The sequence below is a fragment of the Paraburkholderia sp. J67 genome, assembly GCF_905220265.1.
Taxonomy (GTDB): domain Bacteria; phylum Pseudomonadota; class Gammaproteobacteria; order Burkholderiales; family Burkholderiaceae; genus Paraburkholderia.
The window spans coordinates 1-113,728 of sequence record NZ_CAJMZK010000021.1 but is presented as its reverse complement, the minus strand read 5'-3'; the positions used below and the strand labels follow the sequence as shown (position 1 = coordinate 113,728).

The following is a 113,728-nucleotide window of genomic DNA, read 5'->3' as shown; positions in this document are numbered from 1 at the left end:
CAGAAACGTAACGACCCAAAACTTGATCCAGGACTTGGCGCGCGAACGGCGTGGCTCACGCGCCCTGCCGCGCGATAAGCATGACGCACGCTCGCGTCTGCGCTCTTGCGCCGGGGGGCGTGTATCGACGCGGCGCCGCTCTTGGTCTTCGCGGTCAACCAAACGTTCCTGCAGCTTGGCCTCACTCACTTTGAGAGCGAAAGATTGTCGCTCCATCCAACGTCTGTGTTCGGCTTCGCGAATTTGCTCTGTCTGTGCGTCGGCTTCGGTCTGGCGTTGACGCCGTCTGTACGCCACCTCCTCTGCCTGTTCGGCTCGAGCGGCCCGCGCCTGCTGTTGTTCCCAACGCCTTTGCGCCGCCTGAGCCTCCCGAACCTCGGCGCGGGCTGATTGGTTGCGAGCAGCCTGCCGTTCTCTTGCCTCTAGTTTTTCCTGCTGCGCTTGCCGCTCCCGCATCTCGCGAGCGGCGTCGGGCGTCGAGGCCGCTCGCATCGATTGGACAAGACGCGCGAGGTCGTCTGTGGGGCTGCCGTGGGTCTGAAACGTCTCACGGTCGTAGGAGTGGCCTAGAGCGGCCCAGATACGGTGAGCCTCCTTTTCAGCCTCCCGCATGTGGGGGGCGTCATAGCACTCCACGACTTCGACACCGGTACAGCCGGTGATGCCGTGCATGTGATAACTTTGGGCGCGGCTCTTGAGTGCGCGGCTAAGCCCAATTTTTGAGCGTCCGTTGTCGAACCGAAAGCAATAGATGACAAATAGCCCATCGTAACGCTCGGCGCGGACCCGTACTTGTTCAAGCATCTGCTGGCCTTAGTGGAGAGTCAGGGTCTGACTGTAGGCGCAACGACGCCTCGAATCAGTCCCGTGCTCATACAGTTCAAGACACTCCATCACAGTCCGTTGCTCGACAAGCTTGATGATGAACCAACCTTGTCCGCTAATCCAACCGACCGTCGAAAGCCTCTCGCCGTAGAGCCGCGTTATGAGTCCCGCATCGCACATGTTGTTTTCCGTTATCAGTGGTCGGTCGATGGCAATCTGGTCGCATCGGCAGTACTCACTCGCCATTCACTATCGCCGCATCTGAACTGCTGCATCCAAACCTGCTTAAGCTCGTCGCCATCAACCACATCGGCTGCTACGATGACCCGCTTTTCGTAATTGCCAACGCAGCTGACGGTGATCGCACGCGAGGCAATGGCATCATCGTCGGAGCGAAGCGCAGCAATCTCGACGAGCGGCTCTTCCTTCTCATTTCCCGCGTAGGCCTTCGATGCCCCGCGCACTGTCAGATCGTCAAACCATCGAACGGCCCAAGTGCCGTCAGCCGCCCTTCGTTCGAGGACGACACCACGAGACCACCAAGCTGCCTCAGGCGATCGCTTGTGCCCAGGCTCTACCGGTCGCTCAGCCAGCGCGGGACCTGCTGTCAAGACTAAGGCGAGCAAAGTCGCGCCAACAAGCGATGCCTTCATCTTCCTCCTCGGTATCCGTGTCTTATGCGTCCCGCAAGCGCCAATGTGTTGGCGTGAGCGGGGGAACGGGTCCGGTGCCAAGGACGCGATTTTGGAAGTCGAGTATCGGAACATCGAGTGCGAAGCCGGGGCCGGGATAACCCTCCAGGCCAACCTGGCGGAGATAAAACGCCTTCGACACCAAGTCATCGGGAGCATGCTTAACATAGACCTTGGCGCTGTCGTGCCCTTCCGGGATGGTCGGAAGGGCGTCATGGACGCTCGTCCAATCGTCCGCCGGTTCGTCCGTGGCCATGGTCGACTGCGCAGCTGCATCCCGGCCGAAGCCGTGCTTGGTCGAGAACTCCTCGGCTTCGCTCAGGTCGTAGCGGGTGACATGCGCCAGCATCCCGCCAAATTTCTCGCCAAGCCTGGCTTTGTCGTGGAGTGTCATGTTCCGCGCGTCTTCAAAATGACGCTGTGCCTTGTACAGACGTCGATCAATTTCCAGACGCTCATCTGTTGTTACTTCGTCGTGCATTGCTGATTCCGATTTATTAAAATTTACGACTGACAAAGAAGGCACCGAAGCCGTTCGCCGCAGCAAGTATGTAGCTGACGTTGTTCGTCTTCAAACCGTACGCGGCGATCACGGCTTGGAAAAGACAGAAGCCAACGGCAATTATCCAATTGGAGCGGAATGTTCTCTTCCGCTCCGCTTCCGCATGAGACAGCTCAAGCATCTTCTGCTGATGAAGATTTCCCTCGCGGAGAGTCTTTTCTTGCTCGCGGATGCGAGTCGAATCAACGAACCCGTGTCGAAAGCTCTCGGCTGCCCTAGCGAGGCCGAATGCGTCTTCTCTTTCCTTGCTGCCAGGTACTGCCGGCTGTTGCGGACCCACGACTTGGTTAGGCTTAACGCCTGGTGCTTGCTCCATCGCTATTCCCCGTGCGCTTTTTGACTCCGGCTAGGCCGGTATTTTCCAGCTACTGGCCGGCGCGGGACGCTCGCGCGCCAAATGCATTCCACCATGTAGGTGCCCGTCGCGTCAGGCTATCCGATTTTCAGATCGGGCCAAGAACGCCAACCTTCCCTTCTTCATATCGGCAAAATTTTACGAGCCTGTATATTTTTGGTTCTTAACCGTCTATTTTTATGCGTATAGCATCAAATACCCAGGTCGAGCTTCGCGACGGCCTCAATCGTATCGCGTTTCGATACATCCAAATAAGGCGCGACATGATCCAGATTTGAATGGCCCAGGAGAATTTGGACCGTTTCGAGAGGGTGCCCGTTAGCGACCGACCGTGCCGCGAACGTCCTGCGGCCTGAATGACTACTGTATCCAGCTCCGAGACCAGCAGCGCGGTACAACCGGGTGGCTTAGCTTTGCAGGCTGTCAGCAGCCCAATACTCGGCAGGTTCTCCGTCAAAGCTCACACGACGCTTCACGCTCAGTTCGAACGGCCCGCTGTTGACACCCGACAAGGGGGACTGCCGCGATTAGCAAATCGCTCGGGCGCTCCAGCCGCGCGTGCTCGACAGTCCTGAGTCCGGCGGCCAAGCCCTTACGAGCCGGACCGTATCTTTTCGCTCCGTTCAGCCATTGCAGTCCAGCAGTGTTAGCATCTCGTGGGCGTCGAATCGCAAACATTTTGCAACGCCGGCGCCCGATAAAAGTGATCGCGTGACCTCCGGGGAAACATCGTGTCTGACAAAATCTCAGAATGGGAAAAGTTTTTCATCAAGCTCGCGCATACCGCCGCTTTGGCGATCGCAGGCTACGTTATGAAGAAATTTCCCGAGTGGTTTTCCAGTGTCAAGAATTGGTGGACGGGAAAAACGATCGCTATCATCGGCCCGACCGCATCAGGCAAGAACAGTATGTTCAACCAACTGCGGCATCAACCGGTACCCGAAGAACATATACAGACTCGCGGTGCCGAGAAGGTCAAGGACTTTGATTTCAAGTGGACGCTCCCAGGCAGTGACGAATTCGTCGAGTTCAAATGCAGGCGAGCGTTAAATATCGGCGGCGAGGCAGACGAGCGCGATCGCTACTGGCTACAAGCTTGCGAAGAGGCCGACGTGATCTTCTATCTCTTTGACTCCGCTAGGTTCAAAACGGACGAGAAGGCGACACTCCAACGTTTCCGGGATGACATGCAATGGCTGAGGGCAAACCTGCGTCACTGCAAGCGCACAGTCTCAGTCCACTTGCTTGCAAATAAGATCGACATTGCCTTCGGGCCGGATCTACGTGCAGCATCCGCGGACAAGGCAATGAAGGATCTGGTAAGGTTAATCGAGGAGTTGACGGAAGAGACGCTAGGAAGCGAGTTCAAAGGGTCACGCGTGACGGGAGTTACGCCGATCTGCACGCGCCACGAGACACTGTTCGGTGAGTACTTCGCTGGCGCGCTTTCTCTCATCGCTCAACTGAAACAGCAATGAAAACCAGCTGGATTCTTCCCGACAGAGCCCAGACGGGCACCATGTTACTTGACCTCGGAGACACCACCGAGCCATTGCATAAGGCACTCTCGTTGGCAAAGCTCCCGAGAGCATTCACGTTGGGCATCCCGGAGGAACTCTTTCAGCCCGGCCGGGAACAGAGGGTGTTCTACATGCAGTACGCCCGGCTAGAAGCGGGCGACGAGGCTATATTTTCTGCCTCACTCGAGGCCGGAAAGGACGTTGGTGGTCGCACGGTGGTGCTGACACTCCTAGTTCAGTTGGACGCGGGCGAGCAAATTCGGCCCGAGTTTATCAAAGAATGCTATCGTCCGAATTCCGCGTCGGACTATGCGAAAGAGATATTGAATCTCGTCGGGGGTCAGCTTGACGACCCAAACTCTTCCCTGCGCGAAATGCTAGATGCTGTACGTCGATTCCGTCACTGGAAGACGTTCGCTAGTGAAATGCTCCGCCGTGCTGCCAATCGCCCAGATTGGATGAAAAAAAAAACTTCCGATCTCGACTCAGATTACTTCTAACGCTTCTGGTGCGCAGATTCAGAGCAGGCAAGCGACCGCGATAGTGGTTTCGACAGCAATGGAGAATTTCCCAAAGCGTGACGGGAGACTACTCATTTTGGGTTAGCCATCCGCTGTTAGGGCGCCGGTTGCTCGGATCGCATAGGGTGATTGAGGCAAGAGCTTCAGTCTCTGTCGCGTCTCTCTAAAAGGACAATGAGCAGCGATCCGCGTCGGCGCTATCGGCTGCTGCAATCTGTAAGCGGCCATTTACGAGCTGACACAGGGAAGTGCGCTGCGGGTCGATATGACCCATTCGACGTTCGGATCCATAGCCGTCCCCGCCGTCCGGGTGTTCACCGGCTCCCCGACGTAGCGCCATTGGCGGGCTCACGGCGTTGAACTGTTCGCCTGTCGAATCTAGACATTACAGAAAGGGCGCGGGAATTGCTGCATCTCGGTGGTAACCGAAGACTGCCGAGTTTTCCATGGAAACCGTCCTCTTGACGCCTTGCCCGCTTGACAGGGTCGCGCTACCCGACGGCCTCGATGGCAGCGACTGCATAAACCGCGCCAGCGGCCGACGCCAGATCGCCGCCGACGACGATCTCGACGCCGTGCGCGCCTGGCTCGCCCGGGTGGCGGGCACAAAGACGACATTCGAAAACTATCGTAAGGAAGTTGAGCGACTTTTGCTGTGGTCAATCGTCGAACTCGGCAAACCGCTGTCGTCGCTTACGCACGAGGATCTGCTTCGGTACCAGCGCTTTCTCGCCGATCCGCAACCGCGCGGACGTTGGGTCGCAACCGAGCACAAGTTTCCACGGTCCGATCCTCGCTGGAGGCCGTTCCACGGCCCTCTTGCCGCGCCGAGCCAGCGCCAGGCCATGGTGATCCTCAACGCCCTGCTTTCGTGGCTGGTCGGCGCAGGCTACCTTGCCGGCAACCCGCTGTCGCTCTCCCGTCAACGCGCGCGTCGTGCATTGCCGCGTTTGACACGTTTCCTTGAGCGCGAGCTATGGCAGGAAGTGAAGGTCTACATCAATTCGCTACCGCGTGAGACGAACCGCGAACGGGAACGCTACTGGCGCGCGCGCTGGCTCCTTACGCTGCTTTACCTAGGGGGCCTGCGCATCTCCGAGGTCAGCGGCAACACCATGGGCCATTTCTTCTGCCGGCGTGACGTCAATGGACACGAGCGATGGTGGCTCGCCATCAACGGCAAGGGTGATAGGGAGCGGTTGGTGCCCGCATCGACCGAGATGATGGCGGAACTAGGGCGATACCGGAGCGCACGCCGTTTGCCCCCGGTGCCAGTGCCTCACGAGGATACACCGCTCGCTTTGCCGCTAGGCCATTCGATGAAGCCGCTTACACGCTCAGCACTACACGTCATCATCAAGGGCATCTTTACCGGAACAGCAGGAATGCTGCGCCTGCGCGGCGATCAGTACGCCGCGGCTGCGGCATTGCTTGACCATGCCTCTGCCCACTGGCTGCGACATAGCGCGGGTACTCATATGGCCGACGCGAACATCGACGTGCGGCTCATCCGCGACAACCTGGGGCACGCATCGCTATCGACCACTAGTCTTTATTTGCATTCCGACGATGATCGCCGGCATCGGGAAACCGTAAAGAAGCATCGCATCGACTGGTAGCGATCTCGCGCGCCCCTGTCAATCGGCAAAACTCTAAAGGTCTTCGGCTATCGACGGTAGACAGCAGGCTTCTCGAACGGCTGGTAGCGACATGGAAATGTTGTGCTGGCAGGCCACGTCTGTGTACGACTATCCAGGTTGGCCAAGCTGCGTCGGCCGACGCAGGTGTCTCTCGCATTGGCCCGCGGTGAATCGTTGCGCATGTAACGGTGCAGTGCGGGCAGGAAAACACCTGCGTCTGAGGTCGCATTATGGGTTGCCGCGTCCTGCTGACGAGATTCGGAACGGATAGGAAGCTTGAACGGCCAGACACTACGCGCGCAGGCGATCTGGTCGCACAATCGTGGGACCGATTAGAACCAGTTTTCGAAGCGATGACTGAACGCCATAAGGCTGCATGCGGAAGTGTGGCCGACGCCAATGTCCCGTCACCTCATGACCGCTGGCGCCGATCGCGCCGTGACTCGCTGCCTCAGCGTCGAGGATCGCTGGCCCGACGACATGGCGATCATAGAGGAGCTCTATTTCAGCGAGCCGTTCTGCACGACGGCGCTGCCCAAGCCGGCTGAATGATCGCGGCGCGTCCGAGTATGGTCTTTCGATGGCTACCTGAGCATCCCGCGCTTTAAGATACAGAAGCATCTTCACCGCGTAGTCGATGGAGTCGCGCAAATACGAGCGAATTTCCCGATAGGTCTCCGACGATCCGCAGACCTTATCAAGCAATGTGCCGATCGGCCGATCGGGTTTATCCAACGGTAGCTCCACCACCTCGACGACACCGCGCTGCTGCCCTCTTTCACCATGCATGCCCCACGTGACACACGCCAACGTCTGAGCTCCCCTGAAGAAGACGGTGGCGTCGCTCTTCTCGCCATTTCCCCAGGATGACGGCTCCGGGACAATACAAAGCGTCTGTGCAGGAAACTGCACGGCACCGATCGGCACATCGTCCGCAATGTAGGTATCCTCCAGCAGGCGATGCAGAGGCGGCGTTGGCTCGTAAATCACTCCTCGCCGAACCTCAAAGGCTTGCCAGATTGCGCTATGCGCCGCTATGGTCCCTGCCTCCCCTGGTCCGAGACTTTCAGTCCCATAGGGAAGAAGCCGTTTGGCGAGTTCGTCAAACTGATTGACGAGCGCCACGATCGAGCGCGTGCGCAGCATCTCGGAGACTTTGTTAGGTCCTTTTTCAACGACCTGTCGCCATGCCTCCCACACTCTGCCCGCGCCAGTCGCCCGAAAACGGACAAATGGTGGAAGCCGTTCGTAGCGCGGAGCATCCGAAAGTGCGGTGCGGTTCAAGGCTTCACAGAGAAGGCTACGAATCTCGAAGTCCATTTTGTCCTGCATCGCGGCAGCTCAACTCTTTCAGAGGGAGGAGATCGGGTGTTTCCGGAGAATGTTCTTTGCTGTGCTAAATCACGCAAATGAAGCAATTGCCTCCGTAAAGTTAGCGGGGTCGCACTGGGAGAAGTTCATGCCCAGGGACTGGCAGCTTGTCCGTTGCCATGCTCTCTTCGAGCTGCCCTTTACCAGCGATAAATTGATAGACGATATATTTCTTGTCAGTTTCGCCACCAAGGTTCGGAACCACAACGAGCATTTCGTGATCGCTCAGATAAAGCCATCGCGGGAGCGCCTTTTCTGCGAAATCAATTCTTTCCTCGGCGTGCGATTGGAGATTTCTGCGGATCACCGCACCCTTCCGGTATGGCGGCCCGTAATCCAGCGCGAAGATCAATGCACCATGAACACATTGCGCGAGAGCCACATTTCCGAACAAATCGGTGTTGGGCATATCGGTAAACGCTGGCTGCGTCTTGCCACCTTCGTCAACGTAAAGCGCAACTCCATCCTCTCCATGCGACTCTGCTTTTAGCGCTACAGGGGTGCCGTCAGCCATGGTGCATGACTTAATCGTTCGCAGCGGCTCAACTCTAGATTCGCCGGCGGTTGCATCGCCGACTATGAGCACGAGCGAGATAAATAGAAGCGAAATATTCAGGAATCTCATTTGACCATGTCTCGCAACGGTTGCATCGAATCCGGATCATCCTTTAGTTTCGTCGCGCAGGCGTTGATTTTCTGATAGTAGATCCCGTTTGAAAGCCCCCGATAACCCTTGTATGCATCCTCCACCGTCGAATTCTTTTCTACCCAATATTGCATGTATTCCGTGCCAAGTTGGATATTGGTCGCTTCGTCAAATATTTGCGGCGTAGAATGAAACGCAGCCGCATCATGAAAAGCCTCCTGGGACTGCTTGTCACTCGGGGTATGTCCGAGGTCCTTTTTCAGGCGCTCCTTGTAGACCTGTTTTGTCGCGGTTGCCGTCATCTGCATTAGTCCTTTCGCAGTGCTGCCGCTGGTTGAAGCCTGTGCATCAAATCGCGACTCCATATAGACCTGGCAGACAATCAGGTCATCGCTGAGCGTCGAATGATTGTTTGCCTTGACGATCTCGCGAATCTCCCTCAGGCGTGCTGAGTCGTCAATGGACACCGCCACCGGTTCGGTGTCACTACGCTTGGTCAGTTGGGCAGTCTGTTTTTTTACCAGCTTTTTCTTGGTCGTCATGCTGTTCTATCCCAATCAGGATTGAGAGGGGTGTACTCTTCATAAACGTAAATCGTCGCAGAAGAAGCTGCATCATCTGAAATTTTTCTGGTTCGCCCTTGCGCATCGGTACGACCTTCCAGCTTCTCCCCTTCTGCGGTCACGATTTCATAGGGTACGTCGGCAAGTGGCTTGCCCGTGTATTGATCCGTTAGTGTGAAAAATTGATTGTGACTCCAGCATGAGCACGTGGTGTCATAGCCGAGGGTATCCAGCATTGAGCACCCGGCAGAGTCCGATTGAACTTGTGAGAACGGCACATTGTTCCCCTGCGCGTCGAGCGTCGACGCACTGGTCGGCAAATTGGCTCTGTTGGGAAAAGTGGAAAGAATCGAATGCAACATCGCGCAATGCGTGCCGGCCTTGTGGTCCGTTGGCATAGTGGAACCTCGACGAGAAAATTACCGTGATTCAATCGAAGCGGCGGATCCAAGCCAGCGTTTCTTCTTTCTTGTCAAGGTTCTCCGGCACCCTGAAAAGTCTGCTTCGGTAGGCCTCAAAACGAACAGGCTTCGTGCAGCGGGCGACCATGCGATACACTTCGGGAATATCATTGCGAAATGTGTCACCCAATTGTGGGGCTTCTCCGGCTTGGATAACTGCTCCACCGTCATATTCGTGAATTTTGCAGGCTGGTTCGAGCTCCGCACACACTGACTCAATCCCCCCAAGTTCGTCAACAATTTCCGTATTGAGAATAGTTAGCCAGTTTACGCATTTGATTCGATTTTGCGTAGTGCCAGCTTGAGCGGAAAAATCAATACCATCGACAAAATCGAAACCCGGGAACCGTTTCATTATTGGTAGTGCATACTTGCTATTTTGTGACATACCAGATGCAAAGTTAAGCGCGAAACCTGCTGTACCATGCGATGGACGAAAAATCTCGCACCACCGCAGAACGGCTTGTAGAAGCACTTTGAAATTTAGCTCTCCTTTGTCGTTGCAAACCGGCATATTCGCTGATATAAAGGACAACTCTCTATATTCGTTGTATTTCACCAGCACATTAGCCTGATACGCATCAACATCGTCTTTCGGCAACCCGATATCTACGGCACCGAACAAGGATGTGCTGTAACCCTCTTCGGCTGCGTGACGGGCGAACTCTTTCCGAATCCGGGCCTCGAGATCACCTGCAATCTTGACGGTACGTCGTGCGTCCTCCGGCAGAAACTCGTTGACGCGCTCCGGAAACATCCGTTGGTAGTCTAGTTGAAACTGGAGTGCCTGTTCCCGCAGGACACCACGATCGACGTCTGGCAGAAATAGTTCACAACGCAGCCCAAATTTGGCAGCCGGTCCCGCGCTCGCCCGATCGTAGGGTAAATGCAATTTGTCGAGTACACACGGACCAACGCGCAACAGAGCAACCTCGGCGATAACTTCTTCAGGCTTCATCGTTCAATTCTTGGTTCAAAGTTCTTGGAGCGACGTGAGCAGTCACGAAATCGGAACGAGATTTTGCAGTGGAAATTCGCCAGATCGCTGCGCCTAATGGCCCGTTGGAACAAATGATTCTCGGCAATGATAGATATATCCCTAAAGTCAGTCGAAGCGGCGTATCCACGCCAGTGTTTCTTCTTTCTTATCGAGGTTCTGCGGTACTCTGAATAGCCGGCTCCGGTATGCTTCAAAACGAACCGGCTTCGTGTACCGCGCAACCGCGCGATATGCCTCTGGAACGTCATTGCGATAGGTGTCACCCAGCTGTGGGCCTTCGTCCGCCTGGATTACGACTCCGCCTGGATACTCGTGGATTCTGCACACGGGTTCAAGAGCGTCCCGGATAGGAGCGATTCCACCCAACTCGCTTATGATTTCGTCGCCCAGTACGGTCAGCCAATTTACGCATTTAATTCGATTGTGAACGGCACCCGCCTGGAGTGAAAAGTCAACACCGTGGATAAAGTCAAATCCCGGAAAACGCTTCATCAAAGGCAACGTGTATGTCGTATTCTGAGACATGCCCGACCCGTATATGAGCGTGAACCCAGCACTCCCATGCACTGGTCGACAGATGGCGCTCCATCGCAAGACAGCTTCGAGCAGCGCACTAAACTGCGGCTCTGCATTGTCTCCACACACAGGCATATACGCATCAACAAACGAAAGGTCGTGGTCGCTGCTACTGCTCAGCAAGACCTGGGCTTGATACGGGGGCACATCATCCTTCGGCAATCCAATATCGACTGGACCGAATAGTGCTGTGCTGTATCCCCCGTCGATCTCTGGGTTCTTTTCGTAATCTGCGATGATGCGAGTGTTAAGGTCGCCACCGATCTTGACTGTACGCCGCGCATCCCGTGGTAGAAAATCCACAACCCGTGTGGGAAACATCTGATGATAGTCAAGCAGAAATTGTCGAGCCTGCTCACGCAGAGCCGCCCTATCAGAATTCGGCAAATACAACTCACAGCCCAAACCGAATTTCGCGGCAGGCCCGGCACTTGGCCGATCGTAGGGCACATGCAGTCTGTCGAACAGACACGGACCACCATGCGACTGGACAAGATCAGCGATTACTTCTTCAGGGTTCATATCTTAATTCTCGACAGTGTTAGTTCAGAAGGTGTATGGCAACTCACGGCACCGGAACGAGATTACGCGGAGGGAAAAGTCTACTGGCTTCCGAGATGACGAGGACCGTCACGAGCGCTGCACCAGTGAGCCTCACTCCCGTGGTTGACGCCAGCGCATTACCAAACTTGTCCAAGAGGCTCTTCTGCTCCGCAGCCGGTGCGCCAACCGATACCGGCGCCTTTGGCGGCCAATCGTCGTTGCAGTCGCATTTTTCGTCAATGCGAAACTCATCGAAATCGTCCTCGTCGCCAGTGTATTTCGCGGCAATGCTCTTATACGCTTTTTCGGCCTCTGGCGTTAAGGAGTCGTCCCCAAACTTCATGTCGAAGAATTTCGTCGGCTTGCCATCTTCCACTCTTACAACATCGAGCCGTCTGGTGTTCGGCCAGAGCATGTTCGAACTCGGAATATCGCTATTCGCCTTGCTGCCTTTCAGTGTCCAGCTACCTTTTTCATAGGATACCTCTCTCCACATCTCTGCATCGGACTTCGGGTAACCATCTTTGTAATACTCTTCGTCAATCTTTTTTTGTACACATTCCTGATAGGTTTTTCCCGGCGGAAGCTTCCCTTCTAACTCTTTTAAGCAATCACAGGCCCATTTACATAGCTTATCGAAGAAATCCTGATCCTTCTTCGGCAGATCCCGCTGCTTCAGCCCTGCCATGTTCACCGTGTTCCGGTGATTCATGAAGAGCTTGTCGGTCAGACGGCACGCCGGCTTCTTGTCGATGAACACATCAAATGAGTGCGTGATCCAATCCGTTTCAGCCAGATGCGTGCCCGAAACGACGCCGCCCATGGAACCTGCCTCATCGAACACGCTCTTCGAGAACTGGCTTCCGTCGATCGCGATCATGTTTCCACCATCTGCGAACACCGATGTTGAGCCTTTCACCAGATCGCTAGAGTAGGCCTCGTTCTGATACGGGATAGGTATACCGTTTCCCGGCGTCTTGCACACATCTGGCAGTGTGTTGTGCGATACGCCTCCGCTGCCGCGATGACACAGCGTCAGCCCGTTGATATTGATGCTGATCGTCACGCGCACGCCTCCTGCAGCTTGGGAATGAGATCAAAAGCCCCTACGACCGCAGCGGCCCTCAGTGGATCGTCCGAGCTGGCGAGGATGAGTTGAGGTGAAGACCCTGGTTGACTGCGGGCGGCGTAGGCCGCGAGCGCGACATGCGCGACTGAGCTTGCAGCGTTCAGATCGCCGCTCGCCAACGCTGGGACGCTTCGTCGCCACTGAGGCGCGAGGCGCCTGGACAATCGCATCGCCGTGAATCCAAACTGGTCGGCGCGATAAGGTTCCCCATTTAGGTCTGCCATGATCGAGCCGATAGGATCCGGGCCGTAGCTCGCCGCCAGATCAATCGCGTCGCGTGCCGCCCTCGACAAGCCAGCGCCAATACAGACATCGCCAGAAGCATGGATCGCGGGCTCATCGGCGATGCCTGTGCCAAGAAGCCTGGCCCAGCCTGTACCAGGCTCGATCGAAGCTGTCAGCGCGACCGCCGCCGCGCCTTCTCCCGGCACACGTCCGTATGGCTGCGTGCGCGTTTCGCCTCGGTGTACGCTACGTGTTCCGTGCAGCAGCGATTGCATGTCGAGCCAGAACATCGCCTCCCGGGCGAGGCCGGATTCCACGCCCAACACCACGACAAGCGACTGTGGGTGCGCACGCAGGTACCCCGATGCCTCGTGGAGAGCCGCGATTCCGGCAGCGTGGCCACCCGGGCACTGCACAACGCGCTCCCAACGGAAGGGGCCTTCCTGTACGTTGCTCGTTACGGTTTGGAGCAGATCAGCAGGCATACCCGGCCGATTGTCGACATCAGGAAGGACGAGCCACAGCGCGCACGGTCGCGGTCGCCCCCTTGATGGGAGAGAGTCGCCCAAGGAGTTTGCCAGTTGATCCAGCACGGCTTTGGCGAGCACTCCCCAACGCCCGGCGTCAAACGGCAAATCGAGAGGGAAAAAACTTCCACGACACCTTTCACCGGCCTGGTCGAGGTAATCAGGATGACGTTGCAGCAAAGAAAGCTGAGCTCGCACTGCGGCGTCAGCGAGCGCGATCGTCGGGCCTGAGGGAAATGTACACGCTGCGGCAAGAATAACGGGGGCGCCGCTCATACCGACCTCGCATTTGAAAGAGGTGCTTCGCGCGCGTCAAACACAGGCGCATCGGGTCGGTCCAATGGCCGCCGCTTCATTGTTATCCGGGTTCGATCCAATTGATTAACCTTGGCGTGGCAGGCGAGTGTCATATGATGTACGACACTAATGCGTGGCTCATCGGGCTCCAGAATCACCGTATGAATCACGGGTCGGGTCTGCTCACGGCTCCCGTCGAAGAAGAACGTCTCACAGACGAGCGTAACTTTCGGCAACCGGAACACCAGCCTGCCACCCGGAACGACATCCGGCGGCGTGACGTTGATTAGTGTGACGATCTCTCCACCCTTTAGGTGGCCCGTTACCTGCTGGGCTTCGGGGGCGATCTGCCAGAAACGAGGGTTAAGATCCTCCGGTGGCAATGGGTGCCGCTCCTCCAGCCAGTTGTCGTCGTAAGTTCCCGCGAACTGCCGACGCATTGGCCAGTGGCCGGCGATTGCCCCCAGGCTGATCGCAGGTGCTACATCATCACGACCGCGAACAGGCTGGCCCACCAACTCGATATTCGGCAGCCATACCCGTCCTTCAGCATCTGACGCTACACCGCGGCCAACCGGATTTCGGCTTGCCGTCGGAAATTCCGGCATGTCGACGCCGAACGCACGCTCGTAGACGATTGGCATGCTGACAAACGGTTCGGGCTCTCCGGCGTGCCAGGACCAACGTTTCCTTTGCCAGTATCGGTCTCCAGTTACCCGCACCATCCTGTCCAGATTCGCCACCGTGAAGCCCGCCAGGATTTCACCTGCCGGCTTGCCACCGGGCGTCCACGCATGGCCATTGAGGATGACATCGGTCGCCGCTTTAGATGGCCCAAAATCGGTGTCATATTTAAGACTTGACAGGCCCTCATGCTGCACGGGTCCAGCGTTCAGTGATACCTGATCCGAAGCAAGCTTGGTGGTGCCGTTCGCAAGGATGTCATAGGTCGCTTTGATGGCAACCACCCAGACCTCAGCGCCGTTCGTGTCGCGCAACCACGTGCGGTCAGCCGCAAATGGCGTGTGATTCTCGATGCTCCACATGGATCAATTGAGCTCGACCTGACCGCCAGCAATGCGGTTTATGCCCGCCGCATCGCTCACAATGTACTCGCCACGCAGAGCAATCTTGCCGTTCGGGTAAAGCGTGATGCTTGCCTTACCGCAACGCAACGTGATCTTCTGACGCGCTTCGAACACCAGTTCGTCTTCCAGCTCCAAGGGCGCCTGCAAGCCGGAATTGAAGGTGCCCTCAGGTGATTCGTCACGTACGGCTACGGGCAATGGCAGCGTCAGTTCGAGCGCTTTGGTCATGACGTCAGTTTCCTGTCTAGTTCAGAGAAAATCGCGCGCTGAGCGCGCGCAGGCAGATGCACGGGAAATAACGCCGACTTCGCGAGGCGGTGCCGATGTTCGGCAGCGAGCCCCCGCCACGGAAGTGGGCCGCGGCGGATGACCTGCGCCAACCAGCCCTCTTCTATCGGGCGCCCAAGGATGTAACGTCGCGAGCAGTCAAAACGCATTTCGTTCTTTTGCCACCAGGTACGAAACGCTTCGGGGTTGGGCCACGGAAGCGCACGATCTACGTCCGGCGCTGGCATGCTGTCATCGCCTCCTTCAGGCTCAATGCGCCGTTGGCTGCTGGCCAGCCAACCGTCACGCGCTGGGTCTGATCCGGTGAGAAGTAAGAGTGACGCGCCAGCCAGCCGCGCAAGTTGCGGGTCATCGAGATAGCCGACAAGAGCCGGAATGCCATCAGGACGCCCCGTCCAGCCAAATATCTGAATCTGGGCTCGTTTCGATGCCCGGCCATCGAGCGAACTTGCGATCTCTGAGACCTGATCCGGCGCATGAACCGCCAAGCAACGGACTACCGATTCAGCCATCACAGCGTCGCCGCTACGGGCAAGCTCTGACATCGTGTCCAGTGCTCGCCGCGCCTCATTGGGAGGCCCGAAAACGAGTAAGGTCTCTGCGGCAGCGAATCGCACAGCCTCGCTCCGGTGTTCTAGATACGACAATGCCGCCACCGCCAGTTCAACTTTCCCGAAAAAACTGACTGCATCGAGCGCAGACAAGATTTCGCCTTCACCAGGCTCGTTGACCGCTTTCATCGCCTCCAGCACTCGTGACACCAAACCGCTGAAGTCCCGATAACGATCTCCCACCAGCTGTAGCCTGGTCGCCAGTGGGAAGCGCTCCAAGTACGATCGCAACATTGACGATGCGGGCGCCCATCTGAAAGCATCGATCAAGGGACTACCAAGGTCAGGCAGTACTGCCTGAATCGCCATGCAGGCCTCAAAGAGCGATTCGTCACGCGTCGCTAACGCAAAGAGTGCAATGACAAACATGTCTTCGGGCCGCAACGGCTCCTTTAATCTGTCCTGCAGATTGCTTCGCGCAGGTGCACCCAACGTCGCAAGCGCATCGATTGACGCGAGGAGTCGATCATCCGCAGTTTCAAGGTCCGCGAAATCCATCAGCGGATTCAATAGGAGCTGCGGCCTTCGGCGCCAGGCCAACGCGAGCAGATCGGCATGATGGTCGGCCAGCATTGCCGCCGTACTGCCAACGAGCATCGAGGATGCTGATTGCGCTGATGGCTCACCTGACGGGTCATGCATGCGTTCGTTAGCTATTGATGCGCTCACGGTACGAAATCAAGAATCGGTCAGTTGGTGTTGATGGTGCTACCGCTCAGCGTCAATGCGCCTGAGCCTTTTACGCTCACATTCGCGCCGCTGATCACTATGTCGCCATCACTCGTCATCACGATGCTCGCCTTGCCAGCCTTGATCTCGATCCGGTCACCGACATTCAGCGTGTACGTCTTGCCAACCAGAGTGGTTTTCGACAGGCCAACCTCTTCGCCACTGGCCAGTCCCACGGCTGTGTTCATCGCTCCAGCGACAGTGACAACGTATGCGCCGCCAACCGTCAGTGCCTTGGCCAGCCCGATCGTCTCTGCGGAGGCAAGTGCCACCAGCAGATTCTGCGCGCCATCAATCGTCTCGCTCCGGTTCCCGCCGACGGACAGGGTTTCGTTCCCGCCAACAGTCTCTGTCCGGTTCACACCAACCGAGATCGTCTCGTTATTGCCAACAGTCTCTGTGCGGTCGTTGTTCACCTGAACCATCTCGTCGTGGTCGATGGTCTTGACCCGGTCATTGCCGACCGTATGCGACTCGTCGTTCTCCACTTCGATGCGCTGATCCTTCTCCGCATGGATCCAGACCTCCTCCTGCCCCATCTTGTCTTCAAAGCGAATCGCATTGGCGTTCGCGGGCGTGGCGCCCTTGCTCGAGCGACTGAGCATCCCGCTCTGGGTCGCGTTCGCCGGCAATGCCCAAGGCGGCATGTTCTGCGCGTTGTAGACGCGCGAGATAATCAGGGGCCGGTCCGGATTGCCGTCGAGGAACAGCACGACCACCTCCTCGCCGATACGCGGAATCTGGATCATCCCGAATCCGCTGCCCGCCCATTGCTGTCCGACCCGCACCCAGCACGAGCTGCGATGGTCGTTCTGGCCAAGCCGGTCCCAATGGAATTGCACTTTCACGCGGCCCAGCGAGTCCGTGTAGATTTCCTCACCTGCCGGTCCGACCACTACGGCCGTCTGCGGGCCCGGGATCGTCGGCCGAGCGACGGTAAGCAGGGGGCGATACGGGATCTTCTTGCGCATGCAGGTAAAACTGCAGGCGTAGGACGCCGCCCCCGTGCTTGCCTGATAGTTATTCTGGCCAGAATGGTTGACCGAGAGAATCACGAACTGCCGGTCTTCCGGTTTCGTATCGTCGTGATCGTAGTGATCTTCGAGCTGGAAGTAGCGAAGCGGCATCAGCCGCCGGCTGTTGCTCGCACCGGAAAAGATCTTGCTATTAGCGGCGAGCGCTTCTGCTCGGAAGCTCGCGAGCTCACGACCCCGGCCGCTATCGGGGAATCCCTGCGGACCGACATAGTCGTAGATTTCATACGACGGCACGTCGCCCTGATTCACACTCGTCTTGCTCGACTGAAGCCGGCTGGCGCCCGGCACCTTGTAGTCGGCCGCCTTCAGCACCACGCTTCCTGGCGCCAGCTCGCGCGTCGACACGAAGGACGTGATGACATCGACGTCCTCCAGCGAATCGCCCTGTGAATAAGCCAGTTGCGCGCTCGTGCCATCGATCGCTGTGGCATTGGTCGAGCTATCGGTCACGATAAGCTTGTGGCCACCCTTCGCGTGTTCGAAGTAGAAAAACAGGCCTTCTTCCTGCATCAGCCGCAGCGCAAAATTCAGGTCGGTTTCCCGATACTGCGTGCAGTAGCTTCGCGTCGGGAGTTCCTTTGATAGCTTGAAATCAAACGAGGCGAGTGCACCGTATTCCTGGAATACGCTCGACAGGATGGTCTGAACGTTTTGCTCCTGGAATATTCGGATATCCTGCTGGCGCGAAAGCATCCAGAGCCACGGCCGGATCGTTGCGCTATAGGTTGCGAGACCGCCATCTGTATCCAGATGCGAAAAGCTTGTGACGTATCCGTGAAAATAACGCTCTTCGGAACTGGCCACTGCACTAGTCAACTGCAACGTGACTGTGACCGGCTGGCCGATCATTTTCTTGAGCTCAATATTCGCATCTTGCGATGCCAGATGCAGGTGAATGTCAAATAACTGTGAAATTCCCTCTGTGCCCTGAAAATCGACAAGCGCGAGCTCAGACAGGCCTCCTAGCGAAGTGTCGATCGTGAAAAGGCGATTGTTCTGGAGCTGAACGAAGCTGGAGAGATCGGACATTTGCATGAGATGCCCCGGAATGCCACGGAGGAAAATCGCGCAATATTAACGGAAAGAAAGCTCATGAGACTATGTGAAAATCGAAATTCAGATTGATTATGCGAATTGATTCAATATTCTGCAAATTTGCGCCCTCGAAGATGCGGAAACTATTTCCTGTAATTCAATATTAAGGAAATTATTGCATTTATCAACACAGACATTGTCTCAGCCCAGTGTCGTCGCTTATATTCCAGTCCTCTCCCGCGCACATATGCACGCCGATTACTGGTTTGCAGTCTGTCGCGGCGGCTCTCTGATTCTGTGTCGACTTGAATAAATCTATGCCGAATGCGCCTTCCCGCTGGGAGCCATACTGTCACAGGCCAGATGCCGCGTCCCATCTGTCAAACTTCGCTGGCAACGTGCTCGGAAGCAACGCTGGCGTCATTTTCTATGACGGGTCCGGCGCGACGCGGCTCAAGAGCGCACTCCCCGATTCCGATGGCGACACCACAGACCTCATTGTGTCGGTTCAACGCCCTCCGCTATTCCCCGTGGGTTTTGCGAGTGGCTCCGGCTCCAGAGGGGGCCAGCCAACCCAGCGTAGCAGCCTGAACGCAGTAATCCAGACAGGCGAGAGCCTGATGGCCGAGGCAGGTCAAGTCCGGACAGCTGCGGCGAAATTTATCGAGAATCACAAAACAGCGTTCGATGGCGTCGCCACCGCCGTCGACGTGCTCGGCGTCCTGTCCGGCATTGTGGCCGGACTCTCTTTAGCTGGCGGAGCAGTCGCATTTGCGCCTGCGATACTGGGCATGATTGCGGGTGTAGCGGCAGCCGCACTGCTGATAGAAGATGGCCGTATGTTCTACTACGAGATAACGGGAAACGAACTCCGCAAAAAGGAGCTTGCGAGTACCTGGCACTATCAGATGGTCGAAGCCGTTGCTCCGTGGCTCGCGGTTCCTGATCTCGCCGTCAGTGGTCTGTCAACCGTGCGCGAAGCGGGGCAAACTGCGCGGACCGTCGCTGGTGCCTCGAACCGGATCGAGGCGACGGCAGCTCGACTGGCAGACCAGCGTGATGCGATCGATGCCTATACCCAGTCGCATGCGACAAAGCTCGATCAATCCAATATTACGACCAAGATCCAGCGTATGCGGGCAAAAGCCAACAAGCTGGACAAGAATCTGCTACGTGCCCAGTCAAAGCTCGCCGCGGCCAGTCGCAAACTCGTCGTGTTGCGTACGATTGGGCTGCCAGCCTACGCCGGCACGATCTACGGGATGAGTGCCTACAGCATCGATCCGCCCAGCCTGGCTGATGGCCTGCAAGCGACCCAAAAAGCATGGCATGACAGATTTGCACCACCCACACCCACGCCCGACCCACATCATCCGGCGCATCTGCTCGTGCCATCCCAGTCCGCGCCACAGGTCGCAGGGAGCGCACAACCCGTTATGCAGTTCCAGGTCGCGGTGCGCCCGAAAGCGGGAGCGAGCCGATGAAGACGGTAAAACACCAACGCTACGCTGCTGACCGTGCACGAGGCGCTCTCCTGGCCAAGGGCGAACGACCGGGTGACCGTCCGCCGAACGCTCCCTGGGGGGCTGCGATTGCGTTTGGTGCATTCTTTCTTGCCGGTGGCGGCACGCTTCTGGAAGCCTATACCTGCCTCGCAAACTTTGCCGGATTCACTTTTGAGCAGTATATGCTCGTCGAAATTGCCGTGGTCTCGGTCTGGTTAATTCTGATCGGTACTGGGCTACGTCGCGGGAAACTCTGGGGAGTCAAACTTTTCCGATGGAACACCCACGCTTGCGTGTGCCTATTTGCGGCAAGCGCAGTAGGCGCGGTCTGGTGCGCTGCTGGCAGTCCGCCTCGAGATCCCGCATTTATCTGGATCTTTCTGTTCTTCGCTTCATTCCAGATACCGGCTTTCATCGTCATCTACCGCAAATTTGCGCGTGTACGATGGCTCGATCCCCTCTCCCTGCCCTCCGAGTGGGAGCCGCCTATGCGCTCGAACGTGGGTCCTGGCGGACGCAGGGCGCCGGTCAAGATGGGCATCGGCGGATGGATATGGTTCGCTTTTATCGCGATCGCGTTCACGCTGCGCTACTACCTGGGACTGATTCGAGCCGACTGGATCGGCGCATGGCTTGGAAGCGGCGACGGCCTGCAGGAAACTGCCGTATTCATGGCGTTTCTCACGCCTTTCATTGTGATCGGCATTACTGCGTGGTGGCTGATACGTCAAGCCCGACCTCGCGAGCGTGACGCCCGCCAGTGAACCGGCGTACTTAGGCTTCAATCCCCGATGAGCGGTACAAGTGTTATCCATGGACGAGTTAGAAAAGCTCCTGCCGCTCTTCGAGCGAGAGCTCGCGCAGTTCAGGCAAGACCTGCTGCAGTTCGAGCGCGCCTACCCGAAGGCAGCGGCGCGGCTGTCAATGTCGGGCGGACAGACCGACGATCCACATGTCGAACGCATGGTGCAATCAGCGGCGTGGCTGAATGCGCGGGCATCCAGTCGCGTTGAGGACCACTATCCCGAGTTTGCAGAAGCACTCGTGGAAACCCTATTCCCCGCCTACCTCAGGCCGCTCCCCTCGTGCTCCATCGCCCGGTTTGATGCGGGACGCCTGTTTGACGGGCTGACACGCACGTTTGAGGTTACCAGCTACACCGAGCTGGAACATCCCCAATCACTGTGTCGCTTCCAAACCCTCTGGGATATCACGCTCGCCCCGCTCGCGATCACGCGCGCGCAATTCTTGCCACCGACGGATGCACCACCACTCGGGACGGGACGGCTGTCCCGTGACATAGCGGGCATCGTTTCAATTGAGTTGGCTTCGCCGGGCCGACGACTGTTCGCGCAGAGCGAACTTCTGCCCAGGACGCTACGGGTCTACCTGCATGCCGACAGGCTTCTGGCAGCAGGATTGACAGATACGATGCTGCTGCGCCCGCACCCTGCCTTTGTGGAAGCCGATGCGAACCGCGTGTGGCATGCACTCGAGAAACACCCTGTCAAGCCGGTCGGCTTCGACGACTCTCAGGCGCTCCTGACTGGGACAGAAAGCATCCAGCAATCCGCCCTGAGAATGCTTATCGAATACGCGGCGTTCCCGGCCAAGTTCCGGTTCGTCGACGTCGATCTTGAGACACTCCTGCGCACCACCGGTCCGTGCGAAAAACTGACGCTGCACCTGCCCGTCGCGTCCCATGTCGCTCACCCGTGGTTTGTTGAGCGGCTCAGGCAGCTCAACGCCAACAATCTCCAGCTATTTTGCTCGCCTGTCGTCAATGCATTTCGCGAAGACGCGAAGCCGATTGACGTTGTAGCCGACGCTCACCGCTTTCCGGTATCGCTGCCGGAAACAGACGGACCGCAGCTGGTCATCCATTCGATCGACGCTGTGTACATGGTGAACGGTGCAGAACGTGCCGCAACCGGCACGGAAATACCTCGTTACCGGTCGCTACAGCACTGGAGGCAGACGAATGTCTTCTGGCTTCCCGATCAGGCCAACTGGGACGCAACCCGGATAGCCGGGAACGAGACGTCCATCAAGATGGTCGACATCGATGGCCGCCCCGTAACACCGAGCGCCAGCAAAATTGCTGTCGAGCTGACCTGCACAAACGGCTCGACACCGGCCGGGATCCAGATCGGCAAGCTGGCTGGTGACCTGAAAAGCGAAGCGCTCAATCTCGGTGGCCCGATCACGCTGCTCGTGACACCGACCGCACCAGCACAGCCAGCGCGTGATGACCTGGCGCTATGGCGGCTCATCTCAGCGTTGTCTCCCAATCAGGTATCGCTCTCGCCGTCGGGTCTGTCTGAACTGCGTGAATTGCTCTACCAGCTTGCAAAGTCCGCGTCTCCCGACGCTGGCCGCCACATCGCCGGCATCATCCGAGTGACTTCGCAGTCAATCAAGCGTGCAATGCATGTCGATCCGATTCCGACTACGGTGCTAGTGCCCGGCTTCCGGATCACCCTCACGATTGATGAGACGGCGTTCGCCGGCCACCCGATCTACACGTTTGCCCGGCTCATGGAACGCTACTTTTTGCGGTATGTGGGTTGGGACTGTCTCGAGCTTTCGATCGTTTCGCGCGGAGATACAGAGCTTTATAGCGGACGGCCCCTACTTGGTCCGCCTGAAGTTTCCTTCGTATGACCCGTCGATTGCAGATTTTTAGAAGCGCTCGCATATGCAGCCCCATCAAGACCTTCTCTAGAGAAGACAAACAATCAATGTTCAACAAATGGCTTGCTGGATTGCTTGAAGGCTGGAAATGCATATTCATCGTTGCGTGGCGCGGCGATGAATATTCCATCGACGCCCCATCACCGCACTCGCGTATCTCGCGAACCACGCCGCGCGTAGCGCCACGGCCTTGTCTTCATGCCCGGTTCCGCTTCCTGTTAATAACGTCCCTGCTAACCGGTGCGGGTCATGCAATGGCCCAGGTTGATCCGGATTTGCACACGCTGGCAGTGGCTTCGTCCGCGGATAAACCCGCAGCTCGAACCTCTTTGCTTGCCCGAGTCAGAACTCTCGTGGCCGCTTCACCTTCGCAATCGAATGCCAGTCATGACACGATGGCCAGAATGTTGCGCGTCGAACCACCCGGAACGTTAGTCAGCGTCGCTACAATGCCGGGGGAAGAAGCGCTGACACGCCAGCTGGCTGCGCTTCTGCCAGCTGACGCCATTTGCGGCGTCGCGACCAGCATGGGTTATCCCTATCCGGGTGGCACCGGGCCGGCGCAGGAGCGCGAGCGTCGTCAGCTCTGGCAAGGTATGCGGGCCTTGCTACAAGGCATCCAACCGGCGCAACGGCGCTCAAGCGCTTGCAGCAACGTCTTTCTCGCTCCCGAATTCTATCTTGATGAATCGCCGGATCGAATCGCCCACACGCAGAACTTGCTCGATGCAGGCTTCGAGCCGTCGGGCTACGCTTTACTGCAAATGCTGAGGCGTTGGCCGGATACCCCGGCGGCTCGCGCCACCGTCACGCACCTTCTGGCCCAGGGCGATCTCGATCGCGTGGTGGCTACACAGTGTTCAGTAGTCTGGGAACCGATGTGCCAGGGTTTCGATACGTCCTTGTTCGCAGCGTTATTGCGTATGGCCGCGAGCCCCGCCTCCTCGGGGGCTTCATCGGTGCAATTCTCGCTAGGCGAAAACCCTGCGTGGCAAGCCGCGCTCAACGCACATCAGGCCGACGACCAGGCCTGCGCGGGAGGCCGTCAAGCTAACAATGCGATGGTGGCGATTTTTGACACCTGGGTGGATCTCTCCCATGACGATGACGACAACTCCCGTCCCCAAGCGCCCGTCTCCCTCGTTCAGGCAACACGCTGGGCGCTGGAACGCTGCGATGCAAAGGCGATCAACAGAACGATTGAAATTGCCGATCCGTGGACTGTCATGGCCAGGCGTGGAGCGACGGATCTTATTCGACTGGCAATGACGCGGGGTATCGATATCGATCAAGGAGACAGTCGCAATAGTTTGCTGCGTACTTTTGCTCGCGGCGGCGACGACAAAGATTTTATTGCGCTAAGCGAGGTGTCCATCCACAGCGTCGATGGATCGCCGCTGCAGCAAGGAACCGCGCCAGACTTGAGCAGCTTCATGGCCAGCCTGGCTCCGCCCGAACGGCCCATCGCCAATGGAGGCGATATTCGTATCCTGCAATGGCTCCTTGCTCATGGTGCAAGTGCGACAGCGCCCATAGCAGGCGCCGCTCCGCGCGGTATTGCAGCGCTATTTGACCGCGACGATATCGTGCATCTGCTCGCCGACGCTGGCGCCCCGCCAGCCGTTCTTACCGGCAACGTTCGCGAGGATTGGCTGCGTAGTAGATTGGCCGATGTGGCGGATCACCAGGACGATATTCCCAACCCGGTCGACTGCGATGCAGATTCTGATGACTGCGGCACTTCCGGTTTCGGTACGATCTCACGCGTCGACCTGGACGGCGACGGGCGTCCCGAATACATCCTCGCCAGTGGATGCGGCCGATTCTGCGTGCTCGATGTGCTGGCTTACCGCGACCGACGTTGGCGAGTGGTGCTATCAACCACGGGCTACGCCGAACCACTCAAGACGCATCATCATGGCTGGCGTGATATTCGCGTCAGCGTACCTGACTCACCCGATGCAATCTGGAGGTACGACGGCGATGTTTATCAGTCGGATAACTAAACTTAATACTTTGCCAGGTTCAGCGGTGCTGAAAAGACATTCGTATCGCTATTCGCCAGCGCTGCGTGACTGGCCTGCGCAACGGCTATCGCGACGGAGTCACCTGTGTTGCGGCTCCGTCCCAGTACCCGGATAAGGCAGATTTGCCGCCTGAGATCGTCCGACTTATTCATCAAAGCTTCAAGGTATTCGATTATCTGGTCGGACAACCCCCGACGCCCCGCATCGGGCTTATCTCGTCGTCATTCATCATCCGGTCGATACGATGCAACGTGCGTCACCACGTCCGCTGCTGATTTTTACGCAGCAGCGAACGGTTACTACGTTTTTGCGGCGAGGAATGACACGGTCGTCCTGCAAGTGGGTGAAGGAGGAATCGGCGATCCATAGCCACGCGCGCGGGCGCATCAAGACCTGCACCCTGGCGCGTTCGGCATCGTGGCGGCCGGCCGAACGACAGCCTCCGCCGGCCACCTTATTAGCGGCTAGGCGATAAACGCAACCTGCGACGCTGCATAAACCGTCACGTGGCGTCAACATGTTCGCCGATCGAATCTGGACATTACAGAAATTAAGATAACTTCGCGATTAGTGCCGCGAATCCATCGCAAACGCCTTGGCCGCGGTCACGGTATCCAGCGCCTCGCGCAACAGCTCGATCTTGCCGTCGCACGCCACGAGCCGCCCGGCGTACATCTGCCGGTAGATTTTCCCCGTCGACGGCACAAGCGCTTCGACTTCGTATTCGGACGTATCCGCCCGACGCAGGCGAGCGCAACCAGCGCTACGCATCGCCGCTGCGCGCCACGCTCGACGAGTTGAAGGGCTTGCCGCCTGCGCTGATCCAGACGGCGCAATTCGACGTGTTGGGTATGCGCGCTCCAGAACCACTTCATCATGTCGCGGCTCAGGAAGTAGCCGTTTTCGCATGCGTCGTAGGAGGCGTTGTCGAATGCGTGGTCGATCACCGGTCACATGAGGCCCTGGAAGCGGATAGCCGGGCCATATCGATCCTTTGCCATCTGGCTGACGACTGCGGCCATGTTCCCGCCCACGCTGTTGCCCACGACCGCGAGCCGCGTGCCATCGACGCCGGTTTTCTCGCCGTGCGCGGCAACCCACTTCGTTGCGGCGTAGGCGTCGTTGATCGCGACCGGATAGCGTGCTTTGGGCGAAGGGGTGTATTCGACGAACACGGCCGCCGCGCCCGACTGCACCACGAGGTCACGCACGAGACGCTCATGCGTCGGGTAGTAGCCGGGAATCCAGCCGCCGCCGTGGAAGAACATGAACACGGGCAACACGTCGCGCGCGCCCTGCGGCTTGATAACGACGAGCAGCACACTCAGACCGTCCTGCTCGATCGTGCGGCGTGTGACGTCGATGCCCGAGACGTTCACTTCGACGCTACGCTGCGTGCCTGCCAGGGCTTCGGCGGGCGTGAGCGCTTCGATAGAACAGGGAACAGTGTGCCTGCTTCGCGGCGTTAGAAGCTTTGCCAGTCGTGTGGGCCGTTTGCCTCTGAGGCGCCCGTCGCTTTGCGTGAAGCAACGAAGTTTTGCCGGCCTCCAGCGGACGCACGTGTCGCGAAACCAGAGCCGTTCTCCATGCCCTCCGAATGCCCTGCCTCGCCCACTTTGAAAACAGACACCGCTGCGCGCAGCGTTTCGGCCTGATCGGCCATTGCCTGCGCGGCCGCACTCGCCTGCTCGACAAGCGCAGCGTTCTGCTGCGTGACCTCGTCCATCTGCGTCACAGCCACATTGACCTGTTCGATGCCAGTGTTCTGCTCGACAGATGCAGACGCGATTTCCCCCATGATGTCCGTGACCCGCTGCACCGAGCGCACGACTTCACTCATTGTCTCTCCGGCCTGCTGCACGAGCGCCGAACCGTCGTGAACATGCGAGACCGACGTTTCAATCAAATCCTTGATCTCTTTGGCGGCCGTGGCACTGCGCTGCGCGAGTGTGCGCACTTCACCGGCAACTACTGCGAAACCCCGGCCCTGCTCACCCGCGCGCGCCGCCTCGACCGCCGCGTTCAGCGCGAGGATGTTGGTCTGGAATGCAATGCCTTCGATTACAGAAATGATTTCCGCGACCTTCGACGAACTCGACGAGATGTCCGCCATCGTGCTGACGACGCGCTGCACGACGTCTCCACCGGCCGCCGCTGTCTGCGACGCAGTCGTGGCGACCGTGCTGCCTTGACGCGCGTTGTCTGTGTTTGCCTTGACCGTCGACGTCAGCTCTTCCATGCTGGCCGCAGTCTGTTCGAGCGACGCGGCCTGCTCCTCTGTGCGCTGCGATAGATCGAGATTGCCCTGCGCGATCTCGGCGGACGCCACCGAAATCGATTCAGCCGAATGCTTGATGCCAGAGACGATGCTGGTCAGACGCGCACGCATCGCTTCGAGCGATGCCATCAGGCTGCGCTCGTCGTCACGCGCGACAGCAATGGAAACCTGCAGATTGCCTGCGGCGATTTCACCGGCAATCCGTTGCGCGTCGTTCGGCTCGCCGCCCAACTGACGCAGCACGCTACGTGTTATGAGCACGGCTGTGACGATCGCAACGCCGATGGCGAGCGCCACCAACGAGCCAACCAGGATGCGAATGCTGGCGTAAGTGGCCACCGCATCTTTCTGAGCCTCGGCGTTTTCCTCGTCCTCGCGGTCGGCGAGCGCGACGGCTTTTGCGAGCCATGCGCGCTGCGGCGGACGGGCCTCATGCAAGATCGTCCGGGTCGTCGTGACGATATCGCCTGCAACCGCCTGTTCAATCGCCTTTTTCATTGGGGGAACCGCGACCAGTTCCTGCTGGTCGACCTCGGCTAGCAGCCTGCGCTCGCCATCTGTCGTGCCAGCCTCGTGCGCGAACATGTCACGCAACTCTTTGGCCGCATCGGCATACACCATATCCTGGCCCTTGATTCGATCGACCTCAGCAAGCAGTTCGTCATGATTTTCGAGAAGCACCAGATTGCGAACCGCGATGGCGCGATCCTGAATCGACGACTTCAGAACATTGGCGAGTCGGGCCTCAGCATTATTGACTCGCGCAATATCATCGAGCCGACTGTTCAGCTGCGATAAACCGTAGAAAGCAATCCCAGCCTCCGCAATTAGCAGCAACGTCAGCAAGGAAAAGCCTGCAATCAGGCGGGTCGACAATCTTGTATTGTTCATACGAATTCTAAACAATGGGCCTTGCATGGATGGGGTTTACCCAACTAGTTACGACAACGCCGCAGAGTTCTGAAGGGTTATTGAAGGGTTAGCGACATTTTGTTTATTGCCGGTTAATACAAAAGACAATGTAGTCACGAACGTTCGTTTGTATTCGGCTTTTGCGTGAAATGAACGACTACCAAGCGTGCCTCGTAGTGCATCTGGTGTCGGAATAAATGTCGCCTGTCTCGCGCGAGCGCGGAAAGGCCGAGAAGCAGCCGCGCCAAGTCGTCCGTCGCCGCTCAAGAAATGCCGGTGTCGGCCAGTTTAGGTCGTTCGCTCACACCCGTGGACGGACACTCAAAGCGTCTGCGCCAAAGGTTGTAGCGGCCCGTTACATATCTCGCTGATCATTAGCATCGTCGGTCAGCGAATTGCTAGAGATGACCAGCGCGAATAGCAATTTGCGGTTTGTAGCTGGTACGAACCCGCGGGCATATCGAATACTCGGGGCCCTTACTGATTTTCTTCAACGCCCTCGCCACACCACAGTAAATCGCTGCGTCGATTCGCACGGTCCCACCTCTTTTCTCAATGTGAGCAGACACTGAACTTTCCGCCATCCTGGTGAGCAAGGACGATTTCGACACCTCTGGCGCTTTCAATTGCGGGATACCTACGCAGCGCTCCGTAGATGTTCGCTAACAATGCGGTCAGCCCAGTCAGGCGGACCGAGCGTGCTCTTATCCTGGCCGCTCAAACCAATAAAACTTGACAATGAGAGCATATGCTCCTAGTCTTCGTCTTAATAGAGCATATGCTCTTACTTTCGAACGGAGCGAAGCGATGAACGGGGCTGAGATTCTTGTGAGCGGTGCAACCGGACGCACCGGAGGTATTGCCATTGACGAACTGCTCAAGATGAACAAACGCGTGCGGGCCTATGTGCGCACAAATGACGATCGGGCGGCAGCCCTGAGGCAACGCGGTGTCGAGGTCGCGGTCGGGGACTTCACCGACATCGACAACATTCGGGCAGCGATGGAAGGCATCCGATCGGCGTATTTCCTTCATCCAATCGCGCCGGGAATCGTCGGGGCTGCCGCCTATTTCGCGCAAGCAGCAAAGGAAGCGGGCGTCACGGCGATCGTCAACATGTCGCAGATTTCCGCGCGCCGGGAGTCGTTGAGCCACGCGGCACAGGATCACTGGGTCTCCGAGCGGGTCTTCGATTGGTCGGGTGTCGCGACTACGCATTTGCGCCCGACCTTCTTTGCCGACTGGCTCGTCTATACGCATTTTGCGCGAGAGATATGGGCCACGAAGAAGATCGAATTTCCGTTTGGCAACGGTCGTCACGCGCCCATCGCCAGCGACGATCAGGGACGCGTGATCGCCCACATCCTCGCCAACCCCGAAAGCCACGAGGGCAAGACCTACACACTCCACGGCCCCGTCGAGATGAACCACGTCGAGATCGCAGCCGCGATGAGCGAGGTGCTCGGCGCCCGGATCGAATATGCGCCAACTTCAATCGAGGAATTCCGAATCAAGATGGAAACCCTTTACAAGTTTCCGCAGTTCCTCACGCAGCATCTGGTCGAAGTCGCGCAGAACTACCGCGACGGCGTCTTCTCGGGCACAAACGACGCCGTCGAGAAGATCACCGGAAAGCCGCCGCTGTCGGTCCAGCAGTTCGTCGCGAGATATCGGACCGCATTCGTGTGAGCACATCCTTGAAACGAATCGGGAGGTTTAAAAATGTCACCCACCCAACCTGAGCGTCACCCGTTTCTCGATGATCTGACGGCCGACGCCGAGCTGGTCAGCTCGGTTATACGCGCGCCAGTGATCGGGCGCGACGAAATCCGGCTCGCCGTCGACGCAGTCGGAACCTTCTACGTCGCACAGACGCCAACGTTTGTTCAAGTCGTCGACTCGCGGCTATTTCTCGAATATGAGGCCGTTCTGATGAGCGGCGAGACGTTGAGCGCGGTGGTGGTCGTCGATCGCAATGCTGACGGCTCGGTGCCCCGAGTCAGCGTACGGATGAGCCCGCTTGGCGCAGTACTGACTCTCGCGACTCATCTGCAGAAGTCGCTTTCGAACCAGTTGCCGAAACACGTCTTTCTTTGAACCAGGCACCCGTGCATTCGTGGATGGAGTCGACACTCCCCCGGCACGCGGCTTTTTAAAAAAGGAGCTTGTCATGGATATCAAGAACGCCACCGTCTTCATCACAGGTGCCAATCGCGGTCTGGGCCTCGCTTTTGCACGCGAGGCGCTTCGGCGCGGAGCCGCGAAAGTGTACGCGGGTATGCGCAACACGAGCGGTTTCGACGAGCCGGGCATTGTGCCGGTAAGGATCGATGTCACGGATCCGGTATCGATCGCCGAGGCGGCGAAACTGGCGGCAGACACAAATCTGCTGATCAACAACGCGGGCATTGCCGCTCTGATCGACGGGCCCCTGGCGGCCGACGTGCAAGCGCAGTCCGCCCGCTTGTTCGATACGAACTACTATGGCGTGGTGCGCGTCACACAGGCCTTCGAACAGGCTCTGGTGGATCAGCCGTATGCCGCGATCATCAACGTGCTGTCCGACATCGTGTGGCTCCCGCGGCCCTATCTGACACCGTATGCCGCGTCGAAAGCCGCCGCCTGGAGTTTCACGAACCAGCTTCGCTTTCACCTGCGCGATCGTGGCATTCAGGTTCTCGGCCTGCACGTCGGGTTCGTGGATACCGATCTGACCAACGGCATCGACGTGCCCAAAGCCAGTCCAGAGGACGTCGTGCGACAAACCTACGACGCGCTTGCCGCCGGCAAGAGCGAGGTCATGGCCGACGAGGGGACAGCGGTACTGAAGAGCACGCTCGCGGCCGAGATACCCGGCTACATCACACCGCCGGCTGGGCTTTGAGGATCGCAGTTGAGACGGGCCGGATTCGGCAGAGAGGCACAAGGTGCACAGATCGTACGCCAACGCTGCGCTCCCGGCATTCATCGTAGATACTGCCGTACTTTCGCGCGACGCGTGCCTGGCGTTCGCGCAATTAACCGAAATCAGGAGTGCAACAGATGTTGCCCGTTAACCAGCCGCTCGGAATCGATCAATGCAACTGCTTCGCCGTGAGAAAGGCGAGCAGGCAGATCTCCCGACTCTACGATAGCCATCTTGAGCCTGCGGGTTTGCGCATCACGCAATTCCTTACCTTGGCAGCACTGCACGAAGTGGGAAGTACCCCGGTCAACGCCCTTGCCGAACGGCTCGATATCGAAAGAACGGCGATGGGGAAAATGGTTGGCTTCCTGGAGCGCGACGGTTTCGTCACGATCAAGCCCTCGCCCACCGACGGCCGGAGCCGCCTTGTCGAACTCACCGAGGAGGGACGTCATCTGCATCAAAGGGCAGCTCCTCTCTGGCAGGCAGCGCAACGGGAGTTCGAGCAATTGAACGGTGTGGACAACGTTACGGCGTTGCGAGAAGGCTTGAGAGGGGTGGTCATCGGCGACGTGTCGATGCGCTCGTCGTAAGACTGAACCTCAGAATTCGTTGCGGCAACAACGTCATTCGTCAAAGAAGTCGTCATAGAGGAAACGCTATGGAATCCGCTGTCACTATCGGTGGCTTGGTCGCACCAGATTCTGAACTCGCCCGCAAAGCGGCGGCCCTCGCCGCGCAGGCGCATTCCAGGCCGCTCCTCAATCATGTCCACAGGACATGGTGGTTCGCGGAGTTTATCGGCAAGAAGCGGGAAATGAAGTATGACCGCGAGTTGGTTTATCTCGCATCGCTGCTTCACGACCTGGGATTGTCGGATGATCATGCTGCGGATAAGCGCTTCGAAGTCGATGGCGCGGACGCTGCGAGCAGGTTTCTACACGCCCACGACTATCCCGAGGCGAAAATCGAAATCGTTTGGGACGCCATTGCCCTTCACTCGGCCGCTGACATTGCCGATCGAAGGGAGCCGGAGGTCGCGCTCGTCCACTTCGGCGCTCACGTAGACGTCATGGGGCTCAGGATGGACGAGATTCCTCCCCAACTGATCGACGATACCCTTGCACTGTATCCGCGGCTCGGGTTCAAGAAGGCGTTCACGGAGGCACTTGCCGAGGTCGCCAGACGGAAACCACACACCGCCATCGGAACCGGTCTGGCCGACATCGGCCGCCGTCTGGTGCCTGGTCTCGACATTCCCAACGTGTGCGACCTCCTGCTTGGCGCAAGCTTCGAAAGCTGAACGTCTCACGTGATCACAACTCCACCGTGGCTGTATCATCGCCCCCGCTCTTCACCGACGGGCATCCAATTTAACGCAGGCACCATCGATTCTTCGCAGGCAGGGACCACTCCAAAATGACCGGTGTGGGTCCTCTCGTGGATCGACGCCATGCGTAAGGAAGCGATGTTGGTGTTTATGGTCATCAATGGAACCGGCGAATGGGACGCGGTAGAGCTATGACCGTTACGCGTTGCATTTGGAGCGTTGGTCTTTCACTGCCGTGGACGGCTCCTGAGGGGCGCTCTCAGTCGGACGACGCATTCCGATGCCGCCTTGGTCAAGGCGAAACGCATCTGGCGGTAGCCGGCCAGTTCCGGCCGCTCGCTGGAGTGGGGTCGCAGACATTCGAAAATCCGATGCAGATGCGAAAGCTGCCCTTGGGAACAGCCTATGCACGATGTGCCGAAATCGGTGCTGTTGGTACGAGTATCACCGCACCCCATGGCGTATCCAATGTTGAAGCCCATGGTCCCGAATCAGGCGATTGATGTGGGAGTAGGAATAGCAGATCTGGAATTCCCGCTCAATAAATCGTTGAACCAGCACGTTCGTCCAACACGCTTCCGAGAGACCGACATTATCCGGAGGCTGCCTGATGGATTGAATTAGCCGCGCGAGATCTTCGGTGGTGAGACGCGGCCTGCGTCCGACGTCGCCCATTCCCATTAACGCTGGCGCGCCGCCGACTGCGAAAGCGCTCTGATAGCGCCGTGCTGTCGCTGGACTCAACCCCAGCACAGAAGCGACTTGCGCGATGCTCTTTCCGGCAGCCAGCATCCGCGCTGCGTACGCACGCCGCCCTGACCAGCGGCGACCACCTGGTTTGTCGTTGGCGCTCATGGCCACTCTCTGCCTGAACCAGTGGAGATGATCCCCTGCTTCTGTCACTGACGCCACAAAAGCTGAATCAAATTCAATCTTGAGAGATAGTCGGCCTGTCAGGCCGGTGTGAAGGTGAGCGCGCGGTCAGCCAGTCACGATACGGACGCCTTGATCTGAAACCCAGCACGCAGTCACCGCGAGCATCAGGGCGAGAACGGGCATCAGCCCGCGACGTCGCGCGCAGGCCGGATCGCAGCGGATCATGAGGCGCCTCCATCATCTGGCCGGATATGCCGGAAGGCAGCCAGCACGGCGAGATCGTAGGCAATCTTGAGCGTCCCGCAAGCGACTAGAGGTATGGCGAGCCAGCCCGCTCCAAGCAGCCCGGCAGCGATCGACGGTGCGACCGCCGCGGCAAGACTACGCGGTACGGCGGTGAAGCTCGCGGCGGCCGGCCGCTCCGCCGGGGTCACGACGGCCATGACAAACGCGCTGCGCGTCGGGACGTCGAGCTGCGAAAGTGCGCTGCGCATGAGCAGCAGCGTCAAAGTGAGCGGGAGGGAGGCCGTGAATGCTGCGGCGATCAGGCACATGCTCGACGGAATGTGCGTGAAGACCATTGTGTTGAGCAGGCCGATCCTGCGTGCGATTGGCGCTGCGGCCAGTTGCGAGCCGGCGCTGAGCAGCCCTGCCCAGAAGAAGAACTGGCCGGCCGCGGCAAGTGGCAACCCGAAACGCTGGATCAGCCACAGCGTCAGCAGCGAGTTCACAAGCAACCCGCCCGCGAATGCATCCACGCTGAACAGAAGCGCCAGGCGCATGACAATGCCACGCGACGGGCCAAGCGGCGCGGGCGCGCTCGTTGCATGCGCCTGCGGCTTCGGCAAGCGCAGATACAGGAGAAAGACGACAAGGCCAATCAGTGCGTAGATGAGGAACATCGCGCGCATCGCAGACAGCACGGATAGCCCGGAGTGCGCGGCGAACCACTGCGGAAACCCGGCCAGCAGCGCACCGAGCGCCGCCGACACACCACCGATCAGGCTGTAGCGCGCGAACAGCGCGGTGCGCGCATTGGATTGCGCCGCTTCGGCCAGACGCGCATGTTCCAGCGGCAGGAAGAGGCTCACGTCGCCAGAACTGGGGTTGAGCGTGCCGACGAACGCCACGATAAACAGCGGCCACAGCGATGAAAAGACGCCAAACGCGAGACCGGTCACGCCCATCAGGCTTGCGGCGAAGAGCAGCAGCGCGCGGTGTGGATAGCGGCTGCCACGCAGGCCGACCCAGATTGTGGCGAGGGCCGATCCCAGCAAGGTAGCCGTCCCGATCAGGCCAACCGTGAGCTGGCCGAACCCGAGCGCAAGCAGATAAGCCGGGAGCAGCACCGCAACGAAGCCGTCGCAGACTCCGCGCAGCCCACGCGCGGTGAGCAGCAACCCTGCGCTTCGGTCAATGCCGGGGGGCCACAACAAGGCCGAAAGCGGTGCGCGCGCGGGTGTCATCGTGTTCTCCTTCCAGCGGGGCCTCCTTTCCTGCATCTGCGCCCGGTGACGCTCACGCAGCGACGTGCGACTGCATCGCCACCTGAAGTCTCAGCGCCGCGTTGTCCCAGTTGAGGATGCTGAACAGCTGGTTGACGTATTCGTTGCGGCGATTCTGGTACTTCAGGTAGTAGGCATGCTCGAACACGTCGAGCACGAGAATCGGCTGGATACCCCACGCGGTGAGTTTCTGGTGGTTCTCGCACAGCAGGATCATGAGCTTGCCCGTCGCCGGGAGATAGCCGACCACGCCCCAACCCGAAGCCTCGGTCGCAATGGTCGCAGCAGCAAGCTGGGCCTTGAACTTCGCATACGAGCCGAAATGCCGGTCGATCGTTCTGGCGAGGTCGCCGCCCGGCTCGCCGCCCTTGCCGGAAATGCTCGTCCAGTAGATCGTATGCAGGATATGGCTGGATAGCTGGAACGCCAGTTCCTTCTCATAGAACTTCACAAGCGCAAGATCACCGGTTTCGCGCGCCCTAGCGAGGCCTTCCTCTGCCTTGTTCGCCGCCGCAGCGGCGGGCTTGTGATGGAAGTTGTAGTGGAGTTCCACCGTACGGGCGTCGATCACCGGCTCGAGTGCATCGTACGCAAACGGCAACGGTGCCGCGGCGTAGTTACCGTCTGCATTGACCAGTCGGTCGGTAAAGCCCGGCGTACTGGCAGCGTGAACCATCTGCGCCTGGGCCAGCATCATGCCTGCCCCCACTGCGGCGGAATCATGCAGAAACGTGCGACGCGTCTTCATTTGCAATCCTCACAGTTTTCGTGGGCGCACGCGGTTAGTGGGCGTGCAGATGGACAAGCGGATAGAGAACGAGACCTGTCAGGGCTGCGGCCACGACGATAACCGGCTCCGGGAGTTTCTTCACCCGCCAGAGCAGCAGCGCAGTCACAAGCGCCATGAGCGCGGTTGGCCAGTCGATGATCGAGCGCTTCGCGATCACAACGACCGAGCCGGTAATCGCTCCCACGGCGGCGGCGGTGATGCCGTCGACGAAAGCCTTGATGGCCGGAAGCCGCCCATACTTCTTGAAGTACGGCGCAGGCAGCACGGTGAACAGGTAGCACGGGATAAACGTCCCGAGGGCGGCCACGCACGCGCCGGCCAGCCCCGCGACCAGATAGCCGATGAAGCCAACCGTGATGACCACCGGCCCCGGCGTGATCATCGCGACGGCCACCGCGTCGACAAACTGTTTCTCGTTGAGCCAGTGGTGCTCGGTCACCACACCACCGTACAGAAAAGGCACGATCGCAAGGCCCGAGCCGAACACGAACGCGCCCGCCTTCGTGAAAAACAGCGCAAGCTCACCAAGCAGCGGCAGATTCATCCCGCTCAGCGGGCCAGCGAGTGCCGGCAACTGTGTCGCGGCAAGCGCGTTGACGCCGCCTTTGCCAAGCCATTGCGGCGGCGCGCGGCGCAGCCAGTTGACGACGCCACCGGCGATAAAGAGCCACGCGATTTCGGACTCGGTCACGACGGTCACTGCCGCGAGTATCAGGAAAATCGCCCAGAGCAGCCGGTCTTTTCCCAGGGTCTTCGTCGTGAGCTTGTATGCGCTCATCGCAATGATGCCGACCACGGCCGCGCCGACACCGTAGAACACGGCCTGCATCCACGACAGACCGCCGAAATGTGCGTAGGCCCAGCCCAGCGCCACGACCATCAGGAACGATGGCAGCACGAAGGCGAGACCGGCGATCGTCGCACCCAGCAACCGGTAGTGCACGAAGCCGAGATAGATGCCGAGCTGCGCCGCAAGGGGGCCCGGCATCATCTGCGCGAGAGCCAGTCCTTCCCGATAGTCCCCTTCGGTAATCCAGCCTCGCTGCTCGACCAGATCGCGGCGCATGTAACCGACCAGCGCGACCGGCCCACCGAATCCAATCGTGCCGAGCTTGAGCATGTAGAGCGCCATCTGGCCCAGGCTGTAATCAGGCGCGTGCGCGGTCGTGGTGCTCATGAACGCTTTCCCGTGTCGCGGGCTTTCTCGGTCGCAGCGAAATGCGTGTACATCGAGTCGAGGACAGGGCTCATGTCATCGAGCAACTGGTCGTCGTCAGCCGCCCGCTCACGCGTGCCCGCCATGATCGCCTCGAAACCCACAGCCTCCGGCACCGGCGCGCCGCCCACATCGAGCGCATGAATCATCGCGCCAAGCCGCATCAGCGCAGGATCCCGCTCCAGGTCGAAGCTCGCCAGCAACACTTCGAACGTGACCCGTTCCCCGACATGCGTAAACGCTGCGCCGTCGAAATCGAAGCCGAGCGCGTCTTTCGGGCAATCGTCGGGCGACGGCAGCCAGATGAAGCGGGCCTGCGTATCGATAAACCGCCGGATCAGCCAGGCGCTTGCCACGCGATCCACCCAGAGCCGGCGGCGGGTTGCCCACGTGCGCGCCTGATAGTCCTGGATGGGTAGCAGACGGATTGCGCCGTCCGCCGCGTGAGGCTCGCCAGGCGAGAGCACGGTATCGACATGGGCCAGGAAATCCTGCCAGGCCACCTCCGCGCGCGCGGTCGCTTCCCCCGGGAAAAAGTCGATCGCGACAATGGTCTCGTAATCCTTGCGCAGGCGCCGCAGGAGCTTTGTCAGATCGTTGGCGGACTGCCCGGAAACGGTCTTGCGCGCGTCGGCCAGTGCCCTTATGAAACCGTCGTACTCGTCGCCCAGATCAAAGAGCCCACGGAATTCCGCATCCTGCGAGGCATCGAGACTGGGAGCGCGCAGAAGGTGCGCTGCACCACCACTCTCGCCGATCGCCGCGGCGAGCTCGCGCAGCATGTCTTCCCCTTCAGCGCGGTAAGGCAGCAGATAGATACCGTCGCGCAATACCGCACAACCTTTCGCCTTCAGAGTTCGCCAGAAGCGCATGCGGGCGGTCGCGTTCCCGGTGGGGAGCGTCAGGACAAGAACAGACCAGGTCATCAAGGTTTTCATGTAGAAGATGCTACTTTCATGTAGCGAAATCTACAAGTTAACTTTACGAGCACGATGCCGAATACAAGCGAAGTCGATGTCATCCGGTCGTGCCAGTGCGCTCGGTACATTGGCGGTCTGTGATGCCCAACCTGCAGAAAGCGATTTTATGAACGACCCGATTCAGCGCAATCTTCATCGCCCTTGCCGCGGCCTCCCTCGTCAGCGGCGCGACACCGCTTGCCAAAGCCCTGCTTGGCTCCATGTCGCCGTTCATGGTCGCCGGGCTTTTTTATCTGGGCAGCGGCCTCGGGGTGGGCATCATCCTCAGGCGGCTGCGCTCACCCGGTACACAGCATGAGCATCACGGCATCAGCCGGGCCGAGCTGCCGTGGCTGTTCGGTGCCATCGCGGCCGGGGGGTAGCGGCGCTGGCGCGCCACGGTACCTGCTTGGCCCCTCATACCCTCCCCTCCCACTTGTTCGGCTTTTTCGATATGGGTGAACAGGCCCGTTGCGTTTCGCCTGAGCCGCTGTGATCGGCGAACCATAGTTGCATGGCTCTCTTTCAGTAACACTACCGCGATAAGGACGCCGCTTGAGGCTTAACAAAACGGAGATGACGTAGTCCGCCAGAACAGACAGGGATCCACACTGCCCCGAACGAAGGAACCTTGCTGACCACACGGAATAGGTATCGCCCTTAGTCCGTTTACCCGTTGAGCCTTTTGTGCCACGACATGGACAATCCCAACGTTCACTCGTACAGGTTACTCATCGTCGGGGTCATGTCGGCAAGGGCCGAGCCGCTGCCTCTTCGCTCCGATCTTCCGTGATGACGCCACGTGCCGAAACTTCGTAATCGACAACCGTCCGACCGGCTGCACGAAGGCAAGGAATCGGGTCGCGCATTGACACTCGTCTGGCGAACAGCGCTGGTCTTGCTCGCAATGTCCTTTCCCGTCCCTTCAAGCGTTGCCGATCAATCCTCTCACGCTTCAGCACCCCAACCGGTCACGACCAGCGAATGCGGTGCAATCCTGGAACACCCGTCGCTTGTCACGCACGCGGATCAATTCAGATGCCTGACTGCACACGATCAGGCAATGGCCCTGCAAGCCGATATTGAGGGCCGCGCCTTGCTACCGTTATCAGACAGGCAAATTCTGTCGCTCATGGCGGCGATGAAACCTGATGCCTTCGTCGAGTACGCCCGATCCGGCATGATCCCGAACAACACCTACGAATACAGGATGCGCCGACAGGAGCGTATATCTGGCCACTGGCCCGAGCGTGCGGATCATGTTGACATCCGCTACGAGGATACGCCCCGAAAGGTCTACGCCAGATGGCTTCCCGATGGGCAGCACGCCGGCCAGGAAATCCTCTACGATGAGACGCGCGCCCCGGATACGCTCCTGGGGCATCCTGGCGGCCCCTTGCGAATCATCTCGGCCGAAATCCCGATCGATAGCATCTTTGCGCGTGCCCAGTCGCGCCATAGCGTGCGAGATTTCGGACTGCAATTCGTCACGCGCACGATTGAGCACGATGCGCGCAGCTTTCGTGAAGAAGGACTATCCGAAAAGCCCGCACATGTGGAAATAATCACGATGAATGGCATCAGGTTGCTCGCGTGGACTTGGTCCGCGACATCGGGTCCACCCAACCATTACGCGCAAACCGTCCGGCTTCTGTTCGATCTTGTTCACACATGGCCATGTGACGAAATCGCGTGGAATGAACGCGGAGAGTTGCTGGAACGCATTCACTTCGAAGACATCGAGCCGCGAAGCTGGGATGCGACGTCTTTCAGTCGTCACAACCCGGATTTTGGCTTCGATTGACCACCGAATCGGCCCACACTGCATTTCACGGCAAGTTTCGTGGGCCTGCCAATGAACGAGACTTGTTTTATGCTCAGGTCGGCCAGCTCGCGCCCGCCCGACACCGTTGCGCGATCGCTCGCCCCCACTTCGTTTTGAGCGAATCTCCGTGGTATCTGCAAGGGAGATTCTCCGTGAGACGAAAGTTTGAACTCGACTTATCGTTACACCGATCGAGGAGAGTCCAGTTCACAGATGATTGAGACTCGGTCGATAGAAGCAGGCACTAGGTAGTGCTCGGCGACAACCTGCCATTCAGCGAGCGGACAGACTTGCCATAGGAACGACCGCGCTACTCCGCTACCGGCCATTGCTAGTGTGCAGCAACGAACGGCTCAGATGGGTCGATATGACCCATCTGAGGGTCGGCTGTTTAGACGATGAGCCCCCCTGCACCACATCATGAACGGCTACACGGTGTCGACCTGGTCGCCTGTCGAATCTAGACATCTCAGATAATCCGTCTGGGTACATGCAGCAGCAATCCAGGACGACGCGCAGGACACCGGAAGCCCAACTGTCCCGGATGGTGGAAAAACATCTGCTCGTATGACGCGATGAGGGTGAGTCGCCAGTCGGCGCGTTCGATCCATTTCGCGAGCACCTGCGCCGAGGCGCATGCGCCATAAGCGAAAGCCACCTGGCTGATATGCTGGAGTCCGACATTGCGCTCGATTACGGCATCGTCCCGCTTCGCTCGCCACTAAAAGCCGACTTCCCGCGGCAAGCGCGCCGCTAGGAACCGCGTCGCAGATCCAACCAAGGTCGCACGCCCCGCATCGAGTTGCACCGTGCCACTTACCTTGCGCGCAATGCCAGTCGCTCCATCGCAACGCCCAAACCTGACCTCCGAGGGCGCCTGCAAAAGCACGTCCGGTGCGTTTCCGCATCATGTTTGGCGAGAATCAGACCGCCATGGGGGCCTCGCCTCAGAAGGCTCATCGAGCGTCGCCACATTGACCCTGTCGGCGGACGCGATCCTGCACACCCGCGAAGCCATCTCCGCCACATTCGCCACGACCACCTCTCTCTACCCTGTCCTCAACCGCGCCAAGTCTTTCTCGGCGACGAACGCACGCCCTTCACACTCGTCGGCGCGATGACGTCACAAACGCGTTCGCCCTGCGCAAGCCTCGCCGCGCGCACCGGGAACCACGTGGCTGCCCATGGAGAGCACAGGCGAATGACAGGAGAAATTTGAACTACTGGGCGGCACTATTTCTCAGAGCGCATCGCAGGATGGAGCGCTTCCGCCTTTTCCTTGCCGACTGCCATGGCGGCGACGCTTGCGAGGCCAGGATCAGGCGCATTGGAACACATGCCTTCGAAGATAGGGACCGCATTCGGATCGTCGGCTCGCGCAACCTTGTAGCGGCCATACCAGACGCCGCTTGATCTCCGGCCAATGAGTGTTGTCACCTGAAAATGACCCACGATCTCAGTTGCCATACCGATCTCCTCTCCTCGAAGAGCGGAAATCGTAGCATGGTCAAATTGCGGCGATCGCACTCGAATCAGCTTTACGAACTGGCATCCGATCGGTGCTCACTGCGCGAGTATCTTGTCCCCAGAATCTGAATAGCGGTACGCCGTATCCGCGCCGTGGGAGCGTAAATGATGAAGCGATCTCCCTTTCGCGCGCGGGCTAGTTGGCCGCCCAACTGTTGCTCCACGTCGCCAACGAAACTAAGCACCATGACGTGAATTTCCCCGCTGGCTTGAACGCCATCCAGATCGCTCAGTTTTGTAACACCTTCACCACTTCGAATTTCAACCGTAACCTCCGACTCATCCAGGACGCATGAAAAAACTGCTTCAACGTTGTTCAGGCGTGCATTGTCGATGCCCATCGCCTTCTCTCAGGTTTAGTTTTGCTCTAGCTCGGCTGTAAACTGAATTCCTCAGACCACAGTAGCTCAACATTCGATCCCTTTCAACATGAAAGAATAGTCCCGTACTTTTGCAAACGTTTGCGACAAGATTCCGAACGATTTAAACCCATATCGCATAAAAAGCCTCCTCGACAGGTTGGCAATCGCACTTCCACAGTTTCGGTGTGCCCGATGCGGGAACAGCCACACAGCTCCCATACAATGGCGTTCGCTGAGGTACCTGGGCGGTGCTGTGATGCCCTCACACCGGCTCATAATTGCATCGTTCTTCCATTCCAGGAAACCGTGGTACTCCCGTTGGAGGACGACATGGGGTCGCGTAAGCTACAACCGAAGAAAGCACTGTCCAGACGCACACGGCAATCTTCCCGGCTCTATCTGCCGCTGGACTCAACTAGCGCGAATCGAGAGGCACTACGAATCCGGATTGCGCTGGAACGCGCACGCAAGGGAAACGCCGACCGTGCAACGCTACATTGCCTGGTCTACACCACACTGCTTGCAGAACTCCTTTGCCATTCCACAGCGCGTGAGTCACTTTCGTGTGATATCGCCATGGCGAAAGCAGGCCTGGCAGCATTGCTCGAACAAGCACCTACAGACTGCACATATGAGTTTTCGAGCGACCTGATGTGCGCGCTGACTGCAACCGTCAACGAGCACGAGCGGCAATTGCTTGCAGTCCGTCTGGGTACAATCGTTGAAGCTACCGAACGCCTTGAGTCTCGTCTGCGTCATTCACCTTCTCTGATGAATCTCCTCGTGGTTAGTGCGCTCTGAGAAGCTGCCGGAGATTAAAATGGTGTGGCTTGCCCGCAATACAAACGCGCAATGCCTGTCGGATGCGCTTGACCTGTGAACCTCGCTCGTCTTGCTATCTAGAATCGATGCGTCTCACATCCGGGGAGAGTCATGGAGAATCTTTTCGCGCTTGCGGCAGATCCTGCAATCTGGGCTGCTCTTGTGACGCTGGTCGTGATGGAAGTCGTACTTGGCATTGACAACCTGATCTTTATCTCTGTCCTGACGAACAAGCTGCCACGCGAACAACGGGCGCGCACCCAGCGCATCGGGATACTTCTCGCACTCGCACTGCGGCTCGCACTACTTGGCACAGTCGCGTGGATTGCGCGCCTCACCGAGCCGGCATTTAGCGTCTTTGATCATGACTTCTCATGGCGAGATCTTGTACTCGCAGCGGGCGGCTTGTTCCTCGTCTGGAAGGCAACAACGGAAATTCGCCATCAGGTCACGCCATCCGCTCATGAGGGAAGCCCAGGAAATCCTTCGGTCTCCACACAAAAGGCGCTGACGTTCGGCTCAGCGCTCGGTCAGATCATCCTGCTCGATATCGTATTTTCCATCGATAGCATCATCACGGCTGTCGGAATGACGGAGCATCTGCCGATCATGATCACCGCCGTCATTGTGGCTGTCGGTGCAATGATGTTCGCCGCCCAGCCGCTCTCGCGCTTTATCGAGCGGAATCCGACCATCGTGATGCTTGCACTAAGCTTCCTTCTGGTTATCGGCATGACCCTGATCGCCGAAGGGTTCGGCACGCATGTGCCCAAAGGCTACATCTATGCGGCGATGGCATTTTCAGCTTTGGTGGAGGGATTGAATATGCTGGCGCAGCGAGCAAGAAACGGCGGGCGTCAGGCCAATTGACTCCGCTTCGTCGTTCTACGCGATTGGATAGCCAACGGGCACGGTTACCTGTGCGTAGTTGCGGAGTTGAAGTGTCAGGTCTCTTCCGAGAGTGACACCCGGTTTCGGCCACGCGATTTTGCGTAATACAACGCCTCGTCGGCGGCCTTGATCGCCGCACTCAAATCATCATTCGTACCCGGCACGCGGCTGACGACACCGATACTTGCCGTCACCCGCCCGTACTCGCTGGTTGCATGCTCGATGCCACAGCCCGAAATCGCCCCTCGAATTCTTTCCGCAATTTCGGCGGCACCCGTCGTCGACGTTTCAGGCAACACCACCACAAACTCCTCACCGCCGTAACGTGCCGCAGTATCGGCAGGCCGCCGGATGCTTGCGCTGATGCAACGGGCGACCGCTGTCAGTGCATCATCCCCGGCCTGGTGGCCATAGGTATCGTTATAGGCCTTGAACCGGTCAATATCGACAAACAGCAGCGACATCACGCTGCGGTTTCGCCTCGCACGACGCCATTCCCGTTCAAGTATTTCGCCAAGACTGCGTCGGTTGTTCAGGCCAGTCAGCCCGTCTGTCCTCGCCAGCAACTGCAGTTCGGATTCTGCACGCATACGTCGACGCAGCTGGATACCCAGCAATATCGACAGTGCCACGAAGGCAGAGCCAAATGTGAGCATCAGCGAACCAATGAGCAGCGTACGATGCCACCATGCGGCATAGATATCCTGCTCGGCGGCCGCGACCGTGATGATCAACGGATAGTGGGGAAAATTCGAAAACCAGTAGAGACGTCGCGTCCCGTCAATCGACGAAGTCTCACTGAAACTTCCCTCCGTCGCAGTCTGAAAATGGGCGAATGTACTCGCACCCTTGACGTTCCGACCAATGTTCCGGGTGTCATAGGGCTGCCGCATGATCATTACACCGTTACGACTGGTGAGTGACATCGTGCCGCGCGGGCCAAGTGACAACCCAGCGAACAGATTATGGAAGTACTCGATATTGATTGACAGCAGCACGATCCCGGCAAACGATCCATCGGAGTGGGATAGCCTTCTTGTCAGGGCGATGCTTGACCCGCCCCCCAATCGCACAGGATCACTGATATAAAGGCCAAGATCAGGATGATCCCGGTGGACGACAAAATATGGCTGGTCGGAAAAATTACCCTTGTGGGGGGTATCGTGCGCTGAGTCGAGGACGATATTGCCCGCAGCATCAAGGACGAGCATCGACCCAAGATATTTGGCGCTCACCGCGCGGTCAAACAGTACCAGTCGTCGCAAACGGGGAGGCAACGCCGTCACGTTCGGATCGCTGAGGACGTCAACGACCGCCTGCAGGGACAGTTCATAAAACTCAAAATTGCGTTCGATGTCCCGCTGCGCGATCAGGGAGATGTCGCGCAAGGTGTCGCGCGTGTGCTCCATTGCATCTTGCCGCCCCTGATACAGGACGATCCCACACAGCCCTACCATGATCATCGCAATTGCAGCACAGACACCGACGATCAACGAAGAGGTCGATAGCATGCGCTGGAAGCGCAATGCGAAATGGTTGTCCGGGTTCGTCCGCGTTCGGATCATCTTGTAGTCGGCCTGATTACCTGTTCGCTGCGCCGCCGCTGGCGACACTATATGTCCGCACCGCTTGTGTCCGCACCGCTCCCGATTGCCCCTCAGAAAGTGCATTCGGAATAGGATCTTCTGAATTCGCACATGGCTGTGATCCAGTCAGGTGCACAATCTGCCAGAGTGCCGCCCGGTGCGCGGGGCATGGTCAACCCGACTGAGCACCGCCGATTACCTCATCGGTCCGGCGTCGCGACAGCATCTATTGTGCGGGTAAGAAGATCAATTGCCTACCGCAAAAGACGAATGATTGACTGCTTCCGACGGGCCGCTGCCGTCCGGAGTTCGCGCGCACAGTACAAGCAGTGGACGTGTCATTTGCGCCAGTCGCCACGGCGCTTACGTGATAGACGCTACGAAGCGTGCCCTCGGGACTTGACCGCAGCCGGCGCAACGGGACCGCAGTAGCGGCGGAACGGAGGACCTGAAACTGTATAACGGTGCCGACGCCGCCACTGTCGACGCTGGGAGCAGGCAATGCGCATTGCAGCGCAATCGCGTGAGCCCGGGAAATCTTCATCCGGATTCGGGACAAGGGCCCGTTCCGCGGCAACACCGTCCACCTCTTCTACGAACACGGGAAAGTGGCCACACGGCCGAACACGCTGACGAGCGTGCGAATGGGAAAAAGCAAAGGCTACTGCTCGAAGGACCAGCGAGAGGGCCCGAGTGAGCCCAATATCGATACGTCGAGACATGGGCGGTTTCAGGATAACAAATGATCCGGGCACCGTTGCCCGACTGGCTTCTATGGTTTGTCTGAATTGAATGACAAACTCGACGACATCGCACACGTCAACAACGCCGAGTTGCACCTTGCCAATGAACTGAAATCGTCAATTCAGGATCGCGCTATCGCCGTCCGCAATCTGGCACTTCTGCAGGATCATCAGGAAGTGCTCGGAATGCTCAAGGCGACGTTGCGTTGACAGTCCCGTGTGCCACATGCCCTCAGAGTGGCTCATACAGCGACACCCGGCTGCGGCCGCCCGCTTTTGCGTAATACAGAGCCTCATCGGCGGCCCTGATCGCCGCACCCAGATCATCTTCCGTTCCTGGCATCCGGCTGACCACACCGATACTGGCCGTGACGCGTCCGTATTTGATGCTCGCGTGTTCAATACCGCATCCTGCGATCGCGCCACGGATGCGCGCTGCGATTTCGGCTGCACCCGGCGCCGATGTCTCCGGCAATACGACGATAAACTCCTCGCCGCCATAACGCGCCTCTGTGTCTGCTGGTCGCCGGATGCATCCGCTGATGCAGCGGGCAACTGCGGTCAGCGCATCGTCGCCTGCCTGATGACCATACGTGTCGTTGTAGGCCTTGAACCGGTCGATATCGACAAAGAGCAATGACATCACACTGCGATTGCGTCTTGAGCGGCGCCATTCGTGCCGGAGTATCTCACCAAGACTGCGCCGGTTGTTCAGGCCAGCGAGCCCATCGGTTCGTGCCAGTAACTGCAGCTCGGACTCTGCTCGCATACGCCGACGCAACTGGACGCCCAGCAGAATAGATAACGCCACAAAAGCCGATCCAAATGTGAGCATCAGTGAGCCGATGAACACTGTCCGACGCCACCACGCGGCGTAGACGTCCTGCTCCGCAGCCGCCACCAGGATGATCAGCGAATAGTGCGGAAAATTCGAAAACCAGTACAGGCGGCGCATGTGGTCAATCAACACCGTCTCGCTGAAGCTTCCTTCGGGTGCGGACAGAAAATGCTCGTAGGTACTCGCTTCCTTGATGTCTCGACCGATGATCCGGATAAACAAGCAACATTTGCCTGTCCGATGCCAGCATGGAAAAAAAGGCCGCGCGAGGCGGCCCAAGGTTCTGAATGTGAGGGCCGGTTCAGAACCTGAGAGATATGGCGCCACTCCCCTGAAGTACAGGCGCCGTAACCGGGAAGAATGAGAACTGTATAGCGGCAAACCTTATCTGTTCCTTAAGTACATTTACCAATTCAAGACAACGAATCCAGTCCGCATAAGGAACAGAAGCGACCTGAATAAGGGCGATCGTCCTGGGCAGTGGACGCGCTTTGCGATTGCCTCTGCGGGCCTTTTTATCCAGTCTCACAGGAAGATGCCCCACCCGTTGAGCTGCTCCACTGTGCACTTCCGGCCTCGGCAGCAACCGTTCAGCATGGATCATTTCAGGACGCTCCCCGGCGCCACGCACTGGTTGGAGCACGACGCTCAAACACAATGGCTATCGATCGCAGCCTGTGCCTGCTGGGCTACCTGATTTGCATAGCCCGCAAGCCATCAGTCTGCTGCCCAGTCGAGGCCAGATCGCGAAGCGTAGGGGTGATCTAGTGGTTGAACAGAAGATTGACGATCGCACGGGTCGGCACGCTGGTCACCAGCGCGGTCACCTTGCGGGGACGAAACCACTGGCATCGTTGTATTGCGCTATGGGCACCGGCCGGGCATCGCCAGGCAAGACTGGAAAGAACACGTGGTGACGCTTGTTCAATCCGCCAAACTGGAACAGGTACCAAATTCGCTGCCGTTGAGTGTTGTCTCCTCCGCGAGTTCGCGCAGCGCCGCGTCCACTGGCGTCTCGCCACGATGGATCGTACCGCCGGGCAGCGACCACCGCGATCGCCCCCGCTCGACGAGAAGAATCCTTCCGTATTGCCAGCACACAATGGTTGCTCTCTCTTTCATGCTTTCCGGTTTCCGCACTCATGGTGGCTCATTGCCCACACTGGCGCTGGCGCCTGACGGTTGAGGCACAGAACGGGCTCCGGGACATCGATCCCAGAAAAAAAGCGCCTGCGTTGGAGCCTCTGTCTCGATTTGACCTGCCGTCATCGCGGATTCATACGACAAAGAGAACCCAGATTGACAAGTTATCGCTGCCAGTGACGGAAAACATCAATTGACCTACAAGGGCCGTCCGCTGTATCGAATCGCGCAAGACAAACAGCCAGGCCGGGTGAATCGCGACGGATTCAAGGGGATGTAGCATACCGTGAAGCCCTGAAGCAAATCGCTGCGTGTTCAAGTCTCCCGTCTATTCCGGCTCATCATTCCGACGTCCTGCCTTCGCAGTGTGCGTCAGATTCCAACAGCGCTGTCCTGGCAAGGGGCTCGCGCGCGTTGAACGAGGTGAAACACGTGGGGCGACAAATTTGACGTCAGGCACCAGGTGCCAGTGATGTAGCTGTTCCAGTGTGCTCGCAGTCTCCCATCATTTTCCGATGGTCGCGGTTCACTGTGTAATACGACCAAGTCGCTGGCTGTTTGGACCGCAAGAGGAGCACGATGTCGTTATGCGGGAGGTGCCGTCGTGAAATCTGGCTCTGTCACTATCCGTTGATTGCCAGAGGCGCTGCGCTGATGTTCCCAGTCAGGTGCGGCGGCTCGGGAGACTCCATGTCGTTTGCCCCGTCGCTGTTAAGGGAACACCGTTATGCTCCAACGGTGCGGTGGCTTCCGCTGGAACGGATCTTAAGATTGCGGACAACTAGATGAAGCACAATGTCAATCCAGTCTCTCTCGCCAGATATTCCTATTCATCAACAGAATAAGTAATCCTATCGATATCAAGAATTTCTCAACCTGCAATCGTTATCGCGACGGAACCCACGAATTCGCTCCTGAGTCTTGCACCCATACACAGGCTCCCACTGGTTCACCACTTGAGCGCCTCCCCATACACCGAGATGAACGATTCCCAAGCTCTCTATCCATGCCTGCACAACGGAGTCGCGTCACATTGATGCCGGATGCCTTCAGGATCACATTCAGGTTGCCGCAAACTTATCCCGAGGACGTTGTCGATGCCTCGCTTTTGACATCATTGCAATGATCGACAGTTCCTCTCAGGTTCGCTTTCGTTTGCCTCACTCCACATAAATTGCGGGATCTACCCAGCCTTTTCTTCAGACACTCACCACACCAGCTCTTAACGAATGCAGCTATGGGGGGAGCATCGCCTGATCAATGAAACTGGGGGCCAACCTTCACACGTATAGAGCAAATACAGCGCCCTCCAACCGCTCTCCTTCCTGGGACGCCGGCAACCGCTATGACGCGGACACTTGAGAACCGTGCCGATGCCCACAGACGACATCGCGCACGATGAATCCTTGGTCTTACTTTTTACGGAACCCTTGTACACCATCGCGACGAGTGTCAGTGGCTTCGCGAACGTGAGAGTTTCGGATTCCTCGGGGTATCGCGGATGCTGGAAATTAGAGCGCTCCTGCACTAGGATCTTGTTAGCAAGATACGGGTTATTTGCCGATGCATTCGCACACGGGTTGGTCGTTCTTCAACGCTGGTGCATTGCGACATGTCTTCAGGGTTCTTGCCCCTCCCCAGCACTTGTGACATAGCCTGTCTGGTCGTTGGCGTTGGTCTGCTTTTGAAGTGAATAGCAGTAGAACTGCAAGCCTGACATGGAGAACCCCATGAAGTGCATGCAATTTCGACACATACGCGCCATTAGTTACGCTGCGCTCCTGGCATGCAGCGTCGAAACACATGGGCAGTCGCTTGAAACACAGGCCGCAGACACTGACCAGGCGAACATAAAAGCTCTGCGCAACGAAGTCGATCAGCGCCTCAAGGAGCTCGAAGCGCTCAAGCGCAAGCTTGCCGACGAAGAGGCAAACTTTCAGCAACTCAGCCGCAGACTGAATGCTGGCCAGCTTGACACCAGGCGTGCCACAGGCGGCACAGATGTCAACGGTATGCCAGTGGGAACTGCGGCAACGGGTGGCGCGACCGCCGCCGTGCAGGCTGTACAGGCCGACGCCGCCGCACAAAGCGACCAGAATGCAGGCTCCAATGCCAACAATGCAGCCCAGCAAGGCACTCCGGCCACGCCGGTCGGCCAGGCCCCCGTCGCGGACACGCGCCCGCCTGCTGTCGCGCCGATCTTCGACCAGCCCGGCGTGCTCACGCCACGCCATTCGTTCGTCGTCGAGCCGTACTTCCAGTTCGGCTATGCGTCGCAAAACCAGATCTCGCTCGTTGGGTACACGATCATTCCTGCGCTCCTGATCGGACTCATCAACGTCAATGAGGTGAAGACCACGACACTGACCGGCGGCGTCGCATTCCGCTACGGGATCACAAACCGGATGGAGTTTGAAGTCCGTGTCCCGTACGTGTACCAGACCAACGACGTTGTAACGCGCGAGCCCTTCGCCGGCACCGCTGCAAACACCGCGATCAGCAGCAGCGGACACGACATCGGCGATGTCGAAATGACGCTGCGCTATCAGTTCAATCAAGGCGGTCCGGACAAGTTCTACTACGTTGGCTGGCTACGCTTCAAGACGGCTACCGGCAAGAGCCCGTTCGACGTCGTAACGGATTGCGTCGCGTCGTGTGTTGCAAGCACGACCGCCAACACAGGCCTGCCGCTACAGCAACCGACCGGCTCAGGGTTCCTCGCGATCCAGCCAGGCCTCACATGGCTATTCCCGACCGACCCGGTCGTGTTTTTCGGCAACTTCAGCTACCTGCACAGCTTCGGGAAGGACGAAAGTCTCACCCTGCTCAACGGTGTGACGGAGGCCCTTGGCAAGATTCAGCCGGGCGACATCTGGGGATTCAATATCGGCATGGGCCTCTCGTTGAACGAGAAGGCATCGGTGAGTATCGGCTACGACCAGAGCATCGTATTGCCGACCTCGCAGAACGGCCAGACTGTTCCCGGCTCGGTTCGCGTCGTCCTTGCTACGCTTCTGATTGGCTATTCGTACCGCCTTTCGCCGAAGACCACGCTCAACTTCTCGATCGGCGCCGGCCTCACACGCGACACGCCGGACCTGACGCTCACGCTGCGTGTGCCGATGTCCTTCTGACCACGTCGAAACTCACGCCACCGCGACAACGATGCGCCAGCGCGACTAGCGAGGACGCACCGCGCCGGCGAGCGCACTATTCATCGTCGAAAGGAAGTTCATCGCCTTGTACGCGCCAAGCGAGTTCACGCCCGCATTGATGGTTGTGAGCGCCTGTATCTGCTGGTTGCTCAACGAGTTCTGGATCACCGAGCCAGTCAACGCTGGCAGCGCCCCTTGTTGAACGGAGTTGTGTGGTCCGACCTGAAGAAGCGCTCCGGTATTCGCACTCGCGAGCATTTGCGCCTGCTGGGCCGTCATGTTGGCGATATCCGGAATGTTGAAGCTCGTCTGCGCGACGAGGTTGCCGTTCACGAACGCCGCCCGCGATATGCCGAAAGATACAACCAGACCGGACGGCAAGTCGAACCCGCCACGCATGTCGTCCAGCCGGTTCTCGCTCACCGCGACGACATCGGCTGACGCCCACGCCGGATCGGCAACATCCTCCCGGGATTCGCGCGCGGGCGGCACGACGTCCGGATCATCCGACTGCGTCGCGTCCCGCGTGTTTTGCGGCTCCATTGCCGCGACGTGTTGCAGGGGCTGGACTTCGTCATCCGTTGCCTGCGCGACGTCTTGCGGCTCGTCCTGTATCGTCGTGACCTGACCAGTCGCGGTTGCCGGTGAATCGCTGACGGCTGCCCATGTATCGAGCGAAGACATGCTGCCACAGAATACTGTGACAACGCCGGCCAGTTTGAGGTGTCCGGATTTCATCGTTATCCTCAGAATTCACCTGGACCGAGTTTCGGTACGACCACGTTGAACAGGCTGTCATGCGGAATGCCGGTATAAAGCGGCGCCTCGGGCGCGACATGCCAGTCACGTGCATCGTTGAAGCTCGCCATTTGATGCCTGTTGTGAATGACGAATACTATATGATCCTGCCACTTCTCCTCAAAACTTTCGCGCGACATCGCGCGTGTGCCGGTGGCGGGATCGCCGACCAGCACGCGGCCATTGCGCACGCCTTTAACGACGACGAAGTGATGGTAGCCGTGTTCGACGATCAGAACGATTGCAGGCGTCTTCGTCTGGTTGAGCTTTTCAAGCGGCACTTCATAGCCATCAGCTTCAAAGCCGCGCGACATCAGGAAAGTCCGGATATCGAGCAGCGAGAAACCTTCCCGGCGAATCTTGTCCTGATTGCCGTTCTGGAACATTTCAATGAACGCCTGCTGCTCAGTCACCGGATATTCGTATTGATACGTCAGCAGTGTTGCCACAGCCGCCGAACCGCAACTGAAGTCATATTGCTGCCTGATGGTCCGCTTGAATCGGGCTTCCTTCAGGCTCGTCACATGCAGTGAGTAATACCCGCCCGACGGGTCAGTGACGTCAATGGGATCGGCACGCGCTACCAGCAAACAACTGCTGAACGCGATGGCGAGAAAAGCTACAACGTTCTTCATCGCCTAGTTCCCGAAGCGCACATTCAACACTGTCGCGTTCTGGATCAGCACATTCGAACCCGTGTTCTGGATGACCGTCGGCAGGCCGCTTGAATTCGCGAACGATCCGTCGCTGATCGTGTTCGATCCCGTCACCACACGGTTCGCCACGTTATCCGCAACCGTGCCGTTCAGAAAATTCTGTCCGATCAGCGCATCGCCGCCTCGCAGGCCGTCTAACCGATCGGAATTCAACGCAACCCCGAAGCTCGCGTCGTTACCCGGCTGCGTGGCCGTCGTTGACGTCGTCAAGGCCGCTTGAGCAACCGGTGAGGAACTATCCGCAGCCGCTTGAGTTGAGGTTGTCGCACCGACCAGCGCTGCACCCGGCTCGCGGGCATTTAAGGCTAAAGGCGGCGACTGCGATTCGAGCGTCTCGGCTGCAACCACATGAGGAATCAGGCCAGACAGCACAACCGCAAAAGGCGTGACCAGCTGCGCAAACCATTTTTGCGCTTGCATGGTTGTCTCCTTGCCCTCGGTGCGACGCAACGCAGGCGGCACAGAAGGTTTGATAGCTGCTTGTTTCGTCGTGCGAACTGCAGCACCGGTTTCAGCGAAATCAGGCTAGCCGCGTCGGCACGACAACGGAGCGACTGCCGTGAAGCGCAACTGCGCACCTCACGGCAAATCGCACGACCTACTTCAACAAGCTCGATCCCGCCTAATGGCCGACGGTCAGGTTAGCCTGAACGGTCACTGCCTGCTGGATCAGCGAGGCCATACCGCTGTTCTGGCTCATCACCGTGATGCCTGCTGCCCCTGACGCGGCGCTACCCATGGTGTTCGACATGTTGAACGAGCCCGCATCGACAGTTACAGCTCCGCCTGCGCCACCTGCGCCGCCAACTGCACCGTTGCCGGTGCCACCGTTGCCGGTGCCGCCCGCGCCGCCTGTGCCCGCTGCACCGAGCGCGCCACTGCCGGCGGTTGCGCTACCGTTGCTGGCCGATGTCGACGAACTTCCATTGGAAGCGCTGCCGCCAACTGCCGAGCCTCCCGCGCCGCCGTTGCCGGCATTGGCGGTTGCTGTGCCGCCTCCACCACCGGTGGACGTACTTGCTCCGCCGGTGCCCGAGCCTGCTCCGCCAGAAGCCGTCGCCGAGCCCGCCGAGCCCGCGCCGCCAGTACCGCTACCGCTACCGCTACCGAGGGCTGTGCCGGTGCCGGAGCCGGCACCACCACCGCCGGCCCCTGTGTTGGTCGCCGTGCTCGCGCCAAGGCCAGCCGTGCCAGAGCTCGCTGATGAGCTACCCGCACCACCCGTGCCCGAACCTGAACCCGAACCGCTGCCCGTACCGCGGCCACTCGCGCCACCACCCATGCCGACCGAGTAAGACGTTGCGCCACCGCCTTTGCCTGTTGCGTTGCCACCAGAGGAATCAGCAGAGCCGCCCTTGGTGTGAGCATAAGCATTGCCGCCATCGGCACCCGTAGCAGCGTAGCCGGAGCCAGCCGTAGCGCTGCCATTCGTGGAGGCACCCGCGGTCGCGCTGCCGTTCTTCGCGCTACCACCGCTGCCGCCACTACCGCCAGTGCCGGAGCCGCCGTTGCCGCCCGTGCCGCCTAAGCCGTAGCCGTCTCCGCCGCGACCGCCTTTACCGCCGTTGGCGTTACCCCAATTCTGGGCGACGTTACCGATGCCGGAAACCGAGACGCCGGACACTGCGCCGTCCAGTCTGCTGAGCGCAACAACCTTCGTACTGTTGTATGCGTCCGCGATTCCACCTTCGTTCGCATTGCTGCCTGTAGTACTTTGCTGCGCTGACGACGCGCTAATGCTCGACGAGTTCGATCCGATATCGGTGCTCTGGTTACAGGACGAAGAACCGTCCTGGCATGGGTTTGCCATTGCGTAGCCGCTGAAGCCAAAGGCGAGGATCGCAGCGGACGCCAGTATTGTCTTGCGCATAGGAACCTCCTGTTGAGCCGGGGGTGGGTTGGCAACGTGCACCAATCCGCCGCCCCAGTTGCATAGGCAGTGCCACGCACACAAATCATTGAATAAACGAGGGAAATTTTGATTGGCGGGTATATGATCGCGCGTGTAAACGCTTCCACCTGAGCCTTTTGTTTCTCAAATGCAACATTGAAATGGGCATTGCACCCGTTTCAGCAGATGGCGAGACCGTTTAAATTATTTGAATTCAGATTGATACACGATCTTTCTAATGTAGATTCGAGAATTTATAAAACGTAACTGCTTTGATGCACAAAAAAATAGAGTCTGGGCCTATTCATTTATTAACAGGTTCAACTTATCGCCACCAAAGCCTTGCCAGCGCTATCTCCGGTAGCTTTTGGCCACGGCTGGCAGATAAAAAAACGACCCGACTGAACATAGCGAAAACGTATCTTTTTCGCGCCCCTCATCAAAACTATCCATTGAGCGTTAACTAACGATCAATTAAATGAAGATTGAAGATAACATGAAGTATACGTTTTGCACATGTGTATTTTAATCCGATCAATTATGCACTCTATTCGATTCCGCACATTTCAGAACATCCCATTCTGAAGTTTCCGCATTGCACGAAAATGCGGGGCTGTGCCGAGCTTCGACGCGTTCAGAAACAAGAATCAAGTACGGTCGATATGGGAAGTACCACTTATGTTGCGAAGTCGCGGAGTTGGTCTGCGACGCACGGTTGTGTTGCGCAAGCAAGCTTCATCCGCCCTATCGCCCCCCATGTGTCTCACTTCGATGCCGGTCAGAAGGATCCGGCACGCGCAGCAGCTCGATTGCCTGGCAACGAGCTGTCTTCAGGCGCACCGGGCCTCCCTGGCGTCAGCGACGGCGCATAGGCCATATACTCAAAGCCCGGCTCAACCCAATGCCGGCACAGACCGTAGCGACAGGGAGTCGAAGTGCCGTGCCTCGACGAGTTGGAGTCTCAGGCTCACGCGTATCGCCGCTCATTGTTGACGGCGTGGCTGGACAGCAATCGAGCTCGCGAATTGCATCACTGTGCTAAATCTTTGCAACCCGCACTCCGCGCGAATATGTCTGATTAAATGGCCCAACGATCAACCGCTGGACGGCAGCTGGTCAGCAGTCCGTACATTCGGTCGCATTGTGGGCTCTTGACCTGAAGCGTCGACGCAGACTCCGGAGGCATGAAGCAGGCATCGCTGATGTACCGCAAAACACGTTGCGGCCTGCCCCGCAGGTTGTGGGAGCGCTTGCCCGGTTGTACTTTTCACACACGTGGTCGATTTCAACTGGCAGCCGAAGTGTCAAAGCTCGCGGCTTTCCCGAATTCGGACGTCGCTACCGCGGACTGAAGGGCAGCAAGGCCAATATGGAGTGTTCCTGTTGCTCACCCCATCGCTTCTACATGGGCACATGCTTGCCCTCATTGGGCTGCACCTGGCTGCGGCACTGTTTCATCAGCACATTCTTCGCGACCGCGTCGTCCAGCGTATGAAGCTGTGAGCGATCCGCTCATTTGTGGTTAGTCCCTACATTGTCATCGCGGCCCTACGCTCAGGCGTTAGGGCAATTGAGGCAAGACATCGCGCCTTGCCTTCCTCCACAAACGGGATCCCTCAGGTATGAAAAAGATCATTCTTGCCACCATGGCGTCCGTCGCGATGCTCGCAGCAATAGCTCCTGCATATGCCTACGACCACCATCATCACCCTGTATGACACAAGGTGCGCGTGCATCATCATTGGGAAAAGCGTTGCCATTGAACTGCCATCGATCTCGTGGCCGTGAAACCTCATGGCCACAGTCCTGTTGAGCACAGCGCGGCAAATTACTCGACCACGTCGGTTGGCGAGGCATACAGCGAGCACATATGGTCACGGCGCATCTGCCGGCAATGACATAGCGCCATTGGCCCTTCGAGATACGGCACAAAAAGCGCACGTCGGTTTTTGCATCCCCGCCCACCGGACCCGCTGCCTCAACCTTGCGAAGCAAACGTAGACCTTAAATCTGATCCAGAGCGCAGAAAGATCACCCTGCCCCTTGGCGTATCCAATGCTGAAGCCCATGATCGCGAATCAGGCGGTTGATATGGGAATAGGAATAGCAGATCTGGAATTCCCGCTCGATAAACCGCTGGACCATTGTGTTTGTCCAGCAATCCCCCGCAAGGCCAACCCTGTCGGGGCGCTGCCGAATTGAGTGAATCACGCGTGCGAGGTCCTCAGCGGTGAGACGCGGTCTGCGCCCGACGTCACCCATCTGCGCCAGGGCTTGCGCGCCCCCCTCTGTAAATGCGCTCGCATATCGTCGTGCTGTCGCTGCGCTCAAATCCAGTGCCGCGGCGACATGTGCGATGCTCTTCCCGGCAGCCAGCATCCGCGCGGCATGCTCACGGCGCCCCGACCAGCGGGACCCATCTCGTTTTTCGTCGGCGCTCATGGCCACTCCCTCCCTGAACCTCCGCCGATGATCTCTCGTTTTCTTCGATGACACCATCAGGACTGAATCGAATTCAATCTCAATCCGACAACGGCCCCGGTCACGGCGGATGGCGCCCCGCTCAGATGGCGAATGCACTCCCCCGCTGGCATATCGAACACCGCACCGGCACAGACAGCGTCAAAACCTGGGCAACGTCTGTCGCGTACATCACTTTCAAAATTCACAATCCTGCTTTCATCATTTAGGGGCCGATCTGCTGCAGATTGCGGCCAGTCGCCGAGAGGAAGCTCACTTTAGCGCATCCTCTGCCATAACTCACGGCGCCCCTAACACAGCCGACAAGGCATGTCCCAAACAGCCTTGATTCCCTTTGCCACACCCCAAAAGCACGTCTGTCCCAGCGCCGAGCGAATCATTTTGACGCCACGCTTAAAGTCGGCCGCGCGCAAAAACTCGCCCTATATCCGTCGATCGAGCAATCGACCACTCAAAAAGCGTTCAGTTGACCTCTGTCAATCGTGGTGCGGCATCTGCGTTCAATGTAGACGTACGACTTGTCTACCGATCGAGACAGCGATGACCACCCATGCGAATGACTCCATGTCGCTACCAGTGATTTCAAACATCCTGGTGGCGGTCGACGCCTCGCCAGCATCAGCTGCCGCCCTTCAGTATCTCCGTTCGCTGTTGCGATCAAATATGACCGTGCATATCGTGAGCGTGGCCGAAGACCCACGCTCGTTCGCCCCCTTTGGATCATGGACGGGCCAGACTTTAGACTCTGCGAGAAGCGAACTGCGGCGGGATGCTGAAGAGTCTGTCAACGCAGCGCGCTCATCACTGGATCAGTGCGGCGCGCGCGTCGAAGGAGAAGTCATTGATCTCTGCAAGGAAGGCGGCAACCTCGTCGAGGTACTCGATGAAGTCGCCAAGCGCTACGCGGTCGACCTGGTCGTTCTCGGCAGTCACCAGCATCGACGCCTGATACGCTGGGTGCTCGGGGAAGTTTGCGCACCATTCACGCATTTGCTGCGCTGGCCCGTGTTAATCATCCCAGCAGGGTACGAACCAAATGCCGATGAGCGACCCTCGCGCATTCTGTTCGCCACCGATGGAAGCAACGAGTCGCTCGCTGCTCTCCCAATTGCGGCTCGACTTGCTACACGGCGAGCAAACTGGCGAGTAATCTACGTAGTCGACCATCTTCTGGCCTTTGGCACAGGAAGCGTTGAGACCCGTCTCGAGGAAGCGCTCAGAGAGGTCGGAAATGTGGCCATCGCAAACGCGCACGCCAAGCTTGTTACCTATCAACAGGGCGGATGGCATATTGAAACTGCCGTACTCCGAACTACCAGTTCATTTGATGACATCCCGCACGCACTTAAGCGTGAAGCACTGCGATGGAACGCACAGCTACTCGTTGTCGGGACACACGGGCGCCGTGGTTTGACGCGCTGGTTACTCGGCAGTGTCGCGGAGCGCATGACAAGGCTAACTTCCAATCCGATGTTGCTTGTACCGCCAGAAACGTAGTCGCATGCGACTAAAGAAAGCAACGCCATGAACGCGCTGAACGCCGAATACATGCCTTTTGCGGTTGCACTCGGCATCGGTCTTCTCGTAGGCGCTGAGCGGGAACGTCGAAAGGGGACCGGGGCAACGCGAGCGGCTGCAGGCATCCGCACGTTCGTTGTCGTTGCCGTAGTGGGTGCGATCAGCATGCGCCTGGGCGGCACGCTGCTCACGGTCGCGTCAACCTTGGCGTTGAGCGCACTCAGTACAGCGGCGTACCTACGACCAAGCGACGATCCGGGACTCACAACTGAATCAGCAATGATTGCCACGTTGTTGCTGGGCGGGCTCGCCGTTGTCGACGCCACACTGGCGGCGGCGCTGGGAGTGATCCTGACAATCGTGCTCGCCGCCCGCTCACAACTGCATGATTTTGTAACGTCCAGACTGGGACGTGAAGAAGTCTTCGATTTGCTAACGCTCGCCGCGTCTGCCCTGGTTATCCTTCCGATGCTGCCCGATCGCGCTGTCGACATCTTCGGCGCCATCAACCCGCAGACCGTATGGCGATTCGCTGTGCTGGTAATGTTGATCAGCACCATGGGTCACATTTCCCAGGTTGCCATGGGGCCGCGCATAGGTCTCGCGTTCGCCGGGCTTCTGGGTGGTTTTGTTTCCAGCGTTGCGACAATCGCCGCAATGGCACGTCGAGCCAAAGCGTCTCCTGCCACCCCATTGCCAATGGCTGCTGCAGCCGCTTTGTCCTCCGTAGCAACACTCACCCAGCTATGCGCGGTCGTCGGCGTCGTATTCAAACCCCTGCTGCTCCCACTCGGTCCGTCGCTCGCTGCCGGCACCATTGCGTCGCTCGTCTTCGGTCTTGCCGTGACATGGTTCGCGTCCCGAAGTCCGGCCCAGGAGGCAATGGTCGTTGGACGCGCAGTCGATATCAAGGCCGCCTTGATCCTCGCTACATCGCTCATGATGCTTACGCTGGCCAGCGTGCTGCTAACGCGTTGGCTTGGTAACACGGGGATTGCTCTCACCGCAGCTGTCGGCGGCCTGGCAGATGCCCATTCCACAGCAGCCACCGTTGCATCTCTGGCGGCTCAATCGCTGATTACGCCAAAAGAGGCGGTTCTCCCCGTTCTCATTACGGTAACGTCGAATGCATTGACGAAATGTGCGGTAGCGATTTTTCTGGGCACCCGCAAATTCGCGGTGATCGTGATATCCAGTCAAATATTCATCGTCGCAGCTGTCTGGGCAGCTTGGACCATCGAGCACTAACCTGAATTCAGGCCACTTGCGCAAGGCACACACAACACACGCATTCAACGGCTAAACGCAGCACGCTCAATCCATCGTCAGTACCGCCGCGCCGGTCAGCCTCTAGCAAGCGCCTGATTGGCACTGGAGAGCGGGTATTCCGTTACCTGTATCGAGAGCGTGTGTTTTCCGGCGATGTTCATGAATCGAATGCCATCTTCGCGTGTGCGGTTGGCAACGGAAACGATCCGCCGCTCCCCCCATAGCCACGCATAAGGGAGCGACGGAATGTCTCTCATAGAGATGCCTCCGCAGACTACAGATCCGCATTTTTGCGAGCGCGCGCAATGCTACCGGCACAAGGTCACCGACCGGGGCAAACAGCAGCGCGGCATCGAGTTCGACGGGCGCGCGCTGATCGCTGTCGCCTGCCCAGACTACGCCGAGCCGACGAGCGAATTTCTGCGCCGCGACGGCGCCGGGACTCGTGAAAGCATAGACGTTCCGGCCCTGATGGTGCGCTACCTGTGCCACGATGTGGCCCGCGGCACCGAAACCGTAAATGCCGATACGCTCACCGTCACCCGCCATCACGAGCGAACGAAAGCCAATCAGCCCGGCACACAACAATGGCGCGGCCTCAACATCGCTGTATCGACGCGGTAAGTGAAGGCAATAACGCGCATCCGCGACAGCACGTGTCTCGTAGCCGCCGTCAATCGTATATCCAGTGAACCCTGGCGCGTCGCAAAGGTTTTCTCGACCATGAACACAGAACCGGCAATGACCGCATGTATGGCCGAGCCACGGTACGCCCACGTAATCACCAACAGCGAAACCCGTTACACCACGTACGAGTGCTGCGACCCGACCGACGATTTCGTGGCCGGGAATCAAAGGTCGCTTCGGGCTCTCCAGGTCTGCGGCGATGACATGAAGATCGGTGCGGCATACACCGCATGCAGCCACGTCGATCAATAGTTGCCCCCTCGCGTGGCGAGGGATCCGGCAACTGCGTTTCACAAAGGACAGGACTCTCGCCATCAAAGACCATCGCTCTCATGATTCACTCCTGAGCCCAGCGTCACGAGATTTAGCAACGCACAATCAGCACTGGACACGGCGAAATGGAAAGAAACTCCTCGGCAACACTTCCCAGAACCACCCTGTTCACCCCGTGCTCCCATGACAGCCAGACCAGATTCCCGCATTTGCGCGCAACGCTTCAGGCAACGAACGATTGAATCGGATGTCACTCCCTGTCGCTCGTCTTGTTCGAGCCGTCCCCCTAGCCGAGCACGGCGCGTGGTTCGCACTTCGACAACATCCTTCGTTCAATCGCGGACCCGTTCGGGAATACAACTCGCGCACGTGGGCCGTTCAGACTCCTATCCGGTAACGCGCCAGTTACGGAATGCACTTCTCTGATCCAGATCAACGTTCTATCAGTTCGCCATTGCACGCACTAAACCCGACTGCGCCAGACGGTTGTTGCGTGCGCACCGCATTCGTTGTGCATAAATCCCGTCATAATCCAAGGTAAAGAGAAAATTACTGGTTAGTGAGTCGATGGCACAACGAGAAGGCACGGGGCGCGATGCCACCGCCATAAATTTACCTATATACGCGGCTCGCTTCACGAAAGGGATTCGTCATAACATAAACCTGCTGGGACACTCCGTCGTCTCGCCCAACGGAATCCTGTGCTGCAGCCTGATATTGTGGCTAGCTACGATTAGCATGGGCGCCGCCACACTGGTGACCTCGCGCGTCGATGCCTTTAACCACGCAGTGCAGAACTCGCGCAATCTCACGCTGGTACTGGAGCGCGATATCCAGCGAAACATCGATCTATACGATCTTTCATTGCGTGCCGTCGCGGAGGGTGCAGCCGACACCCGGGTGATGTCGTTGCCGGTCAATGAGCGCAATCTGATCCTGTTCGACCGTGCGGCCACGGCGCGCTATCTCGGCTCGATATCCGTCAGGGACCGCGACGGCAGGTTGCTTGCCGATTCGGCGCTTCACCCCACCGATCGCGATGACCCTACTGTGTCTGCGACTGCGCCAGGCGATCGCCAACGGACACCTGGTGGTCTCTATATCGGTCGTCCTACGTCTTATCCGTCGGGCAGCAGCCCACCGGCCATCCGGCTTGCCCGCGTAATCTATAGCCCAGACGGAAGTGTTCTCGGCCACGTCGTGGGAAGTCTGAGTCTCGACTATTTCAACGCTCTCACCGATGGCCTTTCGATTGGCGAGAACGGCTCGGTAGTTGTGGCTGAAACTGACGGAACCTTGATTGCCCGATTGCCGGAAAGCTCTGCCACTATTGGCAAAAACTTCGCCGACACGCCGGTTTTTCAGCGCCTCTCGGCAGACACGGAAGGATACTTCGTCGGCACGGCCCGTCTCGATGGTGTGCGTCGACTATATGTCTACAAGCGTCTGCCCGGATTGCCACTGATCGTTGCTGTCGCCCCTGCGCTAAGTAGCGTTTACGCAGAATGGTGGTCAAGGGTGGAGTGGATCGGGGCGCTTATTCTGGTCATCACCATGATTAAGGCAGCGGGGACGTGGCTCTTCGTGCGAGAGCTTCGCCGCAGGCAACGTGCGGAAGCCGCGCTTGAGCGCATGGCCCATCGCGACTCGCTAACCGGGCTGGAAAACCGTGCCACCTTCGATGAAGTCCTGCAAATGGAGTGGAAACGCGCACTGCGCGATGGTGTGCCTCTCTCCCTTCTGTTCATCGATATCGACAGGTTCAAAGCCTACAACGATCACTATGGGCATCAGCCCGGCGACATCGCCTTGAAAGCAGTAGCGAAACAAATATCCGGGTGTATCGATAGACCTGGCGACCATGTTGCTCGATACGGCGGAGAGGAATTCGTCGTCGTACTACCGGATACGGATCCCGCCGGCGCGATCCTGATCGCGGAGAGAATCCGAGCCGCGGTTTTTGATCTGCAGATCGCGCATTCGCGAACGGCTACAGGGGTTCTAACGGTGAGCGTTGGCGTATCTTCGACGGCTATAGCGACGTCCACCTGTGCCGCCAACCTTGTACAAACAGCCGATGCCGCCCTGTACGAGGCTAAGGGGCTCGGACGTAACAGGGTGTGCGTGGTGCAACAGCATGAAGCGGCGCAAAACTCATGAAGCCCGCGGCGGCGAACGCTCGATTCCGCGGGACGAACCGGGCAATGTCGATCTGACCTGTACGAAGCCCAATCTCAACTCCACCGCGCCACCCGTCCACCGCACGGGTCGCCTTCCAATGTTCTAGTTGGCCAGAATTTTTCCCGGAGGGTTGGCAACCGATCGGATCGGCGCGATGGCCTGCGGTTGAGGCGGCGCTCGACCCAGTGTCCCAATTGGCCCCCACTCCGACGGTCACCCTTCTGTCACAATCGAAGTCTGTTCACGTAATCCCCTGTACCCTTCCAACCTGGACAAGCCGCAAACAAGAGGTGCGCCGGCGGCTTCTGGGACGTGGGCGCTTGATCAGCCAAACGCTCATTCGCCCCCACACTCGCTCACAGGCGATCGTAGCGGCGGGCGAACGTTCACCCCGCCCCTTCCACCCCAAGGGCAACCTCGACCTCTTCAGCTTGGTTCTCAAGCATCTTCACATCATGCAGCCAGCGCGAGGCCTTGGCGATCGCGCGGGATAGTCGCGCCACTTCGTTGAGCTGTTCGATGACATCGTTGGCGAAACGAAAAATAAACGCCGCGCCCTCGTCACGCAACTGCAGCTACGACATGAGGCGATGCCTGGCCGCGTCGGACTGCGCTTCGATCTCTGCTTTGGCATTGACCACGCGTGTCACGACCTCCGCCTGCGGGTGCATGATCGTCTGCGTGGCAAGCGCGAAATATTCGATCGCGGATCTCCCGAATTGCAGCAGTTCCCCGTTGTTAAACAACACGCTCACATCCGCGGTTTGCGCGGCACGTCTCTGACTGAGCGCGAGCATGCTCGTCGTGGCGACTTCCCGGATAGCCTCGAGACACGTCGCAATGCGCGCGAGATCCACGAGTTGCCGACCTTCGTCATCGCTGTGCACCGCATCGGAGATGCTTGCCTACATAGGTGAGAATGGCAGTGGCAAGCGAGTCCGCCGCCTTGTCCTCGTTCGTCACGGTGGAAAGCGCCTGCGTGGAGTCCTCAACCAGGAGCGCGGCGCTATGCTCTACCAGCAGTTGAACCTGTTTGCCAAGCGAGGCCAGCTCCAGTTGCACTCGCGCGATCGCTAGCGCGGGCATTTCAACCAGCGCTTCATCAAGGTAACGCGGCGCTCCGGCGTCCTGCCAGGTTCTGCCCTGGCCGCCGCGCTGCCTGACCTGGCGTCGCTCGCTGCGCTGCGCGCGAGGCCGTCACGCACTACCTCGATCACGTGCTCGAGGACGGTCTCGCGCGGCATCATCAGCCACATCCGCCGGCAGCTCACCGCTGGCGCCCGCGCACGTCCGAAACCGTGAACCGATAGATTGATCGCGACGTAGCCACCCAAGATCTTCTTGGTTCATACAAAGCGCATCAGTCTGTAGTCGGCTAACGGCCATTGCTCGCGTGCAGATATGAACGGCTGTGATGGGTCGCACCCAGCCGTTCGCCACTCTTCGATGTCATCTTCGCCAACGCAAAACGCCGCTCATGCCGACGGTCAACCCAGGTTGAGTCACAGGCTCACGAACATTCAAGAGCAACATCGACTCCGGCCAGTGCTTTTACATGCGCAGCAGCGCTTCGCCCCAGCGACGACAGTGCATAGCCCCCCTCCAGACACGACACCACACGTCCCGCCCCATGCTGCCCGGCGACTTCGACTATGCGCTGCGTAACCCAGGCATAGTCGCGTTCAGTCAGGCAGAGGTTGCCCATGTCGTCTTCACGATGCCCATCGAAGCCCGCCGAGATAAAAATCATCTCCGGCCTGAAGGCATTCAGCGCGGGGAGCCACTTGTCGATGACCGCGGCTTGAAGGGCTTCTCCGCCGGAGCGTGGCGGCAGCGGCACATTCACCATGTTTCTGCCCCGCGCAGTGTGCCCCGAATAGGGATAAAGCTGATCCCCGAAAATCGAGCACATGAGGACGCGATCATCGTCATGGAAGATATCTTCGCTTCCGTTCGCGTGATGCACGTCGAAGTCAACGAGTGCCACGCGGGATAGGCTGTGCACGTTCAGTGCATGGCGAATCCCCACCGCGACATTGTTGAAAAAGCAGAACCCTCCAGCCGCGGCAATGCCCGCGTGGTGCCCTGGGGGCCGCACGTTGCAAAATGCCGAATCGCACTCGCCGCCGATCACCAGATCGGCGGCGAGCACTGCGGCCCCTGCCGCGCGCAACGCGGCGATATAGGTACAAGAATTCATGCGGGTGTCGGGATCGACAGACACATACCCTTCGACCGGCGTCATGCTCGCCAGGCTGCGGATGTACGCGACGGAGTGCACCTGGGCAAGCTGCTGCTCACTGGCAAGCGGCGCGTCGTAGGCCCGCATGTAGTCGAGGAGCCCCTTCATGAGCAACATGTCATGGATAGCGCCAATACGGTCGGGCGACTCCGGGTGCATGGCACCCATCTCATGACGTTCGCAATCGGGGTGGGAAATATAGGCTGGGAACACGACGGTCACTCCGAAAGGAGAACTGACTGCGCGACGTGCGCGAAATTGCGCTCTCGCCAGCACGCGCGGCCTTACTTCAATGCGTCGAATTTGCGAGCGCGGATTGCGTCAACGTGAACCCAACTCTATCGAACGCATTTGCTCCCCCCTGTCTCCGCAGTCAGGGCACGGCATTGCATACCATTGAATTCTCGGCGCCGGAACAGCCTGGCGCTTGACGTGGATCAATCGAAACGGGCTGGGGCTTCTGTGCGACGTGTAGGCAAACCCCTACAACATCGCGCATACGACTACGACACTTTCAGACCGGACTGCTTTCGCCTGCGCAGAACGCGAACAATAATGGTTTCACGTACTCGACCCGCGCCTCGTCGGCGCAGCGAGACGGAAATCGGGAGAATGCGATGAGCGGCAGCGAAGTTACCCTCCGATCGCTCGTGGACAAGTGGCTGGCGCCCACTTTTTCGGCGCCGGCGCACGTGGCACAAGTGGGTCGCTTACTGGCCACGCGTAGCCGCTTCGTGCGGATCGACCGCCGCACCTCGAGTGGCGCGCTCACAATCGTCTTCTTCCGCCACAACGACGGTTCATGGTGCGTGTTTCCGCCTGCGCAGACAAAGCCGGCAATGTGTCAATCTCTTGCCGAGCACTGAGCCGGTGGTCGGCGGCGCGACGCTCCGGCGGTTCAGGCGCAGCAAGCATTACGACATCGTCAAAACTGCGGCGCCGCTAAGCCGCCCTTCGCGCAAATCGGCCAGCGCCTCGTTCGCCCGCTCGAGTGGGTAAGGGGTAGTCTCGATTTCAAGCTTGTAGCGCGCGGCGATCTCCATGAACTTCGCGCCGTCTTCACGCGTGAGATTCGCCACAGAGACGATGCGCCGCTCCTCCCACAGCCACGCGTAAGGAAACGAGGGAATGTCGCTCATGTGGATGCCGCCGCACACGACCGTGCCGCCCTTCGTCAGCGCACGCAGCGCGGTGGGCACAAGCGCGCCGACCGGCGCGAACAGCAACGCCGCGTCGAGTTCCTCGGGCGGCCGCTCATGGCTTCCGCCGGCCCAAACTGCGCCAAGCCGCCGCGCGAACTGCTGCGCCGCGACATCGCCCGGACGCGTGAACGCATAGACGGTGCGCCCCTGGTGGCGCACGACCTGCGCGACGATATGCGCCGCCGCGCCGAAGCCGTACAGGCCAATGCGCCGGGCATCGCCAGCCATCACGAGCGATCGATAGCCGACGAGTCCTGCGCAAAGTAGCGGCGCGGCTTCGACGTCGCTGTACTGGCTCGGTAGGTGGAAGCAATAGCGGGCGTCGGCGACGGTGCGCGTGGCGTAGCCTCCGTCGATCGTGTAGCCCGTGAAGCCTGGCGCGTCGCAAAGGTTCTCGCGCCCGTCGGCACAGAAGCGGCAATGGCCGCAGGTATGGCCGAGCCACGGCACGCCCACGCGGTCACCTCGCGCGAAACCGGTCACGCCGGCCCCGAGCGCCGCGACCCTGCCGACGATCTCGTGGCCGGGTGACGGGCTTTTTCGAATGATCGAGTTCGCCGTCCACGACGTGCAGGTCGGTGCGGCACACGCCGCACGCATGCACATCGATCAGCAGTTCACCGGCGCCGGGCGCCGGATCGGGCAAATCGGCTTCATACAGCCGCGAACTCTCGCCGTCGAAAACCATTGCTTGCATTCACAGCCTCCACACATCCATGCCGCTCGTTGTCTGAGCGACAGTGTCCTTATCCCGACCGGGGCGCAGCGAAAGGCTTCTCCCATCTGCATCGGCGCCTTCCTCGATGCACGCAGCGTTCGCACGGCGCGGACCGTAAGCGACCTTGGGCTAGGCGCGCACAACCAGCACCGGGCAGGAAGAAATTCGAAGCACGCCTTCGGCGACGCTGCCGAGCACCGCCCTGCTCACTCCATGCCTTCCATGTGTGCCCATTACGATGAGATCCGCATCCTGAAGCTTCGCGCAGCGCTGCAGACACTCTGCGATCGAGTCGGATTTCCCGTCCGTCTCGCAGATCTCGACAGAGAGCCGGACGTCGTGCGCGTTCATGGTCCGACGCACCGCGTCGAGCGTGAGGCGACCGTCCTCGTTGAGCACCCTGCCGAGGGCATCGGGATCGTAGTAGCCGGAGTAAGGCGCAAGGCCCCATTTGTGCACGACATAGACAGCGTGCAAGTGCGCCTGGGCGAGCCTCGCGAATGCGAGCGCTTCCTGTGTAGCGCACCGCGCCGAGTCGCTACCGTCGACTGCCAGCAGGATCTTGCTATAGGCGGGATAGATGGGATAGGTGGGATTTGGCATTTGACGGTCTCCATGCCGCACGGTCGATGCGCCTCGAATCAAGCACGACGTATCAAGGTACGCAGTCGGCTCCCGCATCGGCTGATCTCCGTCAATTGACTGCGAAGCGAACGCATGTCCGCGATGGTCCCGCTTCACCTCAAACTCTATTTGATCTGAGTCAACCTCGCTCCGGGACAGGACGACGAGACTGGAGCCGCACGACACACATTAAGCCATGCCGTGCTTGTCACTGAATTGTGTATGCGAGGAGACCATGTCCCAATCCGACCCGCCGCCCACCGGCATCGCGCCGTCCCCAATTCCCATGCTGAAGGGTGCCGCCATCGACGGCATGCCAGCGTATCGCGCGCTCGTCGATGAAGCGCGGCGCGACCCCGATTCGTTTTGGGCGCGTCTCGCGCACGAGCACCTCGACTGGAAGCGACCGTTCACGCGCACACTCGATTCATCGAACGCGCCGTTCTTCAAATGGTTCGACGACGGCCTGCTCAATGCCTCGTACAACTGCCTCGACCGCCATCTCGCGAACGGTTCCGGCGAGCGCACCGCACTGATCTTCGAGGCGGACGACGGCAAGGTCACGACGCTCACTTATGCTGACTTGCATGCACGCGTATGCCGGGTCGCAAACGCGCTACGCGCACGCGGCGTGCGGCGCGGCGACCGCGTGATGATCTACCTGCCGATGTCGATCGAAGGCGTGGTCGCGATGCAGGCATGCGCTCGCATCGGCGCGCCGCACTCTGTCGTGTTCGGCGGCTTTTCTGCCAAATCGCTGCATGAACGCATGACCGACGTCGGCGCGTGCGTTCTCATCACCGCCGACGAGCAGGTGCGCGGCGGTCGCCATTTGCCGCTCAAGACCATCGCTGACGAAGCGTTGGGGATCGGTGGCGCGGCGAACGTGCACACGGTGATCGTCTATCGCCGCACAGGCGGCCCGATTCCCTGGAACGCGCACCGAGACGTCTGGTTGCACGAACTTGAGCAAGCCCAGTCAGCTGAGTGCGAGCCAGAGTGGGTCGATGCGGAGCATCCACTTTTCATTCTCTACACCTCGGGCTCCACAGGTACCCCTAAAGGCGTGCAGCACAGCACGGGCGGATATCTGCTGTGGGCGGCGCTCACGATGAAGTGGACCTTCGATATCCGGGCCTCCGACGTCTTCTGGTGCACAGCCGATATCGGCTGGATCACTGGCCATAGTTATATCTGCTATGGCCCGACTGCCGCCGGTGCGACGCAGGTGATCTTCGAAGGCGTGCCGACCTGGCCCGATGCCGGCCGCTTCTGGGAGATGATCGAGCGCCACAAGGTTTCGATTTTCTATACTGCGCCTACCGCCATCCGCTCGCTTATCAAGGCGGCGGACAGCGAGCCCGAGGTGCATCCTTCCCGCTACCACCTCAGCACGCTGCGCCTGCTCGGCACGGTAGGCGAGCCGATCAACCCGGAAGCCTGGCGCTGGTTCGCGCAGCACGTGGGCGGGGGCCGCTGCCCCGTGCTGGACACTTTCTGGCAGACCGAGACCGGCGGCCACATGATCGCGCCGCTCCCTGGCGTCACACCGCTAGTGGCGGGCTCATGCACCCTGCCGCTGCCCGGCATAGAGGCGGCTATCGTCGATGAATCGGGACACGATGTGCCAAACGGTCAGGGCGGCCTGCTCGTCATCAAGCGGCCCTGGCCCTCAATGCTGCGCACGATCTGGGGTAATCCCGCCCGCTATCGTGCCGGTTACTTCCCGGAAGAACTGGGCGGCAAGCTATATCTCGCCGGTGACGGCGCGATTCGCGACCCGCTAACCGGATATTTCACGATCACGGGCCGTGTAGATGACGTGCTCAACGTCTCCGGCCACCGCATGGGCACCATGGAAATCGAGTCAGCGCTGGCCGCGCATCCGCTGGTCGCGGAGGCCGCCGTGGTAGGCCGTCCCGACGCGACGACGGGCGAGGCGATCGTTGCGTTCATCGTGCTCAAGGGTCCGCTGCCGGTCGAGGAAGAAGTCCAGCGCGTTGCCGACACATTGCGCGCCTGGGTCGGCCACGAAATCGGCCCGATCGCCAAGCCTCGGGAAATCCGGTTCGGCGACGCCATGCCGAAAACGCGCTCCGGCAAGATCGTTCGCCGCCTGCTGCGCTCCGTCGCGAAGGGCGAAGCCATCGAGCAGGACACGTCAACCGTCGAAAACCCCGGCGTCATTGCCCAGTTCGGCAAGGCTGCGTAAGCAGGAGACACTCACCATGAAAACTTCCGCACCCAATCCCGCTGCGCTCGGCCTTGCCGGGTTCGCCCTCACGACGTGGCTGCTCAGCATGATCAACGCCGGATGGTTCGGCGGCGAAGCGCTCGGTCTCGTGCTGGCCTGCGCGCTAGCGTTCGGCGGCAGCGCGCAGGCCATAGCGGGCCTCATTGAGATCCCGCGCGGCAACACGTTCGGCGCAACGGCTTTCATCGCCTATGGCGCGTTCTGGTGGTCGCTTGCGCTGTATCTCATGTATCTGCACGAGCACGTCGTGCCGGCGTTTGTCGGCTGGTATCTGCTGCTCTGGGGCGTCTTCACACTTTACATGTGGATTGCCACCTGGCGCGCCTCGCGGGTCCTGCAACTGCTCTTCCTCGCGCTGTGGATCACGTTCTTCCTGCTGGCCGCGAGCGAATGGACAGGCTCGCTCTTGATCCATCATGCCGGAGGTTATGGCGGCCTCTTTACGGCGCTCGTCGCGTTCTACCTTTCCGCGGCGGAGATCATCAACGAAACCCACGGCCGTAGCGTGCTGCCGACGGGCGCACCCGTGCACGCGAAAGCCGACGATCTCGCCGCTGCACGCACTGCGTGAACCCGAACAACTGGAGCACACCATGACCGAGATTCAACGCATCGAATACGATCCCCTGCCGCTGCTGCCGCCTGCCCACGCGAGCGGCGAAGTGCAGGAATTCATCATCCTGCCACCCCCTGATCTCGATGGCGGCGCCCCTCTCATGACTGCTCTGGCCCGCCGCGAGAGCACGCGTGCCTATGCGGACGCGCCCATGTCACTCCAGACACTTGGTGAACTGCTATGGGCCGCGAACGGTATCAACCGTCCCGAGACCGGAGGCCATACCGCGCCGTCGGCGCATGGCTACCACGAGATCGACATTTATGCTGCGCTCCCGCAAGGTGTGTATCGCTACGAGCCGGCGCTTCATCATCTCGTGCTCAAGCATCATGCGGACGCGCGCAACATGACCGGCTATCAGGATTTCGTGAGCAAGGCACCCCTCGACCTCGTCTATGTGCTTCGGGGCTCGCAGGTGCTCGCGACGCCACCGCAACAGCGCGAACGGTTCGCGGCCGTCGCCGCGGGGGCGATCTGCCAGAACGTGTCGCTCTACTGTGCATCCGAGGGACTCGCCACCGTAGTACGCGGCTGGATCAATACGCGGCTGCTCGCCGATGCGTTGCGCCTGAACGAGGATGAAACGCCGCTCCTCGCGCAGACAGTCGGCAAGCCGGTGGCGCACTGAGTTCGCAGACTGAAATGAGGCGAATCGGCGTAGGCCGGGAAGCGGAACAACGATGATCGCACGCGTCGATTTGAGCGCCGTCCAACGCGTATATCGGCTTTGTTACGTCCGCACGCCCTGGGCATGGTTCACGCGCATCCCACTTGACCAGCAATGGGGAGATCGCTGGGAGCGCGCGCCGTACACGCGAGAGGCCGACCTGCCCTATTCCGACGCTCCCGACCAACTCCTCAAAGTCGCCTTCGACGCGCCGATGCTTGACCCCGAAACCGGAGAGCATGCTCAACCGTACAGCGTCCAGCAGATCAACAGGAAAGCAGCGCCGTGGCTGCGCGCCGAGAGCTATCTTCGTGGGCCGCCCATTCACATCATGGCGGGCGTGACGCTGCAGCGATTTACGGAACTGGTCGAACTAGCCGGTGGAATGGTCTACGTACCGCTCGGCTGGGGCCAGTTGCCAACGTTACGCCTCACGTCGGATACGACCAGTTGAACACTCATCCCGTGACCGATAGCCCGAGGTCATGAACCGCTCGCCGACACGGGCGCGAGCACTTCCGTCGGGCGAAATGAGATTGCCGTGGTGTAATCGATCATGAACGATGCCTTTGAGCGCCGGGCGCTGCTGCAGCATCTCGGCAGCGTCCTGGAAATGCTGGCCAACGTGAAGGAACATGAGTATGAAGTGCAGCTTGTCGGGGAACTGATCCGCAAGTATCCGTCGCTCGCACAGATGGCACTACTCGACCATGTCGCCCAGACGATGTCGCTGCGCGAACTCGAACAGCGCGCACTGCATGCGTTTTGTCGGTGGCCGGAACTCCTGCTCGAAGACAGACTCAATCGCAGTGCGCTGGCTTCCCCGGTCAGACAATGGCTTTTCGACGATTATGACGCCGGGTGGGAGTTCTATTGCGCGGCCCTGACGGCCGATGTGCCATGGTTTGCAGAGGCCGCAGCCGATGCGACGATGTGAAAGGACACCGGATCTCATTCACCGGTGTCCTGGCCCAGGTTGCGCCCGTCACCTGGTCACATCGCGTACGAGCAACACCGGGCATTGAGCGATGCGCACGAACTGCTCGGCGACGCTGCCGAGCAAAGCGCGTTTGACTCCACGCCGGCCGTGCGTGCCCAGCACGACGAGTTGCGCGCGATAGCTCGAAGCATCGCGTTCCAGACTCTGCGCCACGCCGTCGCTCATGTTCTGCACTTCAAGCACTCCCGTTTCGCAGGGCACGCTTGCCGCCCTCGCCTCGCTGCTGGCAGCATCAAGCATCTTCAGGGCGTCCTCGCGATACGCGTCGATCATCTCCGCCGGCACGTAAGTCAGTCCGGTGCCTACGCTCATGAGTGACACGACATCCAGGACGTGTACGATCCGCAGGTGCCCACCGCACAGGCGTGCGATTTTCAATGCTTCAGCCAAAGCCTGCTTCGACGTTTCGCTGCCGTCATAAGCCAATTCGATCTTCTCGTACATATCGGTCTCCTCGCGGGACTTGGCCCCGCACAATCGCTTCTGTACTGCCATCGTCGCGTCAACTGGCGCTCTGCGTGAGGGCCAACAGGCGTGCCACTTCGTCGGGGTCGCATAGCGCCGTGCCACTCGACAACAACGTTGCGGAGGCAGCCGCCTGAGCAAGACGCGCTGCATCCTGGAGTGAATCGCCGCGCCGCAACGCGACCAGCAATCCCGCAAGAAAGCTGTCGCCCGCGCCGGTCGCACTGGCTACTGGCACCGAAAGCGCCTGCAGACGGATCGTCTCATCCGACGAAACGAGCAGCGCGCCACGGTCCCCCAGGGTCAAAACGACAATCTGCGCCCGGCCGTCGTGAACGATCTGCCGGGCGGCCTTCAGCCAGTCGTATTCGCTGCGCAATGGACTCCCGATCAGGCTCGCCAGTTCGGCAAGACTCGGTTTCACCAGATAAACGCCCGCATCGAGCGCGAGAGAGAGCGCCGGCCCGGAGGTGTCCAGCACCACACGCATGCCTCGCTGCTTCGCGTCGCGGGCCAGCTCGGCATAGGCCTGCTGAGGCAATCCAGGCGGCAGACTGCCGCTCATCACCCAATAGGCAGGCGAACCCGACGATCCCTGTGCGGCTTCGAGCGCATCAAGCACCATGAGGGCTGCCTGCCATTCCTCTTCGCTGACATGTGGGCCCGGCAAAACAAAGCGGAATTCGCGGCCAGTTGCGCGCTCAGTTACCGAGAAGTTCTCGCGCGTTTCGCCGGCGATGCGCAAGCGCCGACTCTGTATCCGTTCGGTCGATAGCATCTGTTCAAGCCTCGCTCCAACTGCACCGCCTGCAAGGTAGAGCGCGAGGCAATGTGCCTGTGGACCGTCGAGGCGTCTGACCACCCGCGCCACGTTGATGCCACCGCCTCCGGGGTAGCAACGCACGGGGTCGCAGCGCAGCTTATGCGTGTCGACAATTCGCTCTACCGCCGTCCACACGTCAACGGCAGGGTTCAATGTGAGCGTCACGATCGCGGTCACCTTACCTCCCTTGTGTAGGCATTCCCCTACACATCATGAACTGGGCTGACGCCAGTTTCAGCCGCGGCTCATTGGAAGACACGCTGACGCATCCCATACTGGAAACGTCGCCCCACACCCCGTGTAAACCGTCCTCTTCAAGGAGTGTTGACATGTCCTCCGCCCAGATGCTCCTGCTGAACGCTGCTGTGCTGCCCAACCTTGCCGCTGACGATTCCGAAACCCTGCTCGCGCTTGCCCGCAATGCCGGCATGCTCGTCACGCTGGACGGGCAGATCGGGCGCGAAAAATACCAGAGTGTCGCAGGGTCATTGCCGGCATTTCAGCGCTTCGCCGCTGCACTGCGCGATGCGCTAGAGGCATCGTGCCCGCGCTGAGCCGCTCAGTGAAACGCGCCTCGTCCATGCCGTCGCACAGACCGCTATTGCATATGCATACCGCCGTTGACAGGAAAATTGGCTCCCGTCACGAACGCTGCGTCGTCTGAACAGAGGTAGGCAATCAGCGAGGCGACCTCTTCAGGCCGTCCAAGGCACCCTACCGGGATCTGCGGCAGGATCCGCGTGCTCATGATGTCCTGCGGGACCGCCTCCACCATTGCAGTCGCGAGGTAGCCAGGCGAGACCGTATTGACTGTCACGCCGCGTTTCGCGACCTCTAGGGCGAGTGACATCGTGAAACCATGCATACCCGCTTTTGCCGCAGCGTAGTTCGTCTGTCCGAACGCGCCTCGCGATCCATTCACGGAACCAATATTGACGATTCGGCCGAAGCCCCGCTCCACCATCCCAGATAGAAATGGCTTCGTAAGATTGAAAAGACTGTCGAGATTCGTACGCAGCACCGCGTCCCAGTCGGGTTTCGTTAGCTTCAAAAAACTCGCGTCGCGAGTGATGCCAGCGTTATTGATGAGAACATCGACGCCGTCGAACTGCGCCACGACCTTGCGCGCACACTCGATGCACGAGTCGTAACTCGATACATCGAGTTCGAATGCATGGAACGTGCGCCCCGCTTCCCGTTCGTGAAGCAACCATGTCGCGACATGATCGTTGTGCTCCGAATGCGACACGACAACGGTCATACCCGAGTCGTACAACCTGCGGCTGATGGCCGCTCCGAGCCCTCCCATGCCGCCGCTGATGAAAGCAATCCGGTCCTTTCGCATCGCGCGCTCCTCTCGGACGATAGCCCAGCCGCGAATCGGCTCGAGCGAGATATCAGTCCACTATAAGAACCGTTCCTCTCCAGCGCTTGATGTGCATCAACTGATATCGCGCGCATCAGGCCGCGTGTGCGTGCCGAACTGCATTGACGCAGATCAAAGGCAATGAGTCGATCGACCCTACACTTGTTCGCACGCAGAAGGCGCTTCCCCATTTGACGATCCTGGACGCCTCAATTGCGCTGCGCATTCACGTGGCGCACCCCGCGTCATCACAGAGGTTCCGGTCATCATGCTCGATACTACGCAAGTGTGCCCAACCGACCGTGCACCCGACAAGCTCGACGACGACCTTCTCCGTCGCGTCGTGCATCAGGCAACACTCGCCCCGTCGAGCCATAACAGCCAGCCGTGGCGCTTCGTTACCGATCACGACCGGATCCTGCTGTGCGCCGACAGGCTACGTGCGCTGCCAGTCGTGGATCCGTTCGATCGCGAGTTGACCATCAGTTGTGGGGCTGCGCTTTTTAATTTGCGTGTGGCCCTCGCGAGCCTCGGCATCGGCTATGCGATCACCCTTTTTCCTTCGAGCCTCGATCCAGATTTGCTTGCTGACGTGCGTCTAATCAAGGATCGAACCATCGGTGCCGAACTGGCTCCGCTTGCCAGTGCCATCGCGCTTCGGGTCACCACGCGCCATCCGTTTTCTCCGCAACTCGTCCCCAAAGAGGTGGAGAATGCGTTGATCGAAGCCGCGCTCGCCGAAGGCGTCGACGTCGCGGGTACGAGTGATGCAAAAACGCGCGAGGCAATTGCAGACCTCGTCGCCGAAGGCGATAAACGCCAGTTCGCCAGCCCAGGCTTTAGACGCGAACTGGCGAGCTGGATCCATCCGCGCCGCACGGACGACGGCATGCCTGCGTATGCCGCAGGACTGGGTTCGATGCTCGACTTCGCCACACCACTGGTCGCGTCGGCGATTCGCACGTTCGATGTTGGCAACGGCGTCGCTGCGACCCATCGCAGCCTCGCAGTTGGATCGCCTCTCTTACTGTGCATCGCGACTGGCATCGATGACGCACACGCATGGCTCGCAGCCGGCGAGGCTCTGGAACGCGTGCTACTGGTCCTCACCTCGCATGGACTTTGCGCTTCTTATCTGAACCAGCCGATCGAAGCAATTGAACTGCGCCCACAGTTAAGTGCACTGCTCGGCTTGCCTAAGCCAGCCTTTCCACAGATCCTGCTGCGTATCGGTCACGGCACACCCGATGGGGCATCCCCACGCCGCCCGTTGAGCGAAGTCGTGACGTAAAGCGTGGGCAGACCGACGGCGACGGCCTCTGAGCCTCATCTCGGCGTGAGGTGCGGCGTCAGACGAGAACCCGTTTCAGGGCAGCGACCTATCCGCTGCTCAAAAGGTGTTGGTACTGTGCACCTCGGCCCTGAGGTACGCGTGGATTTACGGCGCCCGGTCCGGCGCCGTCTTTTTTTGCTGGCGCGCCGCATCCGGGCCATGGCCATTTGACATATATCAATGACGCGGAGCCAATGCCTGAGACCATGAGCTAATAACTGTCAGTCCAGTCTCGCTATCCATTTCCAGGGAGATGATCGATGTCATCCACCACGCTTACGGTTGCAACGGTTCCGGCTACGCTGTCATTCCCGCCACGTGCGACCTTGATCCTCATTCACGCTCTAGCGACGTTCGCGATGGCGTGCCATGGGGGCACCGCACACGCACAGCTTCCCGAGCCAACCGAACTCGTCGATCAGCAGCACTGCATGTTCTGCCACACTTCGGATGCGCCGTTTCTTGCTCCGTCGTTTCACCAGATCGCGCAACGGTACCGCGACCAGCCCAACGCGCGCTTCATGCTTGAGGACAAACTCCGGCACGGCGGTAAGGCGCACTGGGGAGATATGGCCATGCCACTACCGGCGGATCGCGGTGGCCCGCTTTCCGCCGAAGACGCGCACACTCTCGTCCAGTGGGTGTTGGGCCAGTAGTTGCACAGTGAGGATCGATGCAGTCCCGAAGAAACGGTCTTGCATCGTGTGCCGATGAAATTCGCTGCAGTCTTTTGTCGGTGTATAAGGAACGACAGCGATACAAGCCAGTCAAGCATCTCGACCAGCGCGGAGTCCGCGCGCGACAGCAACAAGCCTGCGCCCCGCTGCGTCAAACGCCGCATCCATCATGTCAGGGCGGAGGCTAGGCACGCACGCTGCCTACGTTTCGAATGCGTGGCGAAATCTCAGATCGACCCACACCATCCCTTCACGCAGCCCTTCCAGCAAGGCATCGCGCTCGGTTCTGAAAGTAAGGTGATGGGTGAATGTATGCGTGGCCCGTTGCGGTGCTGCGTCATGCGAAACGACGATCTCGCACGAGAAGCCGCCTGCGGGCGCGGGTGACGTACGGGCGTCCACCCTCCAGCCCGTCGCGTCGATATGTCCATTGAGTGTCACAGTAACGATCTCCTTGCCGAGCACGCGATCACAACCTCGCGCATCACATCTCGATGATCACTTTCAGCGCATGCGTGTCGGCAGCGTGGGAGAAAGTCTCGTAGGCCTTTGCCGCGTCTTCGAATGCAAATCGATGGGTAATCAGCCGCGCCGGATCGATACGTCCGGCGCAGACCGTCTTGAGCAGCATCGGCGTGCTGACCGTGTCGACGAGCCTCGTGGTGATCGTGACGTTACGATCCCAGAGCTTGTCTAGAAAAATCGACGCCGGTACGCCGTGAACCCCCACGTTAGCGACGACCCCGCCGGGAGCCACGAGCTGTTCGCAAAGCTCGAACGTCGCTGGCACGCCGACGGCCTCAATCGCGCAATCCACGCCCACACCGTTCGTGAGTTTCATCACGGCATCCGCTACATCGCCCGCGCGCGGATCGAGGCATGCTGTGGATCCCAATCGCCTGGCGCACTCCAGTCGATTGGGATCCATGTCGATCATGATGATCTGAGATGGCGAATAGAATTGCGCGGTCAGCAATGCGGCCAATCCGATCGGACCCGCGCCAACGACGGCGACCGTGCTGCCTGGCTCCACCTTACCGTTGAGCACGCCGCATTCGAAGCCCGTGGGCAAAATATCCGACAGCATAACGAGCGCCGCTTCGTCCAGATCCGCCGGTATCCGGTACAGGCTCGTCTGCGCGTGTGGCGTGCGGACATATTCAGCCTGTGTTCCGTCGATGCGATTGCCCAGGATCCAGCCGCCGGTCTTGCAGTGCGAATACATGCCGCGGCGGCAGTATTCGCACTGGCCGCAACTCGAAATGCAGGACACCAGTACGTGATCGCCAACCTTGAACGTCGATACGCCACTGCCGATGTCGTGCACTACACCAACGCCTTCGTGGCCAAGGATGCGACCAGGTTCGCAACTCGGCACATCGCCTTTGAGGATATGCAGGTCGGTCCCACAGATCGTCGTCTTCGACATCTTGACGATCGCGTCACCGGGTCCCTGCAGGACGGGAATCGGGCGCTCTTGAAGCGCAAAGCTGCCCGGACCGTTGTAGACCAGTGCTCTCATGTTCCCTCCACGGAAATCCGGAATCCAGCCGCTGCGACTGCTGCCGCCTGCGCGCGCGTCACAAGCACGGCACCTGACTAATGATGATCGTCGACGAAACTGCTCGATTGATCCTGGTCAAGCACCCGCACGTTCGAAGAAGCTGTCCAATCAAATGACAGTCCGTGCCGCCAGCGCTCCTTCGCCGAATTTAGTCGCCTCGCTCCATCCCCTTTTGTCTCACGCACGCGGTTGGCGTAACTTCGACGTCGTCGCGAGACAATGCTTTGCCTGGCTTGGATGAGACCGCTGCGCGCAGGCTTTTGAACTCCTTGCGCAGTGCCTGAATGTCCTCATGGAGCAGCTTGATGTCCCGATGCATCTCGTGCCTGAGCAGCCGCTCCTCCTTGCCAATGAGCCATGCTGCAAGTCCGGCAAAGACCAGAGAAAACATGCCGTAACCAAGCAGTACGACGAAAACGGCAAAGATGCGTGACGCTGGCGTCGTGGGCGCGATGTCGCCATACCCTACCGTAGCGCTGCTCTCGAATGCCAGCCACAGTCCCTCGGCGTAGCTGTGCACACGTGGTTCCAACGCGTAAAAGCCGGCGCCGCCAAGTAGAAGGACAACCATGCCGGCTACCGGCAACCATGCGAGCCGGTTCGGTTCGATGTAGATGCGCAGTGCAAGAGCAATACGCAGCGCGATCATTGCCATGAACGCGAGCCTGATTATCCATTCGAAGGATGACCACGGCGTCGCGCCACCGATCATGCTGAGAATGGCCCCGCAAACGATGGCGAGATCCAGCCCATCCTGGCCATGTGACCTTTCGTGCGCGAGACCTGACCTTGCAGCTTTGACAAGGGCTGCAGCGCAAGCTATTGCCATCGCAGCATAGAGCGATCGGGCGACAAACAGCGTGGTACGCGATGTCGCAAGGAGTTCGATATAGAAGGCCGGAATGGCAATCAGACAGCCCGTGAGGAAAGCCCAATGCGCGAATACAAGAGGTCCACGCACGGCGCTCTTCATTTCCCCGCTTTCCGCCTGGCAATCAGGTATTCGCATGAATCAGTCCGATTCGCCGCACCACACACCAGTCCAGACGGTATGCCCGGCACGGCGTGCCGGGCCAGGGTGTCCAGAGGCAGTAAATCTCCGTAGCGATGGATAATTAGCACGCCGGCACAAACGATCGCAGAAGCCGTGACGATACCGAACGCCAACCGTTCGAAGCGAAAAAAGAAGCGGTACATGAAACATCTCGCGGTTTCAAACGACTCTCAGGAGATTCACAATCGTATGAACACCCTGCGTCGATCTGGCGGCGCCGTGGATGAGCTGGCGCTCGGCATTTGAGGCAACGTTGCCGGTAAGCGTAACCGTGCTGCCGTCGATACTGATCTCAACGTGCCTCGCTTCCCGTTCGCTGTGTCGCCCTATCGCGGCACGAATCGCGCGCGCGATGTCTTCAGCAGACGTCGCGCCTCGAATGTGGACGCAATTGTTCACTGATGTCACGCCGAGCAAATGACCGATCGCCTGTTCTGCTGCATGGCTCTGATAGCCCCAGTCACACTCACCTAGCAAGGTCACCTGGCCTTTTTCCACTTCAACCTGGATATTCTGATTGTTGACGCCAACTGTCCACTCAAGGATCGCGCGCACCGTATTCGCGATATCTTCATCGTTGCGCGCTTCATCTCGAGGGATGCACACCTCCAGCTCGACGGCAATACCGCGCACGCCAGCCACGCGTTCCGTTGCCCGCTGGATCGCGAGTTTTGCCGCATAGCTTGCAGGATGGCCCGACAGCGTAACAACGCCGTTCGACACCTCCACCCCGACAGCAGCAGGCTGGATAGACCGATCGCTGGCCAGCTCAGCCTCGATATCACGCTTCAGTTCAAGGTCGGATTTCATGGGAGTCCACTCCTGATTGCGACACGATCATCACGTCAGCGGCATGAAGACAAGTTGCCCGCGCACGAATGTTCCGTCATGGCTTGCCTGACGAGGAAAGCGTCGCGAGTCTTGCGAGATCGACCATCAAATCGGCCGCCCGGCGCTCGAGATCCAGAAGCCGGTCACACAGTCATTCAGACATGAGTTGCCTGATCCTCGCTTGACGATGGACGGATTCATTGACCGGTTCCCGCATGGAGAGATAAGCCCTTACGTGTCTCCGGCGCCCCGGCTGCCACTGGGAGAGCGGGCAATACCCTGACCCTGTTACCCGTTACATCGGCGTGAAATAGGTGGGATAGCCGAGATGGTCTTCCACGCCCTTGACGCCCATCACACGCTCAGCGCTAACGCAGATTGCCCGGCGCTCTTCTTCCGACGTCACCGTCCCCCAAAGATGAACGACACCATCCTTGACCACGACGTTTTCCGCGGCCATCGCCCAGCGATGACCGTCGAGCATCTGCAGGACGTGCTGGCGCAGCGCTTCGTCTGACGCGAGCGCATCTGACCGGCCGTGAGCAGACTGCGCAAGAGCTCGCACAAGATTAGAACGGCTCACGATCCCGAGCACCTTGCCGTCGACGACGACAGGCACCCGCTTGATGTGATGTTGCTGCAGGAGATCGGCCACTTCTGCAAGAGGCGTTGTCGGCAGAACACTGACGACATTTTCCGTCATGACGTCACTGATTTTCAGCGCATGCTCCTTCAGATACTCCGTCGCGAGCCGGCGCGTCGAATAGAGAAACTCCGCGAGCCACGAACGTTGCGGTTTGCCTGTGCCCGTTTCAACACGGTGCAGCAAGTCCCCCTCGCTCACCATGCCGGCGATTTTTCCGTCTTCTCCAATCACCGGCAGACCGCTAATGTGATGGGTTGCCATCAGGTTGGCCGCGTCAAAAACGCTCGCCGAGATAGGCACTGAAACGACTTCCGTTGTCATGATGTCCGAGGCTTGCATGAGCATTCTCCGAGGGTCGATGGGTTCGCTATGCTCCCAATGTAGCGACCCGCCCTCTTTTGCAATTGACCTCAATCAATCGATTCGCCCAGGAGCGTTAGTGCGCGGCCAGCATCGCAATGGCGGCAACACCCATCACCGCAGTGCCCAGCCAGCCCAAGGCCCGAACCGGCCATCCCGCCGTGAATTCGCCCATCACGGACGGTTTCGAGACCAGCAGGATGATGACCGCCATGAGCGGCACAGCAACGACGCCATTGATCACCGCACTGATGAACAGGGCGCGCATGGGACTGACCGGCGAATACTGCAAAACGAGCCCGATCAGCACGCTCACCGCGATGATGGCGTAGAAACCGCGGGCATCCGCCACGCTGCGCTCCAGCCCCTCCTTCCAGCCCAGCGCCTCAGACAGCGCGTAGGCTCCGGAGCCCGCCAGGACCGGCACCCCGATCATGCCGACACCGAATATGCCGGCCGCAAACAGCGCATAAGCGAAGTCCCCGGCAAGTGGGCGCAACGCGCTCGCGGCCTGCGCCGCCGTATCGATACTCGTCATTCCGGCGACATGCAAGGTTACGGCGGTCGCAAGCATGATGAACCACGCCGCGAGATCGGAATAGAGCATGCCGCTCCATGTGTCCCACCGGATGCGTCGCAATTCAACCGGCGCAGCACAGGGATCACGCAAGAGCGGCGCGCTATCGTGCCCATTTTCCATATCCTCGATCTCTTCCGCGGCCTGCCAGAAGAACAGATAGGGGCTGATTGTCGTACCGAACACCCCCACGATGACCGCTGCCGAGGACGCATCGGGCGTGAAGTTCGGCCAGAACGTACGCAGCGCGACCTGACGCCACGGCACGTGTACGGTGAACAGCACTGCCGCGTAAGCGAGCAGCGAAAGTGTGAGCCACTTCAAAAAGTGCACGTACCGGTGATAAGGGATGAAAACCTGCATCAGCAGCGTGGCGAACACGAAGCAGGCCGTCATCGCGTGACGGTTGATGCCGGTGACCAGTTCCGCGACTTCGCCCATTGCCGCGACGTCGGCGGCAATATTCAACGTATTGGCGATGAGCAGTAGCCCCACTACCGAATAAAGCACAAGCGGCGAAAACGCAGCCTTGATATTGGCAGCCAGCCCCTTGCCCGTGACCCGGCCAAGATCGGCGCACATCGACTGGATGGCAGCCATCAGCGGAAAAGCGAGCGGCATGGTCCACAACATCGCCAGACCATACTGCGCGCCTGCCTGGGAATACGTGGCGATGCCGCTGGGATCATCGTCGGCCACACCCGTGATCAGTCCCGGCCCGACTTTCGCAAGTGGATGCGACTTCAGCCTGTCAAGACACGCCTTCAGGATGCCGGGCCGGGGAGCGTCCTCAAGATCCATCGGCTCTCCTCCAGGAAGGTTCACTCCACGGTCAAGTCGTCGACCACTGCGCCGACACCCGGTGCGGCCCACGCCGCACCGCGCGCCACGGCGCGTTCCGCATACGAATGAACGGTGCCTGACAACGTCACCGTTCCCTCTCGAACCGATATCCGAATGTGTCGTGCTTCACGGTCCGCATGACGGTGCATGGCGTTCAGAATGTCTTTGCTGATTTTTTCCGGCTCGGCTAGATGCCTGACTTCGATCTGGTTCGAAACGCTGGTCACACCGCGCATCTGGGCGATCGCTCGCGCCGCCGCCCGGCTTTGCCAGGCATAATCGACCGTGCCTTTGAGCGCCACATGGCCATGCTCGACCAGCACGCGCACCGCGCCCTCGCTCACGCCCGTAGTCCAGCGCAGCATGCTGTGCGCAAAGTTTGCGATTTCGCCGTCGCCTCGAATTTCTTCTTCCGGCAGACGCACCACCAGTTCGACTGCCAGAGCCCGAACGCCTCCGACGCGCTGGGCGGCCTCTTCGGCGGCGATCTTCTCGGCCAGGCTCGCGAGATGGCCCTTGAGCGTCACGACACCATTCTCGACCTCTACGCCGATAGTGGATGCTGCTACACCGGGTTCCCAGTCCAGTTCCGCTTCAACGTCCTGCTTGATCTGCAGATCGGATTTCATCGTTGCCTCCGTCAGTTCCGACAGATGCCGGTTTTACGTGCCGAGCGTCGCATGGGTTGGCTTTTTGCAACTGATCTGCGTCAATCTCCGTCATCGCGCTGGCCCATTTCGCCACCATGGGTCGCTCAACGCGAGAGGCACGCGCCGGTTTGATGCAGGTCAATTGCAGTTGCGCATCGACGCTTAAAGTAGAGCGCTGAGTACGCCGCTGGTCTTTCTTTCGCTGGGAGTGTCGATCATGGAGTACCGCAGCATTCTTGTTCACCTCGATAACAGCGAACGAGCACGAGCCTGCGTGGATGTCGCACTTCAGGTGGCACAACAACACCGGGCGCACGTCAGCGCCCTATACGCACCGGCAGTGATTGAACACCGGCTCGACTACGCGTTCACGTTCGGAACCGAATACTGGGACCGGCAGATTCGTGAAGAAGACGATCGTCGACGTGCACTGGAACACTATTTCCTGTCGCGGCTCGCAGACGTAAAACTCACTGGGAACTGGCACACAGCTCAGCAGCTCGCGGAGCGGGAAATGATCGCGCGCACCCGGTTGGCCGACCTGGTAGTGCTGCGTCAGAGCGATCCCGAGGATCCGAATGCATCAGCGGGCAACCGCTTTCAGACCCGCGTCACCCTGGCGGCGGGCAGGCCGGTTTTATGGGTGCCGTTCACCGGCAGATTCCCGACCATTGGGAATCGAATTGTGGTTGCATGGGATGGAGGCCAGTCGGCCACGCGCGCGCTCTACGATGCGTTGCCCTTCATGCGGCATGCACAACAGACCTCACTCGTCACGTTCACATTTGAGAACAAGGACCGTGACCGTACTCCTGGTGCCGACATTGGACTCGTGCTGGCCCGTCACGGCATTGCGGTCGAAGTGGCCGCGCTGCGTCCGCCCCCGACGTCTTCCGTTGAAGCTGCCTTGCTATCGCGTGTGCAAAGGGAGGGTTGTGACCTGCTCGTGATGGGTGCGTACGGTCACGCCCGGTGGAGGGAGATTCTGCTTGGCGGTGTCACGCACGCAGTGATGGAGTCGATGCCTGTGCCTGTTCTGATGTCGCATTGAGCGTATCAGCCAGATCAGCGCAAACGTCTTGAGGGAAATGGCGATGGATTACAAGAGTCTGCTTGTGCATCTCGACGATACCGAACGATGCGCTGTGCGCGTCGCGCTCGCACTCGATCTGGCCGACCGCTTCGACGCGCATCTCGTCGGTCTTTATCTGCCCTTTTCGGCTATCGGCGGCCCCAATGAAGCACGTCCCGCGGAGCAACGCCGGGCTACTGCCCATGCGAGCTTTCTCTGCGCAGCCGAGCGCGCGGGCCGGATTGTCGAATGGCGCGCGCCTGAACCGGCAGACCTGCCAGGCGCAACCCTCCACGCACGTCACGCCGACCTGCTCGTGCTCGGTCAACATGACCCGCGCAACCGGTCCATCAATGTCACTGGGGATTTCGTTACGGACCTGCTGATGACATGTGCCCGTCCCGTCGTCATCGTCCCGTATACCGGCGCATTTTCCTCATTCGCACAAAACATCCTGATTGCCTGGGATGGCAGCCGCGAGGCGGCGCGCGCCACCTCAGACGCGCTGCCACTGCTGGTCCGCGCGCAGTACGTTTCGATCGCAGTCGTTGCACCGCCAGGCAGCGCCGATCTCGCACGCGCGACCGACGCCGCTATCGATGCAGCGGGATGGCTCGATCGGCACGGCGTTAGCGCCTCGTTCCACGAGAGCGTCTGCGAGCATGGTTTCGAAAGCGGCGTGACCCTGCTTGGCCGCGCAAGTGATGTGAACGCCGACCTGTTGGTCACTGGCGCGTGGGCTCACTCTCATCTGCGCGAACGGATGCTGGGTGGCGTCACCCGCACCCTGCTTGAATCCATGACCCTGCCAGTCCTGATGTCGCATTGAAGCACCGCCCCTTGGCGTGAAGCGCAAAGTGATTGCCTATCGGGCGCTAACGATCGCCCCACGACTTTGGCCTACTATTTGCACTGTCGACACGCGAACCATGTCGACTCCCGCATTGCCGCCATTGTCACCGGAGCGCTTCATGCAAACAGCTGAGCCGGCGTCCTGGTATGGGCGCAACAACAGCAATATCGCGATCGAGGATCGCTACCGTCTACTCATCGACGCCGTCCATGATTACGCGATCTTCATGCTGGAGCCTACCGGCTGCGTAGCCAGCTGGAATCTGGGCGCACAGCGCATCAAGGGCTATACGCCGGACGAGATCGTTGGCCGGCACTTCTCGCTGTTTTATACAACAGAAGACATCGCGGCAGGCAAACCCGCACGACTGCTTGAGACTGCCACGCGGCTGGGACGCGTGGAGGATGAAGGATGGCGCGTGCGCAAGGATGGTAGCCACTTCTGGGCAAATGTGATTATCACCGCGGTCTACGACGAACATGCCGCGCTGGTCGGCTTCGCCAAGATTACCCGCGACCTGACGGAACGGCGCAGGCTCGACGACCTTGAGCGCTCCCACGCGACGTCGGCACTCGTTCAGCAAGCTCGCGAAAACGAGCAAAAACGCGTGGCTCGCGAACTGCATGATGACCTCGGACAGCGGCTGGTTGCCCTGAAGATGGCATTGGTCCGTCATCAGGCCGAGCTTCGCGAAGCGTGGCCCGACGCACATGGAGCACATCTCGCATCACTTGGCGAAATCTCCACGCAGATCGACGAGTTGACCGTCTCTGTGCGTCGCATCGCCGCTGACCTGCGCCCCCTGCTCCTCGACGACTTCGGTCTGGAGGCCGCGCTCGAATCGATGGCGCATGACTTCGAACATCGTCACGGCGTGTCAGTGCAGTGTGATCTGGACCCGCATTTGCCAAAGCTCGACGAACTCGCCTCAACCGCGCTGTTTCGCGTCGCGCAGGAAGCGCTCACCAATATCGCTCGACACGCGAGCGCGCACACGGTGACGCTTGAGCTGGCTGGCAACGATGGGACCATCTCTTTAAAAATTCGCGACGATGGCACGGGGTTCGATTCGCGTGCGGCTGCGCGCCCCGACGCGTTCGGCCTCACCGGGATGCGGGAACGCATGCTGCAACTGGGCGGCACACTTTCGATCGAGAGCGCACCTGGAGCAGGGACGGCGATAGTGGCCGAACTTCGTGTGCCAGGCGCACAGGGTCTCTGGTTGACCAAGTCAGGCGCTTAATTTCAGGCGCTTAATCTCGGGTTAAGTTGAGGCCTTCTAGAATCGCCCTTTTCAACTGGCTTATTTTCCCTGGAGAGACTGGCCATGCAAGTTGCCGCCGATGCACGCTACGACAAGACTGCACGTCTGCTTCACTGGCTCGTCGTCATACTGGTCGCCACCCAGTTCGTGATTGGCTGGACCATGCCCGACGTGCATCGCGATACGAAACCCATTGGTGAAATCGCCTGGCATCTGGGCGTCGGAACCGCGCTCATCGCCGTCGTGGCATGGCGTATCGTCTGGCGCGCGACTCACCAGCCGCCATCGCAAAGCCTGTCCAAAGCATTGCGCGCCATCTCGTCTTTCACGCATGGGGCGCTCTATGTGCTACTGCTCGCCGTGCCGCTGCTTGGGTGGATCAACGCGTCGTCGCGCACGTGGGTCGTCAAACTGGGCGGCCTCGTTGCGCTGCCGTCGCTTTCAGCGCCCGGCTCGTCGTTCGGGCATGCAATGGGCGATGTGCATAGTGTGCTCGCTTGGGTACTGCTGGTGCTGATCGGCTTGCACATCGCCGGCGCGCTCTACCATCGCTTTGTGCTCGGCGACGGCGTGTTACAGCGCATGCTGCCTTGAGGCATCTCGCTCGCCTGCGAGAGCACATGAACTCGCCCAGCGCGCCTAGATCCGCAACGCGTTCCCCACTATTCCTGTGAGCGCACAAAACAGCACGACCGCGAGCGGAGGCGCCTTCCACCTCACCAAGGCCACGAACCCGCATGCGGCGACCGCAAAATCAAGAGGCGAGCGCACTGCACTCGTCCAGACCGGCGAATACAAGGCAAACGCCAGCAGGCCCACCACGGCAGCGTTGACTCCAGCAAGCGCCGCCAACATGTGAGGACGCGCACGCATCGCCTGCCACCACGGCAGCGCCGCGACGACGAGCAGCAGGCCTGGCAGAAAAATGCCGATGACCGCTATAGCTGCGCCGGACCAACGACCAGGTCCCGCCTGACTGACCCAGCCGAGAAAGGCGGCGAACGTGAATAAGGGTCCGGGAACCGCCTGCGCAGCGCCGTATCCTGCGAGGAACGCCGCAGGCGACACCCACCCGGGTGCGACCGTCTGCTGCTGAAGCAAAGGCAGCACAACGTGGCCGCCGCCGAATACCAGCGCACCTGACTGATAGAAGGCATCGAAAAGGCGCAATCCCTGGCCGCCCGAAGCGCCGAGCGCCGGCAAGCCCGCAAGGAGGCCCAGATAAAGCGCTAGCGCAACGACCGACACGCTGCGCGCCCCTCGCCATACAGACGCGGCTTCTGTCCCGGGCTCACAGGCCGTTACTGCGATCCTGCCGCACAAGCCAAGGCCCAGAAGCGCTCCCACAGCGATTACCAGCACCTGCGCATACGCCGTAGCCAGTACCGCGAGCATCACGATCGCGATCAGCGCGATGCCAGTGCGCCGGCCGTCGGGACAGAGCCGGCGCGCCATGTCCCAAACCGCCTGCGCGACGACAGCCACCGCGACAAGCTTCAAGCCATGCAGAGCGCCATCGCCCGCCCAGCCCCCCAGGTCCGGCGCTGCGGCCGCAAAGACGAGCATCATAACGACCGAAGGCAGCGTAAAGCCGACCCATGCGGCGAGGCCGCCGCGCCAGCCGGCCTTGAGCAGACCAATGGAAAAACCAACCTGACTGCTCGCCGGTCCAGGCAGAAACTGGCACATGCCGACGAGATCACTGAAAGTGCGCTCATCCAGCCAGCGACGGCGCTCAACAAATTCGCGACGAAAGTAGCCGATATGCGCAATCGGCCCACCAAAACTCGACATTCCCAATTTCAGAAAAACGAGCAGGACCGTATTCGCCGAGTAGTCGCGAGTCGAGGGCACAGCCGGGGTGTCGATGGACATAAAGTGGCGCCAGTGTGCAAAATGGGGGCATGACTTCCAGGTCAGATAGCCAGGAGCATGCCGTTTCTCCACCAACTGGGCAAGGCTGTCCTTGTGACGGGTGCCGCAGGTCGCTCAGTGCGCTGATCCCACCTCACGCGCAAACGCGATCTGGACCTCGCGCAGTTGCGCCGCGCAAGTCCGATAGGTCCAGCCCGGACCGCCATCATCACTGTACATCCCGCGACACAACCCTTTGAGCCGGATGACGGCTGTCCCGTCGTCCGCCGTCAGACGCGTCGCCCAGAAATAGGCCACGCCAAACTCGTGAGGCATGCGGGTTTCGATGGTGTCATCGTCCAGGCGCTCGATCGGTGTCACGGAATGGCGCTGAACAAACAGACGCGCACGGCCCCACGCCTGCGCACAAGCCTGGGAATCGGCGCATTCGACCTGGGCCTGCTCGCGGGCGGCCTCCAGATCTGCCTCGGAGCGTCGGAACGCGGAGCGGCTGGCGTCAGTAGCACACGCAACCAGCGTTAGCGCCAGCACAAGGGAAAGCGCGCGTGAAGCATGCGGCAAATTCAGCGATTGCGCCCGGAGAGCCATGGTCGGTGCCCACAAGAACACGGCCGCGTCGGATTCGGCCGGTGCCCCAATGTACAAGGGGCGGCCCGCTAGCTATTGATCTGGCTCAATTCATTCGCCATGTGCGACATGCACACCTTCCCTCTGACACAGGTCAAAAGCCCTTTCTCAAACCGCGCTCCAATCGACCTCACGGGCGCCGCGTGGCGCCATACGAGGAGAACATGATGAAGCTGACTTTCCTTGGCGCGGCGCAGACAGTCACAGGCTCGCGCTACCTGCTGGAAGCCGATGGCAAGCGGGTGCTGATCGATTGTGGCCTGTTCCAGGGAACGAAAAACCTGCGTCTTCGCAACTGGGAACCGTTGCCCTTCGCAGCAGACACGCTCGACGCCGTCATCCTCACACACGCGCACATCGACCATTGCGGCTATCTACCGGTCCTCGTGCGCAACGGCTATCGAGGGCCTGTGTACTGCACCCCGGGCACCGCTGACCTGTGCGATGTCATGCTGCGCGACAGCGCCCGGTTACAGGAGGAAGACGCCGCGTTCGCCAACCGTCACGGTTTCTCGAGACATCATCCTGCCCTGCCCCTCTACACCACCCAGGACGTGGAGAGCACGCTGCGCCTCGTTGGGCCACGCGAATTTGACTCGCCCATGGCGCTGAGCAACCGGCTAGGCTTCCGGCTCTTGCCTGCCGGACACATTCTGGGAGCGGCCAGCGTCGTGCTGTGCTGCGGCCACACTGTGATCGCGTTCTCCGGCGATCTGGGCCGCCCTGAGGATCCGCTCATGCGCGCGCCCGCGCCGCCCGCGCATGCGGACTACCTGGTGGTCGAATCAACCTATGGCGACCGCCTGCACGATGCACTCGATCCCGAGGACGAGCTTGCCGCGATGTTCGCACGTACCTTCGCACGCGGCGGGATCGTGGTGATGCCGTGCTTCGCCGTCGGCCGCGCGCAGGAGATTCTTTACTACATTGCCCGGCTGAAAGAGGGTGGGCGCATGCCGAACGTGCCCGTCTATCTGGACAGCCCGATGGCGATCAGTGTCACCGACCTCTACCGCCGTCACATGGGCGAGCACCGCCTGACGGTCTCCCAGATGCACGCGATCGACCATGCCGCATTCATGGCGCGCACGGTCGACGACTCGAAGTCGATCGCCTCGCGCCGTGGGCCGATGGTCATCATCGCTGGCAGCGGCATGGCCACGGGGGGCCGTGTGCTGCACCACCTGAACCTGTATGCGCCCGACCCGCGCAATACAATCGCGCTCGTCGGTTATCAGGCGCCCGGCACACGCGGCGCGGCGCTGGAAGCCCATGCACCGGTGATCAAATTGCACGGCGACTATGTGCGCGTGCGTGCCGAGGTTTCCTCGATTTCATCGCTGTCTGCGCACGCCGACTATCGCGAGACCATCCGCTGGCTGGCCGGCATGAACTGTCCACCAGTACGTACCTTCGTTACACACGGAGAGCCGGCTGCGGCCGACGCGCTGCGTCGCAGGATCGTCGAGACGCTCCACTGGGACTGCTGCGTGCCGGAATATCGCGATACGGTGGAACTCCCGGAAGATCCTGCTCGTGAACACCCTTGCCCGCCCTGCGAATCAACGTATATCCCGGATACCGCGAACTGATCCGCCGGGAGATCGTGGCGCCCCTGATCCTGGGGACATAATATTGAGACGGGCAGCCTGCGCGCTCACGCACCGGGCAGCCTCGCTGGCACTGCCTGTTTGCAAACGAATAACGCACGACTCGCCCACCCACGAGCATTTCGTTACCGACGACTGCCATGGCATTGGTCACTGACGCCCCGCCACTGAAGGCGCAAATCCGCCGGCCAGCAGTGGCAGCGGTCGTTGCGTTTGTTGCCGTATTCGCCCTCGCGGGCGCGGTGGCCGTGTTCGTCGCGCAACAATGGCAGAGCGCAGCCGAGCAGCGTTTCGGCCGCCGCGCGGCGGCTCTGCGCGAATCCATTGAGCTCTCGTTGATCGCCAACGAAACCGTGCTTCGGAGTGCGAGGGCGCATCTCGCCCGTGTGCCGCTGCCCGACGCCGCCAGCTGGGCACACTATGTGTCTGCCCTGAACCTGGATGGCTCACACACTGCGGTTGTCGCGCTCGGCTATGCCCCCGACGCGTCCGGTGTCACGCTCTGGACTGGGCCCGCAGCCAGTTCGGGCAATTTGCCCTCCCGCCCCGATAATGCTGACCCGGTTCAACCGGATGACGTTGTGCTGGCTGTGGCCACGCCTGGTCCCACTCCCGTGGCGCCTCTAACGCTATGGCTTCCCGTCTACGAAGAATCAGCGGCAGAAGTACGAGATCCAAGAAATCCAGTCGGCTTTGCGGTGGCTGCGCTCGATGTCCAGCGGCTATTCGCGCCGCTCCTCGCAGCCCAACCGGGGCTAGAACTCACGGTGCGTGCGCATCACCCGCCATTCGAGCTTTACCGGAGCGCGCCAGCTGAGGCGGACGAAATCCTCGCTTACCGGCAGTTTGAGCGACGCGATCAGTTGCTCGCGGGCGGCGCGTCACTGACGATTGAGACACGCGCGGATGGCAGTCCGCTGCTCACGGGTGCGGCTACCAGTGCCGCCGCGATTCTCCTGGTGGGAGCGCTCATCGCAGCGGCGTGCGCATGGCTGGCATACCGGCTTGCTGCGGCGCACCTGACGCCATCGATAAGCAGCACCAACGCACGCCTGAACGAAGCACGCATGATGGCGATTATCCGCTCCTCGATGGAGGCAATCATCACGGTCGACCAGACACAAACAGTTGTCATCTTTAATCCGGCCGCCGAATATGTATTCGGGTTAACGGCCATGGAGGCGATAGGCTCTCCCCTTTCACGCTTTATTCCCGAGCGCTTTCGCGCTGCACATGCGCAGCATGTCGACCAGTTCGGCGTTACAGGGGTGACGGAGCGCCAGATGGGCCGTCAGCACCGTGTGCTCTACGGTTTGCGCGCGAACGGCGAGGAGTTCCCGATCGAAGCGTCGATCTCACAGATCCGCGAGGCGTCCGGCAGGCTCTATACCGTCATGCTGCGCGATATCACCGAGCGACTGCGTGCCGAGAATACGCTCAAGCGTTCGCGCGAAGAACTGCGCGAGCTCTCGGCGAATCTGCAAAGCGTGCGTGAAGCCGAAAAAACCCGCATCGCGCGCGAACTGCACGACGACCTCGGTCAGCAACTCACCGCGCTCAAGATCGACCTGTCGTCACTGGGGCTGCGCCTGGGCCCTGAGATGGTGCCCGACATCGCGACCCGCCTTGCAGGCATGAGCAAGCTTATTGACGCGATGGTTCGGGGCATACGCCGCATTGCCGCCGATCTGCGCCCCGTCATGCTCGACGACCTCGGGCTCGTATCGGCCATCGACTGGCTCGCCAATGATTTCACCAGCCGATATGGCATAAGGGTGCGCAAGCGCCTGGAGACTGGCAATGTCGTGTTCTCCAGCTCGGCAGCCTCCACGCTGTTTCGCATCGTGCAGGAGGCGCTAACCAACGTGGCGCGCCACGCGCAGGCAGACAGGGTAGATCTCAGTCTGGAAGCGGATGCGCAGCATTGCATCTTGCGCATTGCCGACAACGGCTGCGGTACAACGAGCGAAAGAGGTGACGCTCCCTATCGGACACGACACGACAAAACTTTTGGATTGCTTGGCATACGCGAGCGCGCCCACATGTTCAACGGTGTCGTCGAGATTGACACTGCGCCTGGCGAAGGCTTTTCCCTCTCCATCACGTTTGAGCTCGATGCCCTTCAATCCGACGAGACAACTTCATGATCAAGGTACTGCTCGCTGACGACCATACACTCGTGCGTGACGGTCTGCGTCGCATTCTCGAAAGCGCACACGACTTTGAAGTCGCCGGAGAAGGCTGGGACGCAGCGACCACACTTGCCCTTGTTCGTGATCAGGCCGCCCAGGTGCTGGTGCTCGACCTGTCGATGCCGGGTCGCAGCGGCGTGGACCTCATCAAGCAGATCAAGGATGAAAAACCTGCCTTGCGCATCCTTGTCCTGACCATGCACGCTGAGCAGCAGTACGCCGTGCGCGCGTTCAAGGCTGGAGCTTCGGGCTATCTCACGAAAGAAAGTGCCAGCGCGGAACTGGTGAATGCCGTTACGAAAGTCGCATCCGGTGGCGTCTACGTCAGCACGTCAATGGCAGAGCGATTCGCGCTAAGTCTGAATGAGCCAGCCGACACGCTCCCGCATCAGCGCCTCTCAGATCGCGAATTCGACGTCTTTCGCCGGATCGCGTCCGGAGAGACCATCACCGAAATCGCCCACGCCTTGTGCGTGAGCAGCAAGACCGTGAGCACCTACAAGGTCCGCATTCTGGAAAAAATGCAGATGCCTCACGAAGCGGCCCTGGTTCGCTATGCCCTGCGCCACAAATTGATCGACGATCAGGACGAGGTCTAGCCGTCGCCCAGACTGGCGTCGGCCACGCGTGAGCATCGCCGGACGCGGCAGAGCGTCGCATCAATGTAGGAATTGCCCTACATGACTTCCTTCTTGCGTACACCAGTTTCCACCGCCGCCGATTTATTTCTGGGATGGCGATGCCGATACTGGACACATGCAGGTCAAGCCGCCGCGGCCGAAACCGCGCGTGGACCTCGCTATTAACGCACGTACATCGCGCGTTAAAACTGGAGACGATCATGTATGCCGAGTCCGTATGCGATGCCCCTTCACCCATGCCGTCATCCGCGCAAGGAACGCCGATCCCGGTGCATCCAGTGCATCCCGCGCCCGGCCTAGGGTGTCTGCCGACGCGCTGCTCGACCTGCTCGTTGCGTGCGGTCTGCATGCCAGCCGATCTCTCCGGCATCGAACTCCGGCAACTTGATACCGTCGTACTCACAACACGTCATTTACGGCGCGGCGAGGCACTCTTTCGTACGCACGATGTTTTCCAGAGTCTCTATGCAGTGCGCACGGGATCTTTCAAGACCATCGTCATGCACCGTGACGGGCGCGAACAGGTGATCGGATTCCAGATACCTGGCGAACCGCTGGGGCTCGACGGCGTCTGCTCTGGCACCCATAGTTGCGAGGCCATCGCGCTGGAGGACAGCACGGTGTGCATCATCCCGTTCGCCCAGTTCGAATCGCTTTGCCGGGAAAGCCGACGCATGCAACGCCATCTTTATAATTTGATGAGCAGTGAAATCGTGCGCGAGTCCGGCTTGATGATGATGCTTGGTACGATGACCGCAGAGCAGCGGCTCGCCTCGTTTCTACTGGATCTTGCGGCGCGTTTTCGCGCAAGAGGCTATTCCAGCGCACAGTTCAATCTGAAGATGAGCCGCGAAGAGATTGGCTGCTACCTCGGACTGAAACTTGAGACGGTCAGCCGCATGTTTTCGCGCTTTCACCGAGACGGTCTGGTCGAACCCAAAGGCAAGCAGATCCATATCGTCGATGCGCAGGCCCTCGCGCGCGTATAAGCTTAAAAGCAGCTGTAGAACATCCAGAGGTGCCGCATTACGTCTAGCTGCCGCTACAGTTACAGTGTGTGTGCATTCAGCGCTCCGGGATGGAGCGCTTTTTATCGCCGACACGCCGGCCATAGGAATGCACGTCCATGTTTCACATCATGCCGACTTCGTCTCGAGCTCATGTTCGGCTGCGTCGAAAGCTTCTCGCATCACGACGAGAGGATCAGTACCGTAATGATGCTCAACCGGACTAAAGCCGCTCGATTCGGTGACAAGATCGAGACGCACATCATAAGACTGTGACGAGTCGAGTCCGTGCAGTTCTTCGATCGCCAGATGACAGGACTTCAGTACTCTACCGAAGCGCTCCAACCGCAACAGTTGAACGCCTGCCTCCGCCTCGATCGCGGCAGATCCCGCGAAACCCAGATAGACCATCTGCATTCCCAGTCCCATCGTGAGGCCTCCCTCGCCGGCAGTGTGCTGACCGCTCAGCATCCCGCCTGTTGTCGTGGTTTCGTTCAACCAATCCGTGCCCGCTGCTCCCCTAGCGATCACCATGCGTCAATCGATCTGCACGCTCTTTTGTGTGACGGGTGCCTTCTTTGGCAGGTTCAGGGACAATACGCCGTCCTGATACTGGGCGCTTGCTGCGGAGTCGTCGATCTCGCTCGCAAGAGAAAACGTGCGCGCGAATGATCCGCTATAACGCTCCCTCCGGATCCACCGTTCCCCCTCCTTCTGCTCGGTCTTGCGCTCTACCTTCGCATGAATCGAGACCGTGTTGCCGTCGACCTTTACATCAATGTCCTTCTTGTCCACGCCAGGCAATTCCGCTTTCACCAGATATGCCTGTGGACTTTCTGTCACGTCGAGCCGGATAGACGACAGATCGCTACCCTCTGCCGCTGGCGTGCCACGCAACGGGCGGAAAAGCCCTTGAAACAGATCAGAAACTGGCTCGATCCCGAACGGATCGTAACGGGTCAGATTGTTCATCTTTCACCTCTCCTTTGAGCACAAACGGGCCGCGCCATGAGCAGGAGTTCGGACCACGTTGCGAGCTGCGTGCTTTCTCACGCACTTCTTTCACTGTAAAAACAGATCGCGTTTTGCGATTGATCTACCTCAATTGTCTTTCTCGTCGGTTACAGCAGCGACGGATGGATAACGCGTCGTCGCTTGATCCAGGTCAACCGCAAACAGAGGCCACTTTTTAAACTCAGATCAACTCGCTGTCTGTCCTGTGCCGGGCCGCGATGTCCTCCTTCCCCGCGGAGATCCGTAATGAGCTACAAAACCTTGATGGTTCATCTGGATTCGAGTACACGTGCCAACACACGCGTTTCACTCGCGCTCAAGTTGGCGCGCTCTTTCGGTTCGCATCTGAACGGCGTCTTTGCCGCCTTCGAGCCACATCCGAGGGAGTTCTACGTCATGGCCGGGACTGCAGACTATTACGACGCGCATCGTAAGCTGCGTGCAGAGCAGCGTGCCGCCATCGAGCGACTGTTCAGGGCTGAGTTGGCGCGGGCTCAAGTCGCGGGCTCACTGGTAGACGCAGATACTGATACCGATCCCGTTGCGTCGCTCATGCGTCATTGCCGCAGCGCGGATCTGACGATAATTGGACAGGCGGATCTCGATGATCCAGAAACGTTTGTCGCCGATCACTTTGACGAGACAGTCGTTCTGGGTGCCGGAGGCCCTGTACTCCTCGTACCGAAAACCGGGCATTTCGAAACTGTGGGCACGCGCGTGCTTATCGGATGGAATGGCAGCCGCGAGGCTGCGAGATCGGTGCACGACGCAATCCCCTTCATCGTCAGTTCCGCACACGTCACGATCGCAGCGTCTTCGACGACATTTGCTCCTGCGCCATCACAGGCCTCGTTGAGCGACCTGGCAGCAATGCTCGCGCGCCAGGGCGCTACCTCAGTCGACATTGCGCGCTTTGACCGCCATGCTGCAGAGACCACGGGAGACGCCCTGCTCAATTTCGCAATTGACGGTGGATTCGATCTTCTCGTCATGGGCGCATATGGTCACGCCCGTTTGCAGGAGCTCGTACTGGGTGGCGCGACGCGCTCCGTCCTGTTGACAGCGACACTGCCGGTACTGATGTCCCACTAGCACCCTTCACATGGCGCTACGCGCCGCTTCCTCCGCCATGGAGCCGTTTATGTACTCTCGCATTCTGGTTGCAATCGACGGCAGCAAAACGGCTTCGCACGCGCTCGACATGGCGATGCGGCTCGCGCTGGATTCAGAGGCGGTGCTGATGCCACTCTATGTAATCGACCTGCCTGTGATGGCCTACGATGTACCAGGCTTCGATCCATCGATCGTGCGCGACGCCTACATCGAGGAAGGGAGACTCCTATGCGCAGACGCACAGGCAAAAATGCTAGCGGCTGGCGTGCAAGGCATAGCCCGTTCGGTTGAGGTGCATTTGGGAGCAGAGGATATCGCACATTGCATCGTCCGCGTTGCCGCAGAGTTCAATGCAGATCTCATAGTGATGGGCACACATGGGCGGCGCGGCGTCAGACGCCTTGTATTGGGTAGTGTTGCAGAAAGGGTGCTGCGCAGCGCCCGATGCCCGATCTTGCTTATGCCTTTGCACAAACATTTTCCAGACTCCGGCACGCAGGCAAAGACCAAGGACTTCTCAAAGGTTGTGAGCTAGCGGGTTTAGAACAGCAACCAGAGTATCTACTTGACGGAAAAAGTCGAAGCAACCAGGCACATGGGCCTTTGTTATCCCTCAGTCACCTAAGCAGATCTGCGCGTTCACCACCTTACTGGAGTTCAGTCGCTGGCCACCGACTTACAACGGTTCTGTTGCGGTAAGGCGTTCCGCTATGATGTGCGGAAAGACACGAAACTGAAAGCTCGATGAAGACGTTGAATCCGACGGTGGCCCGTGTGCTCCAACGCCTGCACTATCCGCTGGACGTGATCCTGACCTGTGTGCGCTGGTACGTGGCCTATCCGCTGAGCCTGCGGAACCTCGAAGACATGATGGCTGAGCGCGGTGTTGCGGTCGATCATTCGACTGTGCATCGCTGGGCCATCAAGCTGTTGCCGGTTCCGGAGAAAGCGTTTCGCCTGCGCAAGCGGCCGGTTGGCAAGAGCTGGCGCATGGACGAGACGTACATTCGCGTCAAGGGCGAATGGCGATATCTTTACCGGGCCGTCGACAAGGATGGCAACACTATCGACTTTCTGCTGCGCGCCCATCGGGACAAGGCTGCAGCCCGGCGTTACTTTGAGAAATCGATCGCCCAGCACGGGACGCCCGAGACGGTGACCATCGACAAAAGCGGCGCCAATCTCGCCGCGCTCGAATCGATCAATGCTGGTTTTGAAGCGCCCATCAAGATCCGTCAGTCGAAATATCTCAATAATCTGATCGAGCAGGACCATCGGGCGATCAAGCGACGAACGCGGCCCATGCTGGGATTCAAGACATTTCGCTGTGCCCGGATCCTTCTGGCCGGCATCGATGCACATGATCATGAAAGGACAGATGAAGTCCGCTCAAGGAGCCCATCTGTCCGTCGCTGATCAATTCTACAACCTCGCAAAATAAGCCGTACTTCGCATATCGATCGCCCGCGCCACTCGATCCTTACGGCGACAAAGCCGGCTAAAGTCCGGGGCGTTGCCCCAAAAAAATCGGCACACCGTTCAGATCATCGCAGCGGACAACTGCGTACCGACCATACCAGACGCCGCTCGGCTGTCGGCTGACAACCGTTGTTACCCGGAAAAGCCCTACGAATTCAGTTGCCATGTCAACTTGCCCTGATCGAGTCACCGAAAAATCCTGGCACGGCGATATTGAAGCCGAACTCCGCGTGGCGGCCGTCTCGACCTGCGAAAGCCAGTATCCCTTTGGGCAAGCGTGGAACCGCTGCGTTGCAACGCGGCCGGGTGGCGTTACTTTGCTGGAGGCTGCGCGAGGTCGGCCAGTATCGGTCGATCATTTCCTGGAAACGCTATCGTCCCCAGCCGTCATGTCTGCGGTGCAGGCGACTTGTGCGGGAAGCGATGCCCCACTCCTGCAACCTGCCCAGCTTTGGTTACGGCTGACCGCTCATTTTCCTGAAGATGAGCGGCATCGCCATGGTGTCCATGGCTTGCATGTCCACGAGTCGCAGTGACTTCACCATCGCCAACGTTGAGGTCTTGTATTTCTCGAAATGAGGTGACTTGATGTGCGAATCGTACGCATCGCGGCTAGCATAGATTTCCAGAATCGTTATCTGCGCCGGGTTGTCGCTTTGAACGCTAGGGAAGATGCACAGGACGCCAGGTTCGAGACGCACAGATGCCTCAGCCTCCTCATTGAGAATGTTTCGATATTCCTGAAGGTGCTGCGGAAATATCTCGATCTCCGAGATACGAACTAACATATCGGATTCCTTTGCATAGCTACTTCGGTGTGCGACCAACAACGTCAACGCGCACATCAACACAGCCCATCGTTCAAAGTGTTCAGGCACGCGGCGGGGTGATCGTCGGCGGCTGTTCCGGAAGCGGCGGCACAATCCCATCCACCGGATGCGGGACGTAGGGCGCTTCGAGCGCGGAGATTTCGTCCTGCGTCAGCGAGAAGTCGAGTGCGCCGATGGCGGTGGCTAGATGCTCGGGCTTCGTTGCCCCGACGATCGGTGCCGTGATACCCGGCTTCGACAGCAGCCACGCCAGCGCAACGTGCGCCCGCGGCACCTGGCGAACCTCGGCGATACGCGCCACGACCTCGACCACCCTCTGGTCTTGGACTTCCGCGTTCTGATACATTTTCTGCGCAAATGCATCATTCTGCGTGCGGCGGGTGGTTTCGCTCAAACCGCGCGTGAGCCTGCCACGGGCCATCGGACTCCATGGAATGACGCCGACGCCTTGATCGGCGCATAGCGGCAGCATCTCGCGTTCCTCTTCCCGATAAAGAAGGTTGTACTGCGGCTGCATGGAGATGAAACGTGTCCACCCGTTGCGCTCGGCGATGTGCTGCATCTTGGCGAAGCGCCATGCCTCCATAGATGATGCTCCGATGTAGCGCGCCTTGCCCGCCTTCACGATGTCGTGCAGCGCCTCCATCGTCTCCTCGATCGGGGTGCCGTGATCGAAGCGGTGGATCTGATAGAGGTCGACATAATCCATCCCGAGCCGACTGAGACTGTCGTCGATCGACTGCAGTAGGGCCTTGCGGGAGAGGAATCCGGTATTAGGCGAGTTGCGCCAGGGAAAGAAGGCTTTGGTGGCAACGACGATCTCTTCGCGCCGCGCCATGTCGTTGAGCGCGCGCCCCGTGATTTCTTCGGAACTCCCACCCGAATAGATGTTGGCAGTGTCGAAGAAATTGATGCCCGCTTCGAGGGCCTGCCGAAAGAACGGGCGAGACGCCTCTTCATCCAGCGACCAGGGCTGCGGCAAGCGGTCTGGCTCCCCATAGCTCATGCAGCCAAGACAAAGGCGTGACACTTTTAGACCTGTTCGGCCGAGGTTGACATATTCCATCATCCCCCCATTCATCTGCAGTGACGACACAGCGACGGACATGCGGCGCAGAGCCGACTATTAACGGTTTATCGTATTCAATCGCCCCACCCGAAACACGGGCTGACGTTGGGATCTACCCTGCTGAACCGCTCAAGCATCGCCAGACGCGAAAAGCGACTCCCATCCGACGAACGGGCCGAGCGGAATAATCTCCCAATCGATGAGGCCCACCTTGGCAAGTGGAAACTCGGCCAGTGCTTGCCTTACGGCATCGACCGAATCGCTTTCGGCAATGATGGCGACGCCAGCGCGGTCCTGCCGGAAATAAATATCGCGCACGAAGCCAGATTTATAGAGTTGCCAGCCGTGGCGCACCTCTTCCAGGAGATGAGGCTGATACTTTTCCGGGCTGGCACCCGGCAGAGGGATGTCGAGACAAAGCAATCTCATCGTCCGGCCCCTGCCGTAAATTGCGCGGTCACTTCGGCGACGCGCTGGCCCAGATAAGCAGCCGTCTCCAGGTCACTCTTAATGGGAGAGTGTTCCGGCGACTCGTCATTCGATTGCGCCATTGCGCCGAGCCAACCGCCGACACGATTTTTCTCCTGCGGCGACTTGCCCGGGAAGATGTCCAGACCGACCCAGATCATGCCGTGCTGTGCGGCAAACAAGGCCATTGTGACCAGGGAATTCAGCTTGTCGCCGTGCATGGCTCCGGAGTTCGTAAAGCCAGCGGCAACCTTGTTGCGCCATGACTGGGGAATCCACGCCGACCGCGTCGAATCCTCCATCATCTTTTTGAGCCGTGCGCTGATGGTGCCGTTGTACGTCGGCGAACCGAAGACAATGGCGTCGCTCGCAGCCAGTTGCGCCCAGGGCGCTTCGCCGTCCGCAACGGCGATCAACTGCGCTTCGGCGCCAGGCACTCGCCGCACGCCGTCTGCGACAGCTTGAGCCTGCTTTGCGGTGTGGCCGTAGCCACTGTCATAGAGGACGGAAATCAGCATTTAGCTCTCGCACATTTTCGAGGTGGGACATATTCCAGCATTGTCGCCACCCTCAATCGTTACGAGAAGTTATGACTGGGTTGAAACACCATCAACTAAAAGTTTAGAATCCACTCGTACAGCAACGAGTCGCATGACTCAATTACGAGAGGATGGCGTGGATTCTTCACAGCGCGTTCGCGCGATCATTTCGCTGGTTCAAGCCGTGGATGCAGGAAGCTTCGCGGCGGCCGGGCGACTTCTGGGTGTCACGTCAGCGGCCGTGAGCAAGAATGTGGCAGGGCTAGAAAAAGCATTGGGTGTGCGGTTGATGAATCGCACGACCCGCACGCTAAAGCTCACCGAAGAAGGCGAGGCATTTCTTCGGCAAGCGCGCGTCGCCCTTGAGGCACTTGATGCTGCGGTTGATACGGTTGCCGCACAGCGCGCGATGCCTGCCGGGCGGGTCCGCATTTCGACAAGTTCAGCCTTCGGCAACAACCATGTGCTGCCGGCGCTACCCGCACTGCTGGCGTGCTATCCCAGCCTGTCGGTCGAAGTCGATTTTGACGATCGCGTCGTCGATATTGTCCGGGACGGCTATGACATTGCAGTCAGGGGCGGCAACATACCTGACTCTGCCCTTGTGACGCGTTCAGTTTGTCGCCTGAATACGGTGCTGGTCGCATCTCCCGAGTACCTGGTGAGCCACGGCGCGCCGCAAACGCCTGAAGCTTTGCACGCGCATCGGCTCATCGCACGACGATTCCTGAGCGGTCAGGTTGCCCCCTGGAGCTTCAAGGCGGAGGACGGAAGCATCACGACACTGGACCCTGCGAGCGGAGCCATGATGACACTATCTGCACCAGAATCGCTTGTTCAAGCGGCATGCGATAGCGTGGGGATTGCTGAGGTCGGGGTGCATCTTGCGTGGGATCGTCTGCGATCCGGCGCGTTGAAGATCGTTCTCCATCAGTCCCATCAGCCTGGAACCTACGAGATGGTGATGCAGTACCCCCATCGGGCACTCGTGGCGCCACGTGTGCAGGTTACGGTGAAACATCTGCTGGAGGCGCTCGCTGCAGATACCAAACTGCATGTGCCAATGGATGCCCTGGATGCCTACTGCGCATAGCGGTTAGGTGCAAATACGCAAACGTCAGCAGGTTCGTTCTGACTTACCGCGCGACTCGCGACTCTCAGATAGCCGCAGCCTTCGGCGAGACTGCGCTACGCGTACTCGAACGCAGGCAGGCTTGAGACAGGGGCAGTTCGTTCACCTCGAAATCGCTGCCGCCTCGCGAAATTCTGTCGCTTTGCTCGAAATCTTTTCAATCCGCCTCGCGATCGGCGCCTCATTCTCGAAAAACCATCGCGGTCAGAGGCATGGCCTGGTAAGCCGTCCCCCGGGCTAGGAAAACTCGCCGTCACTCCCCGTGGACTCCGATGTCGGATTGAATGCCTCACGGACCACCTCTTCGATACGCGCAATGACTTCATCGGGTAGATGCGGGTACGACTTGCGTTTGTTCGACGACAGCTTTCCGTTATTCGAGTGCACCATGCGGATGAGTGCCGACAGATCCGGGCGGGGAAGATTGAGTTCGCCGTTCAGTTGCTCAAACGCGGAGTCAAATCCGCTCAGCCAGTGCAACTCGCGTGGCAACTCCGTCCGCACGGCCTCGATGAGCATGCGGTGCAGGAATCGGACTTCTGCTGTCGCGTCGAAGAACCGGTACGGCCGCCCGCCCGGTGACGAAATGATGTGCGGCGCGTCCTCGCCGGGCGAGTATCGCCACAGCCTCGTGGTCGGGCGGGAGAAACCGTTCAGCGCATCAAGGTACGCGTCTTCATGGCGCTTGAAGACGGCTGAAACAGGCACGATGGCCCCGCCCTTCAATCGCCTGGCACCGTTGATCACATGGTGGATCAGAAAGCGGTGGATACGCCCATTACCATCCAGAAAGGGATGCAGATAGACAAATCCAAAGGCTGCACAGGCACACCGCACAAGCGCGTTCGCGCACCGGTATCCGCCAGCGTCGGGCTGCTCGTTGATGAAGGCCCCCCATCCTTGCATGGCGCGCGGGAGGTCATCGGGCGGTGGCGGGAAAAACGTGACGCGTCCCGTTCCATCCTCGAGCCAGTTCTGTTTCGTCCGGTACGACGCTTCCTGGGCGTAGGCATCCCTGACGATCACGTTCTGCAGGTCGATGAGCCAGTCCTCGGTAATTCGCTCTTCCTCGCCGGCCCGGGCGAGAAGCTGGACAAAGCGCTCGCCCTTGTTGCCGCTGGGCGTTTCGCGTTCAATGCTGTAACTGCTGCGGGTCTCGGAAAGAAACAGGTAGCGGACCGCGCGCTCATAGAGGGTTGCATCGGTGACCCGCTCCAGCGTCAGGCTCGCCTCATCCAGCAGCTCGTCCAGCGACGGTCCATCCGCCAGCGCATCGCGTCGCACGAGCGGGCAGAAATCGCGGCTCCCAGGCAGGTTGTCCCGAACCCGGAACTTGGGGTGCCGGACTGCGTGCGCGGCATCCGCCGTGAAGTAATCCGCCTCCGGCAGCGCATCGACATAAGCGCCCGAAGGACCACCTTCAACGGACAGACTACCGCCGGTCAGCCACTCCCAGAAGAAGCACGCCCTTCGTACGAACGCGCTGTTCGGTGACTCGGACCACCGGCGTAGAAACTCAGTCTCAGGCAGATGCTCGAACACCGCCTCAAGCACCTCAAGATTCACCCCCTCATTGCGAAGTGCGAATTCGACGTGACCGATAAGCGTTTGCTCGACCGCGGTCTTGCGCGGATACCAGAATCCATTGTGGCCGCGCACCTTCTGGTTCACGGAACGGTTGAGCCAGGCGGGGTGCTCGAGTGGCCGAACCCGCGTTTCCAGATTCAGGCGCTCGATAAGGTGCTGGTAGCCAACAGGTTCTAGATCAGCCATGCGACTCGAAAAACGTTCAGAAGTCTCGAAATATTATCGCAAACGCGTCCTGAAACGGAAAATAATCGGAAAATTGTCGCTCCTCAATCTAGGAATCTGGACGTGGCCGAAAGACTGGGGGTAGCCGAATGTTCGCCACGCCGGTGCAGCTCACGGCAGCAGCATCAGAAAGTCAGGTGACTTCGGATGAAAGCATCTTGGACGCTGGTATGAAGTTGCGCGTTACGACAGACAGGCGAGACTTGTCCGACTGCGCTTTGGCGTGGACGCGCGATTCGAGCAAAGCCTGCGAGAAAAGCGGCATCATCAGATTGGCGCACTCTTCCATGAGCGCCTTCAATACAGCGTGATATGTCTGACCGCGGGGCTAGTAAGAACGAAATCAGCGCCCTTGCCGTCCTCTTCGACGCTCCAGCCGTTGCCTTCGAACAGCGAGTACACGGAATGTCGCGCGAGACGATCGGCGGCGCCGGTCGAGAAGTGGGACTCACTCATGATTCACCTGGCCGCGTTATTTCAGATGGCCATGTGAAATCACTTGGCCACGTTAGATCACTTGGCCCGGTAACTCCCACATCTCTGTAGACACAATAACGGCGACACCCCACTACAAACCAGCACGCCGGAGAAGGACAACACGTCGGTTCTATATTGGGGCTCGATTACGTTTGACCCGCTAATGCGAACTGGCTTCCCCTGTTACAACAGCTTTGCCGCTTGCAGACACGCGCAAGTCGTATGGTCGTCACAGACCACCCAGGATGAATGTGTGCTCGCGCCATGGGCGACAGGAACGCGCTGGCGGAATTTCCACAGATCAAGCGACACGAAGTTCGGTATCCTCGCCCTCATCGCTGACTGCTATCTTGCAACCAGCCCTCAATTTCCGGATACTGTATATCCATACAGTTTTTTCTCATGCGGGCTGGAAAATGGAGCCAGAGTGGGAATACAAGTGGGCGGTTTGGGATGAGTCCAAGCTTTGCTTTGTGCCAACCCCGATCTGGCTGACAGACACGGAAGCACGAGGCGATTGGTACGCATATGAGATGTGCGTATACAGGCTCGAACACACGCGCCGTGACCGCAATCGCGGCTCCGGACCATTCATTGACCCGCCAGTGCCCGACCTGCCTTGGCGACGTGAACGCCGGCTGCGAGCAGAGCGCGCGCGATACGGACTTCCGCCGTTCTTCACACCGACGGATGCTGAGCTTAGGAAATTGTGGACTGAGCGACCTGAGGGCCTCGTTAAGACCTTGGCACTCGAGGTCCAGTGCGGGCGATACGCAATATCTGAAATCGAAGCAATCGCGGCGGAGGGCTACTGGCACATTCAGAAGGAAGGCGCGACGGTCTCGCAGGCACGGCAGACCTTGGGGTGTCTACGGCGACGGCTAATACAGGAGTTGCAACGCATCGGCCCGATCATATGGCAGCGGCGGAGATAGCCGGTTGCGCAGCTCTCCGGCGCTCACTCGCCAACCCACGTTGAGTACGGTTACGGAAAAGATACAAATGGCCGCCTTGGTACGCATCGACCACCACCGGGAGTCTGCCGCAGAAGGCATGCTTCAATTGAATGAGTCCTTGGCGGAGTTCGTGGAAGCCGCATTGCAAGAGAGCTTCGCACGCCGTTGCATGCAAGCTCTCCGCCGCACACCGTACGCCGCAAGACTCAATCGGCCCAATTTTTGACATAGTCCGGCGTCGGCACGTTCTCGCTGCCGTCGGAATGAATGGGTGTACCTCTGGCTGTCTTCAACGGCAAAATTCCCGCCCAAACAGCAAGTTCGAGATCTTCTTCCTTATCGGATGGATGAGAGTCACTGACTTTTACCGCCGCTTCCGCAAGCGAAACCCGCAGCACGCTAGTCGCGTTGATTTCCCTGGAGTTGCCGGGGCGCGCTTCATGCCTGCGCCCCGCAGCAATCTTGTCCATGAATACATCGAGGGCCGCGAGCTTTTCCGCGCTGCTCACCACTGTTTCGAACTGCCCGTAAATCACCGTAGAACGATAATTCATAGAGTGGCTGAATGCCGACCTGGCCAACACCAACCCGTCTAGCAGCGTAATGGCCACGGAGGCCTGTACACCTGCGGACAATGCCTTGATCAGGCGACTGCCATTGGATCCGTGGATGTAAAGGTAGTCACCATCTCTCCAGTGCGCCGTCGGGATGCAATGCGTGTCATGGTTGGTGCCGAACGCGATATGGCAGACATAGGCTTCATCTACGATGCAGTAGAGCGTGGCGCGATCGTGGCTGGCTAGCTCGGGCAAGCGCCGGATGGTCGTGCGTTCCGAGATCGTTAGGATGGTTCGTTCATTCATGCTGCGTTATGCCTCTCAATTTAAATAGAGGTATCTTTCGGCGATGCCGTGCGTTAAACGCTGACCAATTCGTCTACGTAGAATTGGACAAACTCACTCCAAGAAATCCGCCCGGCTCAATCGATGCTTGTGCGCCTGGCTGAAGATATTCTTAAAAATGTGACAATCAATTTTATGAAACCACGAAACTGCGAAATGATATTTTCAAATACATAGCTGCGCCCTTACACAGGATTTTCAAAAAAACCTGCGCACCGTATTTTCGAGGTTGTCAATTCACCCTGGGCTGTATTGTCTAATCTCGCTTGCCCGATCACTGCCAGAAAGATTGCTTTAGCAAGCGCTCCCTCGCCGAAACTGCAGGGCAACAAAGAGATCATATAGAATGTAGATTGCCGTAGCTTCGATTAAGCAATAGGTTGGAGGCGTCTAGCGAAACGAAGCAAAATCAATGAAAAACATTACAGAGTCTTAACTATTATCACAATAAAAATAACATTCTCGGACGTGCCAGTGCCATGTCCATAGACAATCCACGCTGCATTTCGCTACCTGCCGCCTCAAGAAAGAGCATCCCATTTGACATCTAATAAATTTGATTTCTCTTCGCAGCTTTCTGTTGACGATCACATAAAGTCGAGCCGGAATAATAGCGCGCCGACTGGCACCTAAAAAGAACCAGACCATCAATCAAATTTAGAACCACGTTATGGATCTCGCGTTATTACTTTCAGAGTTTGAAGTGCAGAGACAGTTGAGCAAGCAAAGTCAACAGGAGGCGCTTTATAAATCTTTGCGTGACTTGCTATTGGGGGGACAAATTCCTTTAGGTACACGGCTCACGTCGACCCGCGCGCTTGCTGACGAACTTGGTATCGCAAGAAATTCCGCCGTCTATGCCTACGAGAGACTTTCTGCGGAAGGCTTTGTCGAGGCGACACGTACCGGCACCACCACCCTTTGGGACGGGAGCGCCGGCGGACGAAGCGACAATCAACAAATCATCCCAGCGGTCCGACTGGCTGAGCGTGTGGCCGGCCTGGAAAGTGAACATCCAGAGCCTGAACGCATGCTGCCATTCGTGCCAGGCTTGCCGTCACTCGAAGAATTTCCGCTTCTTCAATGGCGGCGGTGCGTCGAGCGCGCATGGAGGCGAATCAAACCTGCGCATCTCGCATACGGACCGGCAGAAGGCTCACTGGAACTGCGCAAAGCAGTTACAGCTTACATACGTATTTCGCGGGGAGTTCGATGCGATCTCGAGCAAGTATTCATCACCGATGGTACGCAGAGCAGCCTCGAGCTGTGCGCCCGCATGCTGGCAAACCCCGGCGATCGTGGTTGGCTGGAAAACCCCTCCTACAACGGCGCGAGAACGGCGTTTCGATCGACAGGACTAAACGTCGTGCCAATTGAGGTCGATCAAGAAGGTCTTGCTCCCAGTGATGAGCATTGGCGTCACGCTACGCCAAAGCTCATCTACGTTACGCCCTCACATCAGTACCCGCTGGGCTGCGTGATGAGTACGCGACGTCGAAACGAAATCGCTGAACGAGCGCTGGCATGCGGCGCCTGGATTATCGAAGATGACTACGATAGCGAGTTTCGACACGGAGGCCAGCCGCTCCCTGCGATTCAGGGGCTTTTCCCGGGCGCACCGGTCATATATCTCGGCACATTCAGCAAAACAATGTTCCCGGCCTTGCGACTGGGATTCATGGTCGTGCCAACGATGTTGGTCGACAGATTTACGCGTACGCTGCGGCAACTGGTTCATCGCGGCCACACCGCCGAACAACTAGCGATGGCCGACTTCATTGACAGTGGTCTCTTTGCGCGCCATTTGCGACGCATGCGATCGCTATATTCCAGGCGCCGCGAATCGCTTAAAGCCGCACTAGCTCGCGATCTTGGCGCTTGCCTTGCCGTGCGCGACAGTCCCGGCGGTATGCATCTATCCGCTGAGATTTTGTCGGGACAACGAGACGTTGAGGTGGCGAGTGTCGCGGCAGAGCACGGCTTGTTGCTCCAGCCCTTGAGTACTTATCGTGTTGGTAGTGGGAAGATGTACAACGGCTTTGTGCTGGGGTATTCAGGGTTGAATGAAGATCGAATCAACTCTGCAACGAAAGTCTTTGCCTCGGCAATGAAGGAAGTAGGAGCTATAAGTTGAATATTGATGATGCCGGCCTTGCCAAGTCATTCTGAAACTGAGGAGCTAAGCTAAGGTGGCGCCACAGGCGGAGGGCTTGACATGCTGGAATAGAGTTCGTTTATTGTCGATGGAGATCGAACTCGCCACGATCGAGTGGTACCCGAACGACCCACGAAGCAACGTCGAGGCACTAATGGCACCGCACTAAAGTATCGAACGTTATCCGTGGCTGCCTCGAGCACTTCCCAGCAAAACGACCGGTGCGCGTTGGAAGCAGCCATAGCGACGGCGCAAACCCCAAAGGCAACAACGTGGTCAAAAGGCGCCTGACGACTCGCCCGTGATCAATGAAATGGCGCACCCGAGAGGGGAATATTGGCGTGCGGCGTGTGCTACTCGCGCCGCACATGACAACTAGCGCTGCCGTGTGGTCACGGGAACGACCAAAGTCAGCTCCACGGAATGTTTGCCCTAGGGCTCTATGCGAGCAAGAGCATCGACGATTGGCCACTTACCCACTGACTGACCATCGAAGATCGTAAGCAGCATATTCACCGAGGGGCATCTGGATCCAATCGAGCCGAGTCAAAGCGTATGCAAAATCAGTAGATTTCATTGGATCGCAGAAAATGTCTCATTTTATGCCGATTGAGTGGGACATATTGTCAAAACCACCGTACGTGTGAGAGCACCCGCCGTAGCAACGCTGCCTGATCCGGTTTGGTCCGGTTTCGCCGCGCCTCGCGGGAAAGAAATGCACTGCACGACCACTTTGGCGCGTCGACAATCACGATAAGTCGCGGCCGGCCGTTTTTGGGCTGCCTCCACAAACGTCTGGAAAGCCCGCGGGGGGACGACTCGCTCCTCCCTGGCAAGAAACCATCAAGCGTGCCGCTGGACACGTTGCGTCGTCCCGGAGCACCAGCGGTAGTCGCCGCTCGCCTGCGAAGGCGCTGGCAATGTCAATGTGTGACCTGACGCGTTAAGACGTGGCCCAAAGCGAATGCCTCGCCACTGACGTCAGACCTCCTGCCTGCTATCCGACATCTGGTAGACCCGCGCTTGCAACACGGCAAGCTGGGGAGGATCTTGAGCAATGCCCCAGGCACTCAACAGGCCGTCAAAGGTAGCCGTAGCTGTTGAAGACCGTGGCTCTGGCAATGGTACGCCAGTCGATCGATAACGCGCCGAGCCTCGCGCAACGGTCGTGCCGTTTAAACGTGAGATTGCACCATTGCGTATCGCATACTGAATGACATCAGACGCCGTGCGTGAACCCATCAAACCCGCAGCCGTTATCTCGCTGACCGACGCACTTTCGCGTTGCGCCAGCCAGTCCAGCAAAGTGAGCGCATTTGCATAGACCTTCATTCCCAACTTCTCCCCTCTAGCCTGGTTATGTCTTTTCGATGGCCCTGTTTCCGGCGAAGATTGAAGGCGCTTTGCGCGCTTCCTTCAAGACCTCCGCGTCCCCACAACCGCTTGACAAGGTAGTTGTCGGCCTCGTCCGCGAGACCTTTAATCGTCCACAAGGGAGTTTGTGCTGCGGTCAGATTTACTTTTTTGTCCGGGCGCGGGCAATCACTTCGTCCGCGATTGACCTGGGTGTATCGAACGTTACGCCACCGTCCCATTCAAGCTTGACTGGTGCTCCGCAGAAGGCACAGATCGAAGCCTCGCCGTCGTGCGAATCTCCCTCAAGACACTGGTCGCCTCGGTGGCCGCATTCGGCACACTTGTAAACGTATAGGATTTTTCCAGACCGTGTCATCCTGCCCTCTCCTGTTCGCCCGGCTTGATGCAGAGGGCGCGTCGCGCCTTCAGCAAATCCGCTCCGCTCCGGATGCCGTAAAGCGTCACCGCGTCGACGAGCTTACATGACTCGGATAGTCCACGGCATTGAACCGCAGGTTCGGCGCGTGACAGCACTTTCTCTTCAGCAGACATCGGGCCGTAAACATGATTTACTGGCACCGCCTGGTGCGCCTGCGTCAAGGCGCGCTCCGCTTCGCCGCGCCTCGTCTGCCCTCGCGCCATTTGAAGGCCCACCTCACTCCAACGATCGCATCAGCAGCGGCGTGATGCCCTGCGACATGCTCCGCGCCGACAGCCGAGCGCTTGAAGCGATCTCCCGCCAGCGCCTGACCGACTGATTGCAGACCCCAGCTACAACGGATCCCGCTCGTCTACTTGATATTCCTGCCAGGATCTCTACCTTGACCGCTGACACAGCGTAGAGCCCTTCAAGCCTTATTCAAGCTCGATTACCCCGGACTTCCACAGCTCCTGGCGACCCAGCTTCGTTCGCTCCGTGGCGTCCGCGATTTCAAGCAATCCGTTCGCCAGCTTCCGCAGCTCTTCCGGAGAGATTTCCTGCCCATTCCCCAATGGCGAATCAAGAATCGCGCGTAATGCGCCGTCGCGCGCCCTGAATATCCGGTACTCGAATCTCTTCATGTCGGGTTTCTCGCGATCAGTGCAGCTTGCTACCGTGTCGTCGCAGCGCAGTCGCAAGCAAGGGATTGTCGTCCGCCTCCTCACCAACATCATCAGACGGAGACGTCGTGACAATGACCCGGACATCGACCTCGAACGCCTCAATCAATTGCTGGCGGGCAATCGAGACATAGTCTTCACCCGGAGACTTCTGCGCGCTCGCGGCAGTCTGGGCTGTGGCCCTGGCGGCCAGGCCAAATGCCGCCACCGCCTCGTTCCACGTGAGACCTAGTTCCATGATTGTTTGTACGAGCTTCCCCGCCACCGAACCGATTTTTTCTCCGGCTTCGTCATCCATACGCTGTATTCCGCACTGTCTGGCTCTTGAAGAGCATTCCCATTACGGCGAGGCGAATCCGTCTCGCCGCGACATTCTGGCGGCCGACCACACATGTCTTGTCGACCAGAGCGCAGTGTCGAGCGCTATCAGACGTCGTTCCGCCAGCCACCCAGTCCAGATCATACAAACCGCGACAGGCACGATGCAATGCTCTTCTGGCGACATGCCTTTGCGACATTTTGTCGACCACCTCGGATGACGCCGGATGTGCAAAACCAACCCCTACACAGGCCGAAGCTGCAGAGACCAACCAGCAGAAAACCGGCGTTGCGATAATCCTGGGCGGCGCAATGCCCTGTCCGGAACTTGTACACATTTTTCGGACAGGTCACATTGAGTGACGGTTCCCACAATAAAGGGGGTAGATAATCAAGATCTCCTCCCCTGTGTGCATATGCCGCCGTCAGGCGTCTTCATGGACGTTAGATAGATGACCGTTAGATGCATATTTTGATGGTGACTGCCTTCGGTTCCACTGGCTGCGCACGGTGGTGACTCAACGACTGAACGCACAATCCAGGGCCACGTAGTCACGCCTCCGATGTCGCCGCGACCACCTCAGCGCGCACGCGACAGCGCGTAATAGCCGGAACGCTCTCGTTGCTCACTCATAAATCGACCCACGTCACCTGCTATCCGCACGTCCGCTAATGGAACGCACGCATCGCAGCACCGGGGCGATCGAGATACGACGCCTGGTTCAGCCTGCACGTTGTTCGGCACGCATTGAACGAAAGACAGGACCAGTAATGCGTGAAGACTGAGACCCAGGCAAACAATCTGGTCGAGGCGTTAGCGTGATTTTCCAATCGACCCGCAGTCGTCAGGCAATAAGTGGAAGGTCAGATCTTCAAAACCAGCCGCCATGGATAGATAGCTTTGCCAGGCGTTTCACGACAATTCCAGCGCGACTGGAAACAGTTTGAAATCCATCTGTGGCTCTTTTTCGCTGCACGAACAACTCACTTTCAACAATTCAAATGCGCGATATGGCATAGTTCGTCAAACCAACTTCAGGGAAACAAAAACAATGGCAACGCTCGATTCGATTCAGGCAAAAATTGCAAAGCTCCAGGCTCAGGCAGAAGCAATCGTCGTCAATAAATCGACGGTGATCCTGAACAAGATCCGCGATCTGATGACGAAGCATGGCATCAGCGTTGCCGACATTGATGCGCACGTCGGCAAGCGTCGTGGTGGCAAGGTCGCGAATGCAGTCAGCACTGCGTCGGTTGCGAAATACCGTGATCCGAAGAGTGGTGCAACGTGGTCGGGCCACGGTCGTGCGCCGCAGTGGATTGCCAGCGCAAAGGACCGAAGCAAGTTCCTCATTGACGACGCTTCCCCAGCCTCTGCCCCCGTTAACGCAGATGCGAAACGAGCTGGAAACTACAAGCGAGGCCCCCAGCCGGCGCTCTATCGCGACCCGAAGTCTGGCGCAACGTGGAGCGGCCGCGGTCGTGCCCCGGCCTGGATCGCAAACGCGAAAGACCGCACGCGCTTCCTGATCGCAGACGCTGATAGCAAAGCTGTAGAGACCTCTTCCGCAACGAAGCCTGCGACCGCGAAGAAGGGTGCAGCCACCAAGAAATCGGCACCTGCCAAAAAGGCAACTGCGGCGAAGAAGGCAGCTACTGCTAAAAAAGCCAGCGTTGCGAAAACTGTCGCTCCTGCCAAAAAGGCAACCTCCGCCAAAAAGACTGCATCGGTTAAGGCCGTGAGCGCAGCAAAAGACGCAGCTCCGGTCAAGAAAGTGACCACCGCGAAGAAAGTAGCCACGGTGAAGAAAGCTGCTCCCGCCCGCAAGGCGTCGGCGAAAAAAGCCGCTACTGCGAACGTTCCCGTGCAGGATACGGCAATCGCATCTGCCGCTCCCGAGACAGCCACGCAGGCAGCTGATCTGACGACGGCAACTGCATAAGGCGTCCTTCGCCACGCGGATACGGGGCGCCACTGGTGCCCGCCATTGCTACAGGTTTCAGAACATGAACAGACTTAAGCCTGTCTGCTACTTTTGAATCTGTCCACGCGTAGCCGCAGATATTGATGCACAGAGTGCTACCGATGCGCCCTGTGCTTCCAGGCCGCCGAGTCCCAACAGGATCGGCGGCTTTTCTTTGGTACATGGTTAGGAGCATCGTATCGATGCTCAACTATCGAACCAGATTGAATCGCCACCCAAACGATATATCGCTTCATTGGCCACTGGACGTTCGTACTGCCTTTACGCGCGCCGAGGCAACGATCGACGGCTCACTTAGTCGCCTGACTTTGAGTACCGGACATCTGCACCCTGTAATAACGAGTTCCGGGAGTTGCGAAGGGCACACAGATGACCTGAACCTTGCAAGCGGGAAGCACAAGTACATACCTGCTCCCAAGAATCGTCTGGCTAGTCCTGACAGCGAGAACTCTCGCGTGCTCTGTGATATCCTGGTGGAACACGACTTGCACAGGTTCAAATTGAAGGCCACGGAGCGAGTGGAGACAACCGGGATGGATGAAAGAAAGCGAGATAGCATCGTCGCCTACCTGCAGCGCAGGATGGCTGAATTCGATATCACACCAGAAGCCATTGCAGCATCAATCGCCAACGATCAGCGTCGACGAGATGCCGTGAGGTATCGCGACGCCTCTGGGAATAGCTGGGATGGCCTAGGCGTGGCCCCTCAATGGGTGGTAAGTGCGACCAGCGCTGGACAATCGGTCGAGCACTTCGCAGTGCCCAGAGCTGGGGAACTCCCGGCAACCAAGCGTGCTGGCGTAGACTGGCGCGACGATCCATTTGCGGGTAGTCGTCTCTCGACGGTCAGGCCAGCACATCATCAGGTTCCCTGAACGAGCAGATAACGTCCTATCGGATCTCGCCCCCACTTTGCGCAGATGTCTGCCCGATCGCGACGCAACCGCTTTCCAGCGGAGCGGATCTGCAAACACTGTCGACGAAGTCCGAGCTGGAATCTGAGGTAAGTCCGTCAGCTCCACAACCCTCCCTGACAGACTTAGCCATCGCGAAGGTTCTTCGGCTCGGCCTGCCCATGGCTCCCCTGCATAGATCAGGCTCTTCACGGATTTCCCGGCAGACCATTTGCGGAGACCGTAGTCGCCCACAACCTGCCGTCCCGGTAGCGGACGCACCTGTCGTAGGAACGACTGCATTTCCGCTAACCACGATTGGGCGCGTGAAGGAACGAATAGCTGGGATGGGGCGCACTGCGGCGCTCGAAGTCGCCCGTTCGCGCAAGCCCGCGTCGGCCCGTCAGGACGGGATAAGAAACCGGTCCCGGTTCTTCGCACCTTTGATCCAGTCAGGCGCCCGTCCCCGGCCCGACCAGGTGGCGCCGGATTTCGGATCCTGGTATTTCGCGGGTGAAGCCCCTGCAGTGCC

The 113,728-nt window shown here is 59.2% G+C and carries 109 protein-coding genes and 8 pseudogenes (1 of these 117 cut by a window edge); 48 read left to right on the top strand and 69 right to left on the bottom strand.

Annotated features, from left to right (window positions below):
• The 5 genes from U5782_RS29655 to U5782_RS29635 all read right to left on the bottom strand — a co-directional run.
• Nucleotides 1-804, bottom strand: the 5' portion of a protein-coding gene (locus U5782_RS29655; RefSeq protein WP_322047418.1) for a hypothetical protein. It extends 204 nt beyond the left edge of the window; only the first 804 of its 1,008 coding nucleotides appear in the window; it begins with the start codon at nucleotides 802-804; its stop codon lies off the left edge, out of view.
• Between the two features lie 215 nt (nucleotides 805-1,019).
• Nucleotides 1,020-1,478, bottom strand: coding sequence for a hypothetical protein (locus tag U5782_RS29650; RefSeq protein ID WP_322047417.1), 459 nt, complete (start codon nucleotides 1,476-1,478; stop codon nucleotides 1,020-1,022).
• A gap of 22 nt (nucleotides 1,479-1,500) precedes the next feature.
• Entirely contained in the window at nucleotides 1,501-1,998 is a 498-nt protein-coding gene (locus U5782_RS29645; RefSeq protein ID WP_322047416.1) for a hypothetical protein, read from the bottom strand.
• A 16-nt stretch (nucleotides 1,999-2,014) separates the two neighbouring features.
• On the bottom strand, nucleotides 2,015-2,395 hold the full coding sequence (locus U5782_RS29640; RefSeq protein ID WP_322047415.1) for a hypothetical protein: 381 nt from the start codon (nucleotides 2,393-2,395) through the stop codon (nucleotides 2,015-2,017).
• Nucleotides 2,396-2,625: 230 nt separating this feature from the next.
• Nucleotides 2,626-2,832 carry a tyrosine-type recombinase/integrase gene (locus tag U5782_RS29635; RefSeq protein ID WP_322047414.1) on the bottom strand — a complete coding sequence of 69 codons (207 nt, stop codon included), beginning with the start codon at nucleotides 2,830-2,832 and terminating at the stop codon, nucleotides 2,626-2,628.
• Between the two features lie 333 nt (nucleotides 2,833-3,165).
• On the opposite strand from U5782_RS29635, the gene U5782_RS29630 reads away from it, so the two are divergent.
• From U5782_RS29630 to U5782_RS29620, 3 genes are all read left to right on the top strand, one after another.
• The gene (locus U5782_RS29630) at nucleotides 3,166-3,912 is read left to right on the top strand and encodes a GTPase domain-containing protein (protein WP_322047413.1); all 747 of its coding nucleotides are present in this window, start codon (nucleotides 3,166-3,168) and stop codon (nucleotides 3,910-3,912) included.
• On the top strand, nucleotides 3,909-4,454 hold the full coding sequence (locus tag U5782_RS29625; protein WP_322047412.1) for a hypothetical protein: 546 nt from the start codon (nucleotides 3,909-3,911) through the stop codon (nucleotides 4,452-4,454). Before U5782_RS29630 ends, U5782_RS29625 begins: the two co-directional genes overlap by 4 nt.
• Nucleotides 4,455-4,921: 467 nt before the next feature.
• The gene (locus U5782_RS29620; protein WP_322047411.1) at nucleotides 4,922-6,094 is read left to right on the top strand and encodes a tyrosine-type recombinase/integrase; all 1,173 of its coding nucleotides are present in this window, start codon (nucleotides 4,922-4,924) and stop codon (nucleotides 6,092-6,094) included.
• A gap of 312 nt (nucleotides 6,095-6,406) precedes the next feature.
• On the opposite strand, the gene U5782_RS29615 is transcribed toward U5782_RS29620, so the two are convergent.
• From U5782_RS29615 to U5782_RS29580, 8 genes are all read right to left on the bottom strand, one after another.
• The gene (locus U5782_RS29615) at nucleotides 6,407-7,435 is read right to left on the bottom strand and encodes a hypothetical protein (RefSeq protein ID WP_322047410.1); all 1,029 of its coding nucleotides are present in this window, start codon (nucleotides 7,433-7,435) and stop codon (nucleotides 6,407-6,409) included.
• Between the two features lie 112 nt (nucleotides 7,436-7,547).
• Entirely contained in the window at nucleotides 7,548-8,111 is a 564-nt protein-coding gene (locus U5782_RS29610; protein WP_322047409.1) for a hypothetical protein, read from the bottom strand.
• Entirely contained in the window at nucleotides 8,108-8,674 is a 567-nt protein-coding gene (locus U5782_RS29605; protein WP_322047408.1) for a transglycosylase SLT domain-containing protein, read from the bottom strand. The genes U5782_RS29610 and U5782_RS29605 overlap by 4 nt, the downstream gene beginning before the upstream one ends.
• Nucleotides 8,671-9,093 carry a hypothetical protein gene (locus U5782_RS29600; RefSeq protein ID WP_322047407.1) on the bottom strand — a complete coding sequence of 141 codons (423 nt, stop codon included), beginning with the start codon at nucleotides 9,091-9,093 and terminating at the stop codon, nucleotides 8,671-8,673. The genes U5782_RS29605 and U5782_RS29600 overlap by 4 nt, the downstream gene beginning before the upstream one ends.
• A gap of 31 nt (nucleotides 9,094-9,124) precedes the next feature.
• On the bottom strand, nucleotides 9,125-10,114 hold the full coding sequence (locus U5782_RS29595; protein ID WP_322047406.1) for a type VI immunity family protein: 990 nt from the start codon (nucleotides 10,112-10,114) through the stop codon (nucleotides 9,125-9,127).
• Between the two features lie 147 nt (nucleotides 10,115-10,261).
• Complete coding sequence (locus U5782_RS29590; protein ID WP_322047405.1) at nucleotides 10,262-11,254, bottom strand: type VI immunity family protein; 993 nt, start codon at nucleotides 11,252-11,254, stop codon at nucleotides 10,262-10,264.
• Between the two features lie 43 nt (nucleotides 11,255-11,297).
• A complete protein-coding gene (locus tag U5782_RS29585) occupies nucleotides 11,298-12,341 on the bottom strand; it encodes a DUF4150 domain-containing protein (protein ID WP_322047404.1) in 1,044 nt (347 codons plus the stop codon).
• Nucleotides 12,338-12,946 (bottom strand): hypothetical protein, encoded by a 609-nt coding sequence (locus U5782_RS29580; protein WP_322047403.1) that lies wholly within the window; start codon nucleotides 12,944-12,946, stop codon nucleotides 12,338-12,340. Before U5782_RS29580 ends, U5782_RS29585 begins: the two co-directional genes overlap by 4 nt.
• A 264-nt stretch (nucleotides 12,947-13,210) precedes the next feature.
• Between U5782_RS29580 and U5782_RS29575 the strand changes: the two genes are divergently transcribed.
• Entirely contained in the window at nucleotides 13,211-13,387 is a 177-nt protein-coding gene (locus U5782_RS29575) for a hypothetical protein (RefSeq protein ID WP_322047402.1), read from the top strand.
• Between the two features lie 41 nt (nucleotides 13,388-13,428).
• Here U5782_RS29575 and U5782_RS29570 read toward each other — a convergent pair whose 3' ends face one another.
• The 4 genes from U5782_RS29570 to U5782_RS29555 are packed head-to-tail and all read right to left on the bottom strand — an operon-like array spanning nucleotide 13,429 to nucleotide 18,241.
• Nucleotides 13,429-14,499, bottom strand: coding sequence for a DUF2169 domain-containing protein (locus U5782_RS29570; RefSeq protein WP_322047401.1), 1,071 nt, complete (start codon nucleotides 14,497-14,499; stop codon nucleotides 13,429-13,431).
• Nucleotides 14,500-14,502: 3 nt separating this feature from the next.
• On the bottom strand, nucleotides 14,503-14,769 hold the full coding sequence (locus U5782_RS29565; protein WP_322047400.1) for a hypothetical protein: 267 nt from the start codon (nucleotides 14,767-14,769) through the stop codon (nucleotides 14,503-14,505).
• Entirely contained in the window at nucleotides 14,766-16,109 is a 1,344-nt protein-coding gene (locus U5782_RS29560; protein WP_322047399.1) for a hypothetical protein, read from the bottom strand. The genes U5782_RS29565 and U5782_RS29560 overlap by 4 nt, the downstream gene beginning before the upstream one ends.
• Before the next feature lie 20 nt (nucleotides 16,110-16,129).
• Nucleotides 16,130-18,241, bottom strand: coding sequence for a type VI secretion system Vgr family protein (locus U5782_RS29555; RefSeq protein ID WP_322047398.1), 2,112 nt, complete (start codon nucleotides 18,239-18,241; stop codon nucleotides 16,130-16,132).
• Nucleotides 18,242-18,861: 620 nt separating this feature from the next.
• On the opposite strand from U5782_RS29555, the gene U5782_RS29550 reads away from it, so the two are divergent.
• Genes U5782_RS29550 through U5782_RS29535 form a run of 4 tightly spaced genes read left to right on the top strand, consistent with a single transcriptional unit; the run spans nucleotide 18,862 to nucleotide 24,446 of the window.
• Nucleotides 18,862-19,725 carry a hypothetical protein gene (locus U5782_RS29550; protein ID WP_322047397.1) on the top strand — a complete coding sequence of 288 codons (864 nt, stop codon included), beginning with the start codon at nucleotides 18,862-18,864 and terminating at the stop codon, nucleotides 19,723-19,725.
• The gene (locus U5782_RS29545) at nucleotides 19,722-20,510 is read left to right on the top strand and encodes a hypothetical protein (RefSeq protein WP_322047396.1); all 789 of its coding nucleotides are present in this window, start codon (nucleotides 19,722-19,724) and stop codon (nucleotides 20,508-20,510) included. Before U5782_RS29550 ends, U5782_RS29545 begins: the two co-directional genes overlap by 4 nt.
• A gap of 49 nt (nucleotides 20,511-20,559) precedes the next feature.
• Nucleotides 20,560-22,410, top strand: coding sequence for a type VI secretion system baseplate subunit TssF (gene tssF / locus U5782_RS29540; protein WP_322047395.1), 1,851 nt, complete (start codon nucleotides 20,560-20,562; stop codon nucleotides 22,408-22,410).
• Nucleotides 22,407-24,446, top strand: a complete 2,040-nt coding sequence (locus U5782_RS29535; RefSeq protein WP_322047394.1) for a hypothetical protein — start codon at nucleotides 22,407-22,409, stop codon at nucleotides 24,444-24,446. The genes tssF and U5782_RS29535 overlap by 4 nt, the downstream gene beginning before the upstream one ends.
• A 588-nt stretch (nucleotides 24,447-25,034) precedes the next feature.
• Here U5782_RS29535 and U5782_RS29530 read toward each other — a convergent pair.
• On the bottom strand, nucleotides 25,035-25,238 hold the full coding sequence (locus U5782_RS29530; RefSeq protein WP_322047450.1) for a hypothetical protein: 204 nt from the start codon (nucleotides 25,236-25,238) through the stop codon (nucleotides 25,035-25,037).
• Here U5782_RS29530 and U5782_RS29525 point away from each other — a divergent pair.
• Nucleotides 25,199-25,333: pseudogene (locus tag U5782_RS29525) on the top strand (alpha/beta hydrolase fold domain-containing protein); the annotation flags it as partial. The gene U5782_RS29530 and the pseudogene U5782_RS29525 sit on opposite strands and share 40 nt — an antisense overlap.
• Here the strand turns inward: U5782_RS29525 and U5782_RS29520 are convergent.
• Both U5782_RS29520 and U5782_RS29515 read right to left on the bottom strand, forming a co-directional pair.
• A pseudogene (locus U5782_RS29520) lies at nucleotides 25,310-25,948 on the bottom strand (alpha/beta hydrolase); the annotation flags it as partial. The pseudogenes U5782_RS29525 and U5782_RS29520 sit on opposite strands and share 24 nt — an antisense overlap.
• Nucleotides 25,933-27,636 carry a methyl-accepting chemotaxis protein gene (locus tag U5782_RS29515; protein WP_322047393.1) on the bottom strand — a complete coding sequence of 568 codons (1,704 nt, stop codon included), beginning with the start codon at nucleotides 27,634-27,636 and terminating at the stop codon, nucleotides 25,933-25,935. The pseudogene U5782_RS29520 and the gene U5782_RS29515, both read right to left, overlap by 16 nt.
• An 828-nt stretch (nucleotides 27,637-28,464) precedes the next feature.
• Here U5782_RS29515 and U5782_RS29510 point away from each other — a divergent pair.
• The 5 genes from U5782_RS29510 (at nucleotide 28,465) to U5782_RS29490 (ending at nucleotide 31,865) form a co-directional block, all read left to right on the top strand.
• On the top strand, nucleotides 28,465-29,346 hold the full coding sequence (locus U5782_RS29510; RefSeq protein ID WP_322047392.1) for an NmrA family NAD(P)-binding protein: 882 nt from the start codon (nucleotides 28,465-28,467) through the stop codon (nucleotides 29,344-29,346).
• A gap of 33 nt (nucleotides 29,347-29,379) precedes the next feature.
• A complete protein-coding gene (locus U5782_RS29505) occupies nucleotides 29,380-29,754 on the top strand; it encodes a hypothetical protein (protein WP_322047391.1) in 375 nt (124 codons plus the stop codon).
• 73 nt (nucleotides 29,755-29,827) lie between these two features.
• Nucleotides 29,828-30,541 (top strand): SDR family oxidoreductase, encoded by a 714-nt coding sequence (locus U5782_RS29500; RefSeq protein ID WP_322047390.1) that lies wholly within the window; start codon nucleotides 29,828-29,830, stop codon nucleotides 30,539-30,541.
• Nucleotides 30,542-30,699: 158 nt separating this feature from the next.
• Nucleotides 30,700-31,155 carry a MarR family transcriptional regulator gene (locus U5782_RS29495; RefSeq protein WP_322047389.1) on the top strand — a complete coding sequence of 152 codons (456 nt, stop codon included), beginning with the start codon at nucleotides 30,700-30,702 and terminating at the stop codon, nucleotides 31,153-31,155.
• Nucleotides 31,156-31,223: 68 nt separating this feature from the next.
• Complete coding sequence (locus tag U5782_RS29490; RefSeq protein WP_322047388.1) at nucleotides 31,224-31,865, top strand: HD domain-containing protein; 642 nt, start codon at nucleotides 31,224-31,226, stop codon at nucleotides 31,863-31,865.
• Between the two features lie 471 nt (nucleotides 31,866-32,336).
• Here U5782_RS29490 and U5782_RS29485 read toward each other — a convergent pair whose 3' ends face one another.
• From U5782_RS29485 to U5782_RS29465, 5 genes are all read right to left on the bottom strand, one after another.
• Nucleotides 32,337-32,747 (bottom strand): helix-turn-helix domain-containing protein, encoded by a 411-nt coding sequence (locus U5782_RS29485; RefSeq protein WP_322047387.1) that lies wholly within the window; start codon nucleotides 32,745-32,747, stop codon nucleotides 32,337-32,339.
• 242 nt (nucleotides 32,748-32,989) lie between these two features.
• On the bottom strand, nucleotides 32,990-34,234 hold the full coding sequence (locus U5782_RS29480; RefSeq protein ID WP_322047386.1) for an MFS transporter: 1,245 nt from the start codon (nucleotides 34,232-34,234) through the stop codon (nucleotides 32,990-32,992).
• 52 nt (nucleotides 34,235-34,286) lie between these two features.
• Nucleotides 34,287-35,021, bottom strand: a complete 735-nt coding sequence (locus U5782_RS29475) for a superoxide dismutase (RefSeq protein WP_322047385.1) — start codon at nucleotides 35,019-35,021, stop codon at nucleotides 34,287-34,289.
• Nucleotides 35,022-35,055: 34 nt separating this feature from the next.
• Nucleotides 35,056-36,240, bottom strand: coding sequence for a chromate transporter (locus tag U5782_RS29470; RefSeq protein WP_322047384.1), 1,185 nt, complete (start codon nucleotides 36,238-36,240; stop codon nucleotides 35,056-35,058).
• Nucleotides 36,237-37,217 (bottom strand): chromate resistance protein ChrB domain-containing protein, encoded by a 981-nt coding sequence (locus U5782_RS29465; protein WP_322047383.1) that lies wholly within the window; start codon nucleotides 37,215-37,217, stop codon nucleotides 36,237-36,239. Before U5782_RS29465 ends, U5782_RS29470 begins: the two co-directional genes overlap by 4 nt.
• 170 nt (nucleotides 37,218-37,387) lie before the next feature.
• On the opposite strand from U5782_RS29465, the pseudogene U5782_RS29460 reads away from it, so the two are divergent.
• Nucleotides 37,388-37,618, top strand: a pseudogene (locus tag U5782_RS29460) (EamA family transporter); the annotation flags it as partial.
• Between the two features lie 683 nt (nucleotides 37,619-38,301).
• Entirely contained in the window at nucleotides 38,302-39,042 is a 741-nt protein-coding gene (locus tag U5782_RS29455; protein WP_322047382.1) for a DUF1571 domain-containing protein, read from the top strand.
• A 1,254-nt stretch (nucleotides 39,043-40,296) separates the two neighbouring features.
• Here the strand turns inward: U5782_RS29455 and U5782_RS29450 are convergent.
• Nucleotides 40,297-40,530 carry a hypothetical protein gene (locus U5782_RS29450; protein WP_322047381.1) on the bottom strand — a complete coding sequence of 78 codons (234 nt, stop codon included), beginning with the start codon at nucleotides 40,528-40,530 and terminating at the stop codon, nucleotides 40,297-40,299.
• A 71-nt stretch (nucleotides 40,531-40,601) separates the two neighbouring features.
• Nucleotides 40,602-40,931, bottom strand: coding sequence for a hypothetical protein (locus U5782_RS29445; protein ID WP_322047380.1), 330 nt, complete (start codon nucleotides 40,929-40,931; stop codon nucleotides 40,602-40,604).
• A gap of 351 nt (nucleotides 40,932-41,282) precedes the next feature.
• Between U5782_RS29445 and U5782_RS29440 the strand changes: the two genes are divergently transcribed.
• The gene (locus tag U5782_RS29440; RefSeq protein ID WP_322047379.1) at nucleotides 41,283-41,753 is read left to right on the top strand and encodes a hypothetical protein; all 471 of its coding nucleotides are present in this window, start codon (nucleotides 41,283-41,285) and stop codon (nucleotides 41,751-41,753) included.
• Between the two features lie 132 nt (nucleotides 41,754-41,885).
• Entirely contained in the window at nucleotides 41,886-42,644 is a 759-nt protein-coding gene (locus U5782_RS29435; RefSeq protein WP_322047378.1) for a TerC family protein, read from the top strand.
• Nucleotides 42,645-42,718: 74 nt separating this feature from the next.
• Here U5782_RS29435 and U5782_RS29430 read toward each other — a convergent pair whose 3' ends face one another.
• Nucleotides 42,719-44,176 carry a sensor domain-containing diguanylate cyclase gene (locus U5782_RS29430; protein ID WP_322047448.1) on the bottom strand — a complete coding sequence of 486 codons (1,458 nt, stop codon included), beginning with the start codon at nucleotides 44,174-44,176 and terminating at the stop codon, nucleotides 42,719-42,721.
• A gap of 863 nt (nucleotides 44,177-45,039) precedes the next feature.
• On the opposite strand from U5782_RS29430, the gene U5782_RS29425 reads away from it, so the two are divergent.
• Complete coding sequence (locus tag U5782_RS29425; protein WP_322047377.1) at nucleotides 45,040-45,204, top strand: hypothetical protein; 165 nt, start codon at nucleotides 45,040-45,042, stop codon at nucleotides 45,202-45,204.
• Between the two features lie 22 nt (nucleotides 45,205-45,226).
• Here U5782_RS29425 and U5782_RS29420 read toward each other — a convergent pair.
• Nucleotides 45,227-46,048, bottom strand: a pseudogene (locus tag U5782_RS29420) (GGDEF domain-containing protein); the annotation flags it as partial.
• Nucleotides 46,049-46,596: 548 nt separating this feature from the next.
• Nucleotides 46,597-46,954, bottom strand: a pseudogene (locus U5782_RS29415) (NUDIX hydrolase).
• 187 nt (nucleotides 46,955-47,141) lie between these two features.
• Between U5782_RS29415 and U5782_RS41675 the strand changes: the two are divergent.
• Together U5782_RS41675 and U5782_RS29410 are read left to right on the top strand one after the other, a co-directional pair.
• Nucleotides 47,142-47,255 carry a hypothetical protein gene (locus U5782_RS41675; RefSeq protein ID WP_415914427.1) on the top strand — a complete coding sequence of 38 codons (114 nt, stop codon included), beginning with the start codon at nucleotides 47,142-47,144 and terminating at the stop codon, nucleotides 47,253-47,255.
• A gap of 1,450 nt (nucleotides 47,256-48,705) precedes the next feature.
• Nucleotides 48,706-50,109, top strand: a complete 1,404-nt coding sequence (locus U5782_RS29410; protein ID WP_322047376.1) for an acetate kinase — start codon at nucleotides 48,706-48,708, stop codon at nucleotides 50,107-50,109.
• A gap of 45 nt (nucleotides 50,110-50,154) precedes the next feature.
• Here U5782_RS29410 and U5782_RS29405 read toward each other — a convergent pair whose 3' ends face one another.
• The 5 genes from U5782_RS29405 to U5782_RS29385 all read right to left on the bottom strand — a co-directional run bounded on the left by U5782_RS29405 (nucleotide 50,155) and on the right by U5782_RS29385 (nucleotide 55,977).
• Entirely contained in the window at nucleotides 50,155-50,868 is a 714-nt protein-coding gene (locus U5782_RS29405; protein ID WP_322047375.1) for a hypothetical protein, read from the bottom strand.
• 8 nt (nucleotides 50,869-50,876) lie between these two features.
• A complete protein-coding gene (locus U5782_RS29400) occupies nucleotides 50,877-51,563 on the bottom strand; it encodes a C39 family peptidase (RefSeq protein WP_322047374.1) in 687 nt (228 codons plus the stop codon).
• A 3-nt stretch (nucleotides 51,564-51,566) separates the two neighbouring features.
• Nucleotides 51,567-52,064 carry a hypothetical protein gene (locus tag U5782_RS29395; protein ID WP_322047373.1) on the bottom strand — a complete coding sequence of 166 codons (498 nt, stop codon included), beginning with the start codon at nucleotides 52,062-52,064 and terminating at the stop codon, nucleotides 51,567-51,569.
• A gap of 202 nt (nucleotides 52,065-52,266) precedes the next feature.
• The gene (locus tag U5782_RS29390) at nucleotides 52,267-53,514 is read right to left on the bottom strand and encodes a hypothetical protein (protein ID WP_322047372.1); all 1,248 of its coding nucleotides are present in this window, start codon (nucleotides 53,512-53,514) and stop codon (nucleotides 52,267-52,269) included.
• A gap of 2,052 nt (nucleotides 53,515-55,566) precedes the next feature.
• Complete coding sequence (locus U5782_RS29385) at nucleotides 55,567-55,977, bottom strand: helix-turn-helix domain-containing protein (protein ID WP_322047371.1); 411 nt, start codon at nucleotides 55,975-55,977, stop codon at nucleotides 55,567-55,569.
• Between the two features lie 579 nt (nucleotides 55,978-56,556).
• Between U5782_RS29385 and U5782_RS29380 the strand changes: the two genes are divergently transcribed.
• A complete protein-coding gene (locus U5782_RS29380; protein ID WP_322047370.1) occupies nucleotides 56,557-57,513 on the top strand; it encodes a universal stress protein in 957 nt (318 codons plus the stop codon).
• A gap of 27 nt (nucleotides 57,514-57,540) precedes the next feature.
• The gene (locus U5782_RS29375) at nucleotides 57,541-58,782 is read left to right on the top strand and encodes an MgtC/SapB family protein (protein WP_322047369.1); all 1,242 of its coding nucleotides are present in this window, start codon (nucleotides 57,541-57,543) and stop codon (nucleotides 58,780-58,782) included.
• A gap of 95 nt (nucleotides 58,783-58,877) precedes the next feature.
• Here the strand turns inward: U5782_RS29375 and U5782_RS29370 are convergent.
• Both U5782_RS29370 and U5782_RS29365 read right to left on the bottom strand, forming a co-directional pair.
• A pseudogene (locus U5782_RS29370) lies at nucleotides 58,878-59,824 on the bottom strand (zinc-dependent alcohol dehydrogenase family protein).
• 30 nt (nucleotides 59,825-59,854) lie between these two features.
• Nucleotides 59,855-59,935 (bottom strand): universal stress protein, encoded by an 81-nt coding sequence (locus U5782_RS29365; RefSeq protein WP_415914426.1) that lies wholly within the window; start codon nucleotides 59,933-59,935, stop codon nucleotides 59,855-59,857.
• A 395-nt stretch (nucleotides 59,936-60,330) separates the two neighbouring features.
• Here U5782_RS29365 and U5782_RS29360 point away from each other — a divergent pair, with 395 nt between their 5' ends.
• Nucleotides 60,331-61,923: a diguanylate cyclase gene (locus tag U5782_RS29360; RefSeq protein WP_322047368.1), complete on the top strand. Its 1,593-nt coding sequence runs from the start codon at nucleotides 60,331-60,333 to the stop codon at nucleotides 61,921-61,923.
• A gap of 407 nt (nucleotides 61,924-62,330) precedes the next feature.
• Here U5782_RS29360 and U5782_RS29355 read toward each other — a convergent pair whose 3' ends face one another.
• The 4 genes from U5782_RS29355 to U5782_RS29340 form a co-directional block, all read right to left on the bottom strand.
• Complete coding sequence (locus U5782_RS29355) at nucleotides 62,331-62,513, bottom strand: hypothetical protein (protein ID WP_322047367.1); 183 nt, start codon at nucleotides 62,511-62,513, stop codon at nucleotides 62,331-62,333.
• Nucleotides 62,514-62,519: 6 nt separating this feature from the next.
• Nucleotides 62,520-62,801 (bottom strand): hypothetical protein, encoded by a 282-nt coding sequence (locus U5782_RS29350; RefSeq protein ID WP_322047366.1) that lies wholly within the window; start codon nucleotides 62,799-62,801, stop codon nucleotides 62,520-62,522.
• A 16-nt stretch (nucleotides 62,802-62,817) separates the two neighbouring features.
• On the bottom strand, nucleotides 62,818-63,006 hold the full coding sequence (locus tag U5782_RS29345; RefSeq protein ID WP_322047365.1) for a hypothetical protein: 189 nt from the start codon (nucleotides 63,004-63,006) through the stop codon (nucleotides 62,818-62,820).
• A gap of 448 nt (nucleotides 63,007-63,454) precedes the next feature.
• Entirely contained in the window at nucleotides 63,455-64,399 is a 945-nt protein-coding gene (locus tag U5782_RS29340; protein WP_322047364.1) for a histone deacetylase family protein, read from the bottom strand.
• A 404-nt stretch (nucleotides 64,400-64,803) separates the two neighbouring features.
• On the opposite strand from U5782_RS29340, the gene U5782_RS29335 reads away from it, so the two are divergent.
• Nucleotides 64,804-65,052, top strand: coding sequence for a hypothetical protein (locus tag U5782_RS29335; RefSeq protein ID WP_322047363.1), 249 nt, complete (start codon nucleotides 64,804-64,806; stop codon nucleotides 65,050-65,052).
• Nucleotides 65,053-65,100: 48 nt separating this feature from the next.
• Here the strand turns inward: U5782_RS29335 and U5782_RS29330 are convergent.
• Nucleotides 65,101-66,085 (bottom strand): annotated as a pseudogene (locus U5782_RS29330) (zinc-dependent alcohol dehydrogenase family protein).
• 150 nt (nucleotides 66,086-66,235) lie between these two features.
• A complete protein-coding gene (locus U5782_RS29325; protein WP_322047362.1) occupies nucleotides 66,236-66,709 on the bottom strand; it encodes a universal stress protein in 474 nt (157 codons plus the stop codon).
• 307 nt (nucleotides 66,710-67,016) lie between these two features.
• Between U5782_RS29325 and acs the strand changes: the two genes are divergently transcribed.
• From acs to U5782_RS29300, 5 genes are all read left to right on the top strand, one after another.
• Entirely contained in the window at nucleotides 67,017-68,942 is a 1,926-nt protein-coding gene (gene acs, locus U5782_RS29320; protein ID WP_322047446.1) for an acetate--CoA ligase, read from the top strand.
• A 16-nt stretch (nucleotides 68,943-68,958) separates the two neighbouring features.
• Complete coding sequence (locus U5782_RS29315; RefSeq protein WP_322047361.1) at nucleotides 68,959-69,555, top strand: acetate uptake transporter; 597 nt, start codon at nucleotides 68,959-68,961, stop codon at nucleotides 69,553-69,555.
• Nucleotides 69,556-69,577: 22 nt separating this feature from the next.
• Nucleotides 69,578-70,228 carry a nitroreductase family protein gene (locus U5782_RS29310; RefSeq protein ID WP_322047360.1) on the top strand — a complete coding sequence of 217 codons (651 nt, stop codon included), beginning with the start codon at nucleotides 69,578-69,580 and terminating at the stop codon, nucleotides 70,226-70,228.
• Nucleotides 70,229-70,280: 52 nt separating this feature from the next.
• The gene (locus tag U5782_RS29305; protein WP_322047359.1) at nucleotides 70,281-70,721 is read left to right on the top strand and encodes a hypothetical protein; all 441 of its coding nucleotides are present in this window, start codon (nucleotides 70,281-70,283) and stop codon (nucleotides 70,719-70,721) included.
• A 102-nt stretch (nucleotides 70,722-70,823) separates the two neighbouring features.
• Nucleotides 70,824-71,204, top strand: coding sequence for a hypothetical protein (locus tag U5782_RS29300; protein ID WP_322047358.1), 381 nt, complete (start codon nucleotides 70,824-70,826; stop codon nucleotides 71,202-71,204).
• A 48-nt stretch (nucleotides 71,205-71,252) separates the two neighbouring features.
• On the opposite strand, the gene U5782_RS29295 is transcribed toward U5782_RS29300, so the two are convergent.
• Together U5782_RS29295 and U5782_RS29290 are read right to left on the bottom strand one after the other, a co-directional pair.
• Nucleotides 71,253-71,711: a universal stress protein gene (locus tag U5782_RS29295; RefSeq protein WP_322047357.1), complete on the bottom strand. Its 459-nt coding sequence runs from the start codon at nucleotides 71,709-71,711 to the stop codon at nucleotides 71,253-71,255.
• Nucleotides 71,712-71,769: 58 nt separating this feature from the next.
• Entirely contained in the window at nucleotides 71,770-72,732 is a 963-nt protein-coding gene (locus U5782_RS29290) for a 1-phosphofructokinase family hexose kinase (protein ID WP_322047356.1), read from the bottom strand.
• A gap of 152 nt (nucleotides 72,733-72,884) precedes the next feature.
• Here U5782_RS29290 and U5782_RS29285 point away from each other — a divergent pair, with 152 nt between their 5' ends.
• A complete protein-coding gene (locus U5782_RS29285; RefSeq protein ID WP_322047355.1) occupies nucleotides 72,885-73,109 on the top strand; it encodes a hypothetical protein in 225 nt (74 codons plus the stop codon).
• 44 nt (nucleotides 73,110-73,153) lie between these two features.
• Here the strand turns inward: U5782_RS29285 and phbB are convergent, their stop codons facing one another.
• The gene (gene phbB / locus U5782_RS29280) at nucleotides 73,154-73,900 is read right to left on the bottom strand and encodes an acetoacetyl-CoA reductase (RefSeq protein WP_322047354.1); all 747 of its coding nucleotides are present in this window, start codon (nucleotides 73,898-73,900) and stop codon (nucleotides 73,154-73,156) included.
• 289 nt (nucleotides 73,901-74,189) lie between these two features.
• Between phbB and U5782_RS29275 the strand changes: the two genes are divergently transcribed.
• Nucleotides 74,190-75,212: an Acg family FMN-binding oxidoreductase gene (locus U5782_RS29275; protein ID WP_322047353.1), complete on the top strand. Its 1,023-nt coding sequence runs from the start codon at nucleotides 74,190-74,192 to the stop codon at nucleotides 75,210-75,212.
• A gap of 401 nt (nucleotides 75,213-75,613) precedes the next feature.
• Entirely contained in the window at nucleotides 75,614-75,910 is a 297-nt protein-coding gene (locus U5782_RS29270) for a c-type cytochrome (RefSeq protein WP_322047445.1), read from the top strand.
• Between the two features lie 222 nt (nucleotides 75,911-76,132).
• Here U5782_RS29270 and U5782_RS29265 read toward each other — a convergent pair whose 3' ends face one another.
• From U5782_RS29265 to U5782_RS29230, 8 genes are all read right to left on the bottom strand, one after another.
• Entirely contained in the window at nucleotides 76,133-76,372 is a 240-nt protein-coding gene (locus U5782_RS29265; RefSeq protein WP_322047352.1) for a UDP-glucose 4-epimerase, read from the bottom strand.
• Nucleotides 76,373-76,415: 43 nt separating this feature from the next.
• Nucleotides 76,416-77,453, bottom strand: coding sequence for a zinc-dependent alcohol dehydrogenase family protein (locus U5782_RS29260; protein ID WP_322047351.1), 1,038 nt, complete (start codon nucleotides 77,451-77,453; stop codon nucleotides 76,416-76,418).
• Between the two features lie 190 nt (nucleotides 77,454-77,643).
• Nucleotides 77,644-78,468, bottom strand: coding sequence for a potassium channel family protein (locus tag U5782_RS29255; RefSeq protein WP_322047350.1), 825 nt, complete (start codon nucleotides 78,466-78,468; stop codon nucleotides 77,644-77,646).
• Nucleotides 78,465-78,692: a hypothetical protein gene (locus tag U5782_RS29250; RefSeq protein ID WP_322047349.1), complete on the bottom strand. Its 228-nt coding sequence runs from the start codon at nucleotides 78,690-78,692 to the stop codon at nucleotides 78,465-78,467. The genes U5782_RS29255 and U5782_RS29250 overlap by 4 nt, the downstream gene beginning before the upstream one ends.
• Before the next feature lie 16 nt (nucleotides 78,693-78,708).
• Nucleotides 78,709-79,359: a BON domain-containing protein gene (locus U5782_RS29245; RefSeq protein ID WP_322047348.1), complete on the bottom strand. Its 651-nt coding sequence runs from the start codon at nucleotides 79,357-79,359 to the stop codon at nucleotides 78,709-78,711.
• Nucleotides 79,360-79,675: 316 nt separating this feature from the next.
• Nucleotides 79,676-80,365: a CBS domain-containing protein gene (locus tag U5782_RS29240; RefSeq protein WP_322047347.1), complete on the bottom strand. Its 690-nt coding sequence runs from the start codon at nucleotides 80,363-80,365 to the stop codon at nucleotides 79,676-79,678.
• A 97-nt stretch (nucleotides 80,366-80,462) separates the two neighbouring features.
• Nucleotides 80,463-81,764 carry a divalent metal cation transporter gene (locus U5782_RS29235; protein WP_322047444.1) on the bottom strand — a complete coding sequence of 434 codons (1,302 nt, stop codon included), beginning with the start codon at nucleotides 81,762-81,764 and terminating at the stop codon, nucleotides 80,463-80,465.
• Between the two features lie 20 nt (nucleotides 81,765-81,784).
• The gene (locus U5782_RS29230) at nucleotides 81,785-82,435 is read right to left on the bottom strand and encodes a BON domain-containing protein (protein WP_322047346.1); all 651 of its coding nucleotides are present in this window, start codon (nucleotides 82,433-82,435) and stop codon (nucleotides 81,785-81,787) included.
• Between the two features lie 238 nt (nucleotides 82,436-82,673).
• Here U5782_RS29230 and U5782_RS29225 point away from each other — a divergent pair, with 238 nt between their 5' ends.
• From U5782_RS29225 to U5782_RS29210, 4 genes are all read left to right on the top strand, one after another.
• Entirely contained in the window at nucleotides 82,674-83,507 is an 834-nt protein-coding gene (locus tag U5782_RS29225) for a universal stress protein (protein ID WP_322047345.1), read from the top strand.
• Nucleotides 83,508-83,550: 43 nt separating this feature from the next.
• Nucleotides 83,551-84,357, top strand: a complete 807-nt coding sequence (locus tag U5782_RS29220; RefSeq protein WP_322047443.1) for a universal stress protein — start codon at nucleotides 83,551-83,553, stop codon at nucleotides 84,355-84,357.
• Nucleotides 84,358-84,499: 142 nt separating this feature from the next.
• On the top strand, nucleotides 84,500-85,624 hold the full coding sequence (locus U5782_RS29215; RefSeq protein WP_322047344.1) for a PAS domain S-box protein: 1,125 nt from the start codon (nucleotides 84,500-84,502) through the stop codon (nucleotides 85,622-85,624).
• Nucleotides 85,625-85,708: 84 nt separating this feature from the next.
• The gene (locus U5782_RS29210; protein WP_322047343.1) at nucleotides 85,709-86,239 is read left to right on the top strand and encodes a cytochrome b; all 531 of its coding nucleotides are present in this window, start codon (nucleotides 85,709-85,711) and stop codon (nucleotides 86,237-86,239) included.
• Between the two features lie 45 nt (nucleotides 86,240-86,284).
• Here the strand turns inward: U5782_RS29210 and chrA are convergent, their stop codons facing one another.
• Together chrA and U5782_RS29200 are read right to left on the bottom strand one after the other, a co-directional pair.
• Entirely contained in the window at nucleotides 86,285-87,520 is a 1,236-nt protein-coding gene (gene chrA / locus U5782_RS29205; RefSeq protein ID WP_322047342.1) for a chromate efflux transporter, read from the bottom strand.
• Between the two features lie 114 nt (nucleotides 87,521-87,634).
• Nucleotides 87,635-88,108, bottom strand: coding sequence for a hypothetical protein (locus tag U5782_RS29200; protein WP_322047341.1), 474 nt, complete (start codon nucleotides 88,106-88,108; stop codon nucleotides 87,635-87,637).
• 206 nt (nucleotides 88,109-88,314) lie between these two features.
• Here U5782_RS29200 and U5782_RS29195 point away from each other — a divergent pair, with 206 nt between their 5' ends.
• From U5782_RS29195 to U5782_RS29180, 4 genes are all read left to right on the top strand, one after another.
• Entirely contained in the window at nucleotides 88,315-89,739 is a 1,425-nt protein-coding gene (locus tag U5782_RS29195; RefSeq protein ID WP_322047442.1) for an MBL fold metallo-hydrolase, read from the top strand.
• 158 nt (nucleotides 89,740-89,897) lie between these two features.
• Nucleotides 89,898-91,904, top strand: a complete 2,007-nt coding sequence (locus tag U5782_RS29190; RefSeq protein ID WP_322047340.1) for a PAS domain S-box protein — start codon at nucleotides 89,898-89,900, stop codon at nucleotides 91,902-91,904.
• Nucleotides 91,901-92,548: a response regulator transcription factor gene (locus U5782_RS29185; protein ID WP_322047339.1), complete on the top strand. Its 648-nt coding sequence runs from the start codon at nucleotides 91,901-91,903 to the stop codon at nucleotides 92,546-92,548. Before U5782_RS29190 ends, U5782_RS29185 begins: the two co-directional genes overlap by 4 nt.
• Nucleotides 92,549-92,826: 278 nt before the next feature.
• Nucleotides 92,827-93,579 (top strand): helix-turn-helix domain-containing protein, encoded by a 753-nt coding sequence (locus tag U5782_RS29180; RefSeq protein WP_415914425.1) that lies wholly within the window; start codon nucleotides 92,827-92,829, stop codon nucleotides 93,577-93,579.
• 147 nt (nucleotides 93,580-93,726) lie between these two features.
• Here the strand turns inward: U5782_RS29180 and U5782_RS29175 are convergent, their stop codons facing one another.
• Together U5782_RS29175 and U5782_RS29170 are read right to left on the bottom strand one after the other, a co-directional pair.
• Nucleotides 93,727-94,014: a hypothetical protein gene (locus U5782_RS29175; protein WP_322047441.1), complete on the bottom strand. Its 288-nt coding sequence runs from the start codon at nucleotides 94,012-94,014 to the stop codon at nucleotides 93,727-93,729.
• Nucleotides 94,015-94,134: 120 nt separating this feature from the next.
• Nucleotides 94,135-94,569 (bottom strand): Hsp20/alpha crystallin family protein, encoded by a 435-nt coding sequence (locus U5782_RS29170; RefSeq protein WP_322047337.1) that lies wholly within the window; start codon nucleotides 94,567-94,569, stop codon nucleotides 94,135-94,137.
• A 288-nt stretch (nucleotides 94,570-94,857) separates the two neighbouring features.
• Here U5782_RS29170 and U5782_RS29165 point away from each other — a divergent pair, with 288 nt between their 5' ends.
• From U5782_RS29165 to U5782_RS29155, 3 genes and pseudogenes are all read left to right on the top strand, one after another.
• Nucleotides 94,858-95,703, top strand: coding sequence for a universal stress protein (locus U5782_RS29165; protein ID WP_322047336.1), 846 nt, complete (start codon nucleotides 94,858-94,860; stop codon nucleotides 95,701-95,703).
• Between the two features lie 49 nt (nucleotides 95,704-95,752).
• Complete coding sequence (locus tag U5782_RS29160) at nucleotides 95,753-96,259, top strand: universal stress protein (RefSeq protein WP_322047335.1); 507 nt, start codon at nucleotides 95,753-95,755, stop codon at nucleotides 96,257-96,259.
• 209 nt (nucleotides 96,260-96,468) lie between these two features.
• Nucleotides 96,469-97,165, top strand: a pseudogene (locus tag U5782_RS29155) (IS6 family transposase).
• Between the two features lie 493 nt (nucleotides 97,166-97,658).
• Here U5782_RS29155 and U5782_RS29150 read toward each other — a convergent pair.
• From U5782_RS29150 to U5782_RS29135, 4 genes are all read right to left on the bottom strand, one after another.
• The gene (locus tag U5782_RS29150) at nucleotides 97,659-97,991 is read right to left on the bottom strand and encodes a putative quinol monooxygenase (protein WP_322047334.1); all 333 of its coding nucleotides are present in this window, start codon (nucleotides 97,989-97,991) and stop codon (nucleotides 97,659-97,661) included.
• Between the two features lie 82 nt (nucleotides 97,992-98,073).
• Entirely contained in the window at nucleotides 98,074-99,099 is a 1,026-nt protein-coding gene (locus tag U5782_RS29145; protein WP_322047440.1) for an aldo/keto reductase, read from the bottom strand.
• Nucleotides 99,100-99,231: 132 nt separating this feature from the next.
• Entirely contained in the window at nucleotides 99,232-99,531 is a 300-nt protein-coding gene (locus tag U5782_RS29140; RefSeq protein WP_322047333.1) for a superoxide dismutase, read from the bottom strand.
• Complete coding sequence (locus U5782_RS29135; RefSeq protein ID WP_322047332.1) at nucleotides 99,528-100,088, bottom strand: flavodoxin family protein; 561 nt, start codon at nucleotides 100,086-100,088, stop codon at nucleotides 99,528-99,530. The genes U5782_RS29140 and U5782_RS29135 overlap by 4 nt, the downstream gene beginning before the upstream one ends.
• A 157-nt stretch (nucleotides 100,089-100,245) precedes the next feature.
• On the opposite strand from U5782_RS29135, the gene U5782_RS29130 reads away from it, so the two are divergent.
• On the top strand, nucleotides 100,246-101,202 hold the full coding sequence (locus U5782_RS29130) for a LysR family transcriptional regulator (RefSeq protein WP_322047439.1): 957 nt from the start codon (nucleotides 100,246-100,248) through the stop codon (nucleotides 101,200-101,202).
• A 276-nt stretch (nucleotides 101,203-101,478) separates the two neighbouring features.
• Here the strand turns inward: U5782_RS29130 and U5782_RS29125 are convergent, their stop codons facing one another.
• The 3 genes from U5782_RS29125 to U5782_RS29115 form a co-directional block, all read right to left on the bottom strand.
• A complete protein-coding gene (locus U5782_RS29125) occupies nucleotides 101,479-103,014 on the bottom strand; it encodes a Fic family protein (RefSeq protein ID WP_322047331.1) in 1,536 nt (511 codons plus the stop codon).
• A gap of 336 nt (nucleotides 103,015-103,350) precedes the next feature.
• Nucleotides 103,351-103,509 (bottom strand): hypothetical protein, encoded by a 159-nt coding sequence (locus U5782_RS29120; RefSeq protein ID WP_322047330.1) that lies wholly within the window; start codon nucleotides 103,507-103,509, stop codon nucleotides 103,351-103,353.
• Between the two features lie 1,183 nt (nucleotides 103,510-104,692).
• Nucleotides 104,693-105,349, bottom strand: coding sequence for a pyridoxamine 5'-phosphate oxidase family protein (locus U5782_RS29115; RefSeq protein WP_322047329.1), 657 nt, complete (start codon nucleotides 105,347-105,349; stop codon nucleotides 104,693-104,695).
• A gap of 709 nt (nucleotides 105,350-106,058) precedes the next feature.
• On the opposite strand from U5782_RS29115, the gene U5782_RS29110 reads away from it, so the two are divergent.
• Nucleotides 106,059-107,522 carry a PLP-dependent aminotransferase family protein gene (locus U5782_RS29110; RefSeq protein WP_322047328.1) on the top strand — a complete coding sequence of 488 codons (1,464 nt, stop codon included), beginning with the start codon at nucleotides 106,059-106,061 and terminating at the stop codon, nucleotides 107,520-107,522.
• Between the two features lie 1,002 nt (nucleotides 107,523-108,524).
• Here U5782_RS29110 and U5782_RS29105 read toward each other — a convergent pair.
• From U5782_RS29105 to U5782_RS29095, 3 genes are all read right to left on the bottom strand, one after another.
• Nucleotides 108,525-108,875, bottom strand: a complete 351-nt coding sequence (locus U5782_RS29105; protein WP_322047327.1) for a hypothetical protein — start codon at nucleotides 108,873-108,875, stop codon at nucleotides 108,525-108,527.
• Between the two features lie 879 nt (nucleotides 108,876-109,754).
• Nucleotides 109,755-109,961, bottom strand: coding sequence for a hypothetical protein (locus U5782_RS29100; protein ID WP_322047326.1), 207 nt, complete (start codon nucleotides 109,959-109,961; stop codon nucleotides 109,755-109,757).
• 16 nt (nucleotides 109,962-109,977) lie between these two features.
• Nucleotides 109,978-110,298 carry a hypothetical protein gene (locus U5782_RS29095; protein WP_322047325.1) on the bottom strand — a complete coding sequence of 107 codons (321 nt, stop codon included), beginning with the start codon at nucleotides 110,296-110,298 and terminating at the stop codon, nucleotides 109,978-109,980.
• A 964-nt stretch (nucleotides 110,299-111,262) separates the two neighbouring features.
• Here U5782_RS29095 and U5782_RS29090 point away from each other — a divergent pair.
• Both U5782_RS29090 and U5782_RS29085 read left to right on the top strand, forming a co-directional pair.
• The gene (locus U5782_RS29090) at nucleotides 111,263-112,261 is read left to right on the top strand and encodes an H-NS family nucleoid-associated regulatory protein (RefSeq protein ID WP_322047324.1); all 999 of its coding nucleotides are present in this window, start codon (nucleotides 111,263-111,265) and stop codon (nucleotides 112,259-112,261) included.
• A 125-nt stretch (nucleotides 112,262-112,386) separates the two neighbouring features.
• Nucleotides 112,387-113,178, top strand: a complete 792-nt coding sequence (locus tag U5782_RS29085) for an H-NS family nucleoid-associated regulatory protein (protein WP_322047323.1) — start codon at nucleotides 112,387-112,389, stop codon at nucleotides 113,176-113,178.
• Nucleotides 113,179-113,599: 421 nt separating this feature from the next.
• Here U5782_RS29085 and U5782_RS29080 read toward each other — a convergent pair.
• Nucleotides 113,600-113,728, bottom strand: a 129-nt coding sequence (locus U5782_RS29080; protein ID WP_322047438.1) for an H-NS family nucleoid-associated regulatory protein, incomplete at its 5' end; no start/stop codon positions are given.

Excerpts from the sequence above, each read along its gene's own strand:
- U5782_RS29535 (WP_322047394.1), top strand. The coding sequence starts at position 22,407 with ATGACCCGTCGATTGCAGATTTTTAGAAGCGCTCGCATATGCAGCCCC.
- U5782_RS29240 (WP_322047347.1), bottom strand. The coding sequence starts at position 80,365 with ATGCAAGCCTCGGACATCATGACAACGGAAGTCGTTTCAGTGCCTATC.
- U5782_RS29285 (WP_322047355.1), top strand. The coding sequence starts at position 72,885 with ATGTCCTCCGCCCAGATGCTCCTGCTGAACGCTGCTGTGCTGCCCAAC.
- U5782_RS29610 (WP_322047409.1), bottom strand. The coding sequence starts at position 8,111 with ATGAGATTCCTGAATATTTCGCTTCTATTTATCTCGCTCGTGCTCATA.
- U5782_RS29430 (WP_322047448.1), bottom strand. The coding sequence starts at position 44,176 with ATGCTATCGACCTCTTCGTTGATCGTCGGTGTCTGTGCTGCAATTGCG.
- U5782_RS29260 (WP_322047351.1), bottom strand. The coding sequence starts at position 77,453 with ATGAGAGCACTGGTCTACAACGGTCCGGGCAGCTTTGCGCTTCAAGAG.
- U5782_RS29115 (WP_322047329.1), bottom strand. The coding sequence starts at position 105,349 with ATGAATGAACGAACCATCCTAACGATCTCGGAACGCACGACCATCCGG.
- U5782_RS29085 (WP_322047323.1), top strand. The coding sequence starts at position 112,387 with ATGCACAGAGTGCTACCGATGCGCCCTGTGCTTCCAGGCCGCCGAGTC.
- U5782_RS29505 (WP_322047391.1), top strand. The coding sequence starts at position 29,380 with ATGTCACCCACCCAACCTGAGCGTCACCCGTTTCTCGATGATCTGACG.
- U5782_RS29595 (WP_322047406.1), bottom strand. The coding sequence starts at position 10,114 with ATGAAGCCTGAAGAAGTTATCGCCGAGGTTGCTCTGTTGCGCGTTGGT.
- U5782_RS29450 (WP_322047381.1), bottom strand. The coding sequence starts at position 40,530 with ATGGCAACTGAGATCGTGGGTCATTTTCAGGTGACAACACTCATTGGC.
- U5782_RS29110 (WP_322047328.1), top strand. The coding sequence starts at position 106,059 with ATGGATCTCGCGTTATTACTTTCAGAGTTTGAAGTGCAGAGACAGTTG.
- U5782_RS29195 (WP_322047442.1), top strand. The coding sequence starts at position 88,315 with ATGAAGCTGACTTTCCTTGGCGCGGCGCAGACAGTCACAGGCTCGCGC.
- U5782_RS29465 (WP_322047383.1), bottom strand. The coding sequence starts at position 37,217 with ATGAAAACCTTGATGACCTGGTCTGTTCTTGTCCTGACGCTCCCCACC.
- U5782_RS29235 (WP_322047444.1), bottom strand. The coding sequence starts at position 81,764 with ATGGATCTTGAGGACGCTCCCCGGCCCGGCATCCTGAAGGCGTGTCTT.
- U5782_RS29605 (WP_322047408.1), bottom strand. The coding sequence starts at position 8,674 with ATGACGACCAAGAAAAAGCTGGTAAAAAAACAGACTGCCCAACTGACC.
- U5782_RS29210 (WP_322047343.1), top strand. The coding sequence starts at position 85,709 with ATGCAAGTTGCCGCCGATGCACGCTACGACAAGACTGCACGTCTGCTT.
- U5782_RS29510 (WP_322047392.1), top strand. The coding sequence starts at position 28,465 with ATGAACGGGGCTGAGATTCTTGTGAGCGGTGCAACCGGACGCACCGGA.
- U5782_RS29650 (WP_322047417.1), bottom strand. The coding sequence starts at position 1,478 with ATGAAGGCATCGCTTGTTGGCGCGACTTTGCTCGCCTTAGTCTTGACA.
- U5782_RS29620 (WP_322047411.1), top strand. The coding sequence starts at position 4,922 with ATGGAAACCGTCCTCTTGACGCCTTGCCCGCTTGACAGGGTCGCGCTA.
- U5782_RS29390 (WP_322047372.1), bottom strand. The coding sequence starts at position 53,514 with ATGCGCAAGACAATACTGGCGTCCGCTGCGATCCTCGCCTTTGGCTTC.
- U5782_RS29200 (WP_322047341.1), bottom strand. The coding sequence starts at position 88,108 with ATGGCTCTCCGGGCGCAATCGCTGAATTTGCCGCATGCTTCACGCGCG.
- U5782_RS29175 (WP_322047441.1), bottom strand. The coding sequence starts at position 94,014 with ATGCAGATGGTCTATCTGGGTTTCGCGGGATCTGCCGCGATCGAGGCG.
- U5782_RS29120 (WP_322047330.1), bottom strand. The coding sequence starts at position 103,509 with ATGAGTGAGTCCCACTTCTCGACCGGCGCCGCCGATCGTCTCGCGCGA.
- U5782_RS29645 (WP_322047416.1), bottom strand. The coding sequence starts at position 1,998 with ATGCACGACGAAGTAACAACAGATGAGCGTCTGGAAATTGATCGACGT.
- U5782_RS29515 (WP_322047393.1), bottom strand. The coding sequence starts at position 27,636 with ATGAACAATACAAGATTGTCGACCCGCCTGATTGCAGGCTTTTCCTTG.
- U5782_RS29550 (WP_322047397.1), top strand. The coding sequence starts at position 18,862 with ATGGCCGAGGCAGGTCAAGTCCGGACAGCTGCGGCGAAATTTATCGAG.
- U5782_RS29470 (WP_322047384.1), bottom strand. The coding sequence starts at position 36,240 with ATGAGCACCACGACCGCGCACGCGCCTGATTACAGCCTGGGCCAGATG.
- U5782_RS29400 (WP_322047374.1), bottom strand. The coding sequence starts at position 51,563 with ATGAAGAACGTTGTAGCTTTTCTCGCCATCGCGTTCAGCAGTTGTTTG.
- U5782_RS29310 (WP_322047360.1), top strand. The coding sequence starts at position 69,578 with ATGACCGAGATTCAACGCATCGAATACGATCCCCTGCCGCTGCTGCCG.
- U5782_RS29405 (WP_322047375.1), bottom strand. The coding sequence starts at position 50,868 with ATGAAATCCGGACACCTCAAACTGGCCGGCGTTGTCACAGTATTCTGT.
- U5782_RS29245 (WP_322047348.1), bottom strand. The coding sequence starts at position 79,359 with ATGAAATCCGACCTTGAACTGAAGCGTGATATCGAGGCTGAGCTGGCC.
- U5782_RS29125 (WP_322047331.1), bottom strand. The coding sequence starts at position 103,014 with ATGGCTGATCTAGAACCTGTTGGCTACCAGCACCTTATCGAGCGCCTG.
- U5782_RS29145 (WP_322047440.1), bottom strand. The coding sequence starts at position 99,099 with ATGGAATATGTCAACCTCGGCCGAACAGGTCTAAAAGTGTCACGCCTT.
- U5782_RS29095 (WP_322047325.1), bottom strand. The coding sequence starts at position 110,298 with ATGGATGACGAAGCCGGAGAAAAAATCGGTTCGGTGGCGGGGAAGCTC.
- U5782_RS29305 (WP_322047359.1), top strand. The coding sequence starts at position 70,281 with ATGATCGCACGCGTCGATTTGAGCGCCGTCCAACGCGTATATCGGCTT.
- U5782_RS29295 (WP_322047357.1), bottom strand. The coding sequence starts at position 71,711 with ATGTACGAGAAGATCGAATTGGCTTATGACGGCAGCGAAACGTCGAAG.
- U5782_RS29190 (WP_322047340.1), top strand. The coding sequence starts at position 89,898 with ATGGCATTGGTCACTGACGCCCCGCCACTGAAGGCGCAAATCCGCCGG.
- U5782_RS29255 (WP_322047350.1), bottom strand. The coding sequence starts at position 78,468 with ATGAAGAGCGCCGTGCGTGGACCTCTTGTATTCGCGCATTGGGCTTTC.
- U5782_RS29615 (WP_322047410.1), bottom strand. The coding sequence starts at position 7,435 with ATGGACTTCGAGATTCGTAGCCTTCTCTGTGAAGCCTTGAACCGCACC.
- phbB (WP_322047354.1), bottom strand. The coding sequence starts at position 73,900 with ATGCGAAAGGACCGGATTGCTTTCATCAGCGGCGGCATGGGAGGGCTC.
- U5782_RS29360 (WP_322047368.1), top strand. The coding sequence starts at position 60,331 with ATGGCACAACGAGAAGGCACGGGGCGCGATGCCACCGCCATAAATTTA.
- U5782_RS29495 (WP_322047389.1), top strand. The coding sequence starts at position 30,700 with ATGTTGCCCGTTAACCAGCCGCTCGGAATCGATCAATGCAACTGCTTC.
- U5782_RS29225 (WP_322047345.1), top strand. The coding sequence starts at position 82,674 with ATGGAGTACCGCAGCATTCTTGTTCACCTCGATAACAGCGAACGAGCA.
- chrA (WP_322047342.1), bottom strand. The coding sequence starts at position 87,520 with ATGTCCATCGACACCCCGGCTGTGCCCTCGACTCGCGACTACTCGGCG.
- U5782_RS29215 (WP_322047344.1), top strand. The coding sequence starts at position 84,500 with ATGCAAACAGCTGAGCCGGCGTCCTGGTATGGGCGCAACAACAGCAAT.
- U5782_RS29135 (WP_322047332.1), bottom strand. The coding sequence starts at position 100,088 with ATGCTGATTTCCGTCCTCTATGACAGTGGCTACGGCCACACCGCAAAG.
- U5782_RS29105 (WP_322047327.1), bottom strand. The coding sequence starts at position 108,875 with ATGAAGGTCTATGCAAATGCGCTCACTTTGCTGGACTGGCTGGCGCAA.
- tssF (WP_322047395.1), top strand. The coding sequence starts at position 20,560 with ATGGACGAGTTAGAAAAGCTCCTGCCGCTCTTCGAGCGAGAGCTCGCG.
- U5782_RS29220 (WP_322047443.1), top strand. The coding sequence starts at position 83,551 with ATGGATTACAAGAGTCTGCTTGTGCATCTCGACGATACCGAACGATGC.
- U5782_RS29625 (WP_322047412.1), top strand. The coding sequence starts at position 3,909 with ATGAAAACCAGCTGGATTCTTCCCGACAGAGCCCAGACGGGCACCATG.
- U5782_RS29100 (WP_322047326.1), bottom strand. The coding sequence starts at position 109,961 with ATGAAGAGATTCGAGTACCGGATATTCAGGGCGCGCGACGGCGCATTA.
- U5782_RS29185 (WP_322047339.1), top strand. The coding sequence starts at position 91,901 with ATGATCAAGGTACTGCTCGCTGACGACCATACACTCGTGCGTGACGGT.
- U5782_RS29335 (WP_322047363.1), top strand. The coding sequence starts at position 64,804 with ATGAGCGGCAGCGAAGTTACCCTCCGATCGCTCGTGGACAAGTGGCTG.
- U5782_RS29270 (WP_322047445.1), top strand. The coding sequence starts at position 75,614 with ATGGCGTGCCATGGGGGCACCGCACACGCACAGCTTCCCGAGCCAACC.
- U5782_RS29180 (WP_415914425.1), top strand. The coding sequence starts at position 92,827 with ATGCCGTCATCCGCGCAAGGAACGCCGATCCCGGTGCATCCAGTGCAT.
- U5782_RS29395 (WP_322047373.1), bottom strand. The coding sequence starts at position 52,064 with ATGCAAGCGCAAAAATGGTTTGCGCAGCTGGTCACGCCTTTTGCGGTT.
- U5782_RS29165 (WP_322047336.1), top strand. The coding sequence starts at position 94,858 with ATGAGCTACAAAACCTTGATGGTTCATCTGGATTCGAGTACACGTGCC.
- U5782_RS29275 (WP_322047353.1), top strand. The coding sequence starts at position 74,190 with ATGCTCGATACTACGCAAGTGTGCCCAACCGACCGTGCACCCGACAAG.
- U5782_RS29435 (WP_322047378.1), top strand. The coding sequence starts at position 41,886 with ATGGAGAATCTTTTCGCGCTTGCGGCAGATCCTGCAATCTGGGCTGCT.
- U5782_RS29490 (WP_322047388.1), top strand. The coding sequence starts at position 31,224 with ATGGAATCCGCTGTCACTATCGGTGGCTTGGTCGCACCAGATTCTGAA.
- U5782_RS29485 (WP_322047387.1), bottom strand. The coding sequence starts at position 32,747 with ATGAGCGCCAACGACAAACCAGGTGGTCGCCGCTGGTCAGGGCGGCGT.
- U5782_RS29545 (WP_322047396.1), top strand. The coding sequence starts at position 19,722 with ATGAAGACGGTAAAACACCAACGCTACGCTGCTGACCGTGCACGAGGC.
- U5782_RS29230 (WP_322047346.1), bottom strand. The coding sequence starts at position 82,435 with ATGAAATCCGATCTGCAGATCAAGCAGGACGTTGAAGCGGAACTGGAC.
- U5782_RS29530 (WP_322047450.1), bottom strand. The coding sequence starts at position 25,238 with ATGCGTAGCGCTGGTTGCGCTCGCCTGCGTCGGGCGGATACGTCCGAA.
- U5782_RS29315 (WP_322047361.1), top strand. The coding sequence starts at position 68,959 with ATGAAAACTTCCGCACCCAATCCCGCTGCGCTCGGCCTTGCCGGGTTC.
- U5782_RS29160 (WP_322047335.1), top strand. The coding sequence starts at position 95,753 with ATGTACTCTCGCATTCTGGTTGCAATCGACGGCAGCAAAACGGCTTCG.
- U5782_RS29300 (WP_322047358.1), top strand. The coding sequence starts at position 70,824 with ATGAACGATGCCTTTGAGCGCCGGGCGCTGCTGCAGCATCTCGGCAGC.
- U5782_RS29140 (WP_322047333.1), bottom strand. The coding sequence starts at position 99,531 with ATGAGATTGCTTTGTCTCGACATCCCTCTGCCGGGTGCCAGCCCGGAA.
- U5782_RS29150 (WP_322047334.1), bottom strand. The coding sequence starts at position 97,991 with ATGTTAGTTCGTATCTCGGAGATCGAGATATTTCCGCAGCACCTTCAG.
- U5782_RS29380 (WP_322047370.1), top strand. The coding sequence starts at position 56,557 with ATGACCACCCATGCGAATGACTCCATGTCGCTACCAGTGATTTCAAAC.
- U5782_RS29555 (WP_322047398.1), bottom strand. The coding sequence starts at position 18,241 with ATGCAAATGTCCGATCTCTCCAGCTTCGTTCAGCTCCAGAACAATCGC.
- U5782_RS29590 (WP_322047405.1), bottom strand. The coding sequence starts at position 11,254 with ATGAACCCTGAAGAAGTAATCGCTGATCTTGTCCAGTCGCATGGTGGT.
- U5782_RS29445 (WP_322047380.1), bottom strand. The coding sequence starts at position 40,931 with ATGGGCATCGACAATGCACGCCTGAACAACGTTGAAGCAGTTTTTTCA.
- U5782_RS29250 (WP_322047349.1), bottom strand. The coding sequence starts at position 78,692 with ATGTACCGCTTCTTTTTTCGCTTCGAACGGTTGGCGTTCGGTATCGTC.
- U5782_RS29375 (WP_322047369.1), top strand. The coding sequence starts at position 57,541 with ATGAACGCGCTGAACGCCGAATACATGCCTTTTGCGGTTGCACTCGGC.
- U5782_RS29455 (WP_322047382.1), top strand. The coding sequence starts at position 38,302 with ATGGCCCTGCAAGCCGATATTGAGGGCCGCGCCTTGCTACCGTTATCA.
- acs (WP_322047446.1), top strand. The coding sequence starts at position 67,017 with ATGCTGAAGGGTGCCGCCATCGACGGCATGCCAGCGTATCGCGCGCTC.
- U5782_RS29385 (WP_322047371.1), bottom strand. The coding sequence starts at position 55,977 with ATGAGCGCCGACGAAAAACGAGATGGGTCCCGCTGGTCGGGGCGCCGT.
- U5782_RS29475 (WP_322047385.1), bottom strand. The coding sequence starts at position 35,021 with ATGAAGACGCGTCGCACGTTTCTGCATGATTCCGCCGCAGTGGGGGCA.
- U5782_RS29170 (WP_322047337.1), bottom strand. The coding sequence starts at position 94,569 with ATGAACAATCTGACCCGTTACGATCCGTTCGGGATCGAGCCAGTTTCT.
- U5782_RS29600 (WP_322047407.1), bottom strand. The coding sequence starts at position 9,093 with ATGCCAACGGACCACAAGGCCGGCACGCATTGCGCGATGTTGCATTCG.
- U5782_RS29570 (WP_322047401.1), bottom strand. The coding sequence starts at position 14,499 with ATGTGGAGCATCGAGAATCACACGCCATTTGCGGCTGACCGCACGTGG.
- U5782_RS29500 (WP_322047390.1), top strand. The coding sequence starts at position 29,828 with ATGGATATCAAGAACGCCACCGTCTTCATCACAGGTGCCAATCGCGGT.
- U5782_RS29480 (WP_322047386.1), bottom strand. The coding sequence starts at position 34,234 with ATGACACCCGCGCGCGCACCGCTTTCGGCCTTGTTGTGGCCCCCCGGC.
- U5782_RS29325 (WP_322047362.1), bottom strand. The coding sequence starts at position 66,709 with ATGCCAAATCCCACCTATCCCATCTATCCCGCCTATAGCAAGATCCTG.
- U5782_RS29410 (WP_322047376.1), top strand. The coding sequence starts at position 48,706 with ATGAAGTGCATGCAATTTCGACACATACGCGCCATTAGTTACGCTGCG.
- U5782_RS29640 (WP_322047415.1), bottom strand. The coding sequence starts at position 2,395 with ATGGAGCAAGCACCAGGCGTTAAGCCTAACCAAGTCGTGGGTCCGCAA.
- U5782_RS29565 (WP_322047400.1), bottom strand. The coding sequence starts at position 14,769 with ATGACCAAAGCGCTCGAACTGACGCTGCCATTGCCCGTAGCCGTACGT.
- U5782_RS29440 (WP_322047379.1), top strand. The coding sequence starts at position 41,283 with ATGGGGTCGCGTAAGCTACAACCGAAGAAAGCACTGTCCAGACGCACA.